This window comes from Actinomadura chokoriensis (assembly GCF_039529475.1).
GTDB classification, from domain to species: Bacteria; Actinomycetota; Actinomycetes; order Streptosporangiales; family Streptosporangiaceae; genus Spirillospora; species Spirillospora bangladeshensis.
Window position 1 is genome coordinate 445682 of record NZ_BAAAMW010000001.1, and the last position, 110234, is coordinate 555915.

Annotated in this window: 120 protein-coding genes and 2 tRNA genes (2 of these 122 running past the window's edge); 40 read left to right on the forward strand and 82 right to left on the reverse strand. The window is 72.1% G+C overall.

Going from position 1 to position 110234, the window contains the following annotated elements; genetic code table 11:
- The 8 genes from ABFX46_RS02120 to purU form a co-directional block, all read right to left on the reverse strand.
- Window positions 1-50, reverse strand: the start of a protein-coding gene (locus ABFX46_RS02120) for a winged helix-turn-helix transcriptional regulator (RefSeq protein WP_346039626.1). The gene continues 397 nt to the left of window position 1, outside the view; only the first 50 of its 447 coding nucleotides appear in the window; its start codon is at window positions 48-50; its stop codon lies off the left edge, out of view.
- A gap of 21 nt (window positions 51-71) precedes the next feature.
- Window positions 72-1235 carry a thiolase family protein gene (locus ABFX46_RS02125; protein ID WP_346039627.1) on the reverse strand — a complete coding sequence of 388 codons (1164 nt, stop codon included), beginning with the start codon at window positions 1233-1235 and terminating at the stop codon, window positions 72-74.
- A 561-nt stretch (window positions 1236-1796) separates the two neighbouring features.
- A complete protein-coding gene (locus ABFX46_RS02130; RefSeq protein ID WP_346039628.1) occupies window positions 1797-1955 on the reverse strand; it encodes a hypothetical protein in 159 nt (52 codons plus the stop codon).
- A 48-nt stretch (window positions 1956-2003) separates the two neighbouring features.
- A complete protein-coding gene (locus ABFX46_RS02135) occupies window positions 2004-2675 on the reverse strand; it encodes a response regulator (RefSeq protein ID WP_346039629.1) in 672 nt (223 codons plus the stop codon).
- Entirely contained in the window at window positions 2672-4336 is a 1665-nt protein-coding gene (locus ABFX46_RS02140; RefSeq protein WP_346039630.1) for a sensor histidine kinase, read from the reverse strand. Before ABFX46_RS02140 ends, ABFX46_RS02135 begins: the two co-directional genes overlap by 4 nt.
- A gap of 619 nt (window positions 4337-4955) precedes the next feature.
- On the reverse strand, window positions 4956-5519 hold the full coding sequence (locus ABFX46_RS02145) for a hypothetical protein (protein WP_346039631.1): 564 nt from the start codon (window positions 5517-5519) through the stop codon (window positions 4956-4958).
- Between the two features lie 2 nt (window positions 5520-5521).
- Entirely contained in the window at window positions 5522-6136 is a 615-nt protein-coding gene (locus ABFX46_RS02150; RefSeq protein ID WP_346039632.1) for a DUF6286 domain-containing protein, read from the reverse strand.
- Window positions 6137-6271: 135 nt separating this feature from the next.
- Window positions 6272-7120 carry a formyltetrahydrofolate deformylase gene (purU, locus tag ABFX46_RS02155; protein WP_163057930.1) on the reverse strand — a complete coding sequence of 283 codons (849 nt, stop codon included), beginning with the start codon at window positions 7118-7120 and terminating at the stop codon, window positions 6272-6274.
- Window positions 7121-7294: 174 nt separating this feature from the next.
- Here purU and ABFX46_RS02160 point away from each other — a divergent pair, with 174 nt between their 5' ends.
- The 5 genes from ABFX46_RS02160 to ABFX46_RS02180 are packed head-to-tail and all read left to right on the forward strand — an operon-like array spanning window position 7295 to window position 11723.
- On the forward strand, window positions 7295-8227 hold the full coding sequence (locus ABFX46_RS02160; protein WP_346039633.1) for a CE1 family esterase: 933 nt from the start codon (window positions 7295-7297) through the stop codon (window positions 8225-8227).
- Between the two features lie 41 nt (window positions 8228-8268).
- Complete coding sequence (locus ABFX46_RS02165) at window positions 8269-9453, forward strand: amino acid deaminase/aldolase (protein ID WP_346039634.1); 1185 nt, start codon at window positions 8269-8271, stop codon at window positions 9451-9453.
- A 16-nt stretch (window positions 9454-9469) separates the two neighbouring features.
- Window positions 9470-10138 (forward strand): SIMPL domain-containing protein, encoded by a 669-nt coding sequence (locus ABFX46_RS02170; RefSeq protein WP_346039635.1) that lies wholly within the window; start codon window positions 9470-9472, stop codon window positions 10136-10138.
- Entirely contained in the window at window positions 10135-11406 is a 1272-nt protein-coding gene (locus ABFX46_RS02175; protein WP_346039636.1) for a family 4 glycosyl hydrolase, read from the forward strand. Before ABFX46_RS02170 ends, ABFX46_RS02175 begins: the two co-directional genes overlap by 4 nt.
- Before the next feature lie 32 nt (window positions 11407-11438).
- Window positions 11439-11723 (forward strand): anti-sigma factor family protein, encoded by a 285-nt coding sequence (locus tag ABFX46_RS02180; protein ID WP_346039637.1) that lies wholly within the window; start codon window positions 11439-11441, stop codon window positions 11721-11723.
- Here ABFX46_RS02180 and ABFX46_RS02185 read toward each other — a convergent pair.
- A complete protein-coding gene (locus ABFX46_RS02185; RefSeq protein ID WP_346039638.1) occupies window positions 11674-11982 on the reverse strand; it encodes a DUF3618 domain-containing protein in 309 nt (102 codons plus the stop codon). The genes ABFX46_RS02180 and ABFX46_RS02185 overlap by 50 nt on opposite strands.
- 152 nt (window positions 11983-12134) lie before the next feature.
- Between ABFX46_RS02185 and bcp the strand changes: the two genes are divergently transcribed.
- Entirely contained in the window at window positions 12135-12602 is a 468-nt protein-coding gene (gene bcp, locus ABFX46_RS02190) for a thioredoxin-dependent thiol peroxidase (protein ID WP_346039639.1), read from the forward strand.
- A gap of 50 nt (window positions 12603-12652) precedes the next feature.
- On the opposite strand, the gene ABFX46_RS02195 is transcribed toward bcp, so the two are convergent.
- Window positions 12653-12737 (reverse strand) — tRNA-Leu (locus ABFX46_RS02195).
- Window positions 12700-14283 (reverse strand): MFS transporter, encoded by a 1584-nt coding sequence (locus tag ABFX46_RS02200; RefSeq protein WP_346039640.1) that lies wholly within the window; start codon window positions 14281-14283, stop codon window positions 12700-12702. The genes ABFX46_RS02195 and ABFX46_RS02200 overlap by 38 nt, the downstream gene beginning before the upstream one ends.
- A gap of 41 nt (window positions 14284-14324) precedes the next feature.
- Between ABFX46_RS02200 and ABFX46_RS02205 the strand changes: the two genes are divergently transcribed.
- From ABFX46_RS02205 to ABFX46_RS02220, 4 genes are all read left to right on the forward strand, one after another.
- On the forward strand, window positions 14325-14951 hold the full coding sequence (locus ABFX46_RS02205) for a TetR/AcrR family transcriptional regulator (protein WP_346039987.1): 627 nt from the start codon (window positions 14325-14327) through the stop codon (window positions 14949-14951).
- A gap of 160 nt (window positions 14952-15111) precedes the next feature.
- Window positions 15112-16101 (forward strand): anti-sigma factor RsbA family regulatory protein, encoded by a 990-nt coding sequence (locus ABFX46_RS02210; RefSeq protein ID WP_346039641.1) that lies wholly within the window; start codon window positions 15112-15114, stop codon window positions 16099-16101.
- An 80-nt stretch (window positions 16102-16181) separates the two neighbouring features.
- Window positions 16182-17096, forward strand: coding sequence for an MEDS domain-containing protein (locus tag ABFX46_RS02215; RefSeq protein ID WP_346039642.1), 915 nt, complete (start codon window positions 16182-16184; stop codon window positions 17094-17096).
- Window positions 17096-18004 (forward strand): anti-sigma factor RsbA family regulatory protein, encoded by a 909-nt coding sequence (locus tag ABFX46_RS02220; RefSeq protein WP_346039643.1) that lies wholly within the window; start codon window positions 17096-17098, stop codon window positions 18002-18004. The genes ABFX46_RS02215 and ABFX46_RS02220 overlap by 1 nt, the downstream gene beginning before the upstream one ends.
- Here ABFX46_RS02220 and ABFX46_RS02225 read toward each other — a convergent pair.
- The 14 genes from ABFX46_RS02225 to clpS all read right to left on the reverse strand — a co-directional run bounded on the left by ABFX46_RS02225 (window position 18001) and on the right by clpS (window position 26489).
- The gene (locus ABFX46_RS02225) at window positions 18001-18462 is read right to left on the reverse strand and encodes a hypothetical protein (RefSeq protein WP_346039644.1); all 462 of its coding nucleotides are present in this window, start codon (window positions 18460-18462) and stop codon (window positions 18001-18003) included. The two genes, ABFX46_RS02220 and ABFX46_RS02225, sit on opposite strands and share 4 nt — an antisense overlap.
- Window positions 18459-18971: a SigE family RNA polymerase sigma factor gene (locus ABFX46_RS02230; protein WP_346039645.1), complete on the reverse strand. Its 513-nt coding sequence runs from the start codon at window positions 18969-18971 to the stop codon at window positions 18459-18461. The genes ABFX46_RS02225 and ABFX46_RS02230 overlap by 4 nt, the downstream gene beginning before the upstream one ends.
- A 16-nt stretch (window positions 18972-18987) precedes the next feature.
- Window positions 18988-19446: a hypothetical protein gene (locus tag ABFX46_RS02235; protein WP_346039646.1), complete on the reverse strand. Its 459-nt coding sequence runs from the start codon at window positions 19444-19446 to the stop codon at window positions 18988-18990.
- A 103-nt stretch (window positions 19447-19549) separates the two neighbouring features.
- Window positions 19550-20167, reverse strand: coding sequence for an RdgB/HAM1 family non-canonical purine NTP pyrophosphatase (gene rdgB, locus ABFX46_RS02240; RefSeq protein ID WP_346039647.1), 618 nt, complete (start codon window positions 20165-20167; stop codon window positions 19550-19552).
- Window positions 20164-20883: a ribonuclease PH gene (rph, locus tag ABFX46_RS02245; RefSeq protein ID WP_346039648.1), complete on the reverse strand. Its 720-nt coding sequence runs from the start codon at window positions 20881-20883 to the stop codon at window positions 20164-20166. The genes rdgB and rph overlap by 4 nt, the downstream gene beginning before the upstream one ends.
- Window positions 20884-20903: 20 nt before the next feature.
- Window positions 20904-21653 carry an MBL fold metallo-hydrolase gene (locus tag ABFX46_RS02250; protein WP_346039649.1) on the reverse strand — a complete coding sequence of 250 codons (750 nt, stop codon included), beginning with the start codon at window positions 21651-21653 and terminating at the stop codon, window positions 20904-20906.
- A 31-nt stretch (window positions 21654-21684) separates the two neighbouring features.
- Window positions 21685-22554, reverse strand: a complete 870-nt coding sequence (gene murI / locus ABFX46_RS02255; RefSeq protein WP_346039650.1) for a glutamate racemase — start codon at window positions 22552-22554, stop codon at window positions 21685-21687.
- A gap of 146 nt (window positions 22555-22700) precedes the next feature.
- On the reverse strand, window positions 22701-23498 hold the full coding sequence (locus tag ABFX46_RS02260) for a thioesterase family protein (protein ID WP_346039651.1): 798 nt from the start codon (window positions 23496-23498) through the stop codon (window positions 22701-22703).
- A gap of 220 nt (window positions 23499-23718) precedes the next feature.
- Window positions 23719-24666 (reverse strand): PLP-dependent cysteine synthase family protein, encoded by a 948-nt coding sequence (locus tag ABFX46_RS02265; RefSeq protein ID WP_163052402.1) that lies wholly within the window; start codon window positions 24664-24666, stop codon window positions 23719-23721.
- A 20-nt stretch (window positions 24667-24686) separates the two neighbouring features.
- Window positions 24687-24959 (reverse strand): MoaD/ThiS family protein, encoded by a 273-nt coding sequence (locus ABFX46_RS02270; protein ID WP_131939185.1) that lies wholly within the window; start codon window positions 24957-24959, stop codon window positions 24687-24689.
- 93 nt (window positions 24960-25052) lie between these two features.
- Window positions 25053-25175, reverse strand: a complete 123-nt coding sequence (locus ABFX46_RS02275; RefSeq protein WP_275406620.1) for a hypothetical protein — start codon at window positions 25173-25175, stop codon at window positions 25053-25055.
- Window positions 25176-25218: 43 nt separating this feature from the next.
- Window positions 25219-25638, reverse strand: coding sequence for a M67 family metallopeptidase (locus tag ABFX46_RS02280; protein WP_346039652.1), 420 nt, complete (start codon window positions 25636-25638; stop codon window positions 25219-25221).
- 10 nt (window positions 25639-25648) lie between these two features.
- A complete protein-coding gene (locus ABFX46_RS02285) occupies window positions 25649-26188 on the reverse strand; it encodes a DUF2017 domain-containing protein (RefSeq protein WP_346039653.1) in 540 nt (179 codons plus the stop codon).
- 4 nt (window positions 26189-26192) lie between these two features.
- A complete protein-coding gene (gene clpS / locus ABFX46_RS02290) occupies window positions 26193-26489 on the reverse strand; it encodes an ATP-dependent Clp protease adapter ClpS (RefSeq protein WP_346039654.1) in 297 nt (98 codons plus the stop codon).
- Between the two features lie 104 nt (window positions 26490-26593).
- Between clpS and ABFX46_RS02295 the strand changes: the two genes are divergently transcribed.
- The 3 genes from ABFX46_RS02295 to ABFX46_RS02305 all read left to right on the forward strand — a co-directional run bounded on the left by ABFX46_RS02295 (window position 26594) and on the right by ABFX46_RS02305 (window position 29121).
- The gene (locus ABFX46_RS02295; RefSeq protein ID WP_346039655.1) at window positions 26594-27946 is read left to right on the forward strand and encodes a nicotinate phosphoribosyltransferase; all 1353 of its coding nucleotides are present in this window, start codon (window positions 26594-26596) and stop codon (window positions 27944-27946) included.
- A 63-nt stretch (window positions 27947-28009) separates the two neighbouring features.
- Window positions 28010-28591: an isochorismatase family protein gene (locus ABFX46_RS02300; RefSeq protein WP_346039656.1), complete on the forward strand. Its 582-nt coding sequence runs from the start codon at window positions 28010-28012 to the stop codon at window positions 28589-28591.
- A 2-nt stretch (window positions 28592-28593) separates the two neighbouring features.
- On the forward strand, window positions 28594-29121 hold the full coding sequence (locus tag ABFX46_RS02305) for a gluconokinase (RefSeq protein WP_346039657.1): 528 nt from the start codon (window positions 28594-28596) through the stop codon (window positions 29119-29121).
- A 66-nt stretch (window positions 29122-29187) separates the two neighbouring features.
- On the opposite strand, the gene ABFX46_RS02310 is transcribed toward ABFX46_RS02305, so the two are convergent.
- Entirely contained in the window at window positions 29188-29661 is a 474-nt protein-coding gene (locus ABFX46_RS02310) for a hypothetical protein (protein ID WP_346039658.1), read from the reverse strand.
- 76 nt (window positions 29662-29737) lie between these two features.
- Here ABFX46_RS02310 and ABFX46_RS02315 point away from each other — a divergent pair, with 76 nt between their 5' ends.
- The gene (locus tag ABFX46_RS02315; protein ID WP_346039659.1) at window positions 29738-30334 is read left to right on the forward strand and encodes a hypothetical protein; all 597 of its coding nucleotides are present in this window, start codon (window positions 29738-29740) and stop codon (window positions 30332-30334) included.
- A gap of 118 nt (window positions 30335-30452) precedes the next feature.
- Here ABFX46_RS02315 and ABFX46_RS02320 read toward each other — a convergent pair whose 3' ends face one another.
- On the reverse strand, window positions 30453-31805 hold the full coding sequence (locus ABFX46_RS02320) for a phenylacetate--CoA ligase family protein (protein WP_346039660.1): 1353 nt from the start codon (window positions 31803-31805) through the stop codon (window positions 30453-30455).
- A gap of 70 nt (window positions 31806-31875) precedes the next feature.
- Here ABFX46_RS02320 and ABFX46_RS02325 point away from each other — a divergent pair, with 70 nt between their 5' ends.
- Window positions 31876-32475 (forward strand): TetR/AcrR family transcriptional regulator, encoded by a 600-nt coding sequence (locus ABFX46_RS02325; RefSeq protein ID WP_346039661.1) that lies wholly within the window; start codon window positions 31876-31878, stop codon window positions 32473-32475.
- Window positions 32476-32655: 180 nt separating this feature from the next.
- On the opposite strand, the gene ABFX46_RS02330 is transcribed toward ABFX46_RS02325, so the two are convergent.
- Complete coding sequence (locus tag ABFX46_RS02330; RefSeq protein WP_346039662.1) at window positions 32656-33012, reverse strand: hypothetical protein; 357 nt, start codon at window positions 33010-33012, stop codon at window positions 32656-32658.
- 172 nt (window positions 33013-33184) lie between these two features.
- Between ABFX46_RS02330 and ABFX46_RS02335 the strand changes: the two genes are divergently transcribed.
- Both ABFX46_RS02335 and ABFX46_RS02340 read left to right on the forward strand, forming a co-directional pair.
- Entirely contained in the window at window positions 33185-33337 is a 153-nt protein-coding gene (locus ABFX46_RS02335) for a hypothetical protein (RefSeq protein ID WP_346039663.1), read from the forward strand.
- Window positions 33334-34437, forward strand: a complete 1104-nt coding sequence (locus ABFX46_RS02340; protein WP_346039664.1) for a UbiA prenyltransferase family protein — start codon at window positions 33334-33336, stop codon at window positions 34435-34437. The genes ABFX46_RS02335 and ABFX46_RS02340 overlap by 4 nt, the downstream gene beginning before the upstream one ends.
- On the opposite strand, the gene ABFX46_RS02345 is transcribed toward ABFX46_RS02340, so the two are convergent.
- Window positions 34403-35074 (reverse strand): DNA alkylation repair protein, encoded by a 672-nt coding sequence (locus tag ABFX46_RS02345; RefSeq protein ID WP_346039665.1) that lies wholly within the window; start codon window positions 35072-35074, stop codon window positions 34403-34405. The two genes, ABFX46_RS02340 and ABFX46_RS02345, sit on opposite strands and share 35 nt — an antisense overlap.
- Before the next feature lie 161 nt (window positions 35075-35235).
- Between ABFX46_RS02345 and ABFX46_RS02350 the strand changes: the two genes are divergently transcribed.
- Window positions 35236-37812, forward strand: a complete 2577-nt coding sequence (locus ABFX46_RS02350; RefSeq protein ID WP_346039666.1) for an ABC transporter permease — start codon at window positions 35236-35238, stop codon at window positions 37810-37812.
- A 10-nt stretch (window positions 37813-37822) separates the two neighbouring features.
- Here ABFX46_RS02350 and ABFX46_RS02355 read toward each other — a convergent pair whose 3' ends face one another.
- From ABFX46_RS02355 to ABFX46_RS02370, 4 genes are all read right to left on the reverse strand, one after another.
- A complete protein-coding gene (locus ABFX46_RS02355) occupies window positions 37823-39565 on the reverse strand; it encodes a DEAD/DEAH box helicase (protein WP_346039988.1) in 1743 nt (580 codons plus the stop codon).
- Between the two features lie 36 nt (window positions 39566-39601).
- A complete protein-coding gene (locus ABFX46_RS02360; protein WP_346039667.1) occupies window positions 39602-40498 on the reverse strand; it encodes a zinc metalloprotease in 897 nt (298 codons plus the stop codon).
- 298 nt (window positions 40499-40796) lie between these two features.
- The gene (locus tag ABFX46_RS02365; protein ID WP_131939198.1) at window positions 40797-41063 is read right to left on the reverse strand and encodes a DUF3039 domain-containing protein; all 267 of its coding nucleotides are present in this window, start codon (window positions 41061-41063) and stop codon (window positions 40797-40799) included.
- A gap of 9 nt (window positions 41064-41072) precedes the next feature.
- A complete protein-coding gene (locus ABFX46_RS02370) occupies window positions 41073-41648 on the reverse strand; it encodes a YqgE/AlgH family protein (protein WP_163052437.1) in 576 nt (191 codons plus the stop codon).
- Window positions 41649-41810: 162 nt separating this feature from the next.
- On the opposite strand from ABFX46_RS02370, the gene ABFX46_RS02375 reads away from it, so the two are divergent.
- Complete coding sequence (locus tag ABFX46_RS02375) at window positions 41811-42449, forward strand: hypothetical protein (RefSeq protein ID WP_346039668.1); 639 nt, start codon at window positions 41811-41813, stop codon at window positions 42447-42449.
- A gap of 47 nt (window positions 42450-42496) precedes the next feature.
- Here ABFX46_RS02375 and ABFX46_RS02380 read toward each other — a convergent pair whose 3' ends face one another.
- A complete protein-coding gene (locus ABFX46_RS02380; RefSeq protein ID WP_346039669.1) occupies window positions 42497-43900 on the reverse strand; it encodes an NAD-dependent malic enzyme in 1404 nt (467 codons plus the stop codon).
- 269 nt (window positions 43901-44169) lie between these two features.
- The gene (locus ABFX46_RS02385; protein ID WP_346039670.1) at window positions 44170-45123 is read right to left on the reverse strand and encodes a tetratricopeptide repeat protein; all 954 of its coding nucleotides are present in this window, start codon (window positions 45121-45123) and stop codon (window positions 44170-44172) included.
- Window positions 45124-45541: 418 nt separating this feature from the next.
- Between ABFX46_RS02385 and ABFX46_RS02390 the strand changes: the two genes are divergently transcribed.
- The gene (locus tag ABFX46_RS02390; protein ID WP_346039989.1) at window positions 45542-46597 is read left to right on the forward strand and encodes an ATP-binding cassette domain-containing protein; all 1056 of its coding nucleotides are present in this window, start codon (window positions 45542-45544) and stop codon (window positions 46595-46597) included.
- Window positions 46590-47894 carry a hypothetical protein gene (locus tag ABFX46_RS02395; RefSeq protein WP_346039671.1) on the forward strand — a complete coding sequence of 435 codons (1305 nt, stop codon included), beginning with the start codon at window positions 46590-46592 and terminating at the stop codon, window positions 47892-47894. The genes ABFX46_RS02390 and ABFX46_RS02395 overlap by 8 nt, the downstream gene beginning before the upstream one ends.
- Before the next feature lie 58 nt (window positions 47895-47952).
- On the opposite strand, the gene ABFX46_RS02400 is transcribed toward ABFX46_RS02395, so the two are convergent.
- A complete protein-coding gene (locus ABFX46_RS02400) occupies window positions 47953-48267 on the reverse strand; it encodes a DUF3817 domain-containing protein (protein WP_346039672.1) in 315 nt (104 codons plus the stop codon).
- A 132-nt stretch (window positions 48268-48399) separates the two neighbouring features.
- Here ABFX46_RS02400 and ABFX46_RS02405 point away from each other — a divergent pair, with 132 nt between their 5' ends.
- The gene (locus tag ABFX46_RS02405) at window positions 48400-49092 is read left to right on the forward strand and encodes a DUF4230 domain-containing protein (RefSeq protein WP_346039673.1); all 693 of its coding nucleotides are present in this window, start codon (window positions 48400-48402) and stop codon (window positions 49090-49092) included.
- A gap of 15 nt (window positions 49093-49107) precedes the next feature.
- On the opposite strand, the gene ABFX46_RS02410 is transcribed toward ABFX46_RS02405, so the two are convergent.
- Window positions 49108-50298 carry an acetyl-CoA C-acetyltransferase gene (locus tag ABFX46_RS02410; protein ID WP_346039674.1) on the reverse strand — a complete coding sequence of 397 codons (1191 nt, stop codon included), beginning with the start codon at window positions 50296-50298 and terminating at the stop codon, window positions 49108-49110.
- 109 nt (window positions 50299-50407) lie between these two features.
- Between ABFX46_RS02410 and mce the strand changes: the two genes are divergently transcribed.
- From mce to ABFX46_RS02425, 3 genes are all read left to right on the forward strand, one after another.
- Window positions 50408-50842: a methylmalonyl-CoA epimerase gene (gene mce, locus ABFX46_RS02415; RefSeq protein WP_131939206.1), complete on the forward strand. Its 435-nt coding sequence runs from the start codon at window positions 50408-50410 to the stop codon at window positions 50840-50842.
- A gap of 328 nt (window positions 50843-51170) precedes the next feature.
- Entirely contained in the window at window positions 51171-52490 is a 1320-nt protein-coding gene (locus ABFX46_RS02420; RefSeq protein WP_163059920.1) for a DivIVA domain-containing protein, read from the forward strand.
- 90 nt (window positions 52491-52580) lie between these two features.
- Window positions 52581-53972, forward strand: coding sequence for an AI-2E family transporter (locus ABFX46_RS02425; RefSeq protein ID WP_346039675.1), 1392 nt, complete (start codon window positions 52581-52583; stop codon window positions 53970-53972).
- A gap of 40 nt (window positions 53973-54012) precedes the next feature.
- Here ABFX46_RS02425 and ABFX46_RS02430 read toward each other — a convergent pair whose 3' ends face one another.
- The 4 genes from ABFX46_RS02430 to ABFX46_RS02445 all read right to left on the reverse strand — a co-directional run bounded on the left by ABFX46_RS02430 (window position 54013) and on the right by ABFX46_RS02445 (window position 57547).
- The gene (locus ABFX46_RS02430) at window positions 54013-54804 is read right to left on the reverse strand and encodes an alpha/beta fold hydrolase (RefSeq protein WP_346039676.1); all 792 of its coding nucleotides are present in this window, start codon (window positions 54802-54804) and stop codon (window positions 54013-54015) included.
- A gap of 63 nt (window positions 54805-54867) precedes the next feature.
- Window positions 54868-55590 carry an alpha/beta hydrolase gene (locus ABFX46_RS02435; RefSeq protein ID WP_346039677.1) on the reverse strand — a complete coding sequence of 241 codons (723 nt, stop codon included), beginning with the start codon at window positions 55588-55590 and terminating at the stop codon, window positions 54868-54870.
- Between the two features lie 46 nt (window positions 55591-55636).
- Complete coding sequence (locus ABFX46_RS02440; protein WP_346039678.1) at window positions 55637-55945, reverse strand: ATP/GTP-binding protein; 309 nt, start codon at window positions 55943-55945, stop codon at window positions 55637-55639.
- Between the two features lie 30 nt (window positions 55946-55975).
- On the reverse strand, window positions 55976-57547 hold the full coding sequence (locus ABFX46_RS02445) for a 3-hydroxyacyl-CoA dehydrogenase family protein (RefSeq protein WP_346039679.1): 1572 nt from the start codon (window positions 57545-57547) through the stop codon (window positions 55976-55978).
- 55 nt (window positions 57548-57602) lie between these two features.
- Here ABFX46_RS02445 and ABFX46_RS02450 point away from each other — a divergent pair, with 55 nt between their 5' ends.
- Window positions 57603-58595 (forward strand): LLM class flavin-dependent oxidoreductase, encoded by a 993-nt coding sequence (locus ABFX46_RS02450; RefSeq protein WP_346039680.1) that lies wholly within the window; start codon window positions 57603-57605, stop codon window positions 58593-58595.
- Between the two features lie 6 nt (window positions 58596-58601).
- Here ABFX46_RS02450 and ABFX46_RS02455 read toward each other — a convergent pair whose 3' ends face one another.
- From ABFX46_RS02455 to ABFX46_RS02475, 5 genes are all read right to left on the reverse strand, one after another.
- Window positions 58602-59624 (reverse strand): serine/threonine-protein kinase, encoded by a 1023-nt coding sequence (locus ABFX46_RS02455; RefSeq protein ID WP_346039681.1) that lies wholly within the window; start codon window positions 59622-59624, stop codon window positions 58602-58604.
- Window positions 59621-60088: a hypothetical protein gene (locus ABFX46_RS02460; RefSeq protein WP_346039682.1), complete on the reverse strand. Its 468-nt coding sequence runs from the start codon at window positions 60086-60088 to the stop codon at window positions 59621-59623. Before ABFX46_RS02460 ends, ABFX46_RS02455 begins: the two co-directional genes overlap by 4 nt.
- A gap of 52 nt (window positions 60089-60140) precedes the next feature.
- Entirely contained in the window at window positions 60141-60890 is a 750-nt protein-coding gene (locus ABFX46_RS02465; RefSeq protein ID WP_346039683.1) for a hypothetical protein, read from the reverse strand.
- A gap of 88 nt (window positions 60891-60978) precedes the next feature.
- Window positions 60979-61365 carry an SCO5389 family protein gene (locus tag ABFX46_RS02470; RefSeq protein ID WP_346039684.1) on the reverse strand — a complete coding sequence of 129 codons (387 nt, stop codon included), beginning with the start codon at window positions 61363-61365 and terminating at the stop codon, window positions 60979-60981.
- A 142-nt stretch (window positions 61366-61507) separates the two neighbouring features.
- Complete coding sequence (locus tag ABFX46_RS02475; protein WP_346039685.1) at window positions 61508-61690, reverse strand: hypothetical protein; 183 nt, start codon at window positions 61688-61690, stop codon at window positions 61508-61510.
- Window positions 61691-61899: 209 nt separating this feature from the next.
- On the opposite strand from ABFX46_RS02475, the gene nucS reads away from it, so the two are divergent.
- From nucS to ABFX46_RS02495, 4 genes are all read left to right on the forward strand, one after another.
- Window positions 61900-62580, forward strand: a complete 681-nt coding sequence (gene nucS / locus ABFX46_RS02480) for an endonuclease NucS (RefSeq protein ID WP_163054072.1) — start codon at window positions 61900-61902, stop codon at window positions 62578-62580.
- Between the two features lie 58 nt (window positions 62581-62638).
- Entirely contained in the window at window positions 62639-63046 is a 408-nt protein-coding gene (locus tag ABFX46_RS02485) for a DUF3224 domain-containing protein (protein ID WP_346039686.1), read from the forward strand.
- A gap of 30 nt (window positions 63047-63076) precedes the next feature.
- Window positions 63077-63661, forward strand: a complete 585-nt coding sequence (locus tag ABFX46_RS02490; RefSeq protein ID WP_346039687.1) for a TetR/AcrR family transcriptional regulator — start codon at window positions 63077-63079, stop codon at window positions 63659-63661.
- Window positions 63662-63780: 119 nt separating this feature from the next.
- A complete protein-coding gene (locus ABFX46_RS02495; RefSeq protein ID WP_346039688.1) occupies window positions 63781-64569 on the forward strand; it encodes a site-2 protease family protein in 789 nt (262 codons plus the stop codon).
- A gap of 43 nt (window positions 64570-64612) precedes the next feature.
- Here ABFX46_RS02495 and ABFX46_RS02500 read toward each other — a convergent pair whose 3' ends face one another.
- Window positions 64613-65170, reverse strand: coding sequence for a PadR family transcriptional regulator (locus ABFX46_RS02500; RefSeq protein ID WP_346039689.1), 558 nt, complete (start codon window positions 65168-65170; stop codon window positions 64613-64615).
- Between the two features lie 96 nt (window positions 65171-65266).
- On the opposite strand from ABFX46_RS02500, the gene ABFX46_RS02505 reads away from it, so the two are divergent.
- The 5 genes from ABFX46_RS02505 (at window position 65267) to ABFX46_RS02525 (ending at window position 70045) form a co-directional block, all read left to right on the forward strand.
- Window positions 65267-65872, forward strand: coding sequence for a hypothetical protein (locus ABFX46_RS02505; protein WP_346039690.1), 606 nt, complete (start codon window positions 65267-65269; stop codon window positions 65870-65872).
- Between the two features lie 20 nt (window positions 65873-65892).
- Entirely contained in the window at window positions 65893-67248 is a 1356-nt protein-coding gene (locus ABFX46_RS02510; protein ID WP_346039691.1) for a carotenoid oxygenase family protein, read from the forward strand.
- A 66-nt stretch (window positions 67249-67314) separates the two neighbouring features.
- Window positions 67315-68814, forward strand: coding sequence for an aldehyde dehydrogenase family protein (locus ABFX46_RS02515; RefSeq protein ID WP_346039692.1), 1500 nt, complete (start codon window positions 67315-67317; stop codon window positions 68812-68814).
- 63 nt (window positions 68815-68877) lie between these two features.
- Window positions 68878-69372: a GNAT family N-acetyltransferase gene (locus tag ABFX46_RS02520; RefSeq protein WP_346039693.1), complete on the forward strand. Its 495-nt coding sequence runs from the start codon at window positions 68878-68880 to the stop codon at window positions 69370-69372.
- 25 nt (window positions 69373-69397) lie between these two features.
- Window positions 69398-70045, forward strand: coding sequence for a ComEA family DNA-binding protein (locus tag ABFX46_RS02525; RefSeq protein WP_346039694.1), 648 nt, complete (start codon window positions 69398-69400; stop codon window positions 70043-70045).
- Between the two features lie 158 nt (window positions 70046-70203).
- On the opposite strand, the gene ABFX46_RS02530 is transcribed toward ABFX46_RS02525, so the two are convergent.
- The 7 genes from ABFX46_RS02530 to ABFX46_RS02560 form a co-directional block, all read right to left on the reverse strand.
- Complete coding sequence (locus ABFX46_RS02530) at window positions 70204-70569, reverse strand: cupin domain-containing protein (RefSeq protein WP_346039695.1); 366 nt, start codon at window positions 70567-70569, stop codon at window positions 70204-70206.
- A 17-nt stretch (window positions 70570-70586) separates the two neighbouring features.
- Window positions 70587-71030, reverse strand: a complete 444-nt coding sequence (locus tag ABFX46_RS02535) for a hemerythrin domain-containing protein (protein ID WP_346039696.1) — start codon at window positions 71028-71030, stop codon at window positions 70587-70589.
- Window positions 71031-71195: 165 nt separating this feature from the next.
- On the reverse strand, window positions 71196-72572 hold the full coding sequence (locus ABFX46_RS02540) for an HNH endonuclease signature motif containing protein (RefSeq protein ID WP_346039990.1): 1377 nt from the start codon (window positions 72570-72572) through the stop codon (window positions 71196-71198).
- A gap of 831 nt (window positions 72573-73403) precedes the next feature.
- Window positions 73404-73847, reverse strand: coding sequence for a hypothetical protein (locus tag ABFX46_RS02545; protein WP_346039697.1), 444 nt, complete (start codon window positions 73845-73847; stop codon window positions 73404-73406).
- A gap of 11 nt (window positions 73848-73858) precedes the next feature.
- Window positions 73859-74935: a DUF6745 domain-containing protein gene (locus ABFX46_RS02550; protein WP_346039698.1), complete on the reverse strand. Its 1077-nt coding sequence runs from the start codon at window positions 74933-74935 to the stop codon at window positions 73859-73861.
- A gap of 599 nt (window positions 74936-75534) precedes the next feature.
- Entirely contained in the window at window positions 75535-76731 is a 1197-nt protein-coding gene (locus tag ABFX46_RS02555; RefSeq protein ID WP_346039699.1) for a serine hydrolase domain-containing protein, read from the reverse strand.
- Between the two features lie 11 nt (window positions 76732-76742).
- On the reverse strand, window positions 76743-78335 hold the full coding sequence (locus ABFX46_RS02560; protein WP_346039700.1) for a GMC family oxidoreductase: 1593 nt from the start codon (window positions 78333-78335) through the stop codon (window positions 76743-76745).
- Window positions 78336-78407: 72 nt separating this feature from the next.
- On the opposite strand from ABFX46_RS02560, the gene ABFX46_RS02565 reads away from it, so the two are divergent.
- Together ABFX46_RS02565 and ABFX46_RS02570 are read left to right on the forward strand one after the other, a co-directional pair.
- On the forward strand, window positions 78408-79022 hold the full coding sequence (locus ABFX46_RS02565) for a cob(I)yrinic acid a,c-diamide adenosyltransferase (protein WP_346039701.1): 615 nt from the start codon (window positions 78408-78410) through the stop codon (window positions 79020-79022).
- A gap of 122 nt (window positions 79023-79144) precedes the next feature.
- Complete coding sequence (locus ABFX46_RS02570; RefSeq protein ID WP_346039702.1) at window positions 79145-80089, forward strand: DUF4097 family beta strand repeat-containing protein; 945 nt, start codon at window positions 79145-79147, stop codon at window positions 80087-80089.
- On the opposite strand, the gene ABFX46_RS02575 is transcribed toward ABFX46_RS02570, so the two are convergent.
- From ABFX46_RS02575 to ABFX46_RS02640, 14 genes are all read right to left on the reverse strand, one after another.
- Window positions 80086-81609, reverse strand: coding sequence for a M20/M25/M40 family metallo-hydrolase (locus ABFX46_RS02575; RefSeq protein ID WP_346039703.1), 1524 nt, complete (start codon window positions 81607-81609; stop codon window positions 80086-80088). The two genes, ABFX46_RS02570 and ABFX46_RS02575, sit on opposite strands and share 4 nt — an antisense overlap.
- A 176-nt stretch (window positions 81610-81785) precedes the next feature.
- Complete coding sequence (locus tag ABFX46_RS02580) at window positions 81786-82250, reverse strand: DUF2550 domain-containing protein (protein WP_163054113.1); 465 nt, start codon at window positions 82248-82250, stop codon at window positions 81786-81788.
- Window positions 82251-82286: 36 nt separating this feature from the next.
- A complete protein-coding gene (locus tag ABFX46_RS02585; RefSeq protein WP_163054115.1) occupies window positions 82287-82673 on the reverse strand; it encodes a F0F1 ATP synthase subunit epsilon in 387 nt (128 codons plus the stop codon).
- 94 nt (window positions 82674-82767) lie between these two features.
- Window positions 82768-84198, reverse strand: coding sequence for a F0F1 ATP synthase subunit beta (gene atpD, locus ABFX46_RS02590; RefSeq protein ID WP_131939845.1), 1431 nt, complete (start codon window positions 84196-84198; stop codon window positions 82768-82770).
- Between the two features lie 2 nt (window positions 84199-84200).
- A complete protein-coding gene (locus tag ABFX46_RS02595; RefSeq protein WP_346039704.1) occupies window positions 84201-85106 on the reverse strand; it encodes a F0F1 ATP synthase subunit gamma in 906 nt (301 codons plus the stop codon).
- 5 nt (window positions 85107-85111) lie between these two features.
- Window positions 85112-86746 carry a F0F1 ATP synthase subunit alpha gene (gene atpA, locus ABFX46_RS02600; RefSeq protein WP_346039705.1) on the reverse strand — a complete coding sequence of 545 codons (1635 nt, stop codon included), beginning with the start codon at window positions 86744-86746 and terminating at the stop codon, window positions 85112-85114.
- 68 nt (window positions 86747-86814) lie between these two features.
- The gene (locus ABFX46_RS02605) at window positions 86815-87636 is read right to left on the reverse strand and encodes a F0F1 ATP synthase subunit delta (RefSeq protein ID WP_346039706.1); all 822 of its coding nucleotides are present in this window, start codon (window positions 87634-87636) and stop codon (window positions 86815-86817) included.
- Window positions 87633-88190, reverse strand: coding sequence for a F0F1 ATP synthase subunit B (locus tag ABFX46_RS02610; protein WP_171068786.1), 558 nt, complete (start codon window positions 88188-88190; stop codon window positions 87633-87635). Before ABFX46_RS02610 ends, ABFX46_RS02605 begins: the two co-directional genes overlap by 4 nt.
- Before the next feature lie 32 nt (window positions 88191-88222).
- Entirely contained in the window at window positions 88223-88459 is a 237-nt protein-coding gene (gene atpE, locus ABFX46_RS02615) for an ATP synthase F0 subunit C (protein ID WP_089330861.1), read from the reverse strand.
- Window positions 88460-88559: 100 nt separating this feature from the next.
- Window positions 88560-89354 carry a F0F1 ATP synthase subunit A gene (gene atpB / locus ABFX46_RS02620; protein ID WP_346039707.1) on the reverse strand — a complete coding sequence of 265 codons (795 nt, stop codon included), beginning with the start codon at window positions 89352-89354 and terminating at the stop codon, window positions 88560-88562.
- A gap of 73 nt (window positions 89355-89427) precedes the next feature.
- A complete protein-coding gene (locus ABFX46_RS02625) occupies window positions 89428-89652 on the reverse strand; it encodes an AtpZ/AtpI family protein (protein WP_131939840.1) in 225 nt (74 codons plus the stop codon).
- An 84-nt stretch (window positions 89653-89736) separates the two neighbouring features.
- Window positions 89737-90153 (reverse strand): Cg1360 family ATP-synthase-associated protein, encoded by a 417-nt coding sequence (locus ABFX46_RS02630; RefSeq protein WP_131939839.1) that lies wholly within the window; start codon window positions 90151-90153, stop codon window positions 89737-89739.
- A gap of 176 nt (window positions 90154-90329) precedes the next feature.
- Window positions 90330-91484 carry an MraY family glycosyltransferase gene (locus ABFX46_RS02635; RefSeq protein WP_346039708.1) on the reverse strand — a complete coding sequence of 385 codons (1155 nt, stop codon included), beginning with the start codon at window positions 91482-91484 and terminating at the stop codon, window positions 90330-90332.
- A 37-nt stretch (window positions 91485-91521) separates the two neighbouring features.
- Window positions 91522-92574 (reverse strand): DUF2207 domain-containing protein, encoded by a 1053-nt coding sequence (locus ABFX46_RS02640; protein ID WP_346039709.1) that lies wholly within the window; start codon window positions 92572-92574, stop codon window positions 91522-91524.
- Window positions 92575-92799: 225 nt separating this feature from the next.
- On the opposite strand from ABFX46_RS02640, the gene ABFX46_RS02645 reads away from it, so the two are divergent.
- On the forward strand, window positions 92800-93231 hold the full coding sequence (locus tag ABFX46_RS02645) for a hypothetical protein (protein ID WP_346039710.1): 432 nt from the start codon (window positions 92800-92802) through the stop codon (window positions 93229-93231).
- A gap of 101 nt (window positions 93232-93332) precedes the next feature.
- On the opposite strand, the gene ABFX46_RS02650 is transcribed toward ABFX46_RS02645, so the two are convergent.
- The 13 genes from ABFX46_RS02650 to ABFX46_RS02710 all read right to left on the reverse strand — a co-directional run bounded on the left by ABFX46_RS02650 (window position 93333) and on the right by ABFX46_RS02710 (window position 107511).
- Window positions 93333-94196: an L-threonylcarbamoyladenylate synthase gene (locus ABFX46_RS02650; RefSeq protein WP_346039711.1), complete on the reverse strand. Its 864-nt coding sequence runs from the start codon at window positions 94194-94196 to the stop codon at window positions 93333-93335.
- A 91-nt stretch (window positions 94197-94287) separates the two neighbouring features.
- Entirely contained in the window at window positions 94288-95148 is an 861-nt protein-coding gene (gene prmC, locus ABFX46_RS02655) for a peptide chain release factor N(5)-glutamine methyltransferase (RefSeq protein ID WP_346039712.1), read from the reverse strand.
- Window positions 95149-95257: 109 nt separating this feature from the next.
- On the reverse strand, window positions 95258-96322 hold the full coding sequence (gene prfA / locus ABFX46_RS02660) for a peptide chain release factor 1 (protein WP_346039713.1): 1065 nt from the start codon (window positions 96320-96322) through the stop codon (window positions 95258-95260).
- Between the two features lie 125 nt (window positions 96323-96447).
- A complete protein-coding gene (gene rpmE, locus ABFX46_RS02665; RefSeq protein ID WP_021598595.1) occupies window positions 96448-96666 on the reverse strand; it encodes a 50S ribosomal protein L31 in 219 nt (72 codons plus the stop codon).
- Window positions 96667-96842: 176 nt separating this feature from the next.
- Window positions 96843-97496 (reverse strand): response regulator transcription factor, encoded by a 654-nt coding sequence (locus ABFX46_RS02670; protein WP_346039714.1) that lies wholly within the window; start codon window positions 97494-97496, stop codon window positions 96843-96845.
- A gap of 32 nt (window positions 97497-97528) precedes the next feature.
- Window positions 97529-98911 carry a sensor histidine kinase gene (locus ABFX46_RS02675; RefSeq protein WP_346039715.1) on the reverse strand — a complete coding sequence of 461 codons (1383 nt, stop codon included), beginning with the start codon at window positions 98909-98911 and terminating at the stop codon, window positions 97529-97531.
- A 183-nt stretch (window positions 98912-99094) separates the two neighbouring features.
- Window positions 99095-101203, reverse strand: coding sequence for a transcription termination factor Rho (rho, locus tag ABFX46_RS02680; RefSeq protein WP_346039716.1), 2109 nt, complete (start codon window positions 101201-101203; stop codon window positions 99095-99097).
- 456 nt (window positions 101204-101659) lie between these two features.
- Entirely contained in the window at window positions 101660-102601 is a 942-nt protein-coding gene (thrB, locus tag ABFX46_RS02685) for a homoserine kinase (protein WP_346039717.1), read from the reverse strand.
- A 2-nt stretch (window positions 102602-102603) separates the two neighbouring features.
- Window positions 102604-103671: a threonine synthase gene (gene thrC, locus ABFX46_RS02690; RefSeq protein WP_346039718.1), complete on the reverse strand. Its 1068-nt coding sequence runs from the start codon at window positions 103669-103671 to the stop codon at window positions 102604-102606.
- A gap of 89 nt (window positions 103672-103760) precedes the next feature.
- Window positions 103761-105065 (reverse strand): homoserine dehydrogenase, encoded by a 1305-nt coding sequence (locus ABFX46_RS02695; RefSeq protein WP_346039719.1) that lies wholly within the window; start codon window positions 105063-105065, stop codon window positions 103761-103763.
- A complete protein-coding gene (gene lysA, locus ABFX46_RS02700; RefSeq protein ID WP_346039720.1) occupies window positions 105062-106453 on the reverse strand; it encodes a diaminopimelate decarboxylase in 1392 nt (463 codons plus the stop codon). The genes ABFX46_RS02695 and lysA overlap by 4 nt, the downstream gene beginning before the upstream one ends.
- Complete coding sequence (locus tag ABFX46_RS02705) at window positions 106450-107127, reverse strand: DALR anticodon-binding domain-containing protein (RefSeq protein ID WP_346039721.1); 678 nt, start codon at window positions 107125-107127, stop codon at window positions 106450-106452. The genes lysA and ABFX46_RS02705 overlap by 4 nt, the downstream gene beginning before the upstream one ends.
- A 21-nt stretch (window positions 107128-107148) precedes the next feature.
- A complete protein-coding gene (locus ABFX46_RS02710; RefSeq protein ID WP_346039991.1) occupies window positions 107149-107511 on the reverse strand; it encodes a response regulator transcription factor in 363 nt (120 codons plus the stop codon).
- A gap of 128 nt (window positions 107512-107639) precedes the next feature.
- Here ABFX46_RS02710 and ABFX46_RS02715 point away from each other — a divergent pair.
- Window positions 107640-107711 (forward strand) — tRNA-Arg (locus ABFX46_RS02715).
- A 1356-nt stretch (window positions 107712-109067) separates the two neighbouring features.
- Window positions 109068-109259, forward strand: coding sequence for a hypothetical protein (locus tag ABFX46_RS02720; RefSeq protein WP_346039722.1), 192 nt, complete (start codon window positions 109068-109070; stop codon window positions 109257-109259).
- A 727-nt stretch (window positions 109260-109986) separates the two neighbouring features.
- On the opposite strand, the gene ABFX46_RS02725 is transcribed toward ABFX46_RS02720, so the two are convergent.
- A protein-coding gene (locus ABFX46_RS02725) for a hypothetical protein (RefSeq protein WP_346039723.1) crosses the window boundary here: on the reverse strand, window positions 109987-110234 show its 3' portion. 178 nt of this gene lie beyond the right edge of the window; the window shows 248 of its 426 coding nt (coding positions 179-426); the start codon falls outside the window, past its right edge; it ends in the stop codon at window positions 109987-109989.

Below are 110234 nucleotides of genomic sequence, written 5' to 3' on the forward strand. Positions count from 1 at the left end.
TCCAGGGTGTCGGCGACCGAGCATTCGCGCGGGTGGGCGTCCTTCGGCATGCCCCGCAGCCTAGCCGCGGGTCACAGCCGCTCGATGACGGTGGCGTTGGCCAGCCCGCCGGCCTCGCACATGGTCTGCAGCCCGAACCGTCCGCCGCGGTCTTCCAGGGCGTGCAGCAGCGTCGTCATGATGCGGGCACCGCTGGCGCCGAGCGGATGGCCGATCGCGATCGCGCCGCCGCGCACGTTGACCCGGGCCGGGTCGGCGCCGGTCTCGCGCTGCCAGGCCAGGACGACCGGCGAGAACGCCTCGTTCACCTCGAACAGGTCGATGTCGTCCAGCGTGAGGCCGCCCCGCCGGAGCACCTTCTCGGTCGCGGGGATGATCGCGGTGAGCATCAGGAGCGGGTCGTCGCCGGTCACGGCGAACGCGTGGAACCGGGCGCGGGGGCGCAGGCCGAGGCGCTCGGCGATGTCCGCGCCCATGACCAGGACGGCGGCGGCGCCGTCGTTGATCGGGGACGCGTTGCCGGCGGTGATCTTCCACTCGATCTCGGGGAAGCGCTCGGCCGTCCGCTCGTCGTAGTAGGCCGGCGTGAGGGCGGCGAGGGCCTCCGGTGACGTCCCGGGGCGGACGGTCTCGTCCCACTGCCCCGTCCAGGCGACCTCCCGGTCGAACTCCCCATTCTTCCACGCCTCGGCGGCGCGGCGGTGCGACTCGTGGGCGTAGGCGTCGAGCTCCTCGCGCGCGAACCTCCAGCGGGCGGCGATCAGCTCGGCGCTGATGCCCTGCCCGACGAGGCCGTCCGGGTACCGCTCGGCGAGCATCGTCCCCCAGGGGTTGCTCCCCGGCAGGACGTTCGACCCCATCGGCACCCGCGACATCGACTCGACGCCGCACGCGATCGCGATGTCGTAGGCGCCGCTCTGCACGCCCTGCGCCGCGATGTGCAGGGCCTGCTGGGACGATCCGCACTGCCGGTCGACGGTCATGGCGGGGACGCTCTCGGGGAACCCGGCCGCGAGCACGGCGGTCCGCGTGATGTTGAGCGCCTGGTCGCCGACCTGCGTGACGACCCCGCCGATGACGTCGTCGACGTCGCCGGGCTCGATCCCGGCGCGTTGAACGAGCACCTTGAGCGTCCGCGCCAGCAGATCGACCGGAAGCTCCTCGTGCAGGAAGCCGTTCGCCTTCCCCTTGCCCACCGGAGTCCGCACGGCCTCCACGATCACCGCGTCCCGCACCACGACCACCTCCGTTGTGTTTTCCAACTCGCTCTCGCAGTATCAGCCGATCAAGTTGGAAAACACAACCCACCACACCCCGTGCCCTACCTCACACCCGGCAGAGGGCCGCGTCAGAGCTTCCCCGCGAGCACCGCCACACGATGCCCACCGAGCCGCCGACCGAACTCAGCGACGAACTCCGCCCGGAACGGCGGCCAGTTCCAGCTCCACAGACCGACCTGGTGGTGCTGGGGTGGCGGCGATCGTCTTGGGCGGTGGGTAATAGCGGACCCGGGGGCCGCGGTGCTGTGCCGTGGTCCCCGGGTCGTCGGGCCGCTCAGCGGGAGGGGCCCATGCCGTGGTCTGTCCGTTCCCTCCATGCGTCGAAGGGCCCCTGGGTGGAGCCGCCCGATTGTTCACGGTGGGACAAGCACGCCTCCTCGATGCCTTCGACGTTTGCGTTCACTTCGGACGTTAGTCGTGTACGCGGATATAACCGCCCAATGGGTCTCAAAGGGGGCGTCAAAACCGCACGCGAAAACGCCCGGACGACTCGCGTCCGGGCGCTGGGTGCGGCGGCTAGCGGCCCTTGAACATCGCGCGCATCTTGCGGGCGGCGTCCCCCGGTTTCCCCTTCCGGGGCGCGCCCGTGGCGGGTTCGGCGCGGGGCGGCGGCGGGTCCTCGCGCTCCGGTTCGTTCTTCGCCCTTGCCTCGGGCTTGCCAGGCTTCTCGGTCACGACAACTCCCCCGATGTCGCATGCACTGTCGTCCCGTAGGTACCCCGTCTAGCCGGGATAGAAGCGCACTTCGGGACGGCCGACCTGACCGTAGTGGGGTTTGCGGTGCGCCAGGCCGTTCTGCGCCAGGTACTCCAGGTAGCGGCGGGCGGTGACGCGGGAGACGCCGGTGAGGTCGGCGGCCGCGGCGGCGGACAGGCCGTCGGACGCGGCCGACAGCACGTCGGTCACGGCCTGGAGCGTCTCGCCGCTCATGCCCTTCGGGACCGTGCGGTGGTCGGGGGTGCGGAGGGTGGCGAGCATGCCGTCCACGTCGGCCTGGCCGCTGACCTCGCCCGCGCCCACGGTCTGCTCCCGGAAGAGGGCGTACCGGTCGAGCTTGTCGCGCAGGGACGCGAAGGTGAACGGCTTCAGCAGGTACTGCACGACCCCGACCGAGACGGCCGAGCGGATCACCGCGAGGTCGCGGGCCGAGGTGACGGCGATGACGTCCACGTCGCGGCCACCGGCGCGGAGCGCCCGGCAGACGGTGAGGCCGTGCGTGTCCGGCAGGTAGAAGTCGAGGAGGACGACGTCGACGGTCGAGCGCTCGCAGAACCGGAGCGCGTCCGCCCCCGAGTGGACGACCCCGGCGACGGCGAACCCGGCGACCCGTTCGACATAGGTGCGGTGCGCCTCGGCGGCGACCGGGTCGTCCTCGACGATGAGCACTTCGATCATGGGTTGTCCAGGGGGAGTCGGACGGTGAACACGGCGCCGGTGTCGTGCCCCACGCGGACCTCGCCGCCGCGCCGCCGGACGGTCTGGCCGACCAGCGCGAGGCCGAGCCCGTGCCCGACCGGCCAGCCGCCGGACGTCTTGGTCGTCCACCCGCGCCGGAACATGTCCGGGACGGCGGACGGTTCGATGCCCGGCCCGCTGTCGGACACCCGCAGCAGCAGCGTACCGGCGTCCTCGCGGGCGCTGACGACGACCCGGGGCGCCCGGACGGACGCGTTCCCGATGGCCGCCTCCACCGCGTTGTCGATCAGGTTGCCGAGGATGGTGACGAGGTCGCGGGCCTCGACCGTCCCCTCGATCGCGGTGTCCTCGGTGATGACCAGCTCGACGCCCCGCTCGGCGGCCTCGGCCGACTTGCCGAGCAGGAGCGCGGCGAGGACGGGCTCGGTGACGGAGTCCACGACCCGGTCGGTGAGGCGCTGCGCGGTCGCGAGTTCGGCGGTGGCGAACTCGACGGCCTGGTCGGGACGGCCCAGCTCGACGAGCGACACCACCGTGTGCAGGCGGTTCGCGGCCTCGTGGGCCTGCGAGCGCAGCGACTCGGCGAACCCGCGGACGGTGTCCAGCTCGCCGGTCAGGGTCTGCAGCTCGGTGTGGTCGCGGAAGGTGACGACGTTCCCCATCGCCCGGTCGCGGGATCGGACGGGCGAGGTGTTCACCACCAGGACGCGGGTGTCGCCGACATGGATCTCGTCCGCGCGCGGCTCCGGCGCGACGAGGGTCGCGACCAGTTCGGCGGGCAGGCCGAGGTCGGTGACGCGCCGTCCGCGCAGGTCGAGCGCGTGCCGGACCGGGGACCGGCCGGGCCGCGCCCGCGCCCGGCCGTCCGGCCGGTGGGCGCGCAGATCGAGCAGGTCGAGGGCGGCGTCGTTGCACAGCACGACGCGGCCCGACCGGTCGAGGATCAGCAGCCCCTCCCGGACGGCGTGCAGGATCGCCTCGTAGTACTCGAACATCTCCCGCAGCTCGCCGGGCGCGACGCCGCGGGTCTGCCGGCGCAGCCGCGCGGAGACGAGGTAGCTGCCGGCCATCCCGGCGGCGAGCACGACCCCGGCGACGACGGCGAGGGCGATCAGCCGCTGCTGCAGCCGTCCGGTGATCACCCGGACGGTGATGCCGACCGCGACCAGCGCCACGACCTCGTGCCGGTCGTCGAAGACGGGCGCGACCGTCCGGACGGACGGGCCGAGCGTGCCGGTGTAGGTCTCGGTGAACGTCCGGCCGGCGACGGCGGGCGCGGTGTTGCCGACGAAGTGCCCGCCGATCCGGGCCGGGTTGGGATGGGTGTAGCGGATGCCGTCCGGGCTCATGATCGTGATGAAGTCGACGCCGGTGTCGTGCCGGACGCGTTCGGCGTACGGCTGCAGCAGCGCGCTCGGTTCCGGCGCGGCGAGCGCCGCCCGGACGTTCTGCGCGTCGGCGATGCTCACCGCGACCGCCGTGACGGTCTGCCGCGCGCCGTCGTCGGCGGACCGCCCCGCGTCCAGGTAGGCCAGGACGGCGCCGGCCGCGACGAGCAGCCCGACGACCGCGGCCTGCAGCACCAGCAGCTGCCGGGCCACGCTCCAGTTGCCGGGCACCGCCCAGCGGGGACGCCGCATCGGCCCTCGCACCTCCTCGGAACACGCCGTGAACGAAATGTACACAAGCGTGACGGCCGTCACAGGTGCGCGCATAGTGTCGGGTGCAAGGACCACGGCCCCGCCGATCATGCTCCCGACCTGCGCGGCCCTCCCCCCACCGCGGGTGCCCGCCGTGTGCATGCGCCGCCCGTCCCGGCGCATGGGCGCCCGCCGACGAGCGAGCGCCCGTCCCCAGCCGGGACGGGCGCCGCTCCTCCCCCTACTCCTACCGCAACGCCAGGCGCGTCCGATCCCGGTACCCCGCCACCGAGGAGAACACCGTGCCCCACCCGCCCCCAAGCGGCCCGAAACCGATCCGCACGAACCCAGCCAGGCACGAAGCCAGCCGGGCACGAAACCGGGCGGCACAAGATCAGCCGGGCACGAACCCAGCCGGTGGGGCAGCAGGGCTGGGCTGGGGGTGAGAGCTCGGCCGTCCGGTGCCAAGCGCCCCGGCACCGGGCGGCCGTTCGTACCTCAGTCCATCGAGGGCTGCGGGCTGAAGCGGATGACCACTGGCAGGTCGGGCACGCCAAGCGCGCGGCACTGGCGCTCGGCCGGAAGCCCAGCACCCGGGCATCGGGCGGGCGTTCGGGGGTCAGGCCGTTTCGGGGTGCGGGTGGTGGCGGCGGGGGCGGGGGAAGGTCGGGCGGAAGCGGATGACCACTGGCAGGTCGGGCATGCCGAGCGCGTTGCGGTAGCGCTCGACCGGGCCCGCGCCGAGTTCCCCGTACACCTCGCCGACGAGCGTGTCGCCGGCGCAGGAGACGTTCAGCAGGAGGCGCGGCTTGTCGGCCGTGCCGGTGAGGCGGATCCGGACGTCCTCGACGCCGGGCAGCGCGCGGACGTCCCGGTCGAGGACGGCGGCGGCCGTCCGCGCGCGGACGCGGGTCTCGGCGTCCAGGTCGGGCCACCACTGGTGGACGAGGGCCCGGCCCTGCAGGACGAGCCACAGCTGACCGGCGAGGGCCAGCAGTTCGGCGGCGCCCGCCGCGGCCGGCAGGAACCAGCCGGTGCCGCCGGCGAAGCGCACCGCCGCCGGGTCGAGCAGCGGCCGGCCCGACAGGGCGCCGAACGCGTCGAAGGCGCCCAGCCCGAGGGCGGCGGCGGAGGCGCCGGCCAGCAGCAGCACCGCCCCGGTCATCGCGATCGCGATCCGCATCGTCAGTCCTTCCGCCAGCCGAGCCGGACGTCGACCGGCGGCCGGTGCATCGGCTCGATCCGGTCCAGGCGCGCCTCGACGGCGTCCCGGACGAGGTCGGCCAGGTTCGACGGGTTCCGGTAGTGGGTCGCGGCCCGGACGAGCAGGCTCCGCCGGAAGACCGACAGGCCGCGGACGCGGGCGCGCTCGATGCCGGGGACCTCCAGGGCCGCGTCGGCGAGCGTCCGGCGCAGCGCGGCGCGCCCGATGAGGCCGGCCTGGCGCGGGTCGGAGCCGTCCAGCGGCACCCCGCGCAGCCGGCCGGGCAGCGCCGCGACCAGGAAGGCGGCCCCGAGCGCGGCGACCGCCCCCGCGACGACCAGGACGTCCGGGTCGCGCCAGGAGTACCGGCGCAGGACGTCCAGCAGCGTCGCGACGCCCGGCACCGGATGGACGGCGGACCCGAGCGCCGCGGCCAGCAGCTCGATCGCCGCCGCGCCGCCCGCCGCCGTCACCAGCAGCGCCGCGGTGAACCCCGCGAACGCGCGCCGCGGCCGGAACGCGCGGACGGCCAGCCGCCGCGCCTCCCGCCTGCTCCGCTCCTCCTCGATCAGGTCATGGACCAACGCCTCGGCCATAGCCACCCCCGTGAGCCATCGGCACGTCCGACATCCTCACTCATCGTGAGGCATGACCACGCGGAGTGAAACTCGCCATGCCGACATCTCACGGAAAACCGCAGGTCAGCGTCAGCAGAGGCGGAGACTGAGGCGTCAGCGGAAGACGACGGTGCGGTCGCCGTTGAGCAGGATGCGGTGCTCGGCGTGCCAGCGGACGGCGCGGGCCAGCGCCAGGCACTCGACGTCGCGCCCGACCGCCACCAGCTCCTCCGGGCTCTGGGTGTGGTCGACCCGCGCGACCTCCTGCTCGATGATCGGCCCCTCGTCCAGGTCGGCGGTGACGTAGTGCGCGGTGGCGCCGATCAGCTTCACGCCGCGCGCGTGCGCCTGGTGGTAGGGGCGGGCGCCCTTGAAGCTCGGCAGGAACGAGTGGTGGATGTTGATGATCTGCCCGGGCAGCTTCGCGCAGAAGTCGTCGGAGAGGATCTGCATGTACCGGGCGAGGACGACGAGGTCGGCGCGGTAGTGCTCGACCAGCGTGAGGATCTCCGCCTCCTGCGCCGCCTTCCCGCCGGACCCGGCCGGCAGGTGGTGGTAGTCGATCCCGTACGACTGGGTGAGCGGACGCAGGTCGGGGTGGTTGGACGCGACCGCGACGATGTCGATGTCGAGCAGCCCGGAGCGCGTCCGGTAGAGGAGGTCGTTCAGGCAGTGCCCGCCCTTCGACACCATGATCAGGACGCGCGGGCGCTCGGCGAGCGCGTGCAGCCGCCACTCCAGGCCGAGCTCGGGCACCAGCGACGCGAACGCGCCGCGCAGCTCGTCGGGGTCGGTGTCGTCGAGGGCCGCGAACTGGACCCGCATGAAGAACCTGCCGGACTCGCCGTCGCCGAACTGCTGGCTCTCCACGATGTTGCATCCGCGCTCGGCCAGCAGCCCCGAGACGGCGGCCACGATGCCGGGCCGGTCGGGGCATGACAGGGTCAGGACGAATTCGTTCAAGGGACTCACTCTTATCGCGACGCGGCAGCTCAGAACGGTGCCTCCGAGCTTACGCGGCTCCCGCGCGTCCCGCCGCCGTCCTTCCACGTCGTCCACGCGGCACCGCGGCGGCACGTCCGGCTTCGTCTACTCATGAGTAGTTTGAGGGTGTCCGTTGAGGTTAGTTTTGCCTCCATGCGGCGAATCCTGCTCGTGGTACTGGCGGTCACCCTCGTCCTGGCGGGCTGCACCGAGGAGCACGGCACGAAGGGCGGGGAGGGCGGGCGCCCAGCGAAGGTGGACGGCGTCCCCACCGCGCAGGGCACGCACAAGCAGAAGATGGACGTGGGCACGTTCGGGCACCGCGAGTTCCTCCTGCACGTCCCGGCCAAGGTGTCGGACGGCGAATGGAAGGACGGCAAGCCCGCCGACCCGCCCGCGCTGGTCATCGCCCTGCACGGCGGCCTCGCCAACATGAGCAAGATGCAGGACCTGAGCGGCTTCGACGAACTGTCGGACGAGCACGGCTTCCTCGTCGCCTACCCGGACGGGTTCATGACCACCTGGAACGCGGGCGACTGCTGCGGTGCCGCGAAGGTCGGCGACATCGACGACGTCGGGTTCCTGACCAAGCTCATCGACAAGCTCACCGGCGCCGGCCTGGCCGACCCGAAGCGCGTCTACGTCACCGGGTTCTCCAATGGCGCGGGCATGGCGTACAAGATGGCCTGCGAGAAGCCGGACAAGGTGGCGGCGATCGGCGTCGTCGAGGGCGCGCTGGTCACCCCCTGCGACCCGGACCGCCCGGTCTCGGCGATGATCTTCCACGGGACGGCGGACCGGAGCGTCCCGTTCAACGGCGGCGGCAACCGCGACTTCAACGACAAGCGCCCGTTCCCGCCGGTGTCCAAGGCGGTCGAGTTCTGGCGTAGGCTCGCCGGTCTGCCCGAGCCGCACAAGACCGTGAAGGCGCTCGGCGCCGGCACGAACTGCGAGAGCACCGGCAAGGGCGCGCAGGGCGTCGCGGTGACGTTCTGCAAGATCGAGGGCGGCGGGCACCGGTGGCCTGACGAGGCCGGTCCCATGCTGTGGGACTTCTTCGCCGCCCACCCCCGCGACGGATCGTGAGAGCTTTTCACATTAGCCGGTAGTGTGGCAGTGTGACCGCCATGAACCTCCGGGACCGCTATGACGCGGCGACCGCCGCGATCGAGGCGCCGTTCGCCGTCGTCGACCTGGCGGCCTTCCGCGCCAACGCCGCCGGCCTCGTCCGCCGCGCCGCCGGCAAGCCGATCCGCGTCGCGAGCAAGTCGGTGCGCTGCCGGGCCCTCCTGGAGGACGCCCTCGCGATGGACGGCTTCGCCGGGATCATGGCGTTCACGCTGCCCGAGGCGCTGTGGCTCGCGGCCGAGGGCGTCAGCGACGACATCCTCGTCGCCTACCCGACCGCCGACCGCACCGCCATCGCGGCGCTCGCCGACAATCCGGCGGCCGCCCGCGTCATCACGCTGATGGTCGACTCCCCGGGGCACCTCGAACTGATCGAGGCCGCCGCCGGCGACCGCCGGATCCGCGTCTGCATCGACATCGACGCCTCCTACCGCCCCCTCGGCGGACGGGTCCGGATCGGCGCGCTGCGCTCCCCGCTGCGGACCGCCGCCGAGGTGTGCGCGTTCGCCGAGCGGATCCTCAAGCGCCCCTCCCTCGACCTCGTCGGGCTGATGGCCTACGAGTCGCAGATCGCCGGCGTCGGGGACGTCCCGCCCGGACGCCCCGCGCGCGGCCGCGTCATCCGCGCCATGCAGCGCCAGTCCCGGCTGGAGCTCGCCCGCCGGCGCGCCGCGATCGTGCGGGCCGTGCGGGAGCTGACCGACCTCGAGTTCGTCAACGGCGGCGGCACCGGCAGCGTCGAGAAGACCGCAGCCGAGCGCGCCGTCACCGAGGTCGCCGCGGGCTCCGGCCTCTACCAGCCGCACCTGTTCGACCAGTACTCCAACTTCACCGGACGCCCCGCCGCGCTGTTCGCGCTGCCCGTCGTCCGCCGCCCGGCCCCCGGCGTCGCGACCTGCCTCGGCGGCGGCTACCTGGCGTCCGGCCCGGCCGACGCCGTCCGCCTTCCGCAGCCGTACCTGCCGACCGGGCTGTCCTACGACCCCAACGAGGGCGCCGGCGAGGTGCAGACGCCGCTGCTCGGCCACGCCGCCGACCTGCTCTCCCTCGGCGACCGCGTCTGGTTCCGCCACACCAAGGCCGGCGAACTCTGCGAACGCTTCGAGGCCCTCCACCTCATCGAAGGCGACCGCCTGGTCAAGACCGTCCCCACCTACCGCGGCGAGGGCCGGACGTTCCTGTAGGACGTAGGTTGGGGGGATGGATGCTCCCCTGATCAGTGTTCGCGGTGAGGCGGTGCTGGAGGCCGAGCCGGAGGTCGCGCGGCTGTCGGTGCACGTCCAGTCGCAGGAGTCCGACCGGCGGGCGGCGCTCGACCGGCTCACCGAGCGGAACCAGCGGTGCCTCGACCTCGTCAGGTCGTACGGGGACGCCGTGGAGAAGGTGGAGACGGGCGGCCTCGCGATCACGCCGCTGCTGAAGTACAAGCGGCGCGAGGGCGACGTCCGGGCTTACCGGGGCACCGTCTGGATCAAGATCGCGGTCGTCGACTTCGCGGTCCTCGGGGAGCTGGTCACCCGGCTCGGCGACCTGGAGCGGACGTTCGTCAGCGGGCCCGAGTGGGAGCTGCGGCGCGACAGCGAGGTGTACGAGCGGGCGGCGCGGCAGGCGGCGCACGAGGCCGTGGCCCGCGCGCGCGGCTACGCCGAGGCGCTCGGGGCGCGGCTCACCGGCCTGGTGGAGCTGTCGGACGAGGGGGTCGGCCGCACGCCGGAGGCGCCGGTCGCGCTGGCCGCCGCGTACGGGCGCGGGCTGGGCGACAGCGCCGAGGAGCCCGAGCCGATCGACCTGGAGCCGGAGACGCAGATCGTCCGCGCGACCGTCGAGGCGCGCTTCACCGCGACGCAGCCCGACCTGGAGCCGCGGTGAAGATCGCGATCGTCGGGGCCGGCAGCGGCTACATGCCGGGCGTCGTCCGGGGCCTGCTGCACCGCGCCGACGACCTGGCCGGCACCGAGCTGGCCTGCTACGACATCGACTCCGCGCACCTGGAGGTCATGGTGCGGCTCGCGCGGAACATGTTCGCCGCGCGGGGCGCCGCGTTCACCGTGTCGTCGCACACCGCTCTCAAGGCGGCGCTGGACGGCGCGTCGTATGTGTTCACGACCTTTCGTCCCGGCGGGCTGGCGGCGCGGCACCTGGACGAGTCGATCCCGCTCAAGCACGGCGTGGTCGGGCAGGAGACCGCGGGCCCCGGCGGGTTCCTGATGGCGCTGCGGTCGGTGCCCGTCCTGCTGGACGTCGCCGCCAAGGCCGACCCGGGCGCGTGGATCGTCAACTACACCAACCCGACGAACGTGGTCACCGACGCCGTGGCCCGCCGGACCGGCGCGCGGATCATCGGCCTGTGCGACCAGTACATCGGCGACACCGAGATGTGGGCCGAGCTGCTGGGGCTGCCGTCCGACGGGCTGGAGGCCGACTGGATCGGCCTCAACCACGCCACCTGGGCGGAGCGGCTCCGGCTCGACGGCCGCGAAGTCGACCTCCCGCTCCTGCTGGACGACCTGGAGGTCCCCGGCGGCGGCGCGACCCCGTGGCGCGACCCGTCCCGCATGGCGGAACTGGCGAAGACGCTCGGTTTCCTGCCGAACTCCTACGCCAAGTACTACTTCTTCCACGACCAGGTGGTCGAGGAGCTGCGGGCGAAGGGCACGACCCGCGCGCAGGACATCCTCACTATGCTGCCCGGCTACTACGAGCAGGTCGCCGCCGAGTCGCGCAAACCCGACCCCGACCCGTCGCGGGAACGCGGCGGCGGCGAGCACGGCGAGTTCGCCGTGGACGTGATCTGCGCCCTGCACCGCGACGAGGGCCGCCGCATGATCGTCAACACGCGCAACAACGGCGCGGTCTCCTCGCTGGACGCCGACGCGATCGCGGAGGTCCCGTCCCTGGTCGGGCGGTCCGGGCCCGTCCCGCTGACGATGGGCCCGCTGCCCGCCCCGGTGCGCGGCCTCACCCAGGCGATCCACGCCTACGAGCGGCTCGCGTCCGACGCCGCCGTGACCGGCGACCGACGCACCGCGCTGCAGGCGCTCATGGCGCACCCGTTCGTGCGGAGCAAGCACACCGCCGAGAAGATCCTGGACGAGGGCCTCGCCGTGCACCGCGACCACCTCCCCCAGTTCCGCTGAACGGCGCGGGGCGTCCTGCCGTACTCCAGGGTGTGGGAGGAACCGACTGCGGGGTGTACCGGCTCGGCCTCGGCGTCTACGCCATCGGGCGGCTGGGCGGCGACGAGGCCGACGCGCTGTCGGCGCACCTGCGCGGCTGCCCGCCCTGCCGCGCGGAGCTCGCCGAGCTGCGGACCGTCGCCGCGCTGCTCGCGCACTCCGTCCGCCCCGGCCCGGCACGCGAAGGCGCCGGCCGCGGACCGCGGACCGGCGCCGTCGGGATGGGTCTCAGCGGCGCTTGCGCCTACGGCGCCAGAGGACCAGGGCGGTCACGGTGACCGCGGCCCCGACGCCCGCGAGCAGCACCCGCTTGTCGACGCCGCCCTGACCGTCCTCATCGTCGTCGGACGGGCGCACGAGCGCGCCGAACGCCTTGACGACCTGGTCGGCCTCCTCCTTCACCCGCTCGACGCCCCGGTGCGCGACGTTGCGCGGACTGAGCCGGTCCGCGAGCTCGTCGACCGCGCGCGCGAGCTCCCGGCGGGAGCGCTCGATATGGCGTTCCACCTCCTCCGGGTCGCTGCTCCAGTCAGCCATGCCGTTTCCTTACCGTGTCGGGCGAACTCGCGGCGGGGCGAGGCCGCGAGTGAAGCATGATCCGAACAGTGTTGCAGGTCTTGCCCGTGGACGTCCGCCCAACCCCGGCCGGTACGGTGGGTTCCACCATCGAATGCGAAAGGCGGGTCAGGGTGTCCGAGCGGCTGCAGCCGGGAGACGTCGCCCCCGGTTTCGAGCTTCCCGACGCCGACGGGGCCGCGGTGTCGCTGGCCTCGCTGCGCGGTAGGCGCGTGATCCTCTACTTCTACCCGGCGGCCATGACGCCCGGCTGCACGAAGGAGTCCGTCGACTTCGAGGGCAGCCTGGCCGAGCTGGACGCCGCCGGCGCCACCGTGGTCGGCATCTCCCCCGACAAGCCGGCGAAGCTGGCGAAGTTCCGGGAGAAGGAGGGGCTGACGTTCCCGCTCCTGTCCGACCCGGACGCCGAGGTCCTGAAGGCGTACGGCGCGTACGGGGAGAAGAAGCTGTACGGCAAGGTCGTCGTCGGCGTCATCCGGTCGACGTTCGTCATCGACGCCGAAGGCAAGATCGAGAAGGCGTACTACAACGTGAAGGCGACCGGCCACGTGGAGCGCCTCCGCCGCGACCTCGGCGTCTGAACCCGCCTGCGGGCCGAGCGCCTCGGCCCGCGCCTCACGCGCGGGCCGGGTGCGGGCGGGGGGATTCGAACCCCCACGGTGTCGCCACCAACAGGACCTAAACCTGCCGCGTATACCTGATTTCGCCACGCCCGCCGGTGCCCTCCTCGGTCAGCTTAGCGGCTTGATCGGCGGGGCCCGCAACGGAATTCGCGGCGTCCGGGCGGGGCGCGCGGTACAGGGCCGCGACGATGACGGCGGTGACGGCGAGCGCGATCGACGCGGTGAGGAACGCCGCCTGGACGCCGTCCCCGAACGCCGCCCGCGCCTGCTCGGCGACCTGCGGGCCGAGCCGCACCGCTCCGGCGAGGGACGCGCGCGCCGCCTCGGCGGCCGGGCCGGGCAGGCCGTCCAGGTCCAGGTTCGCGCGGTAGGACGACTGCAGCAGGCTGCCGAGGACGGCGATGCCGAGCGCGCCGCCGAGCTCGCGGGCCAGGTCGTTCATCGCCGAGCCCACGCCCTGCTTGTCCGCCGGCAGCGCGTCGGTGATGGACGCGGTCGCGGGCGTCATCGCGAGGCCCGCCCCGGCGCCGAGCGGGAGCAGCCCGGCGAGCAGCAGCCAGTACGTGCTGTCCTCGTCCAGCAGGGAGAAGACCAGCATCCCGACGCTGACCAGCAGCAGCCCCGCGGTGATGACGCGGCGCGGGCCCAGCCTCGCCGCCGCGCGGGGCGCGACGACGCGGGCGAACGGCATCATCGTCAGCGCCATCGGCACCAGGCTGAGCGCCCCGACGAGGGCGCTGTCGCCCTTCACCAGCTGCAGGTACTGCAGGATGATGAAGACGAAGCCGAAGAACGCGAAGAACTGCAGGGTGAGCGACAGGGCGCCGGCGGAGAACGCGCGGATGCGGAACAGCCGGGGGTCGAGCAGCGGGTTCGGCCGCTTCAGCTCCCACAGGACGAACCCGGCGAGGATCACCAGCGCGGCGGCGAGGCCGAGCAGGGTGCGGGCGCTGCCCCAGCCCTCGGTCGGCGCCTCGATGATCGAGTAGACGGCGGCGCCGAGCCCGGCGACGGTGATCACGGCGCCGGTCACGTCGAACCGCGGCGCGTCCGGCTCGGCCGACTCGGGGACGACCGCGAGCGTCGCGACCAGCGCGACCACGGCGAGGACGACGTTCATCCAGAACACCGACCGCCACGACCACGCCTCCAGCAGGCTGCCGGACACCAGCAGCCCGAAGATCGCACTGGCGCCGGCGACGCCCGCCCAGGCGCCGACCGCCCGGGTGCGCTGCGCGTCCGGGAACGTCGAGGTGATCGTCGACAGCGTCGCCGGCATCACCAGCGCCGCGCCGACGCCGAGCACGCCGCGCATCGCGATCAGCCAGTTCGGGTCGCTGGCGAGCGCCGCCGCGGCCGACCCCGCGCCGAAGACCACGAGTCCGGCGGCGAGCGCGCGGCGGCGCCCGTAGCGGTCGCCGATGGCGCCGCCGAGCAGCAGCAGCGCGGCGAAGACGAGCGCGTACGCGTCGATGATCCAGGACAGTTCGGTCAGCCCGGCACCGGTGTCCCGGGCGATGGACGGGACCGCTGTGTTGAGGGAGGCCACGGCCGACACGACGGTGGCGAGGGAGAGCATCACGGCCGGCAGCACCGCGCGGTGGACGGTGCCCGGGCCCTCCGGAGCTGTGGTGTTCATGCCTCGACCCTCGCGTCCGTCCGGGCTATATTTCAATCTTGATGAATAAATCCGGGACGGGGTCGGGGAAGGGCACGCGGGGCAGGCGGCGCGGCAGCCCCGATACCCGCGAGGCGATCCTCACCGTGGCGCGCCGCCGCTTCCTGGCCGACGGCTACGGGCCGGTGACGATGCGTTCCATCGCCGCCGAGGCGGGCGTGGACGCGGCGCTGATCAGCTACTTCTTCGGGTCGAAGAAGGGACTGTTCGGCGCGGTGCTCGGCCTCGTCGCCAACCCGCCGGAGGTGCTCGCGGGGGCGCTGCCCGGCGACCCCGCCACGCTGCCCGAACGCGTCCTGCGGGCGCTGCTGACCGCGTGGGACGACCCGGAGGGCGGCGCGCGGCTGGTGCTGCTGGTGCGCGCGGCGGTGGCCGAGCCCGACCTGTCCCGGCTGCTGCGCGACCTCCTCGAACGCGAGATCGTCGACCGCATCGCCGAGCACATCGGCGGGCCCGGCGCGCAGGCCCGGGCCGGGGCGTTCGGCACGCAGCTCGCCGGGCTGATCTTCGTCCGGTACATCCTCCGCGTGGAACCCACCGCGTCGATGAAGCCCGATGAATTAATCGCCCGGCTCGCTCCGGGCCTCCGCGCCGTCCTCCACCCGCCGCCGCGCCCGCGCGCCCGGTAAGGGACAGGCCGCCTCCGGGGTTGCGGACGGGCCCCCTCACGACCGGCGGCGGCATTTGAAAAAGGGGGCTCGGCAGGCCCCGGACCGGGGGCTAGGCTGGTCGGGTCCGTCCGGCACGCACAGTCGGTGACACCATGATCACACAATCGGCGGAGCCGTCGTGAGCGACGATTTCACGCATCGCGTGCTCCCCTACGACGGGGTGGAGGAGTTCCTCGGCGGCGCCGTGCCCTTCCTGCGGGAGGGCGTCGACACGGGCGACCGCGTCCTCGCCGTGTGCGGGTCCGCGCAGCGGATGCTGCTGCGCGACGCCCTCGGCCCGGCCGCCGGCGCGGTGCTGTTCCGCGACGCCGCCACCTGGTACCGCCACCCCTCCCGGACGCTCGCCGACTGCCTCGGCGACGCCGACGAGAGCAGCCGGCAGGGCCGCCGGCTGCGGCTGCTCGGCGAGCCGGCGTGGGCGTCGCGGTCGCCGCTGGAGGTCGTCGAGTGGGAGCGGGCCGAGGCGCTGCTGAACATCGCGATCCGCGGCACCGGCGCGGCCGTCCTGTGCCCGTACGCCGCCTCGCTGCCCGCGGGCGTCGTCGCGGCGGCCCGCAAGACCCACCCGGAGACCGTGCGCGGCACCCGCACCCTGCGCAACCCCGGCTTCATCGACCCGTGGACGTTCTGCGCCCGCTGCGACGCCGACCCGCTGCCCCCGCCGCCGTCCGGCGCCGACGCGCTGGAGCTCGACGCCCGGCCCGACCTGTACTGGCTGCGCGCCTGGGTCACCGACTGCGCGCGGCCGACGCCGCTGCCGGAGGAGGGTCGGCAGCGGCTGCTGGTCGCGGTCACCGAGGTCGTCACCAACGCGCTCCGGCACGGCGCGCCGCCGATCGTCCTGCGCATGTGGACGGACGACTCCGACCGCGAGCCGGCGCTGCTCTGCGAGGTCGCCGACGCGGGGCGCTGGCCGCCCGGCGCCGGATACGGGCTGCTCCCGCCGCGTCCCGCCGACACCTCGTCCGGCGGGAGGTTCGGGCTGTGGGCCGTGCGGCTGCTGTGCTCGACCGTCCAGATCCGCACCGGCGACGGGGGCACCGTCGTGCGGCTGCGGCTCACGCTCCCCCGACCAGCCGCAACGGACGGCGCGATAGACGGAGGGTGAGGAACTCCATGCGTTGGGCTTCCAAAACCGCTCCGGCGGCGTACGCTGAACAGATCCGCCCCGAACCCGATGGGCAGGCCATGGAGACACCCTGGTTCGCCAAGCGTCCCGTCAGCGACGTCCGGCCCGGAGATCACGGCTGGCTGGCCTACTCCGGCCCGGAGGAACGCGACCGGGTCATCGGGCCCTTCCTGCGCGAGGGCCTGCTGACCGGCGAGAAGGTCGTGTACGTCACCGACGTCCCGGCCGAGCGGCTGCCCGGCCTCGGGCCCGAGACCGGCGACGAGATCGACATCGCCGAGGCCGTCCGGGCGCGCGGGCTGCTGGTCGTCTCGCGGGACGCGTGCCGCGACCGCAGCGGCGCGTTCGTCCCGGCCATGATGCTCGACGCCATCGCGCGGGAGGTCGAGGAGGCGTTCGACCAGGGGTTCCGCGCGGTGCGCATCACCACCGACTACAGCCCGCTGCTGCGCGAGGCGGGCTCCGACCTCGGCCGGATGCTGGGCTGCGAGCACCAGGTCGGCGACACCGTCTCGCCGAGCACGATGGCGATGGCGATCTGCCAGATCGACCGGCGCGCGTGCCCGCCCGACCAGCTCGACGCCCTCCGCGACACACACGAGGTCCTCGTGGAAGTGAACCCCGAATTCGACGACGGCGTGCTGAAGATCGTGCGCACCTTCGAGCCGGCCGGGCTGCGGATCGAGGGGGAACTGGACGCCGCCCGGCACACGGTGCTCGCCGAGACGCTCATGCAGGTGGGCGCGCAGCGCGGCAGCGTCCACCTGGACCTGTCCCGGCTCGGGTTCATCGACCTCGGCGGGCTGAACCTGCTGGCCCGGCACGCCGTCCGGCTGCCCGCCGACGGATCGCTCGTCCTCGACCACCTCAGGCCGAACGTGGAGAACCTCATCTCGACGGTCGGCTGGCACCGGCTCCCGGGCATCGCCCGCGGTGCCGGACGAGGGCTCCCGGAGACGGAGGACTTCGCCTGATGACGCTGGAGCACAAGGCGTTCCTGTACGACGGCACCGACGACTTCCTGTCGGTGACGGTGCCCTTCCTGAAATCCGGGCTGGAGCGCGGCCAGACCGTCATCGCGGTGGCGCGCGAATCCGGCCTGACCGCACTGCGCGACACGGTCGGCGGCGAGGACGTCTCCTACATCGACTCGGCGGCCTTCTACCGGCATCCCGTCCGCACCCTGCGCGACTACCAGGCCATCGTGAAGCGGAGCGGCCCGCGCGGCGTGTGCGCGCTCGCCGAACCGGTCTGGGACGGCTGGGACGAGCGGCAGACCCTGGAGTGGATCCGGTACGAGTCGCTCATCAACGTGGTGTTCGGCGAGACCGAGGCCCGCGCGCTGTGCCCCTACGACGCGGCGCTGCCGCCCCGCATCCTCGCCGAGGCCCGGCGCACCCACCCGCTGCTGCTGGCCCCCGGCCACGACGGCGAGAACGCCGAGTACATCGACCCGGAGACCTTCGGGTCGAGCTTCGACCGGGGGCTGCGCTTCGACCGCCCGCACGACGCCGAGTACCTGGCCATCGACGGCGCCGACCTGCACGCCCTGCGCTCGTTCGTCGCCGAGCGGGCGGGCCGGCACGGTTTCGCCGGGCAGTCCGCGCAGAACCTCGTCACCGCCGTCAACGAGGTCGCCGCGAACGCGCTGCAGCACGGCACCCCGCCGATCGGCCTGTGGACGTGGCGGCACGGCCCCGACCTCGTCTGCGAGATCGCCGACCACGGGTTCTGGCGGCCCGGCCCGCTGACCGGCTTCATCCCGCCCGACTCCGCCCTCCAGCGCGGGTTCGGGCTGTGGACCGTCCGCCTCCTGGTCGACCTGATGGAACTGCGCGCGGGCTGGGACGGCACGTACGTCCGCCTGCACAAGCGCCGCTAGCCCGGGCCGCCGGGTCCCGCCGTCGCGGTCGCCGTCGCCGTCGACGGGGCCGGTGTGGCGGTGGGCGCGACGGCATGCGCGGGCACGGGTCTCCGGGGCGGCCTGTCCGCCGTGCTCGGGCTGGGGCTCGGTGTCGCCGTCGGCGGCGCGGAGGGCTGCGCGGACGGTTCCGCGGACGGCGTCGGCGCCGGCGCGGGTGTGGCGGGCGGCGCCAGGGGGCGGGGCGGCTCCGGGCGGTGCGCGCCCGGCCAGAACAGGACGGCGGCCGCCACCAGCACGGCGGCGGTGACGGCGGCGGCCAGCGCGGGGAACGTCCAGCGGCGCAGCACGCTCGTCCGGGCGGACGCGGCGGCCCGCCCCGCGTCCTGGAACCGGCGGACGGTGCCGGCGTCCGCGTGGATCTCGTCGGCGGCGGCGCGGTAGTGGTCGCGCAGCAGGGCGTCCAGGTCCTCGTTCACGCGCGCCCCTCCTTCATGTGCTCCCGCAGCGCGGCCATGGCCCGCGCGGTGTGGCTCTTCACCGTCCCCCGGGAGATCCCGAGCGTCTCGGCGATCTCGTGCTCGCTCAGGTCGCACCAGTAGCGCAGCACGACGACGGCGCGCTGCTTCGCCGGGAGGGCGCGCAGCACCTCGTCGAGGTCGCCCCCGGCGGCCCCGGGCGCCGGGGGCGCGCCCGCGAGCCGCTCCAGGTCGGCGACGGACCCGGCCGGGGTGTCGCGGCGCCGCGCCCGGCGCCTGCTCTCGTCGATGGCGAGGTTGACCAGGACGCGGCGCGTGTACGCCTCCGGGTCCCCGCCCGCGAGCCGTCCCCACCGCCGCGCGACCCGCTCGTAGGCGGTCTGGAGCAGGTCCTCGGCGAGGTGCCGGTCGTAGACGAGGAACACGGCGGTGCGCAGCAGCCGGCCCGCGGTGGCGGCCACGAACTCCTCGAACGTGGCCTCCGCCCCGCGGACCTCCTGGGCGCTCAACGTGGACAGACCGCACCTACCCGCCGTGCGAGGGCTTCGCCGGCGACGGGGTCGCGGCCGGCGGCACGGGCGACGGGGTCGCGGTCGGGGCCGAGGGCGACGGGGTCACGGTCGGCGGCACAGGCGACGGGGTCGCCGTCGGCGGCGGGGCCGACGGGGAGGGGACCGGCGGCGGCGTCACGGTCGGCGGCGGCGCCGACGGCGAGGGGACGGCGGCCGGGGACCCCTCGCAGGGCGGCGGCGACGGCACCGGCGACGGGGTGCCGGGGCGCGGCCGGAACGTCCCGCAGGTCGGCGACGGCACCGGCGAGGCCGGCTGCGCGGCGGCGGCCGCCTCGCGGGCGGCGACGGGCGCGGCGTTCGGGGACGAGCCGGAACCGGCGGCCAGCCAGATCCCGGCGGCGGCGAGGCCCGTCCCGCCGAGCCCGGCCAGCACGAGCAGCAGCCCGCGGCGGATGCGACGCTTGTCAGTCATGGTGCTCCTCGGGGGAGATGTCCTTACACCCCCGATAACCCCCGCCGGCCTCCGCCGGGTTGTCACGCCGCCGCGATTTCTTGCGGGAGACCCCGCGCGCGGGTCAGGCGCGGCCGGCGGCCAGCACGTCCGGGATGAGGGCGGCGAGGTCGCGGAACGCCTTGCCGCGGTGGCTGATCGCGTCCTTCTCGGCGGCGGACATCTCGGCGGTGGTGCGGGTCTCGCCGTCCGGGACGAAGATCGGGTCGTAGCCGAAGCCGCCCGTGCCGCGCGGCTCGCGGATCACCGTGCCGTGCATGCGCCCCTCGACGGCGCGCTCGGCGCCGTCCGGGGTGACGAGGACGGCCGCGCACACGAACGCGCCGGCGCGGCGGTCGTCGGCGACGTCGGAGATCTGGTCGAGCAGCAGCCGCAGGTTGGCGGCGTCGCGGTCGCCGGTGGCGGCGCCGAAGCGGCCCGACCAGCGGGCGGACAGCACGCCGGGCATGCCGTTCAGCGCGTCCACGCACAGGCCGGAGTCGTCGGCGACGGCGGGCAGGCCGGTGAACGCGGCGATCGCGCGGGCCTTCAGGAACGCGTTGCCGGCGAACGTCAGCTCGGTCTCGGCGACGTCGGGGGCGCCCGGGAACTCGTCCAGGCCGACGACGTCGAGGTCGCCGAGGATGCGGTGGAGTTCGGCGACCTTGCCCTGGTTGTGGGTGGCGAGGACGATCCGGCTCATCGGCCGAGGGCCTCCTTCTGGAGCCGCGTCAGGTCGGCGCAGCCGCCGGCGGCGAGGTCGAGCAGCGCGTCCAGCTCGGCGCGGTCGAAGGGGGCGCCCTCGGCGGTGCCCTGCACCTCGACGAACCGGCCGTCGCCGGTGCAGACGACGTTCATGTCGGTGCCGGCGGCGGAGTCCTCCTCGTAGCAGAGGTCGAGGCGGGCCTCGCCGTCCACGACGCCGACGCTGACGGCCGACACCGACGTGATCAGCGGGTCGCCCTTGAGGAGCTTGCGCTCGCGCATCCAGCTCACCGCGTCGGCGAGCGCCACGTACGCGCCGGTGATCGCGGCGGTGCGGGTGCCGCCGTCGGCCTGCAGCACGTCGCAGTCGAGCTGGACGGTGTTCTCCCCCAGCGCCTTCATGTCGAGGCACGCGCGGATCGACCGGCCGATCAGCCGGGAGATCTCGTGGGTGCGCCCGCCGACCCGGCCCTTGATCGACTCGCGGTCGTTGCGGGTGTTGGTGGCGCGCGGCAGCATCGCGTACTCGGCGGTGACCCAGCCGAGGCCGCTGTCGCGCCGCCAGCGGGGCACCGAGTCCTGGACGGAGGCGGCGCACAGCACGCGGGTCCGGCCGAACTCGACGAGCACCGAGCCCTCCGCGTGGTCGAGCCATCCGCGCTGGATCCGGACGGGGCGGAGCTGGTCTGAAGCGCGATCATCGGGGCGGGCCATGCGGACAACCCTAGCGGTCGCTAGAGGGTGTACCGGGCCCCCACGCGCGCCAGCTCGATTTCGCCGTCGTAGCCCGCCGCCTTGGCCTCCTTGAGCGACAGGTCCGCGTCGTTCCACGGCACCAGATGGGTGAGGACGAGCCCGCCGACCCCGGCGCGGGCGGCGTGCTCGGCGGCCTCCCGGGCGGTCAGGTGCAGCTCGGGCGGGTGGCCCGGACCGTCCAGGAAGGACGCCTCGCAGAGGAACAGGTCGGCGCCCGCGGCCAGCTCGACCAGCGCGTCGGACGGGCCGGTGTCGCCGGAGTAGGCGAGGGCCCTGCCGCCGTGCTCGATGCGGAACGCGTACGCCTCGACCGGGTGCGGCATCGGCGCGGTCGTCACCCGGAACGGCCCGATCTCGTAGGGGCCGCGGCGCAGGGGGTGGAAGTCGAACGTCTCCGTCATGCCCGGGTCGGGTTCGAGGTCGTAGGCGCGGGCGAGCCGGGCGGCGGTGTCGGCGGGGCCGTGCACCGGGATCCGCGGCGGCGCCCCGCCCGGCCGGTAGGTGCGCGCCACCCAGTACCCGCACATGTCCAGGCAGTGGTCGGCGTGCAGGTGCGAGATGCAGACGGCGTCGATCTCGTAGATGGAGCGGAACCGCTGCAGCGACCCGAGCGCCCCGTTGCCGAGGTCGAGGACGAGCGCGAATCCGTCCGCCTCGATCAGGTAGCTGGACGCGGGGCTGTCCGGCCCCGGGTAACTGCCGGAGCAGCCGATCACAGTGACCCGCACGCTCACTCCTCCTCTTAGAGTCCCCGAGGAATCAGGTGGTCAGTGCCTCGTCCGGCACGGCTTCGTCCGGCACGGCCCCGCCCGGCGTCGTCTCCACCGAACCGATCTCCGGTCCGAGGAAGCGGCGGCCGAGTTCGGCGAACACGACGGGGTCACCGGTCGCACGGAACCGGTGCCGCGGCCGGGGCGACGCCCCGGGGCGGGCCAGCCCCCGGTCGTGGAGCACTCGGTACACGTCCTTGGCGGTCTCGTCGGCGCTTGAGACCAGTGTGACCCCGTCTCCCACCACATACGAGATAACGCCCGTCAAAAGGGGGTAGTGCGTGCAGCCGAGGATGAGGGTGTCGCAGCCGGCGTCGACGATCGGCGCCATGTACTCGCGGGCGGCCTCCAGCAGCTCGCCGCCCATCGTGACGCCCGCCTCGACGAACTCGACGAAGCGCGGGCAGGCGGCGCTGACCAGCTCGATGTGCGGGGCGGCGGCGAACGCGTCGTCGTAGGCGCGGCTCGTCACGGTCGCCTGCGTGGCGATCAGCCCGACCTTCCCGTTGGACGTGGCGCGGGCCGCCCGCCGGGTCGCGGGGTTGATGACCTCGACGACCGGGACGTCGTAGCGCTCGCGGGCGTCCCGCAGCATCGCCGCGCTGGCGCTGTTGCAGGCGATCACGAGCATCTTCACGCCCTCGTCGACGAGCCGGTCGAGCATGTCGAGCGCGAAGGCGCGGACCTCGGCGATCGGGCGCGGCCCGTACGGCTGGCGGGCCGAGTCGCCGAGGTAGATGATCGGCTCGTTCGGCAGCTGGTCGAGGATGGCACGTGCCACCGTCAGCCCACCGAAACCGCTGTCGAAGATCCCGATGGGAGCGTCTGGGAGGCCGTCCCCCCGGGATGGATCTGACATGGTGCACAAGGCTAGGCGACACGGCCCCGCACAGGTGCGTCATGCGTCGGACATCACACCGTAACGCTCCGGAAAACCGTCCAGGTCAAGGGACGCGCGCATGATCCGGATGTCCGGTGCGGCGAAACGCCGGAGCGGTGGCCGGGTCAGGACCGGCCGCGGGGGACGCGGGCGATCTGCCGGCTCTGCGCGACCAGCCGGCCGGCGGTGTCCCACACCTCGACCTCCTCGTCGAACCAGCCGTCCGCGAGCAGCCGCCCGGTGCCGTGCACGGCGAGCCAGCCGGGCTCGGGGACGGCCCGCATGTGCCAGGTCAGCTCGACGGTCGGCGCCCAGCCCTGCGCGCCGAGGTTCAGCGCGACGGGCGGCAGCGCGTCCACGGCGAGGGCGAGGGAGTAGGCGTCGATCTCGTAGGCGTCGGCGTGCCGGAACCAGGCGCGGATCTCCGGGCTGCCGCTCGGCTGCCCGTCGAGCCAGCCCATCGTGGTGCGGTCGAAGCGCATGTCGACCGCGTCGGCGAAACCGCCGCCGCCGGTCGGCGGCCGGAAGTCGGTGCACTCCTCCAGCGGCGGGACGGGCACGGGCGGCGCCGCCCCGGCGTAGGCGGGCTCGGCGGCGGTGTCGAGGGTGCCGGTGGTGATCAGCGCGTCCACGGCGGTCCGGCCGTCCTGGACGAGGGACACCAGCGCCGAGGCGGCCGTGCGGCCCTCCTTGCGGGGCTCGACGACCACCTCGGCGGGGCCCGCCTTGGTGACGCGGTGGAAGTTGGTCGCGGTCGAGATCGGGTGCGCGTGCGGGGACGCGTCCACGGCGGCGCGGCCGAGCACGGCCATCACGTAGCCGCCGTTGATCGCCTCGCCGATCGCGTAGCCCGCGTCCAGGACGGCCTCGTACCGGCCCTCGCCGACCCGCCGCACGGCGGTCGCCTCGCCGAACCCGCTCATCCGCACACTCCCACGTCGCCCGGGCCGCGGCCGCCCCGGTTCTAGAATCACGTTCGAAAACGACTCTACCGTGCCGCCCCCACCACGCCACCGCCCCGCCCCGCTCCGTTGATCTGCGGCGTGTTGTTGTTATCCGGCCCGCCATAACAACAACACGCCGCAGATCAACGGGAGGCGGGGGTGGGGGCGGGGCGGGGGCGGGCTTCGGGGCGGGCCTCGGTCAGGCCCAGAGCTGGCCCTCCAGGCGGGCCTCGGCCTCCTCCAGCGTGCCGCCGTAGGCGCCGGTCGACAGGTACTTCCAGCCGCCGTCCGCGACGACGAACGCGATGTCGGCCCGCTCGCCGGCCTTCACCGCCTTCTTCGCCATGCCGATCGCCGCGTGCAGCGCGCCGCCCGTCGAGATGCCGGCGAAGATGCCCTCCTGCTCCAGCAGCTCGCGGGTGCGGCGCAGCGCGTCCCCGGAGGTGACGGAGAACCGCGTCGTCAGCACCGTGTCGTCGTACAGCTCGGGGATGAAGCCCTCGTCGATGTTGCGCAGCCCGTACACGAGGTCGCCGTACCGGGGCTCCGCCGCGACGATCTTCACGTCCGGCACCCGCTCGCGCAGGAACCGGCCGACGCCCATCAGCGTGCCCGTCGTGCCGAGGCCGGCGACGAAGTGCGTGACCGTCGGCAGGTCCTCCAAGATCTCCGGGCCGGTCGTCTCGTAGTGCGCGAGCGCGTTGGCCTCGTTCCCGTACTGGTAGAGCATCACCCAGTCGGGGTTCTCGGCCGCCAGCCCCTTCGCGACCCGGACGGCCTCGTTCGAGCCGCCCGCCGCCGGGGACGAGATGATCTCCGCGCCCCACATCTCCAGCAGCTGGCGGCGCTCGGCGGAGGTGTTCTCCGGCATCACGCACACCATCCGGTAGCCGCGCAGCTTGGCGACCATCGCGAGGGAGATGCCGGTGTTGCCGGACGTCGGCTCCAGGATCGTGCAGCCGGGCGTCAGCAGCCCGTCCTTCTCCGCCTTCTCGATCATGTAGAAGGCGGGGCGGTCCTTCACCGAGCCGGTGGGGTTGCGGTCCTCCAGCTTGGCCCAGATCCGGACGTCCTCGCTCGGCGACAGCCGCGGCAGGCCGACCAGCGGCGTGCGGCCGAGCGAGTCCAGTAGCGAGTCGAAGCGCATCGGTGCTCGTCCGGCCCGGCTCAGCCGCCGGCCACGGCGGGCAGGATGGTGACGTTGTCGCCGTCGGCGACCTGCGTCTCCAGCCCGCCGAGGAAGCGCACGTCCTCGTCGTTCAGGTAGACGTTGACGAACTTGCGCAGGCCCTTGTCGTCCACCAGCCGGTCGCGCAGGCCGGCGTGCCGGCTGTCCAGGTCGCTGAACAGCTCGTCCAGGGTGCCGCCCTTGCCCTCGACGGCCTTCGCGCCGTCGGTCAGGTTGCGCAGGATCGTCGGGATCCGGACCTCGATCGCCATCGCGGTGATCTCCTTCTACGTCGTACGGGGCTCCCCGCCCTCTCGCGTTGCAACCGGGCGGGCAGCGGGATGATTCCAGGCGTGATCAGCGCGTCAGCGACAGTCGTAGACGACCTCGGCGCGCGAGTGCCCGAACAGGAAGCTCTGCACGGGTGGCACGGCGGCGGACCCGGCACGCCACCGCGCGCCGCCCGTCTCATGCCCGCTCGTCCACATGTCGACCAGTTTACCGGCCGCGACCCCGCGATTCCGCTCCGCCTTACCCCTCGTAGGCGTCCACGACGGTGACCTCTTCTTCGGTCACTTCACCGTCCACGATCCGGAACGACCGGAACTCGGTCTCGTCGTCCTCGCGGGTCGACACGAGCACGTAGTGGGCGTTCGGCTCGGACGCGTACGAGATGTCCGTGCGGGACGGGTACGCCTCCGTGGCGGTGTGCGAGTGGTAGATCACCACCGGCTCCTCGTCCCGGTCGTCCATCTCCCGCCACACCTTCAGCTGCTCCTGGGAGTCGAACCGGTAGAAGGTCGGGGACCGCTCGGCGTTCTCCATCGCCACGTACCTGACGGGACGGTCCGAACCGATCGGACCGGCGATGATGCCGCACGCCTCGTCCGGGTGGTCGGCGCGCGCGTGCGCGATGATCTGGTCCACGAGGGCGCGCTCGATCGTCAGCATGGCCCCGAGCTTAAGGCAACGGCTCCCACAAGACCTGGACGAGGCCGTCCTGGAGCATCGTCAGCCACTCGTAGACGGTGAACAGGGTCGCGCGCGGGTCGAGCGGGTCCATCCGGTCGGCCTGGTCGTACCAGTCCTCGGTGATGTCGAGCCGGGTGCCGAGCGCCAGCCGCACGTCGTTCAGCGCGCGCAGCCAGCTCTGCGCCTGCTCGTCGTCCAGCACGACGTCGGCGCCCTCGTCGGTCAGCGCTCCCAGCACGGTCCCGGCGGCCTCGCGCTTGCCGTCCCGCAGCCCCATCTCGGTGTAGCGGCGGAACTCCCCGGCGGCCTCGCCGTCGTCGCGGTAGGCGTCCGGGAACAGCCGCGCGAGGACGGGGTCGTCCGGCTTCTCGGCGTTCTCCGCGATGCCCATCGCGGCCAGTTCGTCGTCGGCGGCGGGCGCGTCGCCGATCAGCGCGAGCAGCTGCTCCATCAGGGTGCGCAGCAGCGCCGCCTCGTCGGCCTCCAGCCGCACCCGGACGCCCTCGCGGGTCTTCTCCACCTCGGTCATCGGCTCAGTCGTCCCGTTTCACCGTCGCCCACAGCCCGTAGGAGTGCAGGATCTCCACGTCCCGCTCCATCTCCTCGCGGGTGCCGTTCGCCACGACCGCGCGGCCCTTGTGGTGGACGTCGAGCATCAGCTTCTCCGCCTTGGTCTTCGGGTAGCCGAACACGGCCTGGAACACGTAGGTGACGTACGACATCAGGTTGATCGGGTCGTTCCAGACGATCGCCAGCCAGGGCCGGGCGGCGCTCACGTCCTCCTCGGCGTCCGGCCGTTCGAGCTCCACCGGCGCGGGCGCCGTGCTCATGGCGCTCATTGCCCGGATCGCCCCCTCTCTGCGCGTTCTCGGTCCGCCCGCCGCACCCGATGCCACGCGCCGTTCCCCCGCCGGGTGCGCGGGCCCGCACCCCCATGGTGCCCACAGTCGGGCTTAAGGTGCCACTTGTGGACCTTGCTGACGGCACCGCCCTGCTCACCGACCAGTACGAGCTGACCATGCTGCAGGCCGCGCTCCGCAGCGGGACCGCCGACCGCCGCGCCGTCTTCGAGGTGTTCGCGCGCAGCCTGCCCGCCGGGCGGCGCTACGGCGTCGTCGCGGGCGTCGGGCGGCTGCTGGACGCGATCGAGGCGTTCCGGTTCGAGGCCGCCGAACTGGAGTTCCTCACCGCCGGCGGGATCGTGGACGAGCCGACCGCCCGGTGGCTGGAGAAGTACCGCTTCACCGGGAACGTGTGGGGCTACGCCGAGGGCGACTGCTACTTCCCGGACTCGCCGATCCTGGTGGTCGAGGGGACGTTCGGCGAGGCCGTCCTGCTGGAGACGCTGGCGCTGTCGATCCTGAACCACGACTGCGCGATCGCGTCCGCCGCGTCCCGGATGGTGCAGGCCGCGCAGGGCCGGCCGATCATCGAGATGGGGTCGCGGCGCACCCACGAGCGCGCCGCCGTCGCCGCCGCCCGCGCGTCCTACATCTCGGGGTTCACGACCACGTCCAACCTGGAGGCGGGCCGGCTGTACGGCGTCCCGACCGCCGGGACGAGCGCGCACTCCTTCACCCTGCTGCACGACAGCGAGCGGCACGCGTTCGAGGCGCAGCTCGCCTCGCTCGGCGACGGCACCACCCTCCTGGTCGACACCTACGACGTCGAGCGGGCCGTCCGGACGGCCGTGGAACTCGCCGGTCCCGCCCTCGGCGCCGTGCGGATCGACAGCGGCGACCTCGGCGTGATGGCCCGCCGCGTCCGCGAGCAGCTCGACTCGCTCGGCGCGCACGGCACCCGCATCGTGGTGACCGGCGACCTGGACGAGTACGGCATCGCCGCGCTCGCCGCCGCCCCCGTGGACGGCTACGGCGTCGGGACGTCCCTCGTCACCGGTTCGGGCGCGCCGACCGCGTCCCTCGTCTACAAGCTCGTCGCCCGCTCCGACGGCCCGGACGACGCCGCCCCCATGCGCCCGGTCGCGAAGCGCTCCACGGGCAAGCCGAGCCGGGGCGGGCGCAAGACGGCCGTCCGCCGCATCGACGGCCACGGCGTCGCCTACGCCGAGACGGTCTCCACCGGCCCGGCGGCGCACGGGCCCCGCGACCGCGTCCTGCAGGTGCCGCTCGTCCGCGACGGCGAGATCGTCGGGCGCGAGTCGCTCCAGGACGCCAGGGACCGGCACGCCCGCTCGATCTCGGAGCTGCCGGCGACGGCGCTCCAGCTGTCCAAGGGCGAGCCCGCCGTCCCCACCGAATCCGTCAACGGCGGGCCCCGCCCATAACGCCGTATCCACGCGGGCCTGGGGTACGGTCGGTTGCGGGGCAACCGGTAACAGGGAGCGGTCATGGGCAAGAAGGCTCTGATCATCGTTGACGTGCAGAACGACTTCTGCGAGGGGGGCTCGCTGGCCGTGGCCGGCGGCGCCGGCGTGGCCGCCGGCATCTCCGAGCACGTGGCCGGGCGCGCCGCCGACTACGCGCACATCGTCGCGACGCGCGACTTCCATCTCGATCCCGGCGCCCACTTCTCCGCCGAACCCGACTTCGTCGACTCCTGGCCGCCGCACTGCGTGATCGGCACCCCCGGCGCCGACTTCCACCCGAACCTGGCGCTCGCCCCCATCGAGGCGGTGTTCAGCAAGGGCCGCGAGACGGCCGCCTACAGCGGTTTCGAGGGCTTCTCCGACGACGAGACGCCGCTGTCGGACTGGCTGAGCGCCCGCGGCGTCGACACCGTCGACATCGTCGGCATCGCGACCGACCACTGCGTCCGGGCCACCGCGGTCGACGCATCCCGCGCGGGCCTGCGCACCACCGTGCTGCTCGACCTCACCGCCGGCGTCGGCAAGACCACCGTCGACCGCGCGCTGGACGAGCTGCGGGCGGAGGGCGTCACGCTGTCCGGCGCCCCGGTGGTGAGCGCCTGACCATGCCGACCTCACCCCCCAAGGTCATCCTGGTCGCCGGCGTGTCCGGCAGCGGCAAGACCACCATCGGCACCCTGCTCGCCGAACGCCTCGGCTGGGACTACGCCGAGGCCGACGCCTTCCACTCCGAGGCCAACATCGCGAAGATGCGGGCGGGCCACCCCCTCACCGACGACGACCGCCTCCCCTGGCTCCGCTCCATCGCCGCCTGGATCACCGAGCGCCTCGCCGCCGACCGTCCCGGCGTCGTCACGTGCTCCGCGCTGAAGCGCAAGTACCGCGACCTGCTGGCCGGCGGGAACCCGGACGTGGCCATGGTGCTCCTGGACGGCGACCGCGACCTCATCGCGGGCCGCATGAAGGCCCGCAAGGGCCACTTCTTCAAGGCGGAGCTCCTGGACACCCAGTTCGCCGACCTGGAACTCCCGTCCCCTGACGAGGACGTCCTCTTGGCCCCCATCACGGGCACCCCGGAGGAGACGGTCGCACACATCATCAAGGCCCTGAGCCTGACTCCCGCCGTCCGCTGACCGGACGGCGTGCGGCGGACGTACCGGCCACCGGGGAACGACAGAGCGCGGCGCTCCCGGCGCTTTTCACCTACCTGGACGCCACCGGAACCAGTAATTCGGCCCCTCGACCGCATAGGGTCCTGCTCCGCAGTACCGCACCTCGCCCGCGAGTCGCCTCGTGTCGTCCGGCGCCTGCCGGTGCCGCGCCAGGAGCAACTCCAGCTCGTCGTAGCGGGCGTCGACCCCGCCCGAGGTCGGATTGGTCTCCATTTTCGCCGCTCCCGCGTCATGGCGCTCGTACCACCGGGCGAAGATCCGCCACTGCTCGCGCTCCAACTCGAGCGCCGCACTGCTCGCGGGCCAGACCTTGAACTCCTCATCGGGGCGGTCGTCGTGGTCATCGTTGTAGTCGTCGTAATCGTCGTAGCGCTCGAAGTAGTGGGGCTCGCCACCGACATCGGCGATACCGGCGCGCGGTCCGTCGTACCAATCCAGCTCGGTGTACGCACGCTCGAAGCCGTCCGCGATGAGCTGCGCTTCGTCCCAGGTTTCCGCCACATGTGCACGGTACCTACCGGGCAACCGTCACGTAATGGCGTTGCCGCTGCTTCCCGGACGGGGCCATGATCGCGCCATGGAACTCGACTGGTGGTATTTCCGCCGCCTGTACGAAGGGCTGCACGACCACCATGACGACGCGGGACGTTGGGGCTATCTGGCCGGTCAGCGCCGGACGGCGGCAGCCCACCTCGCCGATCTGGCGCCCCTGCGCAGGCGGGAGCGGATACCCGCCGGCGGGTACTCGGGAGATGACGAACAACTGTGGGGCATCATGAAGCTGTACGCGCTGGAGCGTGACGGGCGCGCCGCGTACACGACTTTCTTCACCGACATCGGGCTGACGCCATTCGAGCACGCCGGGGCGTTCTCTCCCTTCCGCCGCGAGCCGCGTTCGACCAGTGACCTGTCGGACGGCTGGGGTTCCAACTCGCAATGGCGCACGAAGTTCCCCCGCTTCTACTCAGACGAAGACGGCCTGCACCTCAATTGGGACGGCGAAGTGGACATCGGCGAAGACCCTCCAGCCGACCCTGCCGACCGCCTCACCTCCCCCGATCCCCTTGACGAGCGCCGCGAACTGCTGCTGTACCGGTGTTTCGTCCGCACCGCGCTACCGCACGACGAAGACGACCGATTCCCCTTCGGCGACCGACTCAGCCTGAATTCCTAGACTGCGAACGGGGCTATCGAAAACGAACCACTGGTCGAATCCGAAGAAGCCGTCGGTGGCGACAAGGTCACGGCATCGGGTGATTCCCGGCACCGGCGGGTTTGCCGGACGGGAGCGGTCAGCGGGTGTTGTTCTTGATGAGCTTGAACTTGGCCGCGTGGCCGCCTTCGCGGGGGATTTCCGGGACGGGGACGATGGTGATCGGCGGCGGTGTCGCGCCGGCTTTCCGAAGTTCGCGGGCGAGTGCGGTGCGCACGCGGGCGGGTGTGTCCGGCGGGGAACTGGTGCGGAGCACGATTCGTCCGGTCAGTTCTTCGCCGTCATAGGTGACCTGGAACTGCTTCACCTCGGGGAACGTGGTGAACGGTGCCCGTAGCAGTACTGGCTGGATGGCTACTTTGCCACCGCTGGGAGTCGGCAGGGCGATGATGTCGTCGTTGCGGCCTTCGATGGACGAGAGGACGCGGAAGGGCTGCCCGGCGGGGCCCGATGACCAGGTGACCATGTCGGTCAGTTCGTAGCGGATGAGCGGCTGGACGTGGTTGACGAGGTTCGTGATCAGCACCTTGTGCCCCGGGACGCCGGGGGCGACGGGTCTGTTCTCGGCGTCGACCACTTCCAGCAGGAGCAGGTCCTCCCATAAACGCATGTCCGCCTGCCCTGTGAGCGTCGACGCGATCAGGGGCGCCTCCCCCGCGAGGTAGGCCTGGTGCGGTTCGATGCCCCAGGCTTCGCGGATGCGGCGGCGCATGTCGTCGGTGAGGACTTCGGCGCCGACGGCGACGACGGCCGGGGCGATGCGCAGCCGTCCGGCGAGCTGCTCTTCGGCCAGGAGCGCGGCGGTGCTCGGGAAGGTGGAGATCGCGTCGGGGTGGTAGTCGTTGAGGGCGGCCACCATTGCGGACATCGGCGTGGCGACGCTGAGGTCGGGGGCGGCCCCGGCCTGTCCCGCCGCCGCGTCCGAGAGCATCTGCCGGGACAGGTGGGCGGGGCTCGGCGCGCCGATGCCGACCGCGCGCATGGCGGGCGTGATCCCCATGCCGGCCAGCATGCGCAGGTGGGAGGCGGTCCAGACGGCGAACTCCGCGTCGGAGTAGACGATGACGCCGGGCCGGCCGGTGCTTCCGGACGTGGCGAACGCGCGGTGCCCCCCGGCGAGCCGGGAGCCGGCGGGGTCCGCCCCCGCAGAGCCCCGCCGGACCCGGACGTCCGTGACGATCTCGTCGAAGTGCTCCATCAGGGTCGCCTTGGGCAATGTGGGGAGGTCCCGCAGTCGCACGCCGCTGACGCGCGCGGCGGCGGGGCCGAGCAAGCCGCGGTAGTAGGGCGACCTCGCCGCCGCGTGCCGCACCAGCCCGTCGAGGCGTTCGCGCTGGTGAGCGGCCAGCCGCCCGGACGTCCAGTGGGCGCGCTCCATCAGCCTGCCGGCGATCTCGCGGACGGCCGCGCCGCTGGTCGAGGAACTGGGCATGGTCGGTTCGCATCCCTGATCGGCGTCCACACACCCCTGTATGGTTCGTACCATACAGTAGTGTATGGACATGTCAAGGGCACGGCTCGCACCTCAGGACTGGACGGACGCGGCGCTGCGCGCACTGGTCGAGGGCGGTGTGGGGGCCGTCCGGGTGGACGCGCTCGCCCGCGGCCTCGGCGTGACCCGCGGCAGCTTCTACTGGCACTTCACCGACCGGGACGCCCTGCTCAAGGCGGCGCTCGAGCAGTGGGAGCGGGAGGCCACGGCGGGGGTCATCGAGGAACTGGACGGCATCGGCGACCCGGCCGAGCGGCTCGAACGGCTGATCCGGGGCGCGTTCGACAACGAGGCCGTGCCCGGCTTGCAGCCCGCGTTGATGGCGCACGCCGACCATCCGGTGGTCATGCCGGTCCTGCACCGGGTCACGGCGCAGCGCATCGGCTACATCGCCGCGCTCTACCGGGAACTGGGCCTGCCCCCGGCGGCCGCGCGGCGCCGTGCGGTGATCGCCTACACGACCTACCTCGGCTGGCTCGATCTCCGGCGTGGCCCGGCCGACACCGTTCCCGAGGTCATGCCCGCCGGGGAGGCCGCAGCGATCATCGACGACATCGTCACGATGCTCCTGGCCGACCTCCCGGGGCCCGGGGCGGAACGGCCGCAGTGATCGGCGCGGCGGGCGCCGAACCCTGATAGGGCCCGCCATGCAGCGCCCGCTCGACCGCACGAACCACGACCGGAGCCGGATCGGCGAGCATGCCGACGATCTGGATCCTGCCCCTCGTGTCGCCCCGGCTCAACAGCCGTTCCAGGACGTCAACACGCCGTTCGCGGACGGCTTCGAACGTCAGCTACTCCGCGCAGCGAAGCCGGCAGACACCATCGCGTTCGCCCAAGGCGGCACGCATGACCTCCTCATGCCGGGCGCGACCCGGCGCCAGCCAGAGCCGATACGCCAGCCGCCGAACCGTGCGCGCTCACGTGCCTGCGGCGCCCAGTCGGCGGTCCGCAGCACCAGAACGGGCAGCGACCACTCGCCAGCGCCCATCGCCGGATCCGCGACCGCCGACTCCCGCCGATGGCCGTCCCGTGAGCAGGCGGCCACCAACCAGGAAAGCTCATCGCCCTCCGGCAGGACCGTCGCGTGCGTGCGCAGGGCCTGGTCAAGCCCCACCCACGTCTCCGCCCCGGCCACGGCCAGCATCGCCGGGGCTCCACAGCACCACCGTGGCCCGTCCGCCCTTGCCCGGGCCCGGATATCACCTGGGCTCCGCTCTGGCCGGCGCCGATATTTCGGCCATTCACGTAGAGGTACTCAGTCGAACTGAGTAGGTGACCCCATGTGGCGGACGGCGGCCTGTGGCAGGTTCGGGCAAATGGACCGGCAATCTTCCGGCGGCGCGATTCGCAGGCTGGTGACCGGGGTGGCGATCGTGATCGCGGTCATCCTGGCCATCGGCGGGCTGGCGGTCATCGGCGCCTTCGTCCTCGCCGTCACCACCATGTCCAATTTCGGGAGCAACAAGTGATCGCGCGGCTGCTCCTGGTCGTCCGCCTGGCCCGTCCGGCGGTCGTGGTCCTGCTGGGGCTTTTCACCGTCACCGGGCTGGCCCAGGCGGGCCACGGCGAAGACCGCGTCCTGCTGGCCCGGGCGCTCGTCGTGGTCTTCGGATTCCTGGTGTTCTCGGTGGCCTGCAACGACCTCGCCGACGCGGCCATCGACCGGGTGAACCTGCCCGGCGACCCGGGACGTCCCCTCGCCGCCGGCACCGCGCATCGCCGGGACATGGCACTGATCGGCGCCACCGCCGGTGTCCTGGCGCTGCTGGCGAGCCTCACCCTGCATTGGCCGGCCTCGGTGGTGACCCTGCTGGGACTGGCCGTCAGCGCCGGATATTCGCTCCGTCCGGTCCGGTTGGCCGCCCGCGGCGTGGTGGCGCCGCTCGTGCTGCCCGCCTGCTTTGTCGCCGTTCCCTACCTGATCGGCATCTTCGCGGTACGCGACTCGCTGGGACGGGACGACCTGCTGCTGCTCGCCGGGCTCTACGTCGGCTTCATCGGCCGGATCCTGCTCAAGGACTTCCGCGACGTCCGCGGTGACGAGATGTTCGGCAAGCGGACGTTCCTGGTCCGGCACGGCCGCCGCTGGACCTGCGCGTTCAGCGCCCTCTGCTGGATCGCCGGGACGGTCGTGCTGGTGGCGGCCGTCCGGCACCCCACCGTTCACCTCGCCGCCGTCAACGCCGCGTACCTGACCGCCGCGCTGCTGCTCCTCCGCGCCCTGGCCGCCGAGCGGGGCGCGCGGCGCGACGAGCACCTCATCGCCGCGATCGCCATCGTCGGCCGCGGGATCGTCCTCTCCCTCCTCGTCCATCTGGCGCTCACGAACGCCCACTGGCCCGCGCCCGCGTACGCGGCCGTCATGACCGCACTCGCCGCATGCCTGCTGGGCCAGGCGACCGTCATGGCCCGCTGCGGTCCGGCCGTCACCCCCGCCAGACGGTCACCGGTCCGGGGGCTGATCACTGCCCCGTCCCGGACCCGGACGGCAGCCTGTCACGCGCCGAGGCACCCGTCCGATCGGTCGTTCGGCCCTACTCCTCGTGCCGGCGGCGCACGATCTCGTTGATCCAGATGGGCGCGAACGGGGAAGTGCAGCCCGGCGGGGTCGGGTAGTCCTTGAGCACTTCCAGGCGCTCACCGATGTCGATGGCGCGAGCGCGGTACTCGGCATGGTCGATGCCGATCTGGGCCAGGCAGGCGTTCATCGCCCACTGCAGGCGCTCCGGCACGTCCTTCATCTCCGCCTCGATGACATCGAGCAGACCGGGAAGGTCAAGGACGCCGGGCCTCTTCGCCACGCGTTCGGTGGTGAGCGCCCAGCCGGCGCTCGCCACCACTGGATCCGGGTCCGCGAACCAGGTCAGGCGCAGTTCCTCGGAGTGCGGGCTCTTCTTCACCACATAGTTGACGAGCCAGTCGTGCACCTTGGGCGTGCGGGCCTCGCGCACCATGGCGTCCAGCTCGTCCCGCCCGAACGCCTTGGGACGGCAGACGAGAATCGCCAGCAGCCTCGCCGCGCCGTCGCCCGTCTCCCAGAGCCGGCACGCGAGTTCCTGCTGCGTCTTCAACCGCTTGGCAAGCGCCCGCAGCCTGCTCAGATTCACGCCGTGGTCGTCACCGTGCTTCGCGTTCACCGCGCGGATCTTAGGATCCTCGAGCCCGGCCAACTCGCCCATGACCTCGTCCAACACCACGTCGGCCATGCCTGCCACCTACCCTTCGGACTCCGGCGTAGCGTACTCGGGCCGCGATCAGCCGCACCATGACTTCACGCCCGCTCGACGGCGGAGTCCGCTCTCGCACGATATAGTCTCAGTTGAGATTATCTTGTGTGATCGGGTTGGGGGACGCCATGGGGGGCGCCATGTGGCTCATTGCGCGTCGTTCGGTCGCCGAGGGGCGGTGGCGGCTGGCCGCGACCCTGCTGGCGGCGCTGGGGTCGATCGCGCTCATCGCGGGCTCGCTGCAGTTCGCGCTGCGGGCGCAGGAGGCGGTGGCGGGCGGCGACGCGAGCGAGTACTTCCGCGCCGACGTGCTCGTGCAGGGCGGGACGGCGGATCCCGACGACCCGAGCGCGCCGCCGGACGGCCGCGTCCGGCTGGACCGGGTCGCGTCCAGGCCCGGCGTGGCGGCCGCCGCCGGGGACGCCGCGGTGGCGGTCACCGCCACCGGTTCCGATGGACGCGCGATCACGGCGGCGGCCGAGGGCCGGACGCTGCTGCGCCCCTGGGTGCCCCATCCGGAACTGGCCCCCTACCGGCTGGAGGAGGGCCGCGCCCCCGCTGCCGACGGAGAAGTGGCGGTCGTTCGGTACATGGCTCGCGCCGGGAAGGCCGGTGTCGGTGACGCCCTGACGCTGACGCTGCCCCGCGAGACGCGGCGGGTGACGGTCACCGGGGTCGTCACCGTCCACGGCCGGGACGCGGTGGCCGCCGGGAACCTCGTGCTGGCGCCGCCCGAGACCGTACGCCGCGCCGCGCGGCTGCCCGCGGGCACATGGCAGAGCGTCTGGCTGAAGGCCGCCCCCGGCGTGCCCGCCGAGCGGCTGCGCGGCGAGCTGGCCCGGGACCTCGGCGGCGCAGCCACCGTCCGCACCGCGGCGTCCGTGCGGGACGCGCAGGCCGCCGCCGCGGCGGGCGAGGGCGCCTCGGTCGCCGGCGTCATCGGCGGGCTGTCCCTGGTGGCGGTCTTCGTCGGCCTGTTCACGGTGGCCACCACGTTCGGCACGCTGGTGCGGCAGCGGACCCGGCGGCTGGCGCTGCTCGGCGCGATCGGCGCCACGCCGCGCCGGCTCGGCCGGCTGGTCCGGCTGGAGGCGCTGGTGCTGGGCGCGATCGCGGCGGTGGGCGGCGTGGCGGCGGGCTTCCCGCTGTCCGCGCTGATCACCCGGCTGTTCGCCCGGGACGGCTTCGACGTCTCCGCCGCCGGTCCCCGGTTCGGCTGGGTCGCGCTGGGCGTCCCGGCCGCCGCCGGCCTCGTCGTCACCCAGCTGGCCGCGTGGCGGGCCGCGCGCCGCGCCGCCGGCGTCTCCCCCGTGCAGGCGCTGCGCAGCACCGTCGCCGAGACCCCGGAGCGGCGCTGGCCCCGGCTGCTCGCCGCGCTCGCGCTCTTCGCCGGTGCGGGCTTCTGGTGGGCGGTGGCGACCGCGATCCGCGTCAGCGACCCGCCCGGCCAGGACCGCACCTTCGGTGTCGCCTTGATGGTCCTGTTCGGCTCCATGCCGGCCATGACCGCACTGACCGTCCTCACCCCGTTCTTCGTCGCGCCGCTGGGCGGGCTGGTCGGACGCGCCGGCAGGCTGCTCGGCGGCGAGACCGGACGGCTCGCGCACGCCACCATCACCCGCAGCCCCCGCCGGGTCTCCTCCGCCGCGTCGTCGCTGACGCTGGGCGTCGCGCTGGTCGCCTCGGTGACGCTGGTGACGCAGTCGGTGAACGACCGGTTCGCGGAGGCGGGACGGCAGGTCATGGCGGCCGAGCACGCCGTCGCCGCCACCGCCGAAACCCCCGAAGGCGCCCCCGCGCCCCTCGCCCGCGACGTGGTCGGCAAGGTCGCGGACGCACCGGGAGTGACCCGCGCGACCGCCCTCACCCAGACCGAGGTCACGCTCGCGCCGCCGCCGTCCCCCGGCGAGGACCCCGGACCGTTCCGCTTCCTGGTCACCGGCGTCGAGCAGGCGGGGCTGCGCGACCTGCTGCGCCTCGGCGGCGCCCCTCCCGCGCTGCGCCCCGGAGAGATCGCCCTGTCGTCGACGGTCATGAAGGAGCGGGGCTTGCGGCTTGGCCAGGAGATCACCGTGCGTGCCGCCCACGGCCGCGTCGCGCTCACGGTGGCGGACGCCTACCACGACCCCTCCCACCTGTTCGCCGAACAGGCGCTCGCCGCTCCGGCGACGATGGACGAGCTGGACGCCAACGCGGCGACTCGGGCCGTCCTGGTCAGGGGCGGCTCGTCCGAGGCCCTCGCGCGGGCCGTGGCGGGGGTGCCCGGCGTCCGGGTCCTCGACCGCGACGCCTACGTGGACGCCGCGTCGTCCTCCCTCACCCGGCCGCTGCGGGCGACCCGCACCTTCATCGGCATGGCCCTGCTGCTCGCGCTGCTCGGGATGGCGACCACGGTGTCGATGGGCGTCGCGGAACGCACCCGCGAGTTCGGGCTGCTCGGCGCCGTGGGCGCCACGGCGCGGCAGATCCGCGCGATCGTCCGCTGGGAGGCGGCCACCGTGGTCGCCCTCGGCACGATCATCGGCCTCGTGATCGCCATGGGCGCGCAGACGCTGCTGTACGTGACCACCGGCAGCTCGTTCCTGCGGCCGGACCCGCCGTGGTGGCTGTTCCCGGCCGTGGCGGCGGGCGCGGCGGCGGCGACGCTCGCGACCACGGCGCTGCCCGCGCGCCGGGCCGCAGCGGTCCCCGTCCTGGAGGCCGCCAAGGCAGAGTGACCCGCCGAGGTCAGTGGCGGCGTTTGGCGGCCCAGTCGCGGATCTTGGCGATGCGGTCGCGGATCTCGGCGGCGCTGGCCTGGGGGACCGGCGGGCCGCCGCACGCGCGGCGCAGTTCGTTGTGGATGACGCCCTGGGGCTGGCCCGTGCGGTGGTTCCAGGCGTTGACCAGGCCGTTCAGCTCGCGGCGCAGGGCGGCGATGTCCTCGGCGGCGGTGCGGTCCGCGCGGGGGTCGCCGGTCTTGCGCTTGCGTTCGCTGGCCATCTGGGCCGCCTGGCGCTTGCGCAGCAGGGCCGACACCTGGTCGGGCTCCAGGAGGCCGGGGATGCCCAGGTACTCCTCCTCCTCGGCGGAGCCCGGCTGGGCGTGCATGCCGAACTCGCCGCCGTCGTAGAGGACGCGGTCGAACGTCGCCGACGCCTCGACCGTTTCGAAGGGGAGTTCTTCGCCCACGTCCGGGTTGTCCTGCTTGCGGTTGGCCTCGGCCAGGAGTTCGTCGTCGAGGCCGTCCTCCCGGACGGGACGGTCGAGGACGTGGTCGCGCTCCTCCTCCATCTCGGAGGCGTGGCCCATGAGGGTCGGCACGGACGGCAGGAAGACCGACGCCGTCTCGCCCCGCTTGCGGGCCCGGACGAAGCGCCCGATCGCCTGCGCGAAGAACAGCGGGGTGCTGGTCGAGGTGGCGTAGACGCCCACGGCGAGGCGCGGGATGTCCACGCCTTCGGAGACCATGCGGACCGCGACCATCCAGCGGTCCTCGGTGTCGGCGAACTTCTTGATCTTCTTGGACGCGGTCGGGTCGTCCGACAGCACGACGGTCGCGCTCTGGCCGGTGACCGCCTTGAGCATCCCCGCGTAGGCGCGGGCCGTCTCGTGGTCGGTGGCGATGACCAGGCCGCCCGCGTCCGGGATGGCGCGGCGCAGCTCGGTGAGGCGGCGGTCGGCGGCGGCCAGGACCTGCTTGATCCAGTCGCCCTTCGGGTCGAGCGCGGCGCGCCACGCCTGGGCCATCTGGTCCTGGGTGAGCGGCTCGCCGAGGGTCGCGGTGATCTCGTCGCCGGCGCGGGTGCGCCAGCGCATCTCCCCCGCGTACGCCAGGAAGATCACCGGGCGGACGACGCCGTCGGCCAGGGCCGGGCCGTAGCCGTAGGTGTAGTCGGCCTGGCTGCGGCGGATGCCGTCCGGCCCCTCCTCGTACTGGACGAACGGGATCGGGTTGATGTCCGTCCGGAACGGGGTGCCCGAGAGGGCGAGGCGGCGGGTCGCGGGCTCGAACGCCTCGCGGACGGCGTCGCCCCACGACAGGCCGTCGCCCGCGTGGTGCACCTCGTCGAAGATGATGAGGTGCTTGCGCGACTCGGTGCGGTTGCGGTGCAGGGCGGGACGGGCCGCGACCGTGGCGTAGGTGACGGCGACGCCGTGGAAGTCCTTGCCGATGGGGCCGTCGCTGTTCTGCCACTCCGGGTCGATCTTGATGCCGACGCGGGCGGCGGACTCGGCCCACTGCCGCTTCAGGTGCTCGGTCGGGCACACGACCGTGATCGCCTGGACGGTGCGGCGCTCCATCAGCTCGCGGGCGAGGCGGAGCGCGAACGTCGTCTTGCCGGCGCCGGGCGTCGCGACGGTGAGGAAGTCGCGCGGACCGGGCTCGGAGCCGTCCGTCCCGAAGTAGGCCTCCAGCGCCTGCTGCTGCCAGGCGCGCAGGGACGACGCCGTCCCCCAGGCGGCCCGTTCGGGGAACGCGGGGGGCATGCTCGATGCGGCGAAGGTGCTCACGGTCATTGAAGGCTACCGAGCCGCACCGACAGTTCGTGCCCCGGTCGGCCCGGCTGTGCCCGGATCCACACGGTGCCGGCCGTGCCCGCGGGACCGGTACGCCGCCCACGACGCCCGGATGCGGCGGCCCTGACCTGCGGTGAAGGAGTGCATGCACGAGTCGTGCGCGTAGTCCATGAAGTTGTGGACGGGATCGTCGCCGCGCTGCGGGCAGGTGTCGCGGGAGTCCGGGCAGCCCTGCGCCGGCTCCGCCTCGTACGGGGTGTCGGCCACCCCGTCGCCCGGCGGGACGCAGCCGCCCTCGAACGTGTGCAGCAGGCCGAGCCAGTGCCCGATCTCGTGGACGGCCGTGTACCCGCGGCCGAACGGCCCGTACGAGCCGCCCGGCAGGCTGCGGTAGTCGATGACGACGCCGTCCATGCGCGGGTCCTCCGCGTACCACTGCGGGAAGGTGGAGAAGCCGAGGACGTCCGACCCGGCGGCGGCCGTGTAGACGTTGAGCGTGCCGCGCCCGCCCTTGCGCAGGTGCTTCTTCATCGCGCGCTCGTGGCGCTCGGGGGCGTGGAACCAGGCCGCGTTGTCCGTCCGGTCGAGCCCGGCCAGGCGGAACCGCACGCGGGTGTCGACGCCGCCCTTCCTGCCCCCGTACGCGGCGTTCAGGGTGGAGATCTGCCGCCGGACGGCCTTCTTCGACAGCCGTCCGCTCCGCCCGCTGTGGACGACGTGGAACCGCACCGGGACGACCAGGCGCCGCGCCATCCGCCGGGACGCGTCGAGCCGCCCCTCGTCGGACGTCCCGAACCGGTCGAGGAGCGTGCGGCGCAGGTCGGCGAGCATGCCGACGACCTGGTCGCGGCCGAGGTCGGCCCGGTCGCGCGGGCGGACGGTCCGGGCGTTCGAGCGGTGCACGCAGTCGCCGTGCCGTACGGCGGCACCGTCCCGGGCGGCGGCCGGTACGGGTCGTACTCGCGGCCGGTCACCCACCGCACCCGGAACGGTGCACACCGTGGTCATCAGTGCGCATAGCGAAACCCCGGCCAGCCGCCGCATTCATCCCCCGTATGTCAGAAGCCCTCCAGCACAGAGGGCCCGTATGTCAGAAGCCGTATGTCAGAAGTCCGAGGTCCCGCGGTATGCCCCCACCGCGGGACCCGGAAGCGCGCAGCCCGGAACGGCGGCGCGCCGCCCGCCGCGCCTCAGCGGCGGGTCACTCGCCCTTGTCGCCCTTGCCGCCCGGCTGCATGGACTCGTAGATCTCCTTGCACTCCGGGCAGACCGGGTACTTCTTCGGATCCCGGTTCGGCACCCAGACCTTGCCGCACAGCGCGATCACCGGCGTGCCGGTCACCGCGCTCTCGGTGATCTTCTGCTTCTTCACGTAGTGGGCGAACCGCTCGTGGTCGCCGTCACCGTGCGAGAGGTCCGGCCGGACATCCTGCTGGGTGTCGCTCTCGGGAAGGATCTTCGTACTCACGTCTTCACCTTAGTTCAGCGTGGGGTCGTCGGGAAAAGTGGAGACGAACGCCAGATCACCGCCCTGCCTGCGCAGAACGTCCTGCCAGAGGCGCTCGGGGTCGGCGGCGAACACGTCTCCCGCCTCGGCGGGCACCAGGTACCAGGAGCCGTCCTGCACCTCGCCGAGCAGCTGCCCCGCCGACCAGCCCGCATACCCGGCGAACACCCGCAGCTGCAGCAACTCGGCCGCGATCAGCCCCGGCGGCGCCTCAAGGTCGACCACCCCGACCCGCGCCACCTCGGCGCCGCCGTCCAGGGCGCGCCAGCCGAGCGGCTCGTCCTCGCCGGGGAGGCGGGCCAGGGCGAGCGGGTGCTCCAGTGCGACCGGGCCGCCCTGGAACACCACGGCGGGCCCGGTCGCGAGATCGCCCCACGGCGGCAGGACCCGGTCGACGGGAACCTCGGTCGGCCGGTTGAGGACAACTCCGAGCGTCCCGCCGCCGACATCGTGCTCGACGAGCAGGACGACGCTGCGGCGAAAGTTCGGATCCTCCAGCTGAGGGGTCGCCACCAGCAGGAGCCCCACCCTGATGCCGTCTTCCATGGGTTCCATCATGCGTTGCGCGGACCTCCGGCGGCACGTCCCCTCGCTCGTTAGCCTGTTACGCATTCCTATCGATGGGGATATCGGCACCACAAGGTCCTGGGTTAAGAATGATCTAGGATCATCGGCCATCCGCTTGGTGCGCGCCGGGAGGACAGCGGAATGCAGTTGCCCAGGGTCATCATCGCCGCCGTGTTCATCGTGATCGGGGCGCTGATCGCCATCCCGGCGCTCTTCAAGTCGGACGGGTCGGCGGAGCCGACTTCCTCCACCGCGTCCGCGAGCCCGAGCGCGTCCGGCACCGCGAAGTCGCCGTCGGCCACGCCCACCACGTCCGGGACGGCGAAGCCGCCCGCGCGTCCGGTCACCGCGAGCATCGGCGCGGTGTCGTGCCCCGAGCGCACCGTCAACGTCAAGATCCGCAACACCGGGACGCAGACCGAGGACTTCTCCGTCGAGCGGGACGACGGCGGCGCCGCCGAGCCCGGCCAGATCCGCCCGGGCACGACCCGGACGGTCTCGGTCAAGCTGCGCGAGGACCGCCGCACCGACCTCGCCGTCACCTGGGCGAACAAGCGCATCGAGACCAAGGCGGTCAAGGCGAACTGCAAGAAGGCGGGGGCGGGCGCGCCGACCGAGACGCCGCCGGGCAACCTGCCGCACACCGGCCCCGACACCGTCCTGTGGGCGCGCGCCGCGACCGGCGTCGGCATCATCCTCACCGGCGCGATCATCTTCTGGTACGGCGGGATCTGGCCCCGCCGCCGCGAGAAGATGTTCGCCGGCGAGAAGACCGACTAGGCCGACCGGCGAGGCGAACCGACGAGGCGAACCGACGAGGCCGGGGGTCAGGCCTCGGTGCGGGGGCGGCCGCCGGCGGCCTCGCGGACGGCGCCGGCGACGCGGGTCGCCACGTCCGGGTGGAAGACGCTCGGGACGATGTAGTTGGGGCCGATCTCCTCGGGGGTGACGACCTCGGCGAGCGCCGTGGCGGCGGCGGCCAGCATCTCCATCGTGACGACGTCGGCCTGCGCGTCGAGCAGCCCGCGGAAGACGCCGGGGAACGCCAGCACGTTGTTGATCTGGTTGGGGTAGTCGCTGCGGCCGGTCGCGACGACGGCGGCGTGCTCGCGGGCCTCGTCCGGCGCCACCTCGGGCTCGGGGTTGGCGAGCGCGAACACGATCGCGCCGTCGTTCATCGTCGCGATGTCGTCGCCGTTCAGGATGCCGGGGGCGGAGACGCCGACGAACACGTCGGCGTCCTTCACCGCGCCGCGCAGGTCGCCCGCGTAGCCGGACGCGTTGGTGTGCTCGGCGATCCAGCGCAGCGAGTCGTCCAGGTCGTCGCGGCCCTTGTGGACGGCGCCGCGGTAGTCGCACACGATCAGGTCGCGGGCGCCCGCGTGCATCAGCAGCTTCAGGATCGCGGTGCCGGCGGCGCCCGCGCCCGCCATCGTGATGCGGACCGAGCCGAGCTCCTTGCCGACGACGCGCAGCGCGTTGGTCAGCGCGGCCAGCACGCAGATCGCGGTGCCGTGCTGGTCGTCGTGGAAGACGGGGATGTCGAGCAGCTCGCGCAGCCGGGCCTCGACCTCGAAGCAGCGCGGCGCGGAGATGTCCTCCAGGTTGATGCCGCCGAACGCGGGCGCGAGGATCTGGACGGTCCGGACGATCTCGTCGGTGTCCTGGGTGTCGAGGCAGATCGGCCACGCGTCGATCCCGGCGAACCGCTTGAACAGCGCCGCCTTGCCCTCCATGACGGGCAGCGCCGCCTCCGGGCCGATGTTGCCGAGGCCGAGCACCGCGGACCCGTCGGTGACGACCGCGACGCTGTTGCGCTTTATGGTCAGCCGCCGGACGTCCTCGGGGTTGCGGGCGATGGCGAGGGAGACGCGGGCGACGCCCGGCGTGTAGGCCATCGACAGCTCGTCGCGGTTGCGCAGCGGCACCTTCGACTGCATCTCGATCTTGCCGCCGAGGTGCATCAGGAAGGTCCGGTCGCTGACCTTGTGGATCTTGACGGACTCGATGCCCTCCAGCGCCCCGGCGATCGCCTCGGCGTGCTGGGTGTCGCGGGTGGCGATCGTCACGTCGATGCGCAGCGTCTCGTGGCCGGCGGTGTTGACGTCGAGGGCGGTGACGATGCCGCCGGCGTTCTCGACGACCTGGGTGATCTGGCTCACGGCCCTGCCGCCGGCCGGGACCTCCAGCCGGACGGTGATGGAGTACGACACGCTCGGCACGCTCGCCACGACGACTGCTCCTTGCTGCTCCGGGTTGTCCTCGTCCCGGGCGCGCCGCCCGCGGTCACGGGCGGCCTCATGGCATCGATCGCGATGATGTCGACCACGAGGTTGCGGAGCCGCGGACCGGCGGGGCCGGCCGCATGGAAGTGCTGCATGCGGACCGTCCGGGCACGGTCATTTCATCGAGCATACGCGCAACATCGCGGCGGGGTGTCCCGATCGCCCCGGCTCGTTCCCCGCGGACGACCGGGGACGATCCGGGGACGATCCGCGGGTCAGAACAGGGCGGACTGCAGGCCGCGGCGGGCCCGGCCGATGCGCGGGTCGTCCGGCGGAAGCAGCTCGAACAGCGACAGCAGGTGCTTGCGCGCGGCGTCGCGGTCATCGCCCGCGCTGGCGCGCACGGCCGCGAGCAGCCGGTCGAACGCCTCGTCGATGCGGCCGGACACCATCTCCACGTCGGACGCGCTGATCTGCGCCTGGACGTCGCCGGGCTTGTCGGCGGCGTCCTGCAGGGTGCGCTCCGGGTCGAGCGAGCCGACGCGCAGGCTCAGCTCGACGAGCGCGAGGCCCTGCTTGGCCTGGCCGTCCCTCGGGTCGTCTGCGAGGAGGCGCTCGAACGCGGCCTTGGCGGCGGGCAGGTCGCCGCGCTGCAGGGCGTCCTCGGCCTCGGCGTACACCGGGTCCGCGGCGGGCGCGGCGTCGGCCGCGGGACGCTCGCCCTCGGGGGCGTCCGGCAGGATGCCCTCCTTGCGCAGCGCCTCGAAGAGCTGGTCGATGGCCTGGCGGACCTGCGGCTCGGGCGCGGCGCCGTTCAGGAACGGCAGCAGCTGCCCGGCGACGACCGCCGCCACGAACGGGATGCCGCGCACGCCCATCTGCTGCATGTACGCGGCGAGCTGCGGGTTCGCGTCGATGTCGACCTTCGCGAGCACCCACGCGCCGGCCGCCTCGCCGGCGAGCTTCTCCAGGATGGGGCCGAGCTGCTTGCACGGCCCGCACCACTCCGCCCAGAAGTCGACGAGGACGGGCACGGACTGCGACCGCTCCACGACCTCGGTGTTGAAGGTCTCGTCGGTGACGTCCACGACGTACTGGCCGGCGGCGCCCGCGGCGCCCGCCGGCGCGGCGCCGCCGCCCTGGGCGCGGCGTTCCTGCTGCTTCCGCGCGGCCGCCTGGCGCGCCCCCAGGTCGATGGCCCCGTGCAACGAAAAGTCCCGAGAAGGCATGGGTCCATCCTGCCCCATGACCGCACCGCACCGTGCGTCCGTACGCTGCGAGCGGAGCGCGCCGCCGGTACCGGGCGTCCGGCGCGCCCCCGCTCCATCAGACAAATCGGGAATTGTCGGCCATTTTTGAATTCTCCGCTTCGGCGCGGAAGGCAAAGAATCCAGACGCGCCGCCGTAAAGGCAAAAAGATTGCTGACAGCCATCACCAAGCCCGGTTATAGTCATGATGTCGATGCATCGCGGCCGGGCAAAAGGGGCCGGTGCCCGCCGAGCGGCGGGCCGGCCCGGCGGAGCACCGCGTGGCGGGTTGGGGGACCCGGGGCCACCGGAGCGTCCATGCCGGCGCCGCGACCGCATGACGAGCAACGGGGGGAAACACTTGTGATCGCGGATCATTCCGTGATCGTGGCCCGAGGAATGGGTGTCCGCCGCGGGGGGCGGTGGCTCCTGCGCCCGGTGACCTTCGGCGTACCCGAAGGCGTGGTCGGCCTGGCCGGTCCACCTGGTGCCGGTAAATCCACTCTGCTGGCCACGTTCGCGACCTTGCGCAGGCCGAATGCCGGCCTGCTGCGCATTCTCGGACATGACATATCGAACGCCGCCGGGCTGCGGGCCGCGCGGGCCGGGATCGGCTACCTGCCGGCCCGGTTCTCCCGCGCCGAGAACATGACGGCCGGCGAGTTCGTCGCCTACGCGGCGTACTACAAGCGGCAGAGCGCGTCCGCCGCGCGCTCCATGCTGAAGCGGCTCGACCTCGCCGACGCCGCCGGGACGGAGCTGGCGCTGCTGCCGCCGGAGGTCCGGCTGCGCGCCGGGCTCGCCGCCGCCTGCGTCCACGAGCCGAGCGCGGTGCTGCTGGACGACCCGTTCGGCGCGCTGTGCGCCGCCGCCGAGCCGTGGCCCACCGGCGCCGCCGGCCCCGGCCGCTCCACGCTGACGGCCGCGATGTCGGAGCTGATCCCGGTGGTGCGCGCGCTGGCGCCGACGGTCGTGGTGACCGCCGACGCCACCGAGACGCTCACCGGCTGGTGCGACCGCCTGTTCACGCTCGCCCGCGGCCGGCTGACCGAGCAGCCCACCCATTCCTCCGCCGCCCGCCGCGGCCGCTCCGCCGCCGACCGCCGCGGCGCGGGCGTCGGCGCCGGCGTCCCCGACCCGCAGCACGTCGGCGCGCTCGACCCGCAGCACGTCGGCGCGCTCGACCGGGAGGGCGTCGGCGCCCTCGACCGCCGGAACGCCGGCACGCCCGACCTGCGGAACGGCCTGCGCAACGACCCGCAGAACGGCCTCCAGAACGGCCTGCGGAACGACCGGCAGGGCGACCGCGCACCCGAGCAGCAGCGCACCGGCGCGCTCGACCCCGCGCCCGGCCGGCGGGGCGGGGGCGCGGTGGGGCGGCGCCGGGGCCGGCGCCCCGGGCGGCCGGCGCTGCCGCGGTTCCCGCTGCCCGCCGGAAGCGCCACCGGTGTCTGACCTCGGGCGGGTGCTCCGGCTGGACGCCCGTCGCACGGCACTGCTGGTGGCGGTGCCGGTCCTCACCGCGGTCGGGACGGCGGCGGCGCTGCCGGCGCTCGTCCGCTCCGCCGCCTACTGGGACAACACGGTCATCGCGCTGGTCAACGCCGTCCGCTTCCTCGGGCCCGTCGCCGCGGGGCTGGCGGCGTGGGCGGCCGTCCGCGAGCGTCCGCTCGACTACCTGCGCGACCTCACCGCTCGCTCGCCCGCCACGGGCGCGCTGCTCGACCTGCTGCTGCTGTCCACGGCGGCCCTCGTCTCCTACACCGCGGTGACGGCGCTCGTCGTGGCCGTGACGCTGGCGCAGGCGGAGGCCGGGCACCCGCATCCGCTGGGCGCGATCGCGGGCGCGGGCGCGCTCGTCCTGCACGTCGTCGTCGGATACCTGATGGGACGCGTCGTCCCGCACCGCGCGACGGCCGCGCTGGTGTTCGGGGCGACGGCGATGTGGGCGGCCGCGCGCATCCCCGGCGTGTCGTGGTGGAGCCTGCTGCCCCCGGCCGCGTTCCCCCGCATCGACCTGTTCACCACGCTGCGCCCCCGCGTGTTCGCCGACCAGGTGCTCTGGACGGCGGGCCTGACGGCGGCGCTGATCCTCGGGTACGTGCTGTGGGCGACGCGGCGGTTCCTGCTCGTCCTGCCGCTCGCCGCCGCGCTGGCCGCGACCGGCTCCGCCACGCTGGGCCTGCACGGGTCCGCCGGCGCGGCGGTCCGCGCCGCGCCCGCGCCGCCCGCGTGCCGGCAGTGGCCGGTGACCATCTGCGTGCATCCGGCGCTGCGGGGCGCGCTGCCCGGGCTGACGGCGGCGGTCGTCCCGCTCGCGGCGCGGCTGAACGGCACGCCCGGCGAGTTCACGGCGGTGCGGCAGCGTCCGGCGTGGGCGCCGGTGTCAGTGCTGGACGGCGTCGCGACCGTCCATCTCGACGAGAACCTCTCCCCCGGGTACGCGGCGCGGGTCGTCCGGCAGATCAGCGGCGCGCTCAAGGACCCCCGCGCCTGCACGTCCCCCGACGGCTACGGGGTGCTGATCGACGCGTGGCTGGTCGGCGACGACCCCCCGACCATCACCGACGACCGCGCGGCCCACCGGTTCGCGTCCCTGACCGAGCGCCAGCGCCGCGCATGGCTGCGCCGCCATTTCACCGCGTACCGCACGTGCACACTCGGCCCCAAGGACTTCCGCGCGCCGAAGAAGCACCGCGCGACGGAGAAGGCCCTCCACCGGGCGCTGGACCGCGCGAACCCCCCGAGGTGAAGGTTTCCCCTGCGTGGCCGCGGCTGCCACCCCCAGCAGCCGGCGGCCACGCAGAAGCTCAGGCCCGTCCGGCCGGCTGTGGCTCGGCGGCGGGCGCCGGCGGCCGGGTCCAGTGGCGCTCCACCAGGAACGGGGCCACCGGCAGGACGGCGGCGCCGAGCGCGAGGACCGTGCGCTTGAGGTCCCAGCGGAGCTGCTCGCGGACGAGGAAGACCAGGCCGACGTAGGCCATGAACAGGACTCCGTGCAGCGGCCCCATCAGCTGGACGCCCACCGGCGCGTCCGCGCCGTACTTCAGCGGCATGGCGACCAGCAGGAGCAGCAGGAACGAGATCGCCTCCGCGACGGAGACGAACCGGAAAACACGAATCATGTCCACGCCCGGCACAACGGACCGTCTTCACCTGGGGTTTCGTCCGGGCCTATGGCCTTGATCACACCGGCGCCCACGCCGACCTCACCGGTCCGCCAGGTAAGGGGTGCAGATGCCGGGAATGCTTGGTGCATGGCTCGCCCCCAACCGAAGAACGACGCGCCCCCCACGCCGTCCCGGTCGCCCCGGCGCGGCCTGCTCACCCCGCTCGTGCTGGTCGTCGCGACCGTCGCGCTGGTCCTGGTCGCGCAGCAGGCCCTGCACGGGCTGCCGGGCTGGCTGAACCCGTTCGGCACGGAGACGAAGGACCGCAGCGGGCCCGTCCTGCTGAAGTCGATCCGCGACCTGCACCGCTACGAGGCGGCGAGCGGCAGCTTCCAGGTCATCGTGGACCTGGAGAAGGACGCCAAGTTCCTGCCCGGCTCGCTGCGCGGCAAGCGCACCCTGTTCGTCGGCAACGGCACCGTGGACGCCTACGTGGACTTCTCCAAGCTCGGCTCCGGCGCCGTCAAGGTCAACGAGGACCGCACGGCCGCCACGATCACCCTCCCCCGCGCCCAGCTGGAGAACACCAACCTCGACCCGAAGACCAGCTACGTCTACGCCACCGAGCGCGGCCTCATCGACCGCTTCGGCGACTTCTTCAGCAGCAACCCCAACAACCAGCAGCAGCTCTACGTGCTGGCGTCCCAGAAGATCCAGTCCGCCGCGCAGCAGAGCAACCTGGCGCGGCAGGCCGACGCGAACACGAAGCTGATGCTGGAGAACATGCTGAAGGCGCTGGGCTTCACGAAGGTCACCATCCAGCAGGCCGATGCCCAGTGACCGGCGCGGTCAGGACTAGGCGGTCGGCACGCGGAGGATGAGCGCGTCACCCTGGCCGCCGCCTCCGCACAGGCCCGCGGCGCCGGTGCCGCCGCCGCGGCGCTTCAGCTCGTAGGCGAGGTGCAGCGCGATGCGGGCGCCGGACATGCCGACCGGGTGGCCGAGCGCGATGGCGCCGCCGTTGACGTTGACCTTCTCGGGGCCGACGCCGAGGTCGCGCATCGACTGGATGCCGACGGACGCGAACGCCTCGTTGATCTCGATGAGGTCGAGGTCGTCGACGGTGAGGCCCTCCTTGCCGAGGGCGTGCCGGATCGCGTTGGACGGCTGGGACTGCAGCGAGTTGTCGGGCCCCGCGACGTTGCCGTGCGCGCCGATCTCGGCGAGCCAGGTGAGGCCGAGCTCCTCGGCCTTGGCCTTCGACATCACGACGACGGCCGCGGCGCCGTCGGAGATCTGCGAGGACGAGCCCGCGGTGATCGTGCCGTCCTTGCTGAACGCGGGGCGCAGCCTGGCGAGGCCCTCGACGGTGGTGTCGCCGCGCACGCCCTCGTCCTTGGCGAACACGATCGGGTCGCCCTTGCGCTGCGGGATCTCGACCGGCGCGATCTCGTCGTCGAACACGCCGTTCTTGATGGCCTCGGCCGCGCGCTGGTGGGAGCGGGCGGAGAACTCGTCCTGCTCCTCGCGGGAGATGCCGAGCCTGGCGTTGTGGTGCTCGGTCGACTCGCCCATCGCGATGCCGTCGAACGCGTCGGTGAGCGCGTCGTAGGCCATGTGGTCGAGGACCTCGATCGAGCCGTACTTGTAGCCGCCGCGCGACTTCGGCAGCAGGTGCGGGGCCTGGGTCATCGACTCCATGCCGCCCGCCACGACGATGTCGAACTCGCCCGCCCGGATGAGCTGGTCGGCGAGCGCGATCGCGTCCAGCCCGGACAGGCACACCTTGTTGATCGTGATCGACGGGACGCTCATCGGGATGCCCGCCTTGACCGCCGCCTGCCGGGACGGGATCTGCCCCGCGCCGGCCTGCAGCACCTGGCCGAGGATCACGTACTGCACCTGGTCGCCGGAGACCCCGGCCCGCTCCAGCGCCGCCTTGATCGCGTGCGCGCCGAGGTCGGCCGCGGAGAAGTCCTTCAGCGAGCCCAGCAGGCGTCCGATGGGGGTGCGCGCGCCTGCGACGATCACGGACGTGGCGGTCATTGTGGGGGCCCTCCAGGGTGGTGCTGCGGCGACGTTTGCCACCATACCCAGGGGAACGTCGTTCGGTTCCGTTCGCCCCCGCCCGGCCGCCTTAATAGGGAGAAAGCCCATGCTGACCCGTATCGACCACATCGGCATCGCCTGTCACGACCTGGAGGCGACCGTCGAGTTCTACAAGGCGACCTACGGCTTCACCGACGCGCACTTCGAGGTGAACGAGGAGCAGGGCGTCCGGGAGTGCATGCTCAAGATCAACGAGACGGGGGACGGCGCGGCGAGCTACCTGCAGCTCATCGAGCCGATCCGGGAGGACTCGGCCGTCGCCAAGTGGCTGGCGAAGAACGGCGAGGGCGTCCACCACATCGCGTTCGGCACGGACGGGACGGTCGAGGGCGAGGCCGCCGCCATCGCCGGCAAGGGCGTGCGGGTGCTCTACGACGCGCCGCGCAACGGATCCATGGGATCCTTGATCAACTTTTTGCACCCCAAGGACTGCCACGGCGTGCTGACCGAGCTCGTGCAGAAGCGCCGCGACGCGGAATGATCTTGCTGGGCGGGCGCGCCGCGGGCGCGCCCGGATCGTGACGTGTTCGATATCACGGTCACGGGCAGTCAGGCGCCGACCGCCGCTCTGTGACCGTTCGGACACATCTGGTGCATTTGCCCCCTGACACCTGGGGACCTTCATCACGGCTGAACACGCCAACAAACCGGACATTCCACGCAGCGCGTCAAGATGAGCCCCCAACACGGCAGTGTCCGGAGTACGCTTCATCCACCGGAAGAGGTCCTGGGGCACTGCGCCCGTCATGTCAGGCGTTCAACCGGTCCCCGGAACCACCCGTAGCCCCGTCACATCAGGATTGAGCCACATGCAGTCCGACATCGACGCCCAGCTCAGCAACTTCTTTGAAGACACGCCCCCGCGCGAGTTCGACGTGGTGCTTCGCGGCTACGACCGGCACCAGGTCGACGAGCACATCAAGTCGCTCGACAACGAGGTGCGGCAGACCCGCGAGCAGACCAGCGCCCTGCAGCGGGAGCTGTCGGACGCGCACCGTCAGCTGCAGGAGCAGGAACGTCCCACCTACTCCGGTCTCGGCGCCCGCATCGAGCAGCTGCTGCGGCTCGCCGAGGAGCAGGCGACCGAGCTGGTCCAGGCGGCCCGCTCCGAGGCGAACGAGATCAAGGCCGCGGCCAAGGTCGACGCCGCCGAGCAGCGCGCCACCGCCGAGAACGACGCGGCCGAACTGCGCGCCAACGCCCAGCGCGAGGGCGACGACATGCGCAACGCGGCCGAGCGCGAGGCGGAGGAGGTGCGCACCTCCGCCCACCGCGAGGCGGACGAGCTGACCTCGACCACCGAGCGGGAGGTCGCGAAGCTGCGCGCCACCGCCGACCACGAGGTCGCGGAGAAGCGGGCGAGCGCCGAGCGCGAGATCGCCAAGCTGCGCACCACCACCGAGCGCGAGGTCGCGCAGCTGCGCGCGTCCACCAAGCGCGAGCGGGACGAGATCCTCACCACGGCCAAGCGGCAGGCCGACGAGATGCGCGCGCAGGCGCAGCGCATCCTGGAGGAGAGCGAGGCCCAGCGCGCCCAGGCGGAGGCCGAGTTCGAGATCCAGCTGGCCGCCCGCCGCGAGGAGGCCGACCGGCAGGACGCCGAGCGGCACGCCGCCGCGCAGGCCGCCACCCAGAAGCTGGTCGCCGAGGCCGAGCAGCGCGCCGCGTCCGCCGAGCAGCGGGCCGGGAAGGCCACCCAGCAGGCCGAGCAGACCCGGCGCGAGGCCGACTCGCACGCCAAGCAGCTGATGGCCAACGCCCGCAAGAACTCCGACAACGTGATCGCCGAGGCCAAGGCGCAGGCCGAGCAGCTGCTCGCCGAGACCAAGGCCGAGGCCGACCGCGTCCGGACGGCGGCGCAGCGCCAGGTCGACGAGCTGACCCGCCAGCGCGACAGCATCACCAGCCACCTCAACCAGCTGCGCCAGCTCATCGGCGGCGTCGCGCCGACGATGGGCGCCGAGCCCGAGCTGGCCGCGCCCCCGGAGAAGCCCGCCATCCCCGCCGCCGAGCCGAAGCCGGCCCCGGCCCAGCCGAAGCAGCAGCCGGCCGCCGCGAAGGCTGCGCCCGCCAAGCAGGCCCCGGCCAAGAAGCCCGACGAGGACGACGAGGACTGGTGGCAGGAGTGAGTTCCTGAGAACGGCGTCGAGGAGAGCCTAGAGGCGGTGAAACGCCTCTAGGCTTTTCCTCGTCTCACCACCATGGCAGAGGAGAGCGGCGTGGCCGACGAGACCTCCCGCGACGACGAGCCGGAGGCGGCACCCGGGACGGGACGTCCCAAAGGCGGCGACCGCGTCCCCGCGCCCACCCCGCCCGCCGACGACCAGGGCGAGGACGGCACCACCGGCGACGGTGGTGAGAGCGTCGCACCGAGCGGGGCGCTGAGGCCCGAGGAGACGGACGAGCCCGTGGGCGAACGCGATCCGGCGACCGGTGCCCCGGTCACGCTTCCGGCGAAGGCGGCGGTCGCCGAGCAGGTGCCGCCCGCGCCCGGCGCGCCCGACCCGGCGCACGACGTCGAGCAGCGCCGCCGCGAGGCGGGCGTCGACCAGCGGTTCCCGTTCGGCCGGCCCGGGCAGCCGCTCGGCCGCGCCCACCCGTTCGTGTTCGGGTTCACCGCCGCGCTCGGCGTCATCACCGCGTGGATGCTGGTGAAGACGGCCACGAACGCCAAGTCGGTCATCGTGATGATCATCGTCGCGATGTTCCTCGCGGTCGGGCTCAACCCGGGGGTGGAGCGGCTGCGCAAGTTCGGGTTCCCGCGCGGCGCGGCGGTCGCGTCGGTGTTCCTGCTGGTGATCCTCTTCTTCGCGGGATTCGTCGCCTCGCTCGTCCAGCCGGTGTCCGAGCAGGTCACCGAGCTGCGGCACAACATCCCCGAGTACGTCCAGCAACTGCAGGACAACAAGACCCTCGCCGAGTGGGACAAGCGCTACGGGCTGCTGGACCGCGCCCAGAAGACGGTGAGCGGCGAAGACTTCCAGAAGACGCTCACCGACACCGCCACCGGCATCGGCAAGGTCGCGGTCAACGGCATCTTCCAGACGATCACGATCCTGATCCTGACGCTGTACTTCCTCAGCTCGCTGCCGCAGATCAAGACGTTCTTCTACCAGCTCGCGCCGCGCTCGCGAAGAGCCCGCGTCGCCCTGCTCGGCGACGAGATCCTCGACCGGATCGGCGGCTACGTCGCCGGGCAGTTCACGATCGCGTTCATCGCGGGCGTGACCTCGTATATCTTCCTGTCGATCCTCGGGGTGAAGTACGCGCTCGCGCTGGCGCTGATCGTCGCGGTGACCGACCTGATCCCGCTCATCGGCGCGACGATCGGCGCGGTGGTCGTGTGCCTGGTCGCGTTCCTCACCGGGGACACGACCCACCTCATCGCCTGCGTGATCTTCTATGTGATCTACCAGCAGGTGGAGAACTACCTGGTCTACCCGCGCGTCATGAAGCGGACGGTGGACGTGCAGCCCGCGGTGACGATCGTCGCGGCGCTGGTCGGCGCGGCGCTGCTCGGCGTGGTCGGCGCGCTGCTGGCGATCCCGACGGCGGCGGCGATCTCGCTGCTGATCCGGGAGGTCGTCATGCCGCGCCAGGAGACGCTCTAGCCGGGGGCGTCCGCGGGCCGCGCGGCTCGGCCCGCGCTGCTCAGCGGCCGATGCGGGCGAGGGCGGCGGCGAACTCGGCGACCGCCTGGTTGAACAGGTCCGGCTGCTCCACCGCGCACAGGTGCCCGGCGCGCGGGACGACCTGCAGCTCGGCGTTCGGCAGCGCGTCCGCCATGGCGCGGGCCTCGTCCTCGGTGGCGAGCGCGTCCTCGTCCCCGATCATGACGAGGGCGGGCACCGTGGCGGCGCGGAGCGTGCCGAACGCGTCCGGGCGACCGGCCATGGCGCGCAGCGCCCACGCGGCGGCGCCGGGCGGCGTCGCCTGGACGAGGCCGCGGACCCGCCCGTACACCAGGGCGCGCTGCCGGTAGGTGGTGGGCCCGACGAGACCGGGCAGCACCTCGTCCACCAGGACCTGCGGGACGCCTTCGCGGTCGAGCCGCTCGGCCTGCCGGAGCCGGTGCGCCCGGACGGCGTCGGTGTCGGCGGCCGCGCGGGTCGCGGCGAGCACGAGCCCGAGGACGAGGTCGGGGTGCCGCCGGCACAGCGCCATCGCGACGTACCCGCCCATGGACAGGCCGGCGACGACGGCGCGCCGCACGCCGAGGCTCCGGAACAGGCGGGCGACGTCGTCGGCCATCGCGTCGACCGACGGCTCGTCGTCGCCGAGCACCGATCCACCGAAACCGCGCAGGTCGGGGGTGATGACGCGGAACCGGTTCGCGAGGCCCTCGCGCTGGGCCAGCCACATCGCCGAGGACAGCGGGAACGCGTGCAGCAGAACGAGCGGTGTGCCGGAACCGACATCCCTTGCGTACAGCTGCACCGTCATTGAGCCATGGTCGCCCGCGATCGCAGTGATGTGACGGGTGTGGCCGCGATCGGCCGCAGCGGTTTATTCGTCCGGTTCGTCCCATTCCGTGGGGAGGGGGTAGGCGGCCGGCGCCACCCGCTTGACGATCTCGTTCAGGACGATCCGGACATACGGCTCGCCGACCCAGAGGTGCTTGGCGTTGTCCACCGCGACCACCTCGGCCTGCGGGACGCGCTTGAACCGCTCCCGCGCCTCCGCCGGACGCAGGTAATCGTCGAACTCCGGCACGAGCGCCAGCACGGGACGCCCGTCCGCGCCCCACGCGTCCAGGTCGGCGTCGCCGGCCCGCTTCAGCGGCGGGGACAGCAGGATCACGCCCTCCACCAGCGGGTCGCGCCCCCACTTCAGCGCCAGCTCGGTGCCGAACGACCAGCCGAGCAGCCACGGACGCGGCAGGTCGTGGTACTCGGTGTACTCCAGCGCCGCCGCCACGTCGAACCGCTCGGTCTCGCCCTCGCCGAACTCGCCCTGGCTCGTCCCGCGCGCCGACGTCGTGCCCCGCGTGTTGAACCGCAGCACGGCGAGGTCGGCGAGGGCCGGCAGCCGGTAGGACGCCTTGCGCAGGACGTGGCTGTCCATCATCCCCTCGGCCGTGGGCAGCGGATGCAGGCAGACCAGCGTCGCGACCGGCGGCCGCTCCGGCGGCAGCGCCAGCTCGCCGACCAGCTCCAGCCCGTCCGAGGTGTGCAGCGTGATCTCCTCGCGCCGCGCCGGCAGCACCGTCGCCGCCCTGATCTCCGCCATGGGTCTCCTCTCAATCCGGGGGGACGACCCCCGAGCCCCCGCTACGTCAGTAACGGGGTGCGTTCCGCGAGCGCAGGACGCGGGGGGCGCGGCGGGTGCGGGCCTGCCAGCAGGGGCGGTGCCAGTGCCGCCGGTCGTCGCCGCCCTCGCCCGCCCGCCAGGCGACGACGTGCCCGACGCCCGGCGGGATCTCCTGGTCGCATCCGGGGCACCGGTACGCCTTGGCGGCACCGGCCCCGGCGACCGACCGGACGACCCACTCGCCGTCCGGTCCCTCCTCGGTCTCCTCGGCCCACGACCCGCCGCCGCTCGGGGGACGTCCGGAAACGGCACGGCGATTCTTGCGGGGGCTCATGCAATGAGGATATGTGGGGCTGGAGGACGGTCAGCGGATCGGCTTGCCGGCCGTCACGTGCTCGATGAGGAGCGGGGTCGGGGACAGGGCCGGCTCGCGGGTCTCGGCGTGCAGCGCGCGCAGGACGGTCACGGCGCGGGCCGGGCCGAGCCGGTCGAGGTCGGCGATCGGGCCGGTCGGGTAGCCGCAGCCCAGCGTCATCGCGGCGTCGATCGCGTCGGCGCCGGCGTATCCGGCGCCGAGCATCGCGGCGGCGTCGTTCAGGTAGGGGAAGCGCAGCGCGTCCACGATGAACCCGGCGCGGTCGCGGCAGCGGACGGTGGTGAGCCCCAGCCGGGCGAGCAGGGCGGCGGCGCGGTCGGCGACGTCCGGGCCGGTCAGCACCGTGGCGGCGATCTCGGCGAGCGCGCCGGCGGGGTCGGGCAGGTGCAGCCCGACGACGTCGGCGGGACGTCCGGTGGCCATGGCCTGCTCGATCACCGAGCCGTCCACGGAGGTGACGGCGAGGACCGCGCCCGGCTTGGCGGCCTGCGCGGCGGCCAGCAGCAGCGCCCGCCCGGCCTCGGCGTCCTCGGCCGCCTCGATGACCACGTCGCAGCCGGCGAGGTCGGCGGCCGAGTCGCGGACCTGGGCGCCCGCGCGGTCGCACAGCGCGGCGAGCGCGTCGGCGAGCGGGCCGACGCCGACGATGCCGACGACCGGCGGCGCGCCCTCGTCCGCCGCGGCCTCGGTCTCACCGGACCCGTCGTAGGTGTAGAAGCCGCGGCCGGTCTTGCGGCCGAGCAGCCCAGCGGTGACGAGTTCGCGCAGCACCGGCGAGGCCGCGTGGCGGCGGTCGCGGGACTCGGCGTAGATCGCGTCCAGCACCTCCAGGCAGGTGTCGAGGCCGATCAGGTCCATGAGGGTGAACGGGCCCATCGGCAGGCCGGCGCCCGCCTTCATCGCCGTGTCGATGTCGTCGCGGGTCGCGTGCCCCGACTCCAGCATCCCGGCGGCCTGGTTCAGGTAGCCGAACAGCAGCCGGTTCGCGACGAACCCGGCGCGGTCGCCGATCGTGACCGGGGTCTTGCCGAGGCCCTTCACCAGGGCGGCGACGCGGGCCACGGCGTCCGGCTCGGTCAGCACGGTCGCGATGACCTCGACCAGCTTCATCACCGGAGCCGGGTTGAAGAAGTGCACGCCGACGATCTTGGTGGGGCGCCCGGTGGTGACCGCGATGTCGGTGACCGACAGCGACGAGGTGTTCGTGGCGAGGACGGCGTCCTCCCGGCAGACCCGGTCGAGTTCGGCGAAGACCTTCCGCTTCAGGTCGAGCCGCTCGGGGACGGCCTCGATGACGAGGTCGCAGTCGCCGAGGTCGGCGAAGTCGGTGGACAGCGCGACCCGGCCGAGGATCTCGCGCTGCGCGTCCTCGGTGAGCCGGCCGCGCTTCACGGCCCGTCCGGTGGAGCCCTCCAGGTGCCCGCGCCCGCGCTCCAGCGCGTCCTGGTTCACCTCGATGCCGACGACCGCGAGGCCGCCGCGCGCCAGCACCTCGGCGATGCCCGCGCCCATCGTGCCCAGTCCGACGACCCCGACCCTGCTGAACGAACCCTCATCCATGATGGGCAGTCTTGCAGAGGGCTCGCGCACACCCGCTGCCGGGTACGACGAGGACGTGCGCCTCGGAATCTTCGTCCTCACCACCCGTTTCCCCAGGCAGGACTCTGCCGCCGCCCTCGCTCGCACGGTCGAGGCCGCCGTCGCCGCCGAACGCGCCGGGTTCGACGACGTATGGCTGGCCGAACACCACTTCATGTCGTACGGGGTCGTCCCATCCGCGACGCTTCTGGCCGGGCACCTCCTGGCCGCCACCTCCCGGGTCCACGTCGGGACGGCGGTGAGCGTCCTGTCCACCCAGCACCCGGTGGCGCTCGCCGAGCAGGCGGCGATGCTGTCGCTGCTCTCCGGCGGCCGTTTCCACCTGGGCGTCGGGCGCGGCGGCCCATGGCGGGACCTGGAGGTCTTCGGCACCGGCCTCCACCGCTACGAGCACGGCTTCGCCGAATCCCTCGACCTTCTCCTTACTTCCCTGCGCTCCGACCGTGTCTCCTGGGAGGGGGAACACTTCCGCTTCCGTGAGGTCCCGCTCGTCCCGCACGCACCCGACCCGCCACCGGTGACGGTCGCCTGCACCTCCCCCGCCACCGAACGGCTCGCGGCCGAGCGCGACCTGCCGATGCTCCTCGGCATGCACGTGGACGCGGCCGAGAAGGCCGCCGCCGTCGCCCGCCACGGCCGCCCCGACCTCCCGCACATCTCCACCCATCTGGCCCAGGTGGCCGACACCCGCGCGGCGGCGGTCAAGACCCTGATGGACGAGATGCCCCGCTGGTTGGGCCCCGGCCTGGAGGGATACGTCGCCGTGGACGACCGCCCGCGCCCCTCCCCCGACCCGGTCGCCTACACGCGCCGCATGTGCGACATCCACCCCGTCGGCTCCCCGGACGATTGCGTCGAGTCCCTGCTGTCCACAGTCGAGAAGACGGGCATCGACCACCTGATCCTGCTGGTGGAGGCCGCCGGCTCCCGCGAAGCCACCCTGGAGAACATCACGCGCCTGGGCACCGAGGTCCTCCCCCGCCTCCGCGCCGCCGCCGACCCGGCTTAGCCGCGCTCACCGGGACGGCGGGATCCCGAGAACCCAGTTCATCCGCGCCCGGCGGATCTCCTGGCTCCGCTTGCTGTACGGACCGCAGACGCGGACGAAGTCGGGGATGAGCTCGTCATAGGCCCTGATCGCGCCGACGCGGTCCCCCGATCGGCCGATCTGCTCGGCGACCTCCGCGCGGGCCTCCAGAGTGCGGATGTCGTCCGTGCCGTAGTTCCGCGTCGCGAGCCACAGGGCGTTGTCCGCGGCGTGCAGCCGTCCGACGGTGCCGGGATCGACATGGGGGAGATCGGACGATGGGGCGACCGGGGTGTCGGCGAGCGGGGGCCGGATGATCTCCTGCAGGCGCGCGATGACCTCGTCCGCCGACCGGGGCCGCCGGTCCGGGTCCTTCGCGAGCAGGTGCAGGGCCAGCCGGTCGAGCGCGTCGGGGATGCCGCCGACGACCGCCTTGGGCGAGACCGGCGTCGCGTCCAGGTCGTCGCCGCGCTCGCCCCGCCACCGTTCCGGCGCGAGGTACGGGGGCGTGCCGATGGGCAGCCCGGTGGGCGTCATCGTCGTGTCGGAGGAGCGGGCGATGCCGAAATCGACGAGCTTCACCTCGTCCGCCGACGTGATCATGATGTTGTTCGGGGTGATGTCGCGATGGAAGACGTCCCACCTGTGGCAGTGCGCCAGGCCCAGGCAGATCTGGTGGCACCAGCGCTGGACCTGCTCCAGCCGCGGCCGGGGGAAGTCCGCCAGGGGCCGGCCGTCGATCCACTCCATCGCCATGTAGACGCGTCCGCGCGCCTTGCCCGATTCGTGGACGGCGACGACGTACGGACTGGGCGGCAGCGCGTGCAGGACGCCGATCTCGCGCCGCGACCAGTCGACCACCGCGTCCGGCTGCCTCTTGAAGACCTTGACCGCCACGCACAGGCCGTTGCGCTGGTCGACCGCCTCCCACAGGACGCCCTGCCCGCCCTCCTTGACCCGCCGTTCGAGGCGGTACTTCCCGCCGACGACGGTGCCGGCCCCGAACGTCACAGCGGCCTCGTCCGGCCGGCCCCGGCGGGCGCCACGGCGCCGAGGGTGCGGTCGAGCCGCGCCAGCCCGCGCTCGGCGGTGCGGTCCCACAGCTCCAGGAGCGTGCGCGCATCGGCGACGAGCCCGGGGATCGTCTGCGCGGCGCGGTGCTGCTCGCGGGCGATCTCGTCGGCCCGCCTCGCCCGCCGGGCCGGATAGGTGACGACGTCGAGGCCCACCGCCGCGATGATGAACAGGCCGACGGCGACCATGCCCCAGAGCGCGGCGCCGCGCACCGCGAAGGCCGCGCCCACGGGGAGGAGGACGCCGGCCAGGAACCAGAACACGCTGAGGCGCCCCGGCTTCCGCAGCCGGTTGACGCTCGCGATGTACCCGCACACCTCGTCGGTGAGCCGCGCGCTCTCGGCCTGCGCGGGGGCCTCCGCGTCGATCGCGGTGAGCCAGTCGTCCCACTGGATCGGCACGCTCCTCGGACGCGTCCGAGCGCCTCCGTGCGGTTCCCGCCGCACTCGAGGATCAGTTCCCGGCGCCGGGTCTGGCGCAGCAGGACGATCTCGTCCGGCTCGGGCTGCCAGATGAGGGCGCGGAGGGCGCGCCGCGAGTGCTCGCGCCGGCGCGCGGCCCCCTCCTCGGCCGCGGGCTCGGAGAAGCGTGCGGCGATGTCCTCCGCCGCCGCTCCGCAGGCGGTGGCGAACCTCCGCCGGGGGCCCGGTCCCATCTCCTCAGCGTCTCGTGGGCGTACGAGCGGGCGTCGGGGCCGAGCTCGCCCTCGGCCAGCGCGTTGATCGCATGGGAGAACTCGTGCCCCAGTGCTTCCGGCGTGAGCTTCCCGAGGTACTGGTTCATGCTCATCGCGGCGGCGTCGTCCTTGCCGACCAGCGAGTAGAACAGCGCCATGAACAGGTCGCTCTTGGCGGCGTCCCCCTCCGACGCCATGGCCCAGGCGTTCGCACCGGCGCTCTCGTGCTCGAGGTACTCGGAGACGATCGCGACGACCACCGCGCCCAGCCAGTGCTGCGCGTCCGCGGCCATGTGGCTCCCCGCCACATGGATCATCGTCTGGGCCTCGATGACGTGGTCCCGGATGGCCGCCGTGCCCGCGGCGCTGATCAGGCTGGTGGCGAGCCTGCGGATGTCGTTGCGTCCGGCGAACTCGGTGTCGAGCCGGTCGCGGAGCCTGGCCAGCTCGGCGCGCGCCCGGGCCATGTTCTCGTTGAGGACCTGCTGCTCGTAGATGCGGGTGAGCAGCTTCTCCTGCTCGTCCATCCGCGGAATGGCCCTCGGTGGCCGGAGCAGGCAACGGCGGACGGTGCGGAAGCGGTGTCGCTTCCGCACCGCGTCGGCCGGGGCGGGGTCAGCAGTCGCGGAGTTCGGGGGACTGGTTGAGGATCTGCTCGCGGGGGGTCGTGAACGTGCGGTAGGCGGAGGAGTCGCCGGTCGGGAAGACGGCGACGCGGTGGCAGTTCTGGAAGGCCAGCTTCACGCCGAAGTGGCGCTCCAGGGTGGAGCGCATGGCGTCGCTCGCGAGGACGCGGAGGAGCTGGCCGCGGGCCTGCTCGTCCGGGGGCGGGGTGAGGTTGTCGGCGAAGTCGCCGCCGTCCACCTGGAGCCGGGCCACCAGCCCGCTGATCATGTCCCACGCGTACGGGAGGGACGTCCTGATGCACTCGACGAAGTCGGCCTCGCCGACCTCGCCCTTCTGCGCCGTCTCAAGCAGTTCCGGAGTCACGTCGAGAGACATGCGGGGGGTCCTTTCGCCGTTTGTGGATGAACACCCACCCGCCGACGCTAATCACGGTGCCCGGAGAATTCCAGGCTTGACAAAGATTTTCATTCCGCTACGGAGCGCCCCTGGACGGCCCCCGTCCGTCCAGGGGCGCGCGTCATCGCGCCGGCGCCGCTCCGTGGCGGCGCGCCCGGCGGACGGTGGTGGCCCGCTCGGCGCGGTCGGCCCAGAACTCGCGGGCCCTGCGCGCGAACCGGGCGTCCCGCTCGGCCGCGGCCCGCGCCCGCAGCTCGCGGGTCCGCTCGCTCATGATCGACTGCATGATGTCGTGGTGGTACACGGTGTCTCCCGAAGGTTCCGGGCCGCTCGGCACGACCCGACACCCAAGACACTCGTCCTAAGGGGGCCGCCCCCACATCGGCAGCACGCCTTATGTGCGCAGGTCCGAGCGCCTTAGGCGGGATCGGGGGGACCCCCGACCACGCAGAGTGCCGCCGGTTCGCCGGTCTGGACCGAAGCGTGCCGCGTCCGGGACTAAGGTGAGGCAGCGTGCGTCTCGTTATCGCCCGCTGCAGCGTCGACTACGCCGGCAAACTCACCGCCCACCTGCCGATGGCCCCCCGCCTGATCCTGATCAAGGCGGACGGGAGCGTGAGCATCCACGCCGACGACCGCGCCTACAAGCCCCTTAACTGGATGAACCCGCCCTGCTCGCTGCGCGAGGAGAGCTACGAGGAGAACGGCGCCACCGCGCGCTGGACGGTCACGCACGGCAAGTCGGGCGAGCGGCTCATCCTCACCATCGAGGAGATCCTGCACGACACCAGCCACGAGCTGGGCATCGACCCGGGCCTGCAGAAGGACGGCGTCGAGGCGCACCTGCAGGAGCTGCTCGCCGAGCACATCACCACGCTCGGCGACGGCTACACGCTGATCCGCCGCGAGTTCCCCACCGCGATCGGGCCGGTCGACATCCTGTGCCGGGACGCCGACAGCGCCACCGTCGCGATCGAGATCAAGCGGCGCGGCGAGATCGACGGCGTCGAGCAGCTCACCCGGTACCTGGAGCTGCTGAACCGCGACCCGCACCTCGCGCCCGTCCGCGGCGTGTTCGCCGCCCAGGAGATCAAGCCGCAGGCCCGCGTCCTCGCCACCGACCGCGGCATCGACTGCGTCACCCTCGACTACGACGCGCTGCGCGGCATCGAGCACGAGGGCACCCTTTTCTAAGACTGTCGGGCCGCTGAGACCTCCCCCGCCGCCGGATGCGGCGGGCATCATGGCGGGCATGACGTTTCAAGCCAGCGGCAGCTTCGACATCGAGGCGTGGGACGCCGAGAAGCCCTACGACGAGCGGGACGGCGCCAAGCTGACCCGCGTCCACGTCGGCAAGCAGTTCCACGGCGACCTCGTCGGGACGAGCACCACCGAGCTGATCACCGTGGAGACGCCCGCCGGGCCCGTCGCCTACGTGGGGGTCGAGCGGGTGCAGGGCATCCTGCACGGCCGGGAGGGCGGGTTCGTCCTGCAGCACAGCGCGGGCAGCGAGGACGGGACGCCCGACACCCAGTGGCTGCGGTGGCTGATCGTCCCCACGTCCGGGACCGGGGAGCTGGCCGGCATCCGCGGCCTGGGCCAGATCACCGTCGCCGAGGACGGATCCCACGCCTGGGCGCTGGAGTACACGCTGGACTAGGGGCCGACGGGCAGCCGGTAATGTGCTGCCATGCCCCCGGTCACCACCGACGCGACGCGCGAGCGGATCATCGACGCGGCCGAAGAGTGCTTCCGCCGCTTCGGTGTCGCCAAGACGACGGTCGAGGACATCGCGGCGGCGGCGCGCCTGTCGCGCGCGACGGTGTACCGGAGCATCACCGGCGGCCGGGACGAGCTGATCCTCGCCGTGGTGGTGCGCGATCTGCACCGGTTCCTGGACCGGCTGGCGGCGCGGCTGCGCCGCGAGCGGTCGGTGCCGGAGGCGATCGTCGAGGGGGCGCTGGACGCGATCGAGTACGTCCGCGGCGAGCCGACCATCGCGCACTTCCTGGTGCCGGAGGCGGCGGGCCACATGCAGGCGGCGGTCGCGGGCGCGGCCGAGCACGTCCTCGACCTGTGCTGCGAGTACGTGCGGCCGTACTTCGCGCAGGCGCAGCGGCAGCGGATGCTGCGGGCCGACATCGAGGTGGAGGGTACGGTCGAGTTCCTCTTCCGGATCATCACCTCGCTGATCGTGATGGACCGGGACCGGGACGCCGAGGCGCAGCGCCGCTTCCTGCGCACCTACGTCGTCCCGGTGATCGCGGCGCCGTGACGCCCGCGGGCGGGAAACCCGCCGCACGGGCACGGCGTTGGAGCAGGTAGCTTCCGAATGACGATCGGGCGGGACGGGGCGCCGGGAGAGCGGCGGCGCGGCGAGAGGGGCCGGGAACGATGAACGGGACTGCACACGGGGCGCGAGGAAGCGCGGCCGTCCGGCCGAGCCCGGTGTTCCTCGCGATCGTGGCGGCGACCGTCCTGTGCGGCCTGATCGCCTGGCGGTACGGGGAGGACCCGGCCAAGGAGGCGCGGATCGCGCTGTTCGGGTTCGTCCTCGCGGCCTGGATGACGTCCCTGTGCGCGCACGAGTTCGGGCACGCCTACACGGCCTACCGGTCGGGCGACCGCAGCGTGGTCGCCAAGGGGTACCTGACGCTGAACCCGCTGAAGTACTCCGACGTCGTGCTGAGCTTCGTGATCCCGGTGGTGTTCATCATGCTCGGCGGCATCGGCCTGCCGGGCGGCGCCGTCTGGATCGACCGGCACTCCATCAAGGGCAGGCTGCGGCACAGCCTGATCTCGGCCGCGGGCCCGCTGTCGAACGTCCTGTTCGCGATCATGCTCGCGGTGCTCTACAAGAACTTCGCCCACCAGGACCACGGCGTCTTCTGGCTGGGCGTGGCGTTCCTGGCGTTCCTCCAGGTCACCGCCGCCATCCTGAACCTCCTGCCGATCCCCGGTCTGGACGGGTTCGGGATCATCGAGCCGTACCTGCCGCAGCGCTGGGTCGCCAAGGTGAGCCCCTACGGCGGCTACGTCTTCCTCATCCTGATCGCGCTGCTGTGGCTCGGGCCCGTCAACGACGCCTTCTTCACCGCGGTCTTCCACATCACGGAGGCGCTGGGCCTGGGCGAGATCCCCATCCGGGTCGGGCTGTCGCTCTTCCAGTTCTGGACGAACTGACGCCTCACGGCCCGGCCGGGCGCCCGGCCGGGGCGCGTCCCTGTCAGTGCTCGGGGGATTCGCCGGGCGCGCGGGAGTCGCGGGCGGCGAGTTCCGCGGCGACCCAGCGCAGCCAGTCGCGGCGCATCTCGAAGAAGCGCTTGCCGTACTCCAGGACGAAGCGGCCGTTGTCCGCCATGCCGCCCTGCTCGTCCCATTCGACGGCCTTCTCGACCTCCGCGAGGCCGGCGGCCTGGGCCCCGATCGCGTCGATCTGCTCGTCGATGTAGCGGAGCGCCTCGGCGCGGGTCAGCTCGCCGAGGAAGAAGACGCGGAGGAGCGTCTCGTCCCGCCGGTTGGGCTTGGGCGCGATGCCGATCAGCCAGTGGTGCAGCTCCGCCCGGCCGGACGGGGTGATCCGGTACTCGCGGCGGCCGCGCGGCCCCTCGGCGGCGACCTCGATCAGCCCGGCGTCGGTGAGCTTGCCGAGTTCGCCGTAGAGCTGGCTCTGCGTGGCCGGCCACACGTTGTCGAGCGACACCTCGAACAGTTTCAGCAGGTCGTAGCCGCTGGCGCCGCCCAGCTCGGCGAGGAGCCCGAGCACCGCGTGTCGCAAACTCATGCCGGGGACTCTACCAGTCTGTATTGACATGTCAGAACTGGAACGTCTACGTTCGACATGTCACAACTGGAATGTCGCCGCGGAAGGGCGCCCGCCATGCCGAAGTACTACGCCAGAACCTTCCTGCCGTGGATCGTGCTCGCGGTCGTGAGCGGCTTCGACGGTCAAGCGGGCGCCGTCGCCGGGCTCGTCACGGCGCTCGTGCTGCTCGGCCAGGACCTCCGCCAGGGGCACCGCGCCGACTCGCTGATCCTGGAGATCTCGACCTCGGTCTACATGGCGGCGCTCACCGCGCTGGCGTTCACCGTGCCCGGCTCGCCCGCCCTGGACTACGGCGCCTCCCTCGCGATCGGCTGGCTGGCGATCACCGCCTGGGGGACGCTCCTGCTCCACCGCCCGTTCACCGCGGGCATCGCCCGCCGCCAGGTCCCGGCGGAGATCGCCGCGACCGCCCTGTTCGTGCGCATCAACCGCGTGATCACCGCCGTCTGGGCGGCGGGCTTCACCGTGATGGCGGTCGTGCTCGGCCTCGTCCAGCACTGGGCCCCGGACGCCACCGCGCTGCTGGTCGCCGTCAAGGTCGCCGGTTTCACGGTCCCCGCCGTCTTCACGGCCCGCTACCCCGACCGCGCGCGCGGGCGCCACGCCACCGAACTCGGGCAGCCGGTCGCCCAGGCCGCCGCCCAGCCGTCCTCCCGCTGATACTGGAAGGGAACGCCGCGATGAGAGAGAACCTCATGGACAAGCCGGCCGCATGGCTGGACGGCCATCTGGCCCCCGTCCCCGACGAGACCGACGCCCACAACCTGCGGGTCACCGGGACGCTGCCGCCCGAGCTGACCGGCCGGTACTTCCGCAACGGCCCGAACCCCAAGCCGGGCGAGCCGAGCGGGCACTGGTTCACCGGCCACGGGATGCTCCACGGGGTGCGGCTGCGGGACGGCCGGGCCGAGTGGTACCGCAACCGCTGGGTCCGGACGGAGGCGTTCACCGAGGGGAAGCCGTTCGTCCGCGACGACTACGGCTTCGACCGGCGCGCCGTGCGGGCGAACACGCACGTCGTCCCGCACGCGGGCAAGATCTGGGCGCTGGTGGAGAACGGGTTCCCCTACGAGGTGACGCCCGAGCTCGGCACCGCCGGACCGTGCGACTTCGGCGGGCGGCTCACCACGGCCATGACCGCGCACCCCAAGGAGGACCCGGTCACCGGCGACCTGCTGTTCTTCGGCTACGGCATGTTCCCGCCCTACCTCACCTACCACCGGCTGTCCGCGGACGGGACGCTGGTGGAGAGCCGCGAGGTCGAGGTGCCCGGCCCGACGATGATGCACGACTTCGCGATCACCGAGAACCATGTCGTGTGGCTCGACCTGCCGATGGTGTTCGACCTTGACCTGGCGCTGTCCGGCGAGTCCGGGATGCCGTACCGGTGGGACGACGGGTACGGGGCGCGGCTCGGCGTGATGCCGCGCGACGGGTCCGGCGGCGTCCGCTGGTTCGAGGTCGACCCGTGCTACGTCTTCCATGTCGGCAACGCGCACGAGGACACCGCCGGGCGGGTCGTCCTGGACGGGGCCCGCTACCGTCCCGAGTCGTTCGCCTCCCTCTGGGGCGGGATCGGCGGCACCGTCGACCCCGCGACCGAGGCGGTGACCTCGGAGAGCGCCCAGCTGCACCGGTGGGTTCTCGACCCGGCCACCGGGGAGGCCGCCGAAGAGCAGCTCGACGACCGCAACGTCGAGTTCCCGACCCACGACGACACCAGGACGGGCCTGGAGCACCGCTACCTCTACACCGTCGCCGGCAACACGATCGTGAAGTACGACCTGCGCGGGGGCCCGTCGGCGCGCGAGTGCGGACCGGACGTGCAGCTCGGCGAGGCGGTGTTCGTCCCCGCCGAGGGAGCACGCGCGGAGGACGAGGGCTGGCTGCTGTCGATCGCGTCCGGCGACGCCGGGGCCGAACTGCTCGTGCTCGACGCGTCCGACCTGTCGCACACGGCGACCGTCCACCTGCCGCGACGCGTTCCGGCCGGATTCCACGGAAGCTGGATCCCCGACTCCCGGCGGGGGGCTTAGGGTGGTTTACTAGCCGGTACGCAGGCGCAAGTACTCACTTACCAGGCTCCTCCCGGGAGGTTCCTCATGTCCGTGGCCACGGAGAGCACCGAGACGTTCGCGTCCCTGAACCCGGCCACCGGCGAGGTCGTCGCCGAGCATCCCGTCCAGGACGGTGCCGCCGTGGCGGCGGCGGTCGAACGCGCCCGGGAGGCCGCCGAGTGGTGGCGGGCCCTCGGCTGGAAGGAGCGCCGGCTCCGCCTGCTCAACGTCAAGGGGTCGCTCGCCCGCAACCTGAACCGGATGGCCGAGCTCATCCACCAGGAGACCGGCAAGCCGGTGCAGGACGCCCAGCTCGAGACGATCATGGCGATCACCCACCTGGACTGGGCCGCCCGCAACGCGCAGAAGATCCTCGGGCCGCGCAGCGTCTACCCCGGCCTCATGGCCGTCAACCAGAAGTGCGTGCTGGAGTACCAGCCGCTCGGCGTCGTCGGCGTCATCGGCCCGTGGAACTACCCGATCTTCACCCCGATGGGCTCGATCGGCTACGCGCTCGCCGCCGGCAACGCCGTCGTGTTCAAGCCGTCGGAGTTCACCCCGGGCGTCGGCGTGCTGCTCGCCGAACTGTTCGACGCGGTCATCCCCGAGCACCCCGTCCTGCAGACGGTCACCGGGCTCGGCGAGACGGGCGCGGCGCTCGCCTCGTCCCCGCACGTCGACAAGATCGCCTTCACCGGGTCGGCCCGCACCGCCAAGCGCGTCATGGCGGCCTGCGCGGAGAACCTCACCCCGATCGTCGCCGAGTGCGGCGGCAAGGACGCCTGCATCGTCGACTCCGACGCCGACCTCGACGCCGCCGCCGACGCCGCGCTGTGGGGCGCCATGTCGAACGCCGGCCAGACCTGCATCGGCGTCGAGCGCATCTACGTCGTGGACGACGCCTACGACAAGTTCCTCGGCAAGCTCACCGAGAAGGCCAAGGACCTGCGCCCCGGCTTCGACCGCGAGGCCGCCTACGGCCCGATCACCATGCCGTCGCAGCTCGACATCATCGAGCGGCACATCAAGGACGCGCTCGCCAAGGGCGGCAAGGCGGTCGTCGGCGGGGCCGAGTCCGTGCGCAAGCCGTACGTGGAGCCGGTCGTCCTCGCCAACGTGCCGGACGACTCGTCCGCCGTCTGCGAGGAGACGTTCGGCCCGACGATCACCGTCCACCGGGTCAAGGACCTCGACGAGGCCGTCGAGCGGACCAACAAGACCAGCTACGGCCTCGCCGGGACGATCTTCTCCGGCGACAAGTCCCGGGCCCTGGACGTCGCCCGCCGGATGCGGTCCGGCATGACGTCCATCAACGCCTTCGCCGCGTTCGCCCAGGTCGCCGCGCTGCCGTTCGGCGGTGTCGGCGAGTCCGGCTTCGGCCGCATCCACGGCGCGGACGGGCTGCGCGAGTTCACCCGCCCGAAGGCCATCACCCGGCAGCGGTTCGCGACGATGAACCTCACCTCGTTCGGCCGCACCGAGAAGGAGATGGCCCGCGTCCTCGGCCTGGTCACCATGCTCCACGGCCGCCGCTACAAGCGCTGACCCGCCGCCGCGCGACCACGGCGCCCCCGGCCCGCGCCGGGGGCGCCGCCTAGACTGGCGACCATGACATCCGGGACGTTCGGCGCACCCGTGCGCAGCCGCCTCCGGGCGCCCCTGGGCGCGGCACCGCCGCCCCCGCCGGGCCTTCGGCCGCTCACCGCCGCCGACACCCCCGCACTCGCCGCCGCCATGTGGGCCGCCTACCGCGGCACCCCCGACGAGGCCGACGTCGGCGACCTCCCGGGCGCGGCACGCGAGATCCAGCTCACCCTGGACGGCGAATACGGGACGTTCCTCCCCGAAGCCTCCTTCGTGGCCGACCACGAGGACCGTCCGGTGGGCGGCGCCCTCGTCACCCTCTACCTGGACGAACCGCTCCTGGCCTTCCTCTTCACCGCCCCGTCCCACGCGGGACGCGGCTTGGGGCGCGGCCTCGTCCAAGCGACGATGCACGCCCTGGCCGAACAGGGCCACACCTCGCTCTCCCTGGCCGTGACCCGCCGCAACCGCCGCGCCCGCCGCCTCTACGACCACCTGGGCTTCGTGGAAGTCCCCTGATGCCGACCGACTCACGGGGTGGCCCATGACGACGACCAGCCCGGCCCGAACCGCGGCAAGCTACATCTGGGCTCTGAGCCCGCTCTACACCCTCGGCTACGCCGCGCCCCTCACCCTGGGCTTCGGCGCCGCCCGCAGGAGAAGCATCGGCCTGTGGGCGGCGACATTCCTCTACCTCGTCCTGGTCACGGCCATGCTGATGACGGCCGACAGCGAGAACGGCAGCTCCGCCGACACCGTGTTCGTCATCACGTGGATCCCGTCATGGCTCGGCGGAACGCTCCACGCACTGGCCATCAGGCACCGTGTGTTCGGCCTGGCCACCCGGCCCGACTCCCTCGAACGGGCCGAACAGAAGACCCGCCACCGCCGCGACCTGCGCGCCCGCGCCGCCGCCCTCGCCCGCGACGACCCCCAGACGGCGCTGGAGATGGGCATCGGCCGTCCCGACCTGCCGAGGACCTTCGACGACGGCGGCATCGTCGACATCAACCACGCCCCGGCGTCCGCGATCATGACCGTCCCCGGCATCACCCGGGAGCAGGCCGAACAGATCGTGCGACTGCGCCAGGACGTACACGCCTTCACCTCGGCCGAAGAGGTCTCGGCCATGGCCGACCTCCCCCCGCACCTGACCCCGACCCTCGCCGAGCACACCGTCTACCTCACCTGACGGCCCGAACGAACCACGCGACCGTCATCACCCCCAGCGATGGTCATGCCGAGAAAGAGCGCAGCACTGACGGGCCTGAGCTACTTATGGGCGTCGCTGCTCACGGGCCCGGCCGCCCCGATCTCCCCCACCCCGGCCGGTCCGGCGCCCCAGTCCGGTCAGTCGGACGGCCAGGGCCGACGGTCGGCGTCGTGGTCCGCGGCGGTCGGCGGCGGCGACACGACGTTCATGAACACCAGCCGCCCCTTGGCGCGCACGCCACGCGTGGTCCCGGCGGGAATGACCACGAGATCCCCCGCCGCCACCGGACGCGGGGCATCGCCGACCCACACCTCCCCGGCCCCCTCCATGATCGCCAGGGCCAGCTCCACGCCCGGCGTGTGCAGCGGGATCTCCTGCCCGTCCTCCATGCCGACGACCATCACCCTGGTGCTGTCGGTCGCCGACAGCACCTTCGGGCAGTACCCCTCGGCACTGAACTCCGCGAGCGCGGACGCGTTGCCGACGACGGCCTGCTTCTCCACCGTGCTTCTCCGTTCACTCAGGCCCGCGCGCGCACGCACACCCACTCCGCGGGCATCTCTCCGGACTCAAGGAAGGCCCGCAGCCGCTCGGCCCGCGGTTCCGGCACGACCCGCTCCAGCTCCGGGTAGAGGACCTTCTCCTCTTTCAGGTTGTGGTGCAGGAGCTGGACGGTGAGCCGGCGGCACAGCGTGTTCGCGGCACCGTCGTCCGGGTCCGCGTCGAGAGCGTCGAGCGTGGCCCACATCTGTGCGTGCTCACGCAGCATGACGAGCACCGGCGCCGTCAGCCCGGCCGCGTGCAAGGCCGGGAAGAGGAACTCCTCTTCGAGGTAGATGTGACGGCGCAGCGCCCGAACGGCACCCGCGAGGGCGTCCCGCGTCCCGTCCATGAACGCCTCGATTCCGGCATCGATCTCGTGATGCTCCCGCTCAAGGGCCATCGCCAGCGACTCGATCTCCATGCCCGCACCTTCACAGCCGACCTAGCCCAGCGCCCCGCCCCCCGATCGAGGAGGTCGGACGCCGGACACCAACATTAATACATGAAGGTGATGTAAAAAATAATTCGATGTGTGAGAAATCATCCACCGGCACGACACTTGTTTGCGGCGAGGAGCGGGCCAGGACTACTGCCGATCCGGCCGGACGATGTACCACGCGCCGGACGGGGTGACCCAGACCAGCAGCCCGGCCCAGATTTGGAAGAGTCTCCAGTCGGTGCGCTGCTTCAGCCTGTGGTGGCGTCGGCAGAGGGGCGCGAGGTTGCAGCGGCAGGTGATCCCCGGCCGCCACGGCACAGTGTGGTCGAGGTCGCAGCGGTGAGAGGGCTGGTTACAGGAGGGGAACACGCACGAAGCGTGCCGGGCCTCGACCTCTCGCCGCAGCGCGGCGGACGGCCGATACCCGGGTCGACCATGGACCTCATCGTCACCCTGGCAGGCGACCTCGCGGGCGTCCGCGAACTCGGCATGGATGCGCTGCACCGTGCGGCGGATGGCATGCGGCAGTTCACGAGGCTCGACGCGCGCCCGTACATGCTGGAGACGCCGGTTGACCTCGTCCGCGAGAACTGCAACCCCGACGTCCGCGCTGAACTCCCCCGGCAGCTCGCTCGCGGCCGCAGACTCAGCGAGGCCAGACAACCCCGAAACCGGCGAACCGACGTCGTCACCCGCTTGAGCGAGCAGGTCGCGGATGGCTTCGGGAAGTTCGAGCCCCTGCAGCAGCCGGGTGGCCAGATCGGCGCGGATGGTGCTCAGAGGCCGAGTATCGCCATCACCCTTGATGCCGTGCGCAGCAGCGGTGATCTTGTTGTAGATGGCGTGGGCGTCTTCGGCGGCCAGGTCGCACAGCGCAAGGTCAGAGGTGCCTGAGGGGGTGTCCCACAACTCCAGCCGCCGCTGCCGGACGGCCTCCCGCCTGCGTTCTTCGACGGCTTCGGGTGCCAGACGCCGCGCGATCCGATTGAGGCGGCGGCGCAGTTGCCCGGTGGTCTGCTCGGACGCCTTCTCCAGCGCCGCCGACTCCACCCGTCTGGCCGTGTGCTCGGGGAGTTGTTCGGTGACGTCGCAGATGACGCGTGCCTTGGCCAGGTCAACCCGTCCGGCCTCCAGCGCGTCTCCCGTCCGAGCAAGGGGGCCGGTGAGCTGTTCAGCCAGATGGACCAAGGTGGCGGCGGCATTGCCGGTGACGGTGAGGGCGGCGGACACCTCCTCAGTGACCGACTCGCGGGCCGAGAGGATCCGGTAGTCGGGATCCCCGGACTCCTCCTCAACGGTGCGGCGCCGAGTGAGTTCGGCGATCGCGGCCAACTCTCGCGCCTGCGCCCAGGAGGTCTGCCGCCGCGCCGCCGCAGCGACCTGGAGCAATTCATCATCAGTCAGGTCGGCCAGCCGGTTCTTCCCACCGGACAAGCAGATCGCCAATTGCGGGCCGGGCGGGAACCACCCCCGGTCTACCCATTCACGCTGCCCACTGACTAATTCAGCGACCTGGACAGGCATGGTCACGGGGGTTCACCTCCCAACCTTCAACATCTGCTCCCAATTATAGACGACGCACACGTCAAGAGCGCCAGACAATCCGGACACGCCACATTTCTATCACCAACCTTTTTCCACCCGCCACCACGAAAGGGGACGCCCCTTACAGCCACAATCATCCAACAGCCGACGATGACTGAGAGCAGCCTTATCTAAGCGCAGGCAATTAGTGCGGGGGCGGGCGATTTATCCCTCCCGAAGCCGAACCCTCCGCTACGAGCGCGCGCTTCGCGCGCGCCACCACCGACGACCTCGACCACCGCTCGTCCTCGCCGAGTGCTTTTCCGCGCGTAGCGCGGCCCAAGCGGTACCACGCACCAACCAGCAGATGAACACCCCACCCATACCGACCACCGCAACCAACGTGACAGCGGCCAACGACACACCCGCACGTGCACGCCCGCCTTCGGAAGGCCACCTCAGCCGCCCACCCACAGCAACCACACAAAGACCGGTAAAACAAAGACCTCAGCCCCGCACACGCCCTGAGCATATACGGCGGCCAGAAAGCGGCTAAGCATAAGTAGAACGCGCCTACCTCAGCGCACCATAGGACTAAGGGAAAGAACCCGAACTCTGTCCGACGCCAGTGGCGACGATAACCAAGAGAGCCGGGCAGAAGGTGCGCTACTCCCTCGGCCGTCTACTCACGGCAACAAGCGGCAAGAAGGCGCCTTCGTCGCGGGCCGCCAGCGGGGCGTTCGTGAGTTGCGCCCCCGTCCGTGGGGACGGGGGCGGTTCTTATGGAGATGGGCGGGTTAGCGGCACCGGGGGACTCGTGGGGGGTGCGGGTCAGTCGAGGACCAGGCGGGAGCCCCAGCCCCCCGTTGTGTATTCGCGTTGGCGGCGGACGGCGTAGTGGCCCGGGGTGCAGCCGGAGGCGCCGTGTTCGGGGTGCAGCAGGTAGACGGGGGCGGACGCCTCGAAGACGCCTATGGCCAGGCCGCTGGAGTCGTGCACGTGCTTCGTCCAGCGGCAGGTGCCGGGGTCGGCGACGAGGGTGTGCGGGTTGCCGCCCGCCCCGCCTCGGAGGAGTTCGATGCCCTCGGGCGGGACGTCCGTCCAGTTGGCACCTTGCAGGAACGTCAGGGACGCCGAGATTTCGGAAAGGGGGATGACGATCAGGTCGCCCTGGGCTTGGATCCCATCGACGATCGGGATGCTCACCGACTGTTCGAGATGGTCGAGGACGGGGAGCCCGGTCTGCAGGGAAAGGGACGCGAGGGTCACGGTCATGGTGATCACCTTCAGGTTCGGCGGACGAGTCGGGAGTACTGGTCGGCGGACAGCCCGTAGGTCCAGCCAGCGGCGGCGACCGGGTCCTCGATGGCGCCCGGCACGGTCAGGCCATAGCGGCGGCGGTGTCCGTCGCGTTCGGCGGAGCCGTTGACGGCGAGCAGCACCCTGGTCTGTTCGGGCAGGTCGTAGAGCCGGAGCTCCGAGCCGGGGTTGCCGGGGTCCTGCGCGGTGGCCACGAGCCGCAGGCCCGCGCGGTCGATGTAGTCGCCCCAGCCGATCTTCTCGATGGCGCAGCGGCGGACCTCGACGTTGGCCTCCCGCGCAATCCGCTCGACGCCTGGATCGTCGATCACCCAAGGCGGCACCCTCATGCCGTGCCAGGCGTGCACGTCGGAGCCGTCGGCGTACCGGAGCGCGCGGCCGTCCGGGCAGTGCAGCCGCACCTGCCCCTCATCGCCCCAGACCTCGGTGTGCACCTCGACCGGCCGTTCGGACACGACGCAGACGTGCTCACGCGGCCACCACCAGCCGGACGACCGGCCCAGCGTGGCCCACAGGTCGAGGAGGCGGGTCTGCTCGGGAGTGAACACCACACCGGACGTCCGGCGAACGGCGTCGTAGTGGGCGACCCACGAGACGCACAGCGCGTCATACCAGGGCCCGACCCACTGGGTCTCGTTGGGCGACCGCAGAGCCCGGCGGAGCGTGCTCTGGGACGAGGCCGCGATCGGCGCGCGTACCAATTGCCGCAACATGGGGTCCAGCGGGCGGTAGCCACGCATGACCTCGACATCGAGCTGTGCGGAGAGTCTGCTGATCAGGCTGCGGAAACGCGCCGGCAGAGGCCAGTCGGAGAGACGTTCCACGGTCTCGTCCGGCCGTAGGCGGGTTCCCGGTGGGACGGTCTCCAGGGCTGCGAGCGGCGAGGAGACCCAGTGGAACCGCGGTGGGTCGAGCCCGATCAGCCGGTACAGCTCGGAGATGGCCGCTTCGGCGGCCGAGCGGTCGGCGGGCGCGGTGGAGAGCAGGTGCCCGAGCCATTCCGCGCGGATGTCGGCAGCTTCCCGCTGCGCGAAGTCGCTCACCGGACGAGGGCGGCGACGCCCCTTTCATAGATCATGAGGCCGGATCCTGGCAGACCGGGGCCGCGCCTGTCCAGTCCCCCGTCGCGGGCGAATGCCTCGGGACGGCCGGCGAATGCCCCGAGACGGGGCCACGCCTCAGGCCCTCCCCCAGCCCTCCCCCTAGCCCTCCCCCTAGGCCGGCATCGCGACCTAAGGCGGTCTAAGGCGGCGTAGATAGGGCTTCGTCCCCATGTGGAGGGTGGGGGCTTAGGAAGAACCTTGTACATGTCGGGCCACGAGGGCCCGGCAAGAACAACCCGGCAACAACCCGGCAAGAACCCGGCAAGAACAAGGAGAACGGCATGATCCGCCCGGAGTTCGACAAGGTGATCATCAACGACCGCGTACGCGTGCTGCGGGCCGAGGCGAAGGACGCCCGCCGCGCCCGCATCGCGAAGGCGCTCAAGCGGTGACGCCCGCGCCCTGTCCGCGAGGGTCCGCGCTCGCCGCCCGGCCGCGAAGGCCCGCCCGCGCGGCCCGACCACCAAGGTCCGCGCTCGCGGTCCGATCGCGAAGGTCCACGCCCCCGCCCGTACCCCGGGCCGGGGGCGTTCTTCGTTTCAGTCGGAGGCCGTCCAGTCGCGCCGGCGCCGCCGCACCGCCCGGCGGCGGAACCGCCGGATCGCCCGGTCCGCCTGGCGTCGCCGGATCGCCTGTATCAGCCGGGGTTCCAGCCCGAGGACCGCGCGGATCTCGTCGGCGATCTCGTAGCCGGGCCCGGGCAGCCGCACCGCCAGCAGGTTGAACAGAACGGCGATGCTGAGGCCGCGGGACGGGTCGGCGAACGCCACGCCGCAGTTGTTCACCTCTCCGAACGCGGTGTAGGACGCCGTCTCGACGAAGGCGACCCCGAAGCCGAGCCCTCTCGGAATGGGCCCGCCCAGCACGCGGTCCTCCCGCACCGTCATGATGGAGGACAGGCGGGATGTCAACTCCGGCGGGATGAGCCGGACGCCGTCCACCTCGCCGATCAGGGCGGCGTACATGCGCGCGAGAGCCTGAGCCGTCCCCCTGCCGGAGCAGGGCATGGACATGGCCTCGTACTCGGTCCGGTTCGCCAGCACGGCACCGTCCCGCCACGCGGGCGGGACGACCCGGTGGAAGAGCGAACCCTCGGGAAAGTGCACCACGGGGTCGGTGGAATCGTGGCCTTCCATGCGCGCCAGCCTGGGCAGGTGCCGCGCCGGGACGCCGAAGAACAGATCGTCGGCGATGCCGAGCGGCGCAGTGACCTCCTCCCGCAGAATGTCGGCGATGGGATGCCCCGTGACCCTCCGGACGACCTCACCGAGAATGATCCCGAATGTCAGGACGTGGGCACCGACCGCGGTGCCCGTCCGCCACAGCGGCCGCAGATCCGCGACCCGCGCGCACAGTGCGTCCCAGTCGGCGAAGTCCTCGGGAACGAGGCCGTCCGGCGCCTGCGGCACTCCGGCCGAATGAGCGAGGACGTGCGAGACGGTGATGTCGGTCTTGCCGTGGGCGCCGAACTCCGGCCAGTACGCGGCAACTGGGACGCCGTACTCGATGAGCCCTCGCTCGGCCAGCACATGCACGACCGTCGCAACCAGTCCCATCTCCGGGGCGTGGAAAAGGGTCCGGTCGTCCACCAGCCGGCCGGTGGACGCGTCCGCGCGGCCGGCGTGCACGTCGACGATGAGTTCGCCATGTAAGTAGGCCGCTATCTGCAGCCCCACCTCGGCGCCCGACGCGACCAGCCCGTCGGCCATCTCTTGGGCGCGGGCTTGGACATCCATCCCCGGGGTCCCTAGTCCTGGGCGTTCGCGGGCTTCAGCGGGCTGCGGCCCCGGATCAGGTCGGCGGCCCGCTCGGCGATGGCGATCGTCGGAGCGTTGGTGTTCCCGCGCGGGACGGACGGCATGACCGAGGCGTCCACGACCCGCAGCCCCTCGACGCCCCTGACCCGCAACGACGTGTCGCAGACGGCGTCGCCGCCGCCCATCGCGCAGGTGCTCGTCGGGTGGAACAGCGTCGCGACCTGGCGGCGGATGAACCCGACGATCGCCTCGTCCGACTCGACCTGCTCGCCCGGCGCCCACTCGCCGCCGATCAGCGACGCCAGCGGGCCGGTCGCGGCGATCTCGCGGGCCTGCCGGACGCCGGCGACGAGGATGTCCAGGTCGGCCTTGTCGGCGAGGTAGGCCGGGTCGATCAGCGGCTTGGCATAGGGATTGGCGGACCGGAGGGTCAGCGCGCCGCGGCTCTCGATCGCGACGGCGGTGACCATCACGGACAGCAGCCGCTCGGACGACTCGGTAAGCCCCTGGTTCACGAACGGCGTCGGAAGCACGTGGTACTGCAGGTCAGGCGCGGGCAGGCCCTCGACCGTCCGGACGAATCCACCCGCCTCGGCGACATTCGACGCATAAGGCCCGCGCGCCAAAGACTGGTACAGGGCGAAGGCGCGCGCGTTCGCCTGCTCCCACAGCACCTTCGTGCGCGGCGTCGCGAACATGACGTTCACGAACGGGTGGTCCTGGAGCCCCTTGCCCACCGGGGAGTCGACGATGACGGGAATGCCGAGGGAGCGCAGGTGGTCGGCCGGGCCGATCCCCGACAGCATCAGCAGCTGCGGGCTGTTCACCGAGCCGCCGGACAGGATCACCTCGGCGTCGGCGCGCGCCGAGTGGGTCTCGCCGCGGGCCTCGTAGCGGACGCCGGTGGCGCGGCCGTCCTCGATCACGACGCGGGAGGCGAGGGCGTCGGTGACGACCGTGAGGTTCGGCCGGTTCTCGATCGGGTGCAGGTAGCCGGCGGCGGTCGACCAGCGCCTGCCGCGCTTGTGCGTGACCTGGTAGAAGCCGACGCCGTCCTGGTCGGCGGCGTTGAAGTCGGGGTTCGCCGCGAGGCCGTACGCCTTCGCGGACTGCACCCAGGCGCGGGTCAGCGGGTGCTTGTAGCGCGGGTCCTCGACGCGGAGCGGGCCGCCGACGCCGTGGTAGGGGAGGGCGCCGCGCTGCTGGTCCTCGGCGCGGCGGAAGTAGGGCAGCAGGTCCTCATAGCCCCACCCGTCGCAGCCGAAGCCGTCGCGCCAGGTGTCGTAGTCGTGCCGGGCGCCGCGGATGTAGATCATCGCGTTGGTGGACGAGCTGCCGCCGAGCGTCCGCCCCCGCGGCCAGTACACGCTGCGGCCGGCGGCGTGCTCCTGCGGCGTCGTCGCGTAGTCCCAGTCGTAGGGGCCCTTGATCAGCGAGGCCACCGCGGCCGGGATGTGGATCTCCGGCGCGTCGTCGGGCGGCCCCGCCTCCAGCAGCAGCACCTTGACGGACGGGTCCTCGGTGAGTCGGGCCGCGAGAACACAGCCGGCACTCCCCGCGCCCACGATGATGTAGTCGTACACGGCGGCCTCCGGGGTCTTTCCCGGAACCCTACCGAACGGCCTTCTACGTGCGGCAGGGCTAGGCTGCGTCCCATGGCGAAGAACAGGGACAACCCCGTCGTCCTCTCGCGGATCTACACCCGGACCGGCGACGACGGAACCACCGCGCTGGGCGACGCGTCGCGGACGAGCAAGACCGATCCGCGCCTCGCCGCGTACGCCGACGTCGAGGAGGCCAACGCCGCGATCGGGACGGCCCTCGCGCTCGGTTCGCTCCCCGAGGACGTCGTCGCGCTGCTGACCCGCGTCCAGAACGACCTGTTCGACGTGGGCGCCGACCTGTGCGCGCCGGTCGTGCCCGACCCGCAGTACCCGCCGCTGCGCGTCGAGGCGTCCTACATCGAGCGGCTGGAGGAGGCGTGCGACGAGCACAACGCCGCCCTGCCGACGCTGCGCAGCTTCATCCTCCCCGGCGGGACGCCCGGCGGCGCCCTGCTGCACGTCGCGCGGACGGTGACGCGGCGCGCCGAACGCACCACCTGGGCGGCGATCGAGGCGCACGGCAGCGCCGACGAGACCGCCGAGGGCGGGGTGAACCCGCTGACCGCGAAGTACCTCAACCGGCTGTCGGACCTGCTGTTCATCCTGTGCCGCGTCGCGAACGCCGAGCACGGCGACGTGCTGTGGAAGCCCGGCGGCGAGCGCTGAGGGTGGGGCTAACCCCACCCCGGGTTCACCGGCTCCCCACCTGGTGACGGTGGTCCGCCCAGGCCAGGCTGGTCATGGACGAGTGCACGGTCACAAGGCATGGCGACAACGGGAGTGAGCACGTGAGGACCCTGACGGGCACGGCCGTTCTGGCAGCGGGGGCAGCGGCGGCGGTGGCGCTGACCGGCTGCGGCAACGTGAGCTTCGGCGGCACGCGCCACGAGGAGCGCTCCTACACCGCACCGGCCGGCGTCACCGCGCTGAAGATCAAGACGACCGGGAGCCGGGTCGAGGTGACCGCGTCCGACTCCCCCGGCATCAAGGTCGAGGAGCGGCTGCGCTGGTCCAACGACAAGAACAGGCCGCAGGCGAAGCACGCCGTCGAGGGCGACACGCTCTCGCTCACCGCGAAGTGCGGGACGCAGGCGATCGGGATCGCCTCGTCGTGCGGGGTGTCCTACCGGGTGCGGGTGCCGCGCTCCGTGCCCGTGCAGATCGACAACCGGGACGGGGCGATCGTCGCGTCCGGGCTGGCCGGGGCGGTGAAGCTGCACAGCGACAACGGCTCGATCACCGCGACGGACCTGCGGGCGTCCACCGCGTCCCTGTCCTCCGCCGACGGGTCGCTGCGCGTCTCGGGCCGCGTCACCACCGCCGACCTGCGCAGCGACAACGGCGCGGTGGACGCGACCGGGCTCACCGCCGACAGGGTGACCGCCCGCTCCCGCGACGGTCGCATCCGCCTCGGCGGGAAGATCACCACCGTGGAGGTGCACAGCGACAACGGCGGCATCACCGCGACCGGGCTGGCCGCCGACCGGATCACCGCCCGGACCAAGGACGGCGGCATCGACCTGCGGCTCAGCGCACCGCCCGCGAACATCGACGCGAACACCGACAACGGCTCCGTCCAGCTGCGCCTGCCGGCCGAACCGGCCTACGCGATCAGCGCGTCCACCGACAACGGCCGCAAGACGATCGATCCGGCGATCCACGAGGACTCCCGCGCCGAGCGGCGGATCAAGCTCACCACCCGCGACGGCGGCATCTCCGTCTCGCCCAACTAGCGGACCAGGTAGGGCCCCTGCCAGAGCGGCTCGTAGGACGCGACGACGGGCAGGGCCAGCCGGGCGCCGCCGTTGACCGCGACGGTCGTCCCGGCGAGGTGCTGCACGACGTGCGCGACCCCGTCGGTGTTCGTGTCGAGCAGCTTGAGGTTCACGTTCTTCAGCCGGTCGCACGTGTCGTGGTAGCAGGGGTCGTACGCCTTGCCGGCGCGTCCGCCGAACGTCTTGGCCTCGGCGGCGGTCTTCATCCCCTCGGCGCCGGTGGCGAGGCCGCCGGACGGGATGCCCCGCTCGACGAACGGCCCGTAGTCGGAGCGCCCGTCGAACTCGCTCTCGGTCGTCGGCAGCCGGCGCCCCTTGAAGTAGTCGCGGAACATCTTCTCGATCGCCCCCGACCCGGCGGGCGCCCGGGTGCCGCCGCCGGTGGAGTGGTCGCCGTCGTACACGCCGCGGGTGCCGTTGGGAGAGCCGAGCATGTCGAGGTTGATGTTCAGCGCGATCTTCGACCGCTCGCCCGCCGGCAGCGACTCCACGTAGTGCGCGGAGCCGCGCAGGCCCTCCTCCTCGGCGCCCCACCAGGCGAACCGCACCCGGTTGTGCAGGCCCTTGCCGAGGTCCTTGATCTTCCCGGCGATCGCGAGGAGCGCGGCGGCGCCGGTGCCGTTGTCGTTGATCCCCGGCCCGGCCGGGACGCTGTCGAGGTGCGCGCCGACCAGCACCACGTTGCCCGCGTCGCCCCGCTCGGTGTCGGCGATGACGTTCGCGGACGACTTCTTCCCGTGCACCGTGTCGGTCTTCACGCGCAGCTTCAGCCCGCCCTTCTTCGCCGCCTTCACCAGTTCGGCGCCCAGCTCGCGGGTGACGCCGACGACCGGGAGCCCGGCGGGCTTCGACACCGTCCCGTTGATCGGCCCCTTCTCCCCCGGCTTGTTGAAAACGACCACGGCGGACGCGCCCGCCGCTTTCGCCCGCGCCGCCTTCGTCGCGAACCCGCAGGTCCCGCGCTGGACGAGGGCGATCGAGCCCTTCTTGAAGCCCTTGAAGTCGTCCTTCTCGCAGCCGCTCGTCCCCTCGCCCTTCGCCGGGACGTCCACCGCGACCGCGGGCGCGGTCACATCGCCGGACCCGGAGTAGGCGAACGTGAGGAAGTCCTTCTCCCGCTTGAAGGTCTTCTTGGACGGCGCCGTCCGCGCGAACACCGGCTCGGACTTCTCCCGCCAGTACGGGTAGGTGAACTTGCGCACCTTCGGGGTGAGACCGGCCTTCCGGAGCCGCCCGACGACGTAGCGCACGGACACGTCGTAGCCAGGTGTGCCCGCGGCGCGGTTGCCGCCGTTGTAGTCGGCGATCTCCTGGAACGCCGCGAGGTGCGCCTGGACGTCCTTGAGCGTCACCAGCTTCGCCAGGTCGGGACGGGCCGGCGCGGCGCCGGCGGCGGGCAGGGCCGCGGGCAGGAACAGCGCGGGCAGGGCCACGGCCGCGCCGGTGAGGAGATTGCGGCCGGTGATCAGCTTGCGCACGTGCACTCCAGCGGACGGTGACGGACCGGGACCAGCAGCGATCCTGGACCCGCGCCCCGCCCGCCTCAAGCAGCGGCGGCGCCGCAACGCCAACTCTCTACCGGCGTCTTACCCGCGCATGCCCCGCGACCGGCTCGTCCCACCGGCTCGTCCCACCGGCTCAGCCCGGCGGCCGTTCACTCCGGTTGGTGCAGATCGACCGGCAGGCCGGGCGGCGCCGCCTCCAGCCAGGCCAGGAACCCGGTCAGCGCCGCCGCGCCCATCGCCAGCTCCACGGTCAGCGCGCCGTCGCGCACCTCGATGACGCTGACGTCCGGCAGCAGCCCCTCCGCCTCCTGCGGGTCGGGTCGGCGCCGGTTGGACACGACGAGGCCCCGGCGGTGGATCACCTGCCGGGGCCTTCTCCGGAAACCGAACACACGGTGCCAGTGCAGCTCATCGCCCTTGTAACGGCCGATGCCGAGCCGCCACACCCCCGGCGCTCCGCCCTCCGGGGACAGCTCGCGCAGGCTGCACTCCACGGTGCCGCCGCCGCGCGTGAACAGCCAGCGGCGCACCGCCATGCAGACGAACAGCAGCGCCGCCACGAGGACGAGCGCGGCCAGGGCACCGCCCACGTCCAGTGCCAGGTGCTCGCCCACGTCCCCCGCCGTCCGTCGAACTCCAGACCTCAGATGCTAGGCCTCGATGCCCGCCGCGCGCAGCCGGGCGCGCGCACGCCGCTCCGGCACCGCGTCCTCGGCGGCCAGCTCGAGCGCCTCGTCCAGCGCCCGCCGGGCCGCGTCGACGTCGATCTCCTCGCCCAGCTCGGCCTGCTCGGCCAGGATCGACACCTCGTCGGCGGCGATCGAGAAGAACCCGCTGCCGACCGCCGCCGTGATCGGCGTGCCGCCGTCCGCCGGCTCGATCTTCACCACACTGCCGTCCAGCAGGACGCCCAGCACCGGGGCGTGGCCCGGCAGGATGCCGAGCGACCCCTCGATGGTCTGCGCGACCACCATCTTGGCCTCGCCGGACCAGATCTCGCGCTCAGGCGAGACCAGCCCGACCCTCAGATTTGCCACGCCTGCCTCCTTGCGAATACTGGAGCGGTTCCAGCGGGGGCCGCCCCGGACGCGCGGCAGAGCGCGCGGTTCCGGGACGGCCCCGCCGGGACGACTACTTCTCCAGCTCCCTGGCCTTCTTCTCGACGTCCTCGATGCCGCCGCACATGAAGAACGCCTGCTCGGGCAGGTGGTCGTACTTGCCCTCGGCGATCGCCTTGAAGGAGGCGACCGTCTCGTCCTTCGGCACGGTGACACCGGGCTGGCCGGTGAACTGCTCGGCCACGTACATCGGGTGCGACAGGAAGCGCTCGATGCGCCGCGCCCGCTGGACGGTGACCTTGTCCTCCTCCGACAGCTCGTCGATACCGAGGATCGCGATGATGTCCTGCAGCTCCTTGTACTTCTGCAGGATCCGCACGACCTCCTGGGCGACCTCGTAGTGCTCGTTCCCCAGGATCTGCGGGTCCATGATCCGCGAGGTGGAGTCGAGCGGGTCGACCGCCGGGAAGATGCCCTTCTCGGAAATGCTCCGGGAGAGCGTCGTGGTGGCGTCCAGGTGCGCGAACGTGGTGTGCGGCGCCGGGTCGGTGATGTCGTCGGCGGGCACGTAGATCGCCTGCATCGAGGTGATCGAGTGACCGCGCGTCGAGGTGATCCGCTCCTGCAGCACGCCCATCTCGTCGGCCAGCGTCGGCTGGTACCCCACCGCGGACGGCATGCGCCCGAGCAGCGTGGAGACCTCCGAGCCGGCCTGCGTGAACCGGAAGATGTTGTCGATGAACAGCAGCACGTCCTGGTTCTGGACATCGCGGAAGTACTCCGCCATCGTCAGCGCGCCCAGCGCGACGCGCAGCCGGGTGCCCGGCGGCTCGTCCATCTGGCCGAACACGAGGGCGGTGTCCTTGAGGACGTCCGCCTCGTCCATCTCCACCCAGAGGTCGTTGCCCTCGCGGGTGCGCTCGCCGACGCCGGCGAACACCGAGGTGCCGCCGAAGTTGCGGGCGACACGGCGGATCATCTCCTGGATGAGGACCGTCTTGCCCACACCGGCGCCGCCGAACAGGCCGATCTTCCCACCCTTGACGTACGGGGCGAGGAGGTCGATCACCTTGATGCCGGTCTCCAGCATCTCGGTGCGGGACTCCAGCTGGTCGAACGCCGGGGCCTTGCGGTGGATGCCCCACCGCTCGTTGATCTCCAGCGACGCGGTCGGGGCGTCCAGCGCCTCGCCGAGGGCGTTCCACACGTGGCCCTTGGTGATGTCGCCGACCGGGACCGCGATGGACTCGCCGCTGTCGTACACCGGCGCGCCGCGGACGAGGCCGTCCGTCGGCTGCATCGAGATGGCCCGGACCATGTTGTCGCCCAGGTGCTGGGCGACCTCGAAGGTCAGGGTCTTCTCCTCGCCGCCCAGGGTGACCTGGACGTTGAGCGCGTTGTAGATGTCCGGGAGGGCGTCGGCGGGGAACTCCACGTCGACGACCGGGCCGATGACGCGCGCGACGCGCCCGGTCGCGGTCGCCGTCTCTACCTGTGCAGTCATTATCACTCCCCGCCAGACTCGGCGAGCGCGTCAGCGCCACCGACGATCTCGCTGATTTCCTGGGTGATCGCGGCCTGCCGCGCCTGGTTCATCTGGCGCGTGTAGACCCCGAGCAGTTCGTTGGCATTGTCGGTCGCCGACTTCATCGCCCGCCGGACCGACGCCTGGAAGGACGCCGCCGACTGCAGCAGCATGTGGAAGATGCGGCTCTCGACGTAGTTGGGCAGCAGGAGGTCGAGCGCGGCCTGCGCGGACGGCTCGAACTCGTACGCCGGCGGGACCTTGGTGCCCTCGCCGGCCTCGGCCTCCTCGATCTCCAGCGGCATCAGCCGCTTGACCTGGACGGCCTGCGTCAGCATCGAGACGAACTCGGTGTAGACCACGTGGATCTCACCGACCCCGCCCTCGGCGTCGGTCTTGAGGAAGTCCTCGGTGAGCCGGCGGCCGATCTGCTCGGCGTTCCCGAAGCTCGGCCGGTCGCTGAACCCGTGCCAGGTCTGCGCGACCTCCCGGCCCCGGAACCGGTACCAGGTGATGCCCTTGTTGCCCACCACGTACGGGACCGGCTCGCGGCCCTCGTCCCGCAGCGCCTTGATCAGCGACTCGGCCTCGCGGATCACGTTGGCGTTGTAGGCGCCGCAGAATCCGCGGTCGCTCGTGACGATCAGGACCGCGCTGCGCGTGTCGGTCGGCTGCTCCCGCAGGATCGGGTGGTCGATCCCGACGTGGTGGCTGACCAGCGCGGACAGCGCCTGCGTGATCTGCGTCGCGTACGGCTTGGACGCCGTCACCGCCTGCTGGGCCTTGACGATCCGCGAGGTCGCGATCATCTCCTGGGCACGCGTGATCTTGGCGGTCGACTTGACCGTCTTGATCTGCTGCCGGAGTTGACGTAGCTGTGCGGCCATGGCCGTCAGCCCTTCTTGACGCGGGTGATCGTCTCCTGCTCGACGTCCTCGTCATCGATCGCCTCGACGGGCTCCTCGGCCAGCAGGTCGCCCTCGCTGGTCTGGAAGCCCTTCTTGAACTCCGTGATGGTGTTCTTGAGGCTCGTGAGGCCGTCGTCGGAGAGCTGGCCGGTCTCGCGGATGGCGGTGAGCAGGCCGCTCTCCTCGCGCTGGATGTACTCGAGGAACTCGCGCTCGAAGCGGCGGATGTCGGCGACCGGGACGTCGTCCAGCTCGCCGGAGGTACCGGCCCACACGGACACGACCTCCTGCTCGGCCGGGAACGGCGCGCCCTGCGGCTGCTTCAGCAGCTCGACCAGGCGGGCGCCGCGCTCCAGCTGGGCGCGGGAGGCCGCGTCCAGGTCGGACGCGAAGGCGGCGAACGCCTCCAGGTCGCGGAACTGCGACAGCGCGAGGCGCAGCGTGCCGGCGACCTTGCGCATCGCCTTGATCTGCGCGGAGCCGCCGACCCGGGAGACCGAGATGCCGACGTTGATCGCCGGCCGGACGCCCTGGTTGAACAGGTCCGTCTCCAGGAAGCACTGGCCGTCGGTGATCGAGATGACGTTCGTCGGGATGTAGGCCGACACGTCGTTGCCCTTGGTCTCGATGATCGGCAGACCCGTCATCGAACCGGCGCCGAGGTCGTCCGACAGCTTCGCGCAGCGCTCCAGCAGGCGCGAGTGCAGGTAGAAGACGTCACCGGGGTAGGCCTCGCGGCCCGGCGGGCGGCGCAGCAGCAGCGACACCGCGCGGTAGGCCTCGGCCTGCTTCGACAGGTCGTCGAACACGATCAGGACGTGCTTGCCCTGGTACATCCAGTGCTGCCCGATCGCGGACCCGGTGTAGGGGGCGATGTACTTGAAGCCCGCCGGGTCGGACGCCGGAGCCGCCACGATCGTGGTGTACTCCAGGGCGCCGGCCTCCTCCAGGGAGCGGCGGACGTTCGCGATCGTGGAGCCCTTCTGGCCGACCGCGACGTAGATGCAACGCACCTGCTTGCTCGGGTCGCCCGACTCCCAGGCTTCCTTCTGGTTGATGATGGTGTCCACGCAGACCGTGGTCTTGCCGGTCTGCCGGTCACCGATGATCAGCTGCCGCTGGCCGCGGCCGATCGGCGTCATCGCGTCGATGGCCTTGATGCCGGTCTGCAGCGGCTCCTTCACCGACTGCCGCTGCACGACCGTCGGGGCCTGCAGTTCCAGCGCGCGGCGCTCGGTCGTCTCGACCGGGCCGAGGCCGTCCAGCGGGTTGCCCAGCGCGTCCACGACGCGACCGAGGAAGGCGTCGCCGACCGGCGCCGACAGGACCTCGCCGGTCCGCCGGACCTTCTGGCCCTCCTCGATCTTGCTGAAGTCACCCAGGACAACGGCGCCGATCTCACGCACGTCCAGGTTCAGAGCCAGGCCACGGGTACCGTCCTCGAACTCAAGGAGTTCGTTCGCCATCGCGGAGGGCAGGCCCTCGACGTGGGCGATACCGTCGCCGGAATCGACGACGGTGCCGACCTCTTCGCGCGCGGCGGCCTCGGGCTCGTACGACTGGACGAAGCGCTCCAGCGCGTTCCGGATCTCGTCCGGACGGATCGTCAGCTCCGCCATGATTCCTCTCTTGCTCCCTTAAGGGTCAGCTCTGCCGGCACTCGGCAACGCAGCCGGTTCGACCGGCCTCAGCCGGCGCCGAGCCGCCGGCGGACGTCGTCCAGCCGTCCGGCGATCGTGCCGTCGATGATCTCGTCCCCGATCTCGATCGACAGTCCGCCGATCGTGCTCGGGTCGATCTCGATGTTCAGGTGTACTTCGTGTCCGTAGGCGGCGGCGAGCACCGCGGCGAGCCGCGTCCGCTGCTGCGCCGACAGCTCGGTCGGCGTCCGGACGAGCGCGACGAGCCGCTGCCGGCGCTGGGCGACGAGCTTGCCGTACTCGGCCAGCCCGCCTTCCAGGCTACGTCCTCTCGGCCGCAGCACCAGCTCGGTGACCAGCGTCAGCGTCGCGGGAGTGACCTTGCCCTCCAGCAGCGCGTTGACCAGGCCGAGCTTGCGGTCGTCCGGCAGTCCCGGGCCGGCGAGGGCACTGCGCAGCGCGACCTCGCCCTCGACGACCCGGCCGAACCGGAACAGCTCGTCCTCCAGATCGTCGATCCTGCCGTCGGCCTCGGCGCGGGCGGCCTCGGCGGTGACCGCGAGGGTCTCCACCGCGTCCGCCAGCTCCGAGGGCTTCGACCAGCGCAGCCGGACGACGTCGGCGACCAGCCCGAGAGCGGCCGGCGACACCTTGCCCTCCAGCAGGATCTGGACGAGCTGCGCCTTGTCGGCACCGTCCCGCGCCGGGTCGGACACCGCCCGCCGCAGCCCGTGCTCGCGGTCGATCAGGTGCAGCACCGCGAACAGGTCGCCGCCGAGCCCCGCCGGGTCGGCGGAGGGCATGACGGCCTCCAGCCGGTCCTTGGCCTCGGCCAGCGACGCCCTGCTCACCGCTCCCGTGATGGTCATGATGTGATCTGCTCCTGCGTGCGAGCGCGGCTCTCCAGCTCCTCGAGGAACCGGTCCACGACCCGGCTCTGCCGCGCGCTGTCCTCAAGGGACTCGCCCACGACGCGGCCGGCGAGGTCGACCGACATGGCGCCGATCTCGGCGCGCAGCGACTGCAGCGCCTGCTGCCGCTCGGCCTCGATCTGCTTCTTCGCGTCCTCGACGATCTTGCGAGCCTCCGCCTGGGCCTTCTCCTTGGCCTCGGCGATGATCTGCGCGCCCTGCTCCTCGGCCTTGCGCCGCTCGTTGGACGCCTCGACCGCGGCCGCCTTCTGCTGGGACTTGTACTGATCGAGGACCTGCTGGGCCTCTTTCTGCGCCTGCTCAGCCCGCTCGAGGCCGCCCTCGATCGCCTGGGTCCGCTCCTCCAGCGTCTTCTGCAGACGCGGAACGAGGATGCGCCCGAGGACGATCATGACGACGAGGAACGAGAAGATGCCGACGACCAGCTCGTACGGGTGCGGGACGAGAGGGTTGTTCTCCTCCGCCGCTAGGACGGAAGCTGCTGTGATCATGTCTGCAGCCCTTCCTCAGATGGGACCCGTGGTCAGATGCCCTGGAAGATGAACGGCGCGACCAGGCCGATGAGGGCCAGCGCCTCGGTGAGGACGAAGCCCAGCAGCATGTTGGTGCGGATCACGCCGGTCAGCTCCGGCTGGCGGGCGATGGCGTTCACGCCCTGGCCGAAGATGATGCCGATGCCGATGCCCGGGCCGATGGCCGCGAGGCCGTAACCGATCGAGGTGACGTTGCCTTCGACTGCGGCGAGGACGGCTCCCGTCATGGGTTCATTCCTTTTCTGTCGGCCGGCGGAGGCTCCGCCGGTCTGGGCTAACGAGTTGTCGGAGCGGGGCCGGCGCGGGGGCGCCGGGGTCCCGGGGGGCTTAGTGGTCCGCTTCGAGGCCGCTCTGGATGTACATCGCGGCGAGCATCGCGAACAGGAACGCCTGCAGGAACTGGATCAGCAGCTCCAGCGCGGTCAGCAGGATCGTGACGATCACGCCGACGATGCCGACGCCGAAGCCGAGCGCGGTGGGCTTCTCGAAGAGGAACCAGAAGCCGACGAGGCTGAAGAACGCCAGGATCGTGTGACCGGCGAACATGTTGGCGAAGAGCCGGACCGCGTGCGTGAAGGGCGCCAGGATGAACGTCGAGAGGTACTCGATCGGCACCAGCAGGAAGTAGACCGGCAGCGGCAGGCCCTTGGGGATCATGTTGGTGAAGTACTTCACCGGGCCCTGGTGCTTGAAGCCCAGGTAGACCTTGACGATGTAGACGAACACCGCCAGGACGATCGGGAACGCGATGTGCGACGCGACCGGGAACTGGATGATCGGGATGACCGCGAAGATGTTCCAGAACCAGATCAGGAAGAACAGCGACATGAGCATCGGCATCCACCGGTCGGTGTTCTTGCCGAGGAACGGGCGGGCGATCTCGTCCCGCACGAACATGTAGCCGATCTCACCGATGTTCTGCATGCCGCGCGGCACGAGCTTCGGCTTGGCGAACGCCATCCAGAAGACGGCGCAGGTCAGCAGCGAGCCGACGACCGCGAACACGACGGGTTTGGTCAGCCACTCCGGGCCGCCGGCGAACAGGGGCGGGAAGTCGAACAGCTCCGGGCCCGGGGCTTTGAACTCGTCTCCCCCGGTGGCGAGGACCGTCAGCGCGTTCACGCGGCGTTCCCTTCATCAATGTGGTGATGTTTCACGAAGGCTTCCTCGGCGACTTCCTCGGCGGCGGGGCCGCTCAGGAGGAGTGGCGACCGTACTTCAGGTAGACCAGGTAGACGGCGAGCCCGGCACCGATGATCAGGCCGATGGGGATCAGCCAGGTCTGGTGCGTCCACGTGGACAGCAGCCACCCGATGCCGCCCCAGATGATCATCCCGGAGAGGAGGTAGCTGGGCACGGACCAGGCGACGTCGGCGAATTCCCGCTGGCCGTCCTCCGGCCGGGGTTTCTGCTCGCTCATCGCGCTCCGGACGATAGCAGGCCACCCGTGCGGTGGTCATATTGGAGTAGTCCGTAGGGGCAGGCGCCGTCCGCGGGGCCTGCATCACGGACTCCGGTCGAGGACGTTCTCGGGCTCGTCAATGTAGGGCCTCCGCTGCAGGACGACGCGGAACTCGGCGGCGATCCAGAGCAGCGCGAGGCCGATGACCGTCCAGCCGAACACCGTCGTGTTCCAGATCGAGACGCCGTCCATCGTCGTGACCAGCACCATCACCGCGAGGATCTTCACCATGTAGCTCGCCAGCGCGGCGAGCATCATCGTCTGCGCGGAGTACCTGGCGGCCCAGGAGACCACCAGCGCGCTGACCGAGAAGAAGGCGATCACCACGACGGAGGCCAGTGCCGCGGCGAGGGCGCCCTTGGCGCCGGCGGTCAGCAGGCCGATCAGGACGGCGGCCACCCCGACGATCGCGGTCGGAATCGCGGCGCCGCGGAGCATCCGAGCTTCGGAGGTGTGCATGTGGGCTCCGGCTGGTCACGGTCAGTGGTCGTCTCTTGTTCGTGAAAGGTATCACAAGCGTCCGGTATGTCCACAATTACCCTAGAGGTAATGCGCATCCGGGGCCGGGGAGGCTCCCTCCGGTGACGCTCGCACCTGGACTTTAGCCCAGCTCAGGGCCTGCTTCAGACAGTCGGTCAGACCCGCATCGTGGGCCGCTGCGCTGGGTGGTCGCCGGTGCCCGGGTCGGCGGCCGGCTTCGCGCGGCGCGGCTTGCGGAGCATCAGCACGACACCGCCCGTCGCGACCAGCAGCGTGATCCCGAGGGTGATCCACGCGGCGTCGAACAGCGCCAGCCCGACCAGGCCGGACGCCAGCAGCCCGACCCAGAAGTACATGATCAGCACGGCCCGGCGGGTGGAGTGGCCGAGTTGCAGCAGCCGGTGGTGCAGGTGCTGCTTGTCCGGGGAGAACGGCGACCGGCCCTGGCTCGTGCGCCGCAGCACCGCGAGCAGCATGTCCATGAACGGGACCGCGGCCACCGCCGGGATCAGCAGCACCGGGACGAAGAACGGGAACAGCCCGTTGGCGAGGACGGCCGGGTCGAACTGCCCGGTCAGCATGATCGTGGACGCGCTGAGCAGCAGCCCGATCAGCATCGAGCCGGTGTCGCCCATGAAGATCTTGGCGGGGCTGAAGTTGTGCGGCAGGAAGCCCGCGCACATCCCGAACAGGACCGCGGCGATGAGCGTCGCGCCGGTCAGCGTGGTCAGCCCGTTGGCCTTCGACAGCAGGTAGGCGTAGGAGAACAGCGCCAGCGCGGCGATCCCGACGACGCCCGCGGCGAGGCCGTCCAGGCCGTCGATGAAGTTCACCGCGTTGATCGTGGCGACCACGACGAACACGGTCAGCGGCACCCCGTAGGCGGGCGGCAGCGACAGCGACTCGCCCGTCGGCAGCGGGATCACGTAGATCTGGATGCCCTGCATGATGAAGATCCCGGCGGCCGCGACCTGCCCGGCGAACTTGGTGAGCGCGTCCACCTCCCAGCGGTCGTCGGCGATGCCGATCAGCACGATCAGGCCGCCCGACAGCAGCAGCGCCTTCGCGACGCTGATGTCGCCGTCGTCCAGGACCTTGCGCATCTCCGGCAGCCCGGTCGCGACCACCAGCGCCGCCGCCATCCCGCCGAACATCGCGAGGCCGCCCAGCCGGGGCGTCGGGATCACGTGCACGTCGCGATCGCGCGGGACGGCCTGCGCCCCGAACCAGACGGCGAACCGCCGCACCGACGGCGTCAGCAGATAGGCGACCAGGGCGGCGACAAGGATCGTGAGCAGGTACTCCCGCACTCCCCTGCGCCTCCTCTGACCGATTGCCTTCGCCCTGTTACCCCGCCCCGCGCACCCGATCCATCGGGCGGGTCTCCATCGTTGGACGTCCGGGCGGGACGATGTGTTCGCATCGAGACCGACCAACTGTAGACCCACCCGCCCGATGAGCGCAGATGATCCCGGCTCCGACGATCACCAGCGCCAGGCCGGCCAGGGACCGGTCGCCCACCGAGAACGCCCACGTCCCGCGGGCCGCGACCTCCTCCCCCGCGTCGGCGAGGATCAGCAGCAGGCCGGCCGCGAGCAGCCCCGCCCCGGCCCGCCGGCGCGGCGCCGGGAGCCGTCCGACCAGCGCCACCGCGCCGATGGCCAGGACGAGCAGCGCGGTGCCCGGCCAGCCGCCCGTCCAGCGCGGCGGGACGTAGCGCGGCGGGGCGACCGCGATCGCGTGCTCCGGCAGCCGCACCCGGATCACCATGCCCTCGTGCGGGGCGAGCAGGGTCTGGATGAAGTCCACGGCGTAGGGGCCGTCGCGGTCGCGCAGGCACCTGGTCGTCGCGCCCGGCGCGCCGGCCCGGCAGCTCACGTGCCGCAGCGGGACCGGCGCCTCGACCCGCACCGCCGCGTTGCCGATCGGGACGCGCCAGGACGTCCCGATGGCGTCCCACACCAGCTCGACGCGGCCGGCGCGCGGGGTGAAGGCCCGGCCCACCTCGTACTCGATCACGTACGCCTGGCGTCCGCGGACCTCGCGGTGCCGGTCGCCGACGCTGATCCGCACGTCGTGCAGGAAGCGCGTGGTCCGGACGCGCGCCGGGGCCCCGGTCGAGGAGCTGCTGCCGATGTTGCGCACGTCGTAGACCCGGTCGCCGACGCGGAACGGCACGCTCCGCACGATCCCGTGCTCGCCCGCCTGGTCGAAGTCGTAGGTGATCGTCTCCCGGACGTACAGGACCCCGTCGGCGCCGATCGTCAGCACCACGTCGTAGGTCGGGATGCGCTCGCCGCCGGCCGCGGCGGCGCCCGCGGGCGGTAGGAGCCCGAGGGTCAGCAGCAGGAGGCCCGCGAAGATCGCCGGCCCCCGGACACGGCCACGCACGTCAGGCATGGTTCCACTGTTGCCGTGATCGTGTCCGGGTAACGCGGCCGGTGCCGTGCGGCGGCCCGGCGCGAAGCGCTTCGCGGACCCTTGGACGCGCCGTGCCCCCGATCGGTTCGCCGGTCCACCGATTTCGTCCTGCCCTGGTCAGCGTGTAAGCCCGCGATAAAAATGACCGGTCGGGCACTGCTAAGTTATCGATCGCTAACCCCCCAAAACGAGCCTGGAGGATCTATGCGGCGATTCGCTGCAGTGGCCCTGGCCGCCGGCACCGTGATGGCCGGCATGGCCGTCGCGGGCGCCCCCGCCGAGGCGGCGGCCGCCAAGAGCTGGAAGCCCTACAACTCCTACAGTCACGTCGCCGCCTGGGGTACCTACACCCGCAAGAACGGCAAGACGTACGTGAAGGGCTACCTCGCCGACGACAAGAAGAACGGCTGGACCGCCTGCGTCCGGTTCCTCTTCACCGAGGGCAGCACCAAGTACTACTCGCGCTTCAAGATCATCGGCGTGACGTCCAACGGCACGAAGTACAACTTCGACGGCAAGGCGACCGTCAAGATCAGCGTCAGCTCCAGCTACAGCAGCCACCTGTGGGTGCAGGAGTGCGGCCGGAACAAGAAGACCGGCAAGTACCTCTACGGCAAGGGCAAGAAGCTCTTCTGACCTCGCCGTGCCGCCCGACGGCACAGCTCGCCTGACGGCACAGGCCCCGCCCGGCCCGGCGGGGCCTTCGCGCTTTCCGCGGCGCCCTCACACGGCCCGGCTCAGCCGTCCTCGGGCTCCTTCTTCACCAGCGACGGCCCGGCCGCCGCCTCGGCGGCGGACCCGGCGGGCTCAGCGGTGTCCGCAAGGCCCTCAGCAGCCTCTTCCTGCGCCTGCGCGGGCTCCCCCTTGGTCAAGGAGGGCTTGGCCGGTTCCGGCTCTGCAACGGCCTCTGCGGGCTCCTCCTTGATCAGGGAGGGCTTGGCCGGTTCCGGCTCTGCGGGCTCCTTCAGCCCGTCGCCGGCGAAATCGTGGTCGGTGAGGACGACGCCCACCACGGCGCGTATCTTGTCCACCGGGATGGCGCCCTTGCGCAGGACGCGCGGGACGGGCCCGGTGAGGTCGAGGATCGTCGACGGGTCGGCGCGCCCGGACAGGCCGCCGTCCAGGTAGACCGAGACCGACTCGCCGAGCATCTTCTCGGCCTCCCCGGCGCTGCGCGCCGCCGGCTGCCCGCTCAGATTCGCGCTGCTCACGGCCAGCGGGCCGGTCTCCTTGAGGATCTCCACCGCCAGCTCGTGCATCGGCATCCGGACGGCGACGGTGCCCTTGGTCTCGCCGAGGTCCCACATGAGGTTCGGGTTGGCCCGGCACACCAGCGTCAGCGCCCCCGGCCAGAACTCGTCGATGAGGTCCTGCCCGTAGGTGCCGAGGTCGTCCACCAGGGCCGTCGCGGCCCGCACGGACCCGACCAGCACCGGCGGCGGCATCTCCCGCCCGCGGCCCTTGGCCTCCAGCAGCGCCGTCACCGCGGGCGGCACGAACGCGTCCGCGCCCACCCCGTACACGGTGTCGGTCGGCAGGACGATCAGCTCGCCGCGCCGCACGGCCGATACGGCCTCGGCGATCCCGCGGGTGCGCTCCATCGGCTCTGAGCAGTCATAACGTCGGCTCACGATCGCCCGTCTTCCCATCTGCGCGGCGCTCATCGAAACAGCACCGACCAGGATAGCGGTGCTAGTCGGTCGCCAGGCGCGCCGTCACGAAGCGGTCCCGGTTGGTGAGGTCGCGGCGGTTGCGGACGTCGCGCCAGCCGTTCTCCTCGGCGAAGATCCAGTACACGCCGTTGCCCTGCAGGTCGCTGTGCTCGACGGCGGCGTGCCCGCCGGGGCGCAGCAGCCGGCGGGCGGTGCGCTCGATGACGCGGATCGCGTCCAGGCCGTCCTCGCCGCCGCCCCACAGCGCGTCGGCCGGGTCGTGGTCGCGGACGTCCGGCGGGACGTACTCCCACTCGCTCATCGGGATGTAGGGCGGGTTGCTGATGACGAGGTCGACGGTGCCGTTCAGCTCGGGCAGGGCGGCCGCGAAGTCGTCCAGGTGCAGGCGGACGCGGCCGCGCTCGTCCAGCTCCTCGATGTTGCGGGTCGCGTGCACGAAGGCCGTCGGGTCCTTCTCGACCGCGTGGACGCGCGCGCGGGGCGCCTCGAGCGCGATGGAGAGGGCGATCGCTGCCGAACCCGTGCCGAGGTCGACGACGAGAGGGTCGCGGACGTCCATGTCGCGGAGCGTCTCCAGCGCCCAGCCGACCATCACCTCGGTCTCGGGGCGCGGGACGAACACGCCCGGCCCGACCTTCAGCTCCAGGTAGCGGAAGTAGGCGCGGCCGGTGATGTGCTGCAGCGGCTCCCCCGCCTCGCGCCGGGCGACGTACTCCCAGAAGCGGGCGTCGAACGCGCTGTCGGGCACGCCGTGCAGCTCCGAGCGCCGCACCTCGTGCACGGCCGCCGCGAGCTCCTCGGCATCGGCGCGGGGCGAGGCCGCGCCCGCGTCGGCGAGGCGCGCGGTCGCCCTGGCGATCTCGTCCAGCAGCAGAGTCATGACCTCGCCCTTCGAGGGGGGACGACCCCCCACGCCCCCCGATTCGCTCCGCTCATGACCTCGCACCTTCGAGGGGGGACGACCCCCCACGCCCCCCGATTCGCTCCGCTCATGATCCTTGGGCTTCGGCCAAGCGCCGTTCCATGTCGGCGTCGACCAGCGCTTGGGTGACGTTGTGGAGGTCCCCGTCCAGCACCTGGTCGAGGTTGTAGGCCTTGTAGCCGACCCGGTGGTCGGAGATCCGGTTCTCCGGGTAGTTGTAGGTGCGGACGCGCTCGGAGCGGTCGACCGTGCGGACCTGGCTCTTGCGCTCGGCGGCCGCGGCGGCGTCCGCCTCCTCCTGCGCCATCGCCAGCAGCCGCGACCGCAGGATGCGCAGCGCCTGCTCCTTGTTCTGGAGCTGGCTCTTCTCGTTCTGGCACGACACGACGGTGCCGGTCGGCAGGTGCGTGATGCGGACCGCGGAGTCGGTCGTGTTGACGCTCTGCCCGCCGGGACCGGACGAGCGGTACACGTCGATGCGCAGGTCGTTCGGGTCGATCTGGACGTCGACGTCCTCGGCCTCGGGCGTCACGAGGACGCCGACCGCGCTGGTGTGGATGCGGCCCTGCGACTCGGTCGCGGGCACCCGCTGCACGCGGTGCACGCCGCCCTCGTACTTCAGCCGCGTCCAGACGCCTTCGTCGGCATTGCCCTTGGCCTTCACCGCGACCGTGACGTCCTTGTACCCGCCGAGGTCGGACGGGTGCGAGTCGATGATCTCGGTCTTCCAGCCGATGCGCTCGGCGTAGCGCAGGTACATGCGCAGCAGGTCGCCGGCGAACAGCGCCGACTCCTCGCCGCCCTCGCCGGCCTTCACCTGGAGGATGACGTCCTTGGAGTCGCTCGGGTCGCGCGGGACCAGCAGGCGGCGCAGCCGCTCCTCCAGTTCCTCGCGGCGCCGGTCGAGGTCGTCGGCCTCGGCGGCGAACGCCGCGTCCTCCCCGGCCAGCTCGCGGGCCGCGGCGAGGTCGTCCTGGGTGGACGCCAGCTCGCGCTGCGTCTCGACGATGGGCCGCAGCTCGGCGTAGCGCTTGCCGAGCTTGCGGGCCAGGGCCTGGTCGCCATGGACGGACGGGTCGGCGAGCCGTTCCTCGATGCCCGCGTACTCACTGATCAGTTCGTCGAGATTCACGCTGTGTCCTGACCCGTTCCGGCCGTCCCGGCCCGGAGGCGGCGGCGGTCTCCGGTTTCCGGCTTCGAAAGGCCCGGGGACCTAGGTGCCCCCGGGCCGTTCCTGGTATGTGTGCGGCGCTCGCCCTACTTGCCGGCCTTCTTCTTGCCGAAGCGCTGCTCGAAGCGCGCCACCCGGCCACCGGTGTCGAGGATCTTCTGCTTGCCCGTGTAGAACGGGTGGCAGTTCGAGCAGACGTCCGCGTGGATCACGCCGTTCTCGGCGGTGCTGCGGGTCTCGAAGGTGTTGCCGCACGTGCACGTCACGGTCGTGACGACGTAGTTCGGGTGAATGTCGGGCTTCATGGGTTCTCCTCGCCTCAGGCGGTCGCCGGGCGCCTCCGCGCAGCCCACGGGAAGGCCCATGGGAGATGTGGGAAGCGTGAACCGGTACCGCAGCGGTTGCACCTCAAGTGTGCCAGATACCTGAACGTGGCGAGGTCACCGGTCATTCCCGATCTTGGACGGCGGCCGGGGCGCGGTCATCCGCCGGTGCGCCCCAGGTAGGCCAGGACCGCCATCACCCTGCGGTGCCCGCCCTGCGCTGGCTGCAGGCCCAGCTTCATGAAGATGTTGGAGATGTGCTTCTCCACGGCGCCCTCGGTGACGACGAGGTCGGCGGCGATCGCGCCGTTGGACCGTCCCTGCGCCATCAGCCCGAGCACCTCGCGCTCGCGCGGCGTCAGCGACTCCAGCGGGTCGCCGGTGCGGCGGCGGCCGAGCAGCTGGCCGATCACCTCCGGGTCGATGACCGTCCCGCCGGCGGCGATGCGGCGGACCGCGTCGATGAACTCGGCGATGTCCGACACCCGCTCCTTCAGCAGGTAGCCGACGCCCTCGGCACCGCCGCCGATCAGGTCGGTCGCGTACCGCTCCTCCACGTACTGCGACAGGACGAGGATCGGCGTGCCCGGCCTGCGCTCGCGGACCGCCAGCGCGGCGCGCAGGCCCTCGTCGGTGAAGGACGGCGGCATCCGGACGTCGACGATCGCGAGGTCGGGGGCGTGCTCCTCGACGATCCCGAGCAGGCCCGGCCCGTCCCCCACGGTCGCCACCGTGTCGATCCCGGCGTCGTCGAGCAGCCGGACGAGCCCTTCCCTGAGCAGCACCGAGTCCTCGGCGATCACAACCCGCATCCACCCATTATGTGGCGGGCAGGACGCTTCGCTCACCAGGTGCAGGGCAGGTCCGCGCGGATGATGGTGGGGCCGCCGGGCGGGCTGTCCACGATCAGCATCCCGTCGATCGTCGCGGCCCGGTCGGCGAGGCCGGACAGGCCGCCCTCGGGGCGCGCGACCGCGCCGCCGACACCGTTGTCGATCACCTCGACGACGACCCAGCGGTCCTCGCGGGCCACCCGGACCGACACCTGGGTCGCGCGGGCGTACTTCGCGACGTTCGCCAGCGACTCGGCGACGATGAAGTAGGCGATGCTCTCCACCGCGGCCGGGGGGCGCTCCGGCAGGTCGACGTCCACCTCGACGGGGACGGGGGCGCGTCCGGCGAGGCCCGACAGCGCCGGGTCCAGGCCGCGGTCGGTGAGGATCGCCGGGTAGATCCCGCGGGCGAGGTCGCGCAGCTCGGAGATCGCCTCCTTGGTGCCGGCGTGGGCCTGCTCGATCAGCGCCCGCGCGCCCTCGGGGTCCTCGTCGAGCTTGGCGCGGGCGCGCCCGATGTCCATCGCCACGGCCAGCAGCCGCTGCTGCGCGCCGTCGTGCAGGTCGCGCTCGATGCGGCGCCGCTCGAACTCGGCGGCGTCCACCCCGCGGGCGCGGCTGGCCCGCAGGTGCTCGGTGCGCCTGCGCAGCTCGACGTTCTCGGCCTGCTCGGGGCTCGGGCCGAGCAGCAGCGCCGCGAACAGCGTGTGGCCGATCGCCATCGCCCGCGTCACGTACATCGCGAGGGCGAGGAGCACCAGCCCGAACGGCATCGCCACGAGGGCCTCCAGCGGGTTGCCGGCCCAGTACGAGACGAACCCGAGGTTGATCTCGGCGCCGCCGCTCACCGCCACGACGACCGGGAAGAACAGCGTCATGGCCGTCGCACCCCACACCGCCGCCGAGACGACGAACTCGACCAGCGTCACCGGGAACAGGACGGCGAGGTAGAGGAGGTCCTTCCAGGTGGCCGGGTCGACCATCATGGCCTTGAGCTTGGTCAGCGGGCTGCGGCCCGCCGGCATCCGCCGGTACGGGTCCGGGACGCGGACGCCGAACCCGGCCCGCACGAGCCGCCGCTCCAGCATCGCCCCGAACCGCCACGCGATCATCAGCAGCGCCAGCAGCGGCACACCGACCCAGATGATCAGCAGCCCGAGCGACAGCGTCAGGCCCACGGCGAGCACGACGAACCAGCCCAGCCCGAACGCCAGGCTCGCGGCCAGGAAGACCGCGGAACGCCAGGTCACCGACGACCGCGCCATCGCCACCGGGTGCCAGGACCCGTTCAGGACGGACGGGGCGTCCCCGCCGCCGCGCGTCGCCGCGGCCCACCGGGTCGCGGCCCACCCCACGGCGCCACCGCCGCCGGATTCTCTGGTCAGCTCGCCCACATCGTCCTCCGTGCCCCATTCCCAACCTACGATCCCCAGACTGCCGGGGCAGGGGGTGGACCGACCATGGCGCGGACCGCCGGATCCGGGGTGGGGCTAACCCCACCATGGACGGCGCCCGAACGTGGGAGACCCCCGCCCGGTCGCCCGGACGGGGGCCTCTCACATGCCTCGGCGCCGCGCTCAGCGGTCGTCGGAGACCGTGGTCTTCTGCACCTGGAGCAGGAACTCGGCGTTGGACTTGGTCTCCTTCATCTTCTCGATGAGGAGCTCCAGCGCCTGCTGCGTGTCGAGCGCGTGCAGCACCCGGCGCAGCTGCCAGACGACCCGCAGCTCCTCCGGAGCCATGAGGATCTCCTCCTTGCGGGTGGACGACTGGTCGACGTCCACCGCCGGGAAGATCCGCTTGTCGGCGAGGCTCCGGTTGAGCTTCAGCTCCATGTTGCCGGTGCCCTTGAACTCCTCGAAGATGACCTCGTCCATGCGGGACCCGGTCTCCACCAGCGCGGTGGCGAGGATCGTCAGCGAGCCGCCGTTCTCGATGTTGCGCGCCGCGCCGAAGAACCGCTTCGGCGGGTACAGCGCGGTCGAGTCGACACCACCGGACAGGATGCGGCCGGACGCCGGCGCCGCCAGGTTGTAGGCCCGGCCCAGGCGGGTGATCGAGTCGAGCAGCACGACGACGTCGTGGCCCAGCTCGACGAGCCGCTTGGCGCGCTCGATCGCCAGCTCGGCGACCGTGGTGTGGTCCTCGGCGGGACGGTCGAAGGTCGAGTGGATGACCTCGCCCTTCACCGTCCGCTGCATGTCGGTGACCTCTTCCGGACGCTCGTCCACCAGGACGACCATCAGGTGGCACTCCGGGTTGTTCTTGGTGATCGCGTTCGCGATCGCCTGGAGCACCATGGTCTTGCCGGCCTTCGGCGGCGACACGATCAGCCCGCGCTGGCCCTTGCCGATCGGCGACACCAGGTCGATGATCCGCGTGGTCAGGATGCCGGGGTCGGACTCCAGCCGCAGCCGCTCCTGCGGGTACAGCGGGGTCAGCTTGGTGAAGTCGACGCGGCCCTTGGCCTGCTCCGGCTCCATCCCGTTGACGGTGTCGAGGCGGACCAGCGCGTTGAACTTCTCGCGCCGCTCGCCCTCGCGCGCCTGCCGGACGGCGCCGGTGATGACGTCGCCCTTGCGGAGGCCGTTCTTGCGGACCTGCGCCAGCGACACGTACACGTCGTTCGGGCCGGGCAGGTAGCCGGTCGTCCGGACGAAGGCGTAGTTGTCGAGGATGTCGAGGATGCCCGCGACCGGGATGAGGACGTCGTCCTCGGTGATCACCGGCTCCTCGTAGCGCTCGCGGCCGCGGCCCCGGTTGCGCTCGCGGAACCGGCGCCCGCGCCGGCCCCGGCCGCCGCCGTCGTCATCGTCGTGCTGGCCGCCGCCGCCCTGGCTCTGGCCGCGCTGACGGCCGCCGCCCTGGTCGTTCCGGTCGCCCCGGTCGTTCCGGTCACCGCGGTCGCCCCGGTCGTTCCGGTCACCGCGGTCGCCCCGGTCGTTGCGGTCGCCCCGGTCGCGGCTCTCGCCGCGCTCGCGGCCGCCGCGCTGCCGCTGGCGCCCGCCGCCGTCGCGGCCCTGGTCGCGTCCGCCGTCGCGGCCGCCCTGGGACTCGCCGTCCTCGGCGTTCTGGTCGCGGCCCTGCTCACGGCCCTGGTCGCGGCCGTGCCGCTCGCCGCGTCCCTCGCCGGCCCCCCGGTCGTGCCTGTCGCCGCGCTGACGGCCGCCCTGCCGGTCCGTCCGCTCGGCCTTCTCCGGCCTGTCGGTCCGCTCCGCCTTCTCGGTGCCCCTGTCCGCGGCGTCGGCCTGCGCGTCGGCCTGCTTCTCGGCCTGCTTGTCGGCCGGGGCCTCGGCCTGCTTCGGGGCCTGCTCGGCGGCGGGCGCGGCGTCGGCGATGGTGACCTGGTCGTCGGCGGCCTCGCGCTTGGCGGCCGCGGTGCGGGTCCGCCGGGGGCGCTCGGTCTTCGCCGGGGCAGCGGCTCCCTGCTCGCCCCCGGCCGAGCCCTGCTCCTGGCCGCCGCCCTGCTTCTCCTGGATGGCGGCGATGAGCTGGCTCTTGCGCATCCCGGTCACGCCGGTGATGCCGAGGCTGGACGCGAGCGCCTTGAGCTCGGGCAGCACCATGGCCGACAGGCCGGTGCCCGACCGGCGGCGCCGGGGGGTGGCGGGCTCCGCGCCGGCCTGGGCGGCGTCGGCGGGTCCCGTGCTGGGTGCGTCCGTAAGGAGTTCGCTGGATTCGCTCACTAAGGGTCCTTCCCAGGGAGCGGGCGTTGGCCGGCGTTCGGCCAGTCGACCCGGTGGTGCGGCCCGGCGGGGGCGCCGGGACGGGCTCCGCTGATCACGATGGAACCGGGATCTGCGTGTTCTGGGCACAGCCAGATGGTGGACGGGACGTTCCGCTCGTGCGTGTCCCCGGTACCGCCACGTCCGAAGTTGTTGCGCTGGTATGCCTGACAACGGGATGTCACGGTGTCGGGGAGCCTAGTACGCGGGACCGACACGACCGGAGGGTCGAACAGGCGACGCGCGGCTGACGAGCACGCTGCCCCGAACGGGGCATCTGGTGCGGCATTCAGCCTAACATCACCAGGGCACACTGCTATTCCCCAGAGGTCGATGTCTTCGCATTTTACCTAGCGGGATCGGGCCGGAACCGGCACCGGTCGATGCACCGCGCGGGCCCCGCCCACGGTGCCGCGATCAAGCCCGGACCTCGGGTTCTCCGGTCATGACGCGTGCGCCGCGGGTCGCGACGTCCAACGGGTGTATGTGCCACCCTTTACCCACTTCGGGGACTACTGAATCAACTCGTGATGCGTTTGTGAAGGCCAGGACAGTCGGCCCGGCCCCGGAAATCACCGCCGGGACGCCCGCGTCCCGCAGCGTCTTGACCAGCGCGGCGGAATCGGGCATGGCGGGCGCGCGGTAGTCCTGGTGGAGGCGGTCCTCGGTCGCGTCCAGCAGGACGTCCTCGGGGAGGCCCCCGGTGAGCGCCGCGATGAGCAGCGCGGCACGTCCGGCGTTGGCGGCGGCGTCGCCGTGCGGGACGGTCGCGGGCAGGACGCTGCGGGCCCGCTCGGTCGGCAGCCGCTGCTCGGGGACCAGCGCGGTGACCTGCGCGACCTGCGACTCCAGCCGGACGAGCCGCGCGCCGCCCGGTGCCGTCCAGGCGACGGTCAGGCCGCCGGCGAGGCACGGCGCGACGTTGTCGGGATGCCCCTCGATCTCGGTCGCCAGGCGCAGCGCGGCGTCGTCGTCGAAGAGCTTCCCGGCGGGGTGCAGCGCGCGGGCCGCGACGATCCCGGCGACGATCGCCGCCGACGACGAGCCGAGCCCGCGGCTGTGCGGGATCCGGTTGCGGCAGCGCAGCCGGATCCCCGGCGGCCGCGCGGGGCCGGATCCGGCCAGGTCATCGAGGACGTCGAAGGTGCGGCGCAGCACCTTGACGATCAGGTGCCGCTCGCCCCGGTCGGCGACCTCGGCCCCCTCGCCGTCCACCTCGATGGACACCGCGCCGCCGGTCAGCTCGACCTCGACGTCGTCGTACAGGGACAGCGCGAGGCCGAGCGAGTCGAAGCCAGGGCCCAGATTGGCGCTGGTCGCGGGCGTCCGCACCAGCACCGGGCCTTCGGTCCAGTCCACGCTCAGGTCAGGCCGAGTTCGGAGGCGGCGGAGTGCGCGTCCACCTTGATGGTGGTCGGCGCCGGCGCGCCGGAGATCGCCCAGTCGGGGTCCTTGAGGCCGTTGCCGGTCACCGTGCAGACGACCCGCGAGCCGCGCTGGACGGCGCCCTGCTCGCTCGCCTGCAGCAGGCCGGCGACGCTCGCCGCGGAGGCAGGCTCCACGAAGACGCCCTCCTCGCGGGCGAGGAGGCGGTAGGCCGCGAGGATCTGCCGGTCGGTGACGGAGTCGATCGCGCCGCCGGACTCGTCCCGCGCCGCGACGGCCAGGTCCCAGGAGGCGGGGTTGCCGATGCGGATCGCGGTCGCGATCGTCTGCGGCTTCAGGACGGGCTCGCCCTTCACGAACGGCGCGGCGCCGCTGGCCTGGAAGCCCAGCATGCGCGGCGTCCTCGACGCCTCCCCGTCGGCGGCGTACTCCTTGTAGCCCATCCAGTACGCGGAGATGTTGCCGGCGTTCCCGACGGGCAGGCAGTGGACGTCGGGGGCGTCGCCGAGCGCGTCCACGATCTCGAACGCGGCCGTCTTCTGCCCCAGCAGCCGGTACCTGTTGACCGAGTTGACCAGCGCGACCGGGTAGTCGACCGACAGCTTCTGCGCCAGTTCGAGGCAGTCGTCGAAGTTGCCGTCGACCTGCAGCAGCCGCGCGCCGTGCACGAGCGCCTGCGCCAGCTTGCCCATCGCGATCTTGCCCGCCGGGACGAGGACCGCGCAGGTCATCCCGGCCCGCACCGCGTAGGCGGCGGCGGACGCGGAGGTGTTGCCGGTGGACGCGCAGATCACCGCCTTGGCGCCGTCCTCGGCGGCCTTGCTGATCGCCATCGTCATGCCGCGGTCCTTGAACGAACCGGTCGGGTTGGCGCCCTCGACCTTGAGGAACACCTCGCAGCCGGTCAGCTGGGACACGCGGTGGGCGGGCACCAGCGGCGTACCGCCTTCGAGCAGCGTCACGACCGGTGTCTTGTCCGTCACCGGAAGCCGGTCGCGGTACTCCTCGATGAGGCCGCGCCACGCGCGGGCGTTCGGGTTCACGTCGGTCTCCTGGAATGACCTGGGATGTTGCCCGAAGTCTACCGGGGCGGCATATGCCGTCCCGCTCCTCGGGTGGGGCTCGGGTGCGGCTATTCGTCGCCCTCGACGCGCATCACGCTCGTCACGGCCCGGACGATCTCCAGCCCGCGCAGGCCCTCCACGGTCGCCGTGAGGGCCGCGTCGGGCGCCCGGTGCGTGACGACGACGAGCTGGGCCTCCTCGCCCAGCCCGACCTGCCGGACGGCCTGGATGGACACGCCGTGCCTGGCGAACTCCTCCGCGACCGTGGCGAGGACACCGGCCTCGTCCGTGACGTCGACCTGGATGTAGTAGCGCGTGACCGTCTCACCCATCGGCAGGACGGGAAGCTTCGCGTACGTGACCTCGACCGGGCCCGGTGTACCGCCGGCCACGTTCCGCGCCACCGCGACCAGGTCGCCGAGGATCGCGGACGCCGTCGGAGCACCGCCGGCACCCGCGCCGTAGAACATGAGAGAGCCGGCGGACTCCGCCTCCACGAACACGGCGTTGTACGCCTCGCGGACGCTCGCCAGTGGGTGCGACCGGGGAATCATCGCCGGATACACGCGAACGGACACGCCGCGGCCGTTCCGTCCGTCCGGCGAGGGAATCCGCTCGCAGATGGCCAGGAGCTTGACGACGCAGTCCATGCCCTTGGCGCCCGCCACGTCGGCGGCGCTCACCTCGGTGATGCCCTCGCGGTGGACGTCCGCGGCCGTGACGGGCGTGTGGAAGGCGAGCTGCGCCAGGATCGCCGCCTTGGCCGCCGCGTCGAAACCCTCCACGTCGGCCGTCGGATCGGCCTCCGCGTAGCCGAGCGCCTGCGCCTCTTCGAGCGCGTCGTTGAAACCGGCGCCGTGCGTGTCCATCTGGTCGAGGATGTAGTTCGTGGTGCCGTTCACGATGCCCAGCACCCGGTGCACGTGGTCGCCGACCAGCGAGTCGCGCAGGGGGCGCAGTAGCGGGATGGCCCCCGCGACGGACGCCTCGTAGTACAGGTCGGCGCCGTACTCGCGGGCGGCCGCGAACAGCGTCGCGCCGTCCTCGGCCAGCAGCGCCTTGTTCGCCGTGATGACCGACTTGCCAGACTTCATCGCCTCCAGCATCAGCGTGCGGGCCGGCTCGATGCCGCCGATCACCTCGATGACGATGTCGACGTCGTCCCTGGTCACCAGCGCCTGCGCGTCCGTCGTCAGCAGCTCCGCCGGGACGCCCGCGCGCACCCGGTCCGGCCTGCGGACCGCGATCCCGGCGAGCTCCAGCGGGGCGCCGACGCGCGCGGCCAGGTCGTCGGCCTGCCCGATCAGCAGCCGGACGACCTCCGTGCCGACCACGCCGCATCCGAGCAGCGCCACGCGCAGTCCGGGTTTCACGCTTCGACCTCCGCGTCGAGCCGCAGCAGGTCCGCCGCGCTCTCCCGCCGGACGATCACGCGCGACCTGCCGTTCCTCACCGCCACCACGGCCGGCTTCGGGACGAAGTTGTAGTTGCTGGCCATCGACCGACAGTACGCACCGGTCGCCGCCACCGCCACCAGGTCCCCCGCCGCAAGATCTTCGGGGAACCACAGGTCCCGCACCACAATGTCGCCGCTTTCGCAGTGCTTGCCGACAAGCCTACTGAGCATGGGCGGAGCATCGGACGACCTGCTCGCGAGCACGCCGGTGTACTCGGCGCCGTACAGCGCCGTGCGCAGGTTGTCGCTCATGCCGCCGTCCACGGAGACGTAGGTGCGCAGGCCCTCGACGTCCTTGACCGTGCCGACCTCGTACAGCGTGACACCGCCCGGCCCGATGATCGCCCGTCCGGGCTCCACGGTGAGCCGCGGCATGGCCAGGTCGTACGCCTTGCACTCGCGGGCCACGATGTCCCTGAGGCCGTCCGCGATGGACTTGGGGTCGTGCGGCTCCTCGCCCGGCACGTAGGCGATCCCGTAGCCGCCGCCGAGGTCGAGCTCGGGAAGCTCGACGCCGTGCTCGTCCCGGATGGCCACCAGCAGCTCGGCCAGCCGGTGCGCGGCGACCTCGAAGCCGTCCACCTCGAAGATCTGCGACCCGATATGGGAGTGCAGCCCCACCAGCTCCAGCTGCTTCAGCTCCAGGACCCTGCGCACCGCCTCCAGCGCGGCCCCGGAACTGCGCGAGAACCCGAACTTCTGGTCATCGTGGGCGGTGGCGATGAACTCATGGGTGTGCGCCTCCACACCCGTGGTCACGCGCACCATCACCTTGGCCCGGACGCCCATCTCCTGGGCGATGTAGGCCACCCGCGCGATCTCCTCGAACGAATCGAGCACGATCCGTCCGACCCCGGCCTCAAGGGCCTTCTCGATCTCCCAGGGGGCCTTGTTGCTGCCGTGCAGGGTGATGCGCTCGGTAGGGAAGTCGGCCGCCAAGGCAACAGCGAGCTCACCTCCGCTGCACACGTCGAGCCCGAGACCCTCTTCCTTGAGCCACTTGGCGACGGCCGTACACAGGAACGCCTTGCCCGCGTAGTGGACGTCCCCGTCATGGAACGCCGCCGCGTACTCCCTGGCCCGGCTCCGGACGTCCTCCTCGTCGTAGACGTACAGAGGCGTGCCGTACTCCTTGGCCAGATCACGCACGTCGACGCCGCCGACGGTCAGGACGCCGTCCTCCCGCCGAGCGCCGCGCGGCCACACGGCGGCCTCCAGGGCGTTCAGATCCTCCGCCGGCCCGGCGGGGTGGTCCTCCGGCAGCACATCGGCATGCCGCGGCCCAGCAGGGTGTACTCGACTCATATCCGCTCTCTAGGGGTTTCACCGATCATGTTCAGCCCGTTGCCGAGGACGACCCGCACCGCCCGCGCCAGCCCGACCCGTCCCGGCACGGGCTCCTCATCGCCCTTCGGGACGGCCGGACAGCGCTCATGGACGTCGTGGTACGCCCCGGCCACCCTCTCCAAACAAAACATCAGCGGCCTTGCATCCCGCTCACGCTCGGCCTGCTCGGCCCGCCCCGGCACGTCCCCCATGGCCCAGACGAGCTCGGACTCCAGCCCGCCGGCCCTGAGGGGCCCGTCCGCGACCCCGAGCTCACGCGCCCACCGCCCCGCCCAGCAGGCCCGCGCATACGCATAACGCACCGAGAACCCGGGGTTGTCGAACGTCCGAGGCCACTCGTCCCACGCCTTCCCCGGCACCCGCGCGACCCCGTAATCAGGATCACGCAGGATCTGCTCGACCAGTTCCCCGGCCCCGAGCACGACCCGGACGAACCCGGCCCCCGCGACGACTCCCCCGACCCGCCGCGCGATCACCTCGGGATCGACACCGAGCCGCAACGCCACCGGACTCTCGAAGACCCCCCGCCCGCGCCCGAAGACGACCACGCTCTCCGGCACCGCGACGTCGATCTCCCCTTCGGCCACGGCGTCCCGCACCGCCCGCACGAGGGCATCGCCGACTGGAGTCACCCTGGTGAGACTATCTGACCACTATCTGGACACGGCAGCGAGTTTCCGCACCGTCTGGATCAGCTGGTTCGGGTCGAACGGCTTGGTCACGTAGGCGTCGACCCCGATCTCGTGCCCCCGCCGCACATCGTGCTCCTGCGCCCGCGCGGTGATCATCGCCACCCGGATGTGCGCGGTCCCGGGATCCTCCCGCAGCCGCACCGCGGTGACCCACCCGTCCAGCCGCGGCATCATCACGTCCAGCGTGATGACGTCGGGCCGGACCTCGCCCACCTTCTCCAGGCAGTCCTGACCGTCCACCGCGGTCTCCACCTCGAACCCCTCCAGTTGCAGGTTCACGGCGATGAGCTGGCGGATCACCTCGTCATCATCGACGACCAGCACGCGTCCCAGTGGCTCGGTCACGGCTCGAAGTTAGCCCACTCCGCCCCCCGCACGCACGGCGAAAAGCCAGGTGCACGTCACCCCGCCAACCCTGCTAACCTTCTACCGCGCCCCTCCGAGGGCGCAGGGCCCCCTTAGCTCAGGGGATAGAGCAACGGCCTCCGGAGCCGTGTGCGCAGGTTCGAATCCTGCAGGGGGCACCTACAAACGATCAGCCGGTTCCCGCGCTTGACCTGCGGAAACCGGCTTCTGTCGTTCACGGGCCATGTGACATCAGATGCCACCGTGGGACGCCGTACGCCACGGCGCGCGTTCCATCTATGTTCCATGCAGACCCGTGCGTCCGGGCGCCGAGTGGACTCTGCCCCCTCGAAGCCCCCGGGGAGGCCCCCAACTGGCGCCACATCTGCAACACCCGTAAGCCGCGGGGCACCGCTATGTCACTCACCTGGGTAGAGGAGACGGCTCCGAGCCTTCAAGGCGTCCCTGCGGAAGTTCGATTGGTGCGAGTACGCCCATTGCGGGAACTCGTCGTTCCATAGTTGCAACCGATCAGCCCAGGGCTTATCCCTGTGTTCCGCACATGCGAACGCCGCGAGCCTGGCCTTCTTAGGACTCAGCGCACGTACTCGATCCAACCCTTCCCGTCGTCGAACATCTTGAAATGCACGAACGACATCCTCAGGACTTGCCATTGGATCGATGGTCAACACAATTCTTCGAGCCCATGCATGAGACACACCATGCCGCCACTTGATGCCAAGGTCACGGGCACGGATAGTTGAAACCTGTGGCGTCAGGTCAGTGAGAACGAAGGTCGTAGCCTGGCCGGATGTCCATGCGTAGTAACTGGCAAGGGAGTCAGCCAATACACGAAGCCTATCCAGGACCCCACCGGCAGCGACCGGGATAATCCGTCTCCAATCATCATCAGGTACAGCATACGACAGAAATCGGGTGCTTACCTTCCCTTGAAACCTAGCCAACGGCGGATCTACTAGCCATCCACCTCCCTTTTCAAGGGTCACACGTCCTGCTTCCATAGCACAGGTTATGTCCAACGTCCGGCCCCCGTCGCGTTCAGCTTGGGCTTTTATCCAGGATTCAACTTCGGCCCACTGCATAAGATCGTCGCCAAGATAATTGCGGCGGAACGTGACAACGTCTGGATCTTGGCGAGCACTGACCGCTACCAATTGCGACACAGCCCATGCCCGCTCCTGGCCAGGCGTTGGCCCTTCGGGTCGAGAGACCGCGCCCTTCTCCCGCTCAGCAGTCGGAGCTGCCGCCTCCAGGATTGTCCGCGCCTCGTGTTCGAGAACCTCCAAGCCGCGATCTCCCCCGACGGAGATCGCATCCTCAACGAACCCTCGGTCCTGCAGGTAGGACCAGAGGCCCTCATTGAAACGGCGGCCGAGTCGACGCCGAAGGCGTGTACGAAACTCTTCCTCATGCATCACCTCAGGATACCCGTATCTTGATGCATCACCTTGAGGTCATCGGCTACGGCTGCACGGTCTCCGCTCCGACCGGCGCCCGAACACAGGAGGATTCCGATGACCGACGAGTCAGAGAAGAGCCCGAAGAAGCGCCCCATCGACCGCGACCACCGCGCGAAGCGCCGCGTCCGCCGGCGACAGCGTCGGCAGTGGCGGTGGCGGTGGCGGGGCAACGTGGAGGTTGCACTGTTGGCCTGGCACAGTGTTCTCGTTGCAGTTGCGACGTGGGAGGCATGGCCTTTCCACTGACTACACGGCCGAGAAGGGGCTCAGGATCACCTGAGCTCCTTCTCGGCGTCTACAACGCTCGACGGGTACATCCTCCCGCATTGCCCAAGGACAAGGGCCTCGCGGGCTAGTCGCCGAGGGCGTCGTCTATGAGCCCCTCCCACACGCGGTCTTGACCGGCTATGACCTTGGCGTAGATCTTCAAAGAGCACCTCGACACTGTGTCCGGCCCACTCAGCGACCTGCGTAGGCGGGACGCCGGCGTTGAGCCGTAGGGAAACACCGGCGTGCCGTAGGTCGTACGGGCGCCGAGCCAGGTCGGATGCCTCCTCGGCGGGCGTGAGGCGACCGTGCGCGCTCGGTGCCACGTGCGCCGATAGCCGGACGGGAGAAGCAGTCCCCCGCGCTCTGTGCGGAACAGACGGCCGTCGGGGGCGACGCCGAACCGATCGATGTGCGCTCGCAGGATCCTGACGAGTTCCGGCGGAATGGGGACAGGCCGCTTGGCCTCGCGGTTGCGGCCTTTGAGTCCGCGGACATCGTGGTAGTCGCCGGAATCCGTCCACTCGGTGCCCGACCGAGGGCCGTGAACCGGAGAGCATCAGGCAGCCCCATCCCGTCGAAGGAAGGTCGCAGTCGACATCCCGCAGTGAGACGACCTAGCCGGGCCGCATCATCGCGTGATAGATGCACGCGAAGAACGCCACCATTCGAGGGCCTCGCCGGGGTCCCGCGTAGCTAACGGCTGTCAGTAGTTCGGCCATTTGGCGGGCGACGGGACAACGGCCGGGTCTACCTCCTCCCATACCTCGTCATCCTGCGTCGGTTTCCAATCGAGACCCTCGATGGGGTTAACGGCGAGGCGTTTCCGCTGGACGGCGTATTTGAGCACGTTGTAGAGAACCCGGCGGCGCCGCGTGTAGTAGCTCGGCGCGGCCCGCGTGCCGTCCAGCTTGCGGGCGCACGCGTCCAGAACCCGCGTGATGCCCTCGAACT

Excerpts from the sequence above, each read along its gene's own strand:
- ABFX46_RS02135 (WP_346039629.1), bottom strand. The coding sequence starts at position 2,675 with ATGATCGAAGTGCTCATCGTCGAGGACGACCCGGTCGCCGCCGAGGCG.
- ABFX46_RS02140 (WP_346039630.1), bottom strand. The coding sequence starts at position 4,336 with ATGCGGCGTCCCCGCTGGGCGGTGCCCGGCAACTGGAGCGTGGCCCGG.
- ABFX46_RS02145 (WP_346039631.1), bottom strand. The coding sequence starts at position 5,519 with ATGCGGATCGCGATCGCGATGACCGGGGCGGTGCTGCTGCTGGCCGGC.
- ABFX46_RS02150 (WP_346039632.1), bottom strand. The coding sequence starts at position 6,136 with ATGGCCGAGGCGTTGGTCCATGACCTGATCGAGGAGGAGCGGAGCAGG.
- ABFX46_RS02160 (WP_346039633.1), top strand. The coding sequence starts at position 7,295 with ATGCGGCGAATCCTGCTCGTGGTACTGGCGGTCACCCTCGTCCTGGCG.
- ABFX46_RS02165 (WP_346039634.1), top strand. The coding sequence starts at position 8,269 with ATGAACCTCCGGGACCGCTATGACGCGGCGACCGCCGCGATCGAGGCG.
- ABFX46_RS02170 (WP_346039635.1), top strand. The coding sequence starts at position 9,470 with ATGGATGCTCCCCTGATCAGTGTTCGCGGTGAGGCGGTGCTGGAGGCC.
- ABFX46_RS02185 (WP_346039638.1), bottom strand. The coding sequence starts at position 11,982 with ATGGCTGACTGGAGCAGCGACCCGGAGGAGGTGGAACGCCATATCGAG.
- ABFX46_RS02200 (WP_346039640.1), bottom strand. The coding sequence starts at position 14,283 with ATGAACACCACAGCTCCGGAGGGCCCGGGCACCGTCCACCGCGCGGTG.
- ABFX46_RS02205 (WP_346039987.1), top strand. The coding sequence starts at position 14,325 with ATGAATAAATCCGGGACGGGGTCGGGGAAGGGCACGCGGGGCAGGCGG.
- ABFX46_RS02215 (WP_346039642.1), top strand. The coding sequence starts at position 16,182 with ATGGAGACACCCTGGTTCGCCAAGCGTCCCGTCAGCGACGTCCGGCCC.
- ABFX46_RS02220 (WP_346039643.1), top strand. The coding sequence starts at position 17,096 with ATGACGCTGGAGCACAAGGCGTTCCTGTACGACGGCACCGACGACTTC.
- ABFX46_RS02235 (WP_346039646.1), bottom strand. The coding sequence starts at position 19,446 with ATGACTGACAAGCGTCGCATCCGCCGCGGGCTGCTGCTCGTGCTGGCC.
- rdgB (WP_346039647.1), bottom strand. The coding sequence starts at position 20,167 with ATGAGCCGGATCGTCCTCGCCACCCACAACCAGGGCAAGGTCGCCGAA.
- rph (WP_346039648.1), bottom strand. The coding sequence starts at position 20,883 with ATGGCCCGCCCCGATGATCGCGCTTCAGACCAGCTCCGCCCCGTCCGG.
- murI (WP_346039650.1), bottom strand. The coding sequence starts at position 22,554 with ATGTCAGATCCATCCCGGGGGGACGGCCTCCCAGACGCTCCCATCGGG.
- ABFX46_RS02260 (WP_346039651.1), bottom strand. The coding sequence starts at position 23,498 with ATGAGCGGGTTCGGCGAGGCGACCGCCGTGCGGCGGGTCGGCGAGGGC.
- ABFX46_RS02265 (WP_163052402.1), bottom strand. The coding sequence starts at position 24,666 with ATGCGCTTCGACTCGCTACTGGACTCGCTCGGCCGCACGCCGCTGGTC.
- ABFX46_RS02270 (WP_131939185.1), bottom strand. The coding sequence starts at position 24,959 with ATGGCGATCGAGGTCCGGATCCCGACGATCCTGCGCAACCTGACCGAC.
- ABFX46_RS02275 (WP_275406620.1), bottom strand. The coding sequence starts at position 25,175 with ATGTGGACGAGCGGGCATGAGACGGGCGGCGCGCGGTGGCGTGCCGGG.
- ABFX46_RS02280 (WP_346039652.1), bottom strand. The coding sequence starts at position 25,638 with ATGCTGACGATCGAGCGCGCCCTCGTGGACCAGATCATCGCGCACGCG.
- ABFX46_RS02285 (WP_346039653.1), bottom strand. The coding sequence starts at position 26,188 with ATGACCGAGGTGGAGAAGACCCGCGAGGGCGTCCGGGTGCGGCTGGAG.
- clpS (WP_346039654.1), bottom strand. The coding sequence starts at position 26,489 with ATGAGCACGGCGCCCGCGCCGGTGGAGCTCGAACGGCCGGACGCCGAG.
- ABFX46_RS02295 (WP_346039655.1), top strand. The coding sequence starts at position 26,594 with ATGGTGCCCACAGTCGGGCTTAAGGTGCCACTTGTGGACCTTGCTGAC.
- ABFX46_RS02300 (WP_346039656.1), top strand. The coding sequence starts at position 28,010 with ATGGGCAAGAAGGCTCTGATCATCGTTGACGTGCAGAACGACTTCTGC.
- ABFX46_RS02305 (WP_346039657.1), top strand. The coding sequence starts at position 28,594 with ATGCCGACCTCACCCCCCAAGGTCATCCTGGTCGCCGGCGTGTCCGGC.
- ABFX46_RS02315 (WP_346039659.1), top strand. The coding sequence starts at position 29,738 with ATGGAACTCGACTGGTGGTATTTCCGCCGCCTGTACGAAGGGCTGCAC.
- ABFX46_RS02320 (WP_346039660.1), bottom strand. The coding sequence starts at position 31,805 with ATGCCCAGTTCCTCGACCAGCGGCGCGGCCGTCCGCGAGATCGCCGGC.
- ABFX46_RS02325 (WP_346039661.1), top strand. The coding sequence starts at position 31,876 with ATGTCAAGGGCACGGCTCGCACCTCAGGACTGGACGGACGCGGCGCTG.
- ABFX46_RS02330 (WP_346039662.1), bottom strand. The coding sequence starts at position 33,012 with ATGCTGGCCGTGGCCGGGGCGGAGACGTGGGTGGGGCTTGACCAGGCC.
- ABFX46_RS02335 (WP_346039663.1), top strand. The coding sequence starts at position 33,185 with ATGGACCGGCAATCTTCCGGCGGCGCGATTCGCAGGCTGGTGACCGGG.
- ABFX46_RS02345 (WP_346039665.1), bottom strand. The coding sequence starts at position 35,074 with ATGGCCGACGTGGTGTTGGACGAGGTCATGGGCGAGTTGGCCGGGCTC.
- ABFX46_RS02350 (WP_346039666.1), top strand. The coding sequence starts at position 35,236 with ATGTGGCTCATTGCGCGTCGTTCGGTCGCCGAGGGGCGGTGGCGGCTG.
- ABFX46_RS02355 (WP_346039988.1), bottom strand. The coding sequence starts at position 39,565 with ATGCCCCCCGCGTTCCCCGAACGGGCCGCCTGGGGGACGGCGTCGTCC.
- ABFX46_RS02370 (WP_163052437.1), bottom strand. The coding sequence starts at position 41,648 with ATGGAAGACGGCATCAGGGTGGGGCTCCTGCTGGTGGCGACCCCTCAG.
- ABFX46_RS02375 (WP_346039668.1), top strand. The coding sequence starts at position 41,811 with ATGCAGTTGCCCAGGGTCATCATCGCCGCCGTGTTCATCGTGATCGGG.
- ABFX46_RS02385 (WP_346039670.1), bottom strand. The coding sequence starts at position 45,123 with ATGCCTTCTCGGGACTTTTCGTTGCACGGGGCCATCGACCTGGGGGCG.
- ABFX46_RS02390 (WP_346039989.1), top strand. The coding sequence starts at position 45,542 with ATGGGTGTCCGCCGCGGGGGGCGGTGGCTCCTGCGCCCGGTGACCTTC.
- ABFX46_RS02400 (WP_346039672.1), bottom strand. The coding sequence starts at position 48,267 with ATGATTCGTGTTTTCCGGTTCGTCTCCGTCGCGGAGGCGATCTCGTTC.
- ABFX46_RS02405 (WP_346039673.1), top strand. The coding sequence starts at position 48,400 with ATGGCTCGCCCCCAACCGAAGAACGACGCGCCCCCCACGCCGTCCCGG.
- ABFX46_RS02410 (WP_346039674.1), bottom strand. The coding sequence starts at position 50,298 with ATGACCGCCACGTCCGTGATCGTCGCAGGCGCGCGCACCCCCATCGGA.
- mce (WP_131939206.1), top strand. The coding sequence starts at position 50,408 with ATGCTGACCCGTATCGACCACATCGGCATCGCCTGTCACGACCTGGAG.
- ABFX46_RS02420 (WP_163059920.1), top strand. The coding sequence starts at position 51,171 with ATGCAGTCCGACATCGACGCCCAGCTCAGCAACTTCTTTGAAGACACG.
- ABFX46_RS02430 (WP_346039676.1), bottom strand. The coding sequence starts at position 54,804 with ATGACGGTGCAGCTGTACGCAAGGGATGTCGGTTCCGGCACACCGCTC.
- ABFX46_RS02435 (WP_346039677.1), bottom strand. The coding sequence starts at position 55,590 with ATGGCGGAGATCAGGGCGGCGACGGTGCTGCCGGCGCGGCGCGAGGAG.
- ABFX46_RS02440 (WP_346039678.1), bottom strand. The coding sequence starts at position 55,945 with ATGAGCCCCCGCAAGAATCGCCGTGCCGTTTCCGGACGTCCCCCGAGC.
- ABFX46_RS02445 (WP_346039679.1), bottom strand. The coding sequence starts at position 57,547 with ATGGATGAGGGTTCGTTCAGCAGGGTCGGGGTCGTCGGACTGGGCACG.
- ABFX46_RS02465 (WP_346039683.1), bottom strand. The coding sequence starts at position 60,890 with ATGGACGAGCAGGAGAAGCTGCTCACCCGCATCTACGAGCAGCAGGTC.
- ABFX46_RS02470 (WP_346039684.1), bottom strand. The coding sequence starts at position 61,365 with ATGTCTCTCGACGTGACTCCGGAACTGCTTGAGACGGCGCAGAAGGGC.
- ABFX46_RS02485 (WP_346039686.1), top strand. The coding sequence starts at position 62,639 with ATGACGTTTCAAGCCAGCGGCAGCTTCGACATCGAGGCGTGGGACGCC.
- ABFX46_RS02490 (WP_346039687.1), top strand. The coding sequence starts at position 63,077 with ATGCCCCCGGTCACCACCGACGCGACGCGCGAGCGGATCATCGACGCG.
- ABFX46_RS02495 (WP_346039688.1), top strand. The coding sequence starts at position 63,781 with ATGAACGGGACTGCACACGGGGCGCGAGGAAGCGCGGCCGTCCGGCCG.
- ABFX46_RS02500 (WP_346039689.1), bottom strand. The coding sequence starts at position 65,170 with ATGAGTTTGCGACACGCGGTGCTCGGGCTCCTCGCCGAGCTGGGCGGC.
- ABFX46_RS02505 (WP_346039690.1), top strand. The coding sequence starts at position 65,267 with ATGCCGAAGTACTACGCCAGAACCTTCCTGCCGTGGATCGTGCTCGCG.
- ABFX46_RS02510 (WP_346039691.1), top strand. The coding sequence starts at position 65,893 with ATGAGAGAGAACCTCATGGACAAGCCGGCCGCATGGCTGGACGGCCAT.
- ABFX46_RS02515 (WP_346039692.1), top strand. The coding sequence starts at position 67,315 with ATGTCCGTGGCCACGGAGAGCACCGAGACGTTCGCGTCCCTGAACCCG.
- ABFX46_RS02520 (WP_346039693.1), top strand. The coding sequence starts at position 68,878 with ATGACATCCGGGACGTTCGGCGCACCCGTGCGCAGCCGCCTCCGGGCG.
- ABFX46_RS02525 (WP_346039694.1), top strand. The coding sequence starts at position 69,398 with ATGACGACGACCAGCCCGGCCCGAACCGCGGCAAGCTACATCTGGGCT.
- ABFX46_RS02535 (WP_346039696.1), bottom strand. The coding sequence starts at position 71,030 with ATGGAGATCGAGTCGCTGGCGATGGCCCTTGAGCGGGAGCATCACGAG.
- ABFX46_RS02540 (WP_346039990.1), bottom strand. The coding sequence starts at position 72,572 with ATGCCTGTCCAGGTCGCTGAATTAGTCAGTGGGCAGCGTGAATGGGTA.
- ABFX46_RS02545 (WP_346039697.1), bottom strand. The coding sequence starts at position 73,847 with ATGACCGTGACCCTCGCGTCCCTTTCCCTGCAGACCGGGCTCCCCGTC.
- ABFX46_RS02555 (WP_346039699.1), bottom strand. The coding sequence starts at position 76,731 with ATGGATGTCCAAGCCCGCGCCCAAGAGATGGCCGACGGGCTGGTCGCG.
- ABFX46_RS02565 (WP_346039701.1), top strand. The coding sequence starts at position 78,408 with ATGGCGAAGAACAGGGACAACCCCGTCGTCCTCTCGCGGATCTACACC.
- atpD (WP_131939845.1), bottom strand. The coding sequence starts at position 84,198 with ATGACTGCACAGGTAGAGACGGCGACCGCGACCGGGCGCGTCGCGCGC.
- ABFX46_RS02595 (WP_346039704.1), bottom strand. The coding sequence starts at position 85,106 with ATGGCCGCACAGCTACGTCAACTCCGGCAGCAGATCAAGACGGTCAAG.
- atpA (WP_346039705.1), bottom strand. The coding sequence starts at position 86,746 with ATGGCGGAGCTGACGATCCGTCCGGACGAGATCCGGAACGCGCTGGAG.
- ABFX46_RS02605 (WP_346039706.1), bottom strand. The coding sequence starts at position 87,636 with ATGACCATCACGGGAGCGGTGAGCAGGGCGTCGCTGGCCGAGGCCAAG.
- ABFX46_RS02610 (WP_171068786.1), bottom strand. The coding sequence starts at position 88,190 with ATGATCACAGCAGCTTCCGTCCTAGCGGCGGAGGAGAACAACCCTCTC.
- atpE (WP_089330861.1), bottom strand. The coding sequence starts at position 88,459 with ATGACGGGAGCCGTCCTCGCCGCAGTCGAAGGCAACGTCACCTCGATC.
- ABFX46_RS02625 (WP_131939840.1), bottom strand. The coding sequence starts at position 89,652 with ATGAGCGAGCAGAAACCCCGGCCGGAGGACGGCCAGCGGGAATTCGCC.
- ABFX46_RS02630 (WP_131939839.1), bottom strand. The coding sequence starts at position 90,153 with ATGCACACCTCCGAAGCTCGGATGCTCCGCGGCGCCGCGATTCCGACC.
- ABFX46_RS02640 (WP_346039709.1), bottom strand. The coding sequence starts at position 92,574 with ATGCCTGACGTGCGTGGCCGTGTCCGGGGGCCGGCGATCTTCGCGGGC.
- ABFX46_RS02645 (WP_346039710.1), top strand. The coding sequence starts at position 92,800 with ATGCGGCGATTCGCTGCAGTGGCCCTGGCCGCCGGCACCGTGATGGCC.
- ABFX46_RS02650 (WP_346039711.1), bottom strand. The coding sequence starts at position 94,196 with ATGGAGCGCACCCGCGGGATCGCCGAGGCCGTATCGGCCGTGCGGCGC.
- prmC (WP_346039712.1), bottom strand. The coding sequence starts at position 95,148 with ATGACTCTGCTGCTGGACGAGATCGCCAGGGCGACCGCGCGCCTCGCC.
- rpmE (WP_021598595.1), bottom strand. The coding sequence starts at position 96,666 with ATGAAGCCCGACATTCACCCGAACTACGTCGTCACGACCGTGACGTGC.
- ABFX46_RS02670 (WP_346039714.1), bottom strand. The coding sequence starts at position 97,496 with ATGCGGGTTGTGATCGCCGAGGACTCGGTGCTGCTCAGGGAAGGGCTC.
- lysA (WP_346039720.1), bottom strand. The coding sequence starts at position 106,453 with ATGAGTCGAGTACACCCTGCTGGGCCGCGGCATGCCGATGTGCTGCCG.
- ABFX46_RS02720 (WP_346039722.1), top strand. The coding sequence starts at position 109,068 with ATGACCGACGAGTCAGAGAAGAGCCCGAAGAAGCGCCCCATCGACCGC.